Annotated in this window: 83 protein-coding genes, 1 tRNA gene and 5 pseudogenes (2 of these 89 running past the window's edge); 39 read left to right on the top strand and 50 right to left on the bottom strand. The window is 37.1% G+C overall.

Going from position 1 to position 115,343, the window contains the following annotated elements; genetic code table 11:
* The 3 genes from ACFIJP_RS00940 to ppdK all read left to right on the top strand — a co-directional run.
* A protein-coding gene (locus ACFIJP_RS00940) for a DUF721 domain-containing protein (RefSeq protein ID WP_375625109.1) crosses the window boundary here: on the top strand, window positions 1–124 show its 3' end. The gene continues 377 nt to the left of window position 1, outside the view; 124 of the gene's 501 nt are visible here — the last part of the coding sequence; its start codon lies off the left edge, out of view; the stop codon is at window positions 122–124.
* A gap of 82 nt (window positions 125–206) precedes the next feature.
* Window positions 207–863, top strand: coding sequence for a DsbA family protein (locus tag ACFIJP_RS00935; RefSeq protein WP_375625108.1), 657 nt, complete (start codon window positions 207–209; stop codon window positions 861–863).
* 178 nt (window positions 864–1,041) lie between these two features.
* Window positions 1,042–3,717 (top strand): pyruvate, phosphate dikinase, encoded by a 2,676-nt coding sequence (gene ppdK, locus ACFIJP_RS00930; protein WP_375625107.1) that lies wholly within the window; start codon window positions 1,042–1,044, stop codon window positions 3,715–3,717.
* 1,705 nt (window positions 3,718–5,422) lie between these two features.
* Here ppdK and ACFIJP_RS00925 read toward each other — a convergent pair.
* Entirely contained in the window at window positions 5,423–6,247 is an 825-nt protein-coding gene (locus tag ACFIJP_RS00925) for a peptidoglycan-binding protein (RefSeq protein ID WP_375625190.1), read from the bottom strand.
* Window positions 6,248–7,381: 1,134 nt separating this feature from the next.
* On the opposite strand from ACFIJP_RS00925, the pseudogene ACFIJP_RS00920 reads away from it, so the two are divergent.
* Window positions 7,382–7,736, top strand: a pseudogene (locus ACFIJP_RS00920) (DUF5330 domain-containing protein).
* A 129-nt stretch (window positions 7,737–7,865) separates the two neighbouring features.
* Complete coding sequence (locus tag ACFIJP_RS00915; protein ID WP_273724544.1) at window positions 7,866–8,276, top strand: SufE family protein; 411 nt, start codon at window positions 7,866–7,868, stop codon at window positions 8,274–8,276.
* A 99-nt stretch (window positions 8,277–8,375) separates the two neighbouring features.
* Here the strand turns inward: ACFIJP_RS00915 and ACFIJP_RS00910 are convergent, their stop codons facing one another.
* Window positions 8,376–8,813: a MucR family transcriptional regulator gene (locus ACFIJP_RS00910; RefSeq protein WP_012754848.1), complete on the bottom strand. Its 438-nt coding sequence runs from the start codon at window positions 8,811–8,813 to the stop codon at window positions 8,376–8,378.
* Window positions 8,814–9,668: 855 nt separating this feature from the next.
* On the opposite strand from ACFIJP_RS00910, the gene ACFIJP_RS00905 reads away from it, so the two are divergent.
* The gene (locus tag ACFIJP_RS00905) at window positions 9,669–11,762 is read left to right on the top strand and encodes a S9 family peptidase (protein WP_375625106.1); all 2,094 of its coding nucleotides are present in this window, start codon (window positions 9,669–9,671) and stop codon (window positions 11,760–11,762) included.
* Between the two features lie 82 nt (window positions 11,763–11,844).
* Here ACFIJP_RS00905 and ACFIJP_RS00900 read toward each other — a convergent pair whose 3' ends face one another.
* A complete protein-coding gene (locus ACFIJP_RS00900) occupies window positions 11,845–12,447 on the bottom strand; it encodes a superoxide dismutase (protein WP_375625105.1) in 603 nt (200 codons plus the stop codon).
* Window positions 12,448–13,317: 870 nt separating this feature from the next.
* On the opposite strand from ACFIJP_RS00900, the gene ACFIJP_RS00895 reads away from it, so the two are divergent.
* Window positions 13,318–13,392: transfer RNA gene (locus ACFIJP_RS00895), tRNA-Gln, on the top strand.
* 234 nt (window positions 13,393–13,626) lie between these two features.
* Here ACFIJP_RS00895 and ACFIJP_RS00890 read toward each other — a convergent pair.
* The 6 genes and pseudogenes from ACFIJP_RS00890 to ACFIJP_RS00865 form a co-directional block, all read right to left on the bottom strand.
* Window positions 13,627–14,031: pseudogene (locus tag ACFIJP_RS00890) on the bottom strand (toxin-activating lysine-acyltransferase).
* A 59-nt stretch (window positions 14,032–14,090) separates the two neighbouring features.
* On the bottom strand, window positions 14,091–14,603 hold the full coding sequence (locus ACFIJP_RS00885) for an HlyD family efflux transporter periplasmic adaptor subunit (protein ID WP_375625189.1): 513 nt from the start codon (window positions 14,601–14,603) through the stop codon (window positions 14,091–14,093).
* Between the two features lie 1,259 nt (window positions 14,604–15,862).
* Window positions 15,863–16,648 (bottom strand): DUF1499 domain-containing protein, encoded by a 786-nt coding sequence (locus ACFIJP_RS00880; protein ID WP_375625104.1) that lies wholly within the window; start codon window positions 16,646–16,648, stop codon window positions 15,863–15,865.
* 534 nt (window positions 16,649–17,182) lie between these two features.
* Entirely contained in the window at window positions 17,183–17,722 is a 540-nt protein-coding gene (locus ACFIJP_RS00875; protein WP_375625103.1) for a hypothetical protein, read from the bottom strand.
* Window positions 17,715–18,311 (bottom strand): DUF1214 domain-containing protein, encoded by a 597-nt coding sequence (locus ACFIJP_RS00870; protein WP_375625102.1) that lies wholly within the window; start codon window positions 18,309–18,311, stop codon window positions 17,715–17,717. Before ACFIJP_RS00870 ends, ACFIJP_RS00875 begins: the two co-directional genes overlap by 8 nt.
* Before the next feature lie 17 nt (window positions 18,312–18,328).
* A complete protein-coding gene (locus ACFIJP_RS00865; RefSeq protein ID WP_375625101.1) occupies window positions 18,329–20,479 on the bottom strand; it encodes a transglycosylase domain-containing protein in 2,151 nt (716 codons plus the stop codon).
* Window positions 20,480–20,827: 348 nt separating this feature from the next.
* On the opposite strand from ACFIJP_RS00865, the gene ACFIJP_RS00860 reads away from it, so the two are divergent.
* From ACFIJP_RS00860 to ACFIJP_RS00805, 12 genes are all read left to right on the top strand, one after another.
* Window positions 20,828–21,064 (top strand): hypothetical protein, encoded by a 237-nt coding sequence (locus ACFIJP_RS00860; protein ID WP_375625100.1) that lies wholly within the window; start codon window positions 20,828–20,830, stop codon window positions 21,062–21,064.
* A gap of 21 nt (window positions 21,065–21,085) precedes the next feature.
* A complete protein-coding gene (locus ACFIJP_RS00855) occupies window positions 21,086–21,751 on the top strand; it encodes a response regulator transcription factor (RefSeq protein WP_375625188.1) in 666 nt (221 codons plus the stop codon).
* The gene (locus ACFIJP_RS00850; RefSeq protein ID WP_375625099.1) at window positions 21,751–23,169 is read left to right on the top strand and encodes an ATP-binding protein; all 1,419 of its coding nucleotides are present in this window, start codon (window positions 21,751–21,753) and stop codon (window positions 23,167–23,169) included. The genes ACFIJP_RS00855 and ACFIJP_RS00850 overlap by 1 nt, the downstream gene beginning before the upstream one ends.
* 234 nt (window positions 23,170–23,403) lie before the next feature.
* Entirely contained in the window at window positions 23,404–24,174 is a 771-nt protein-coding gene (locus ACFIJP_RS00845) for a tetratricopeptide repeat protein (RefSeq protein ID WP_375625098.1), read from the top strand.
* 77 nt (window positions 24,175–24,251) lie between these two features.
* Complete coding sequence (ccmE, locus tag ACFIJP_RS00840; RefSeq protein WP_375625097.1) at window positions 24,252–24,731, top strand: cytochrome c maturation protein CcmE; 480 nt, start codon at window positions 24,252–24,254, stop codon at window positions 24,729–24,731.
* 7 nt (window positions 24,732–24,738) lie between these two features.
* Window positions 24,739–26,718, top strand: coding sequence for a heme lyase CcmF/NrfE family subunit (locus ACFIJP_RS00835; RefSeq protein ID WP_375625096.1), 1,980 nt, complete (start codon window positions 24,739–24,741; stop codon window positions 26,716–26,718).
* Between the two features lies 1 nt (window position 26,719).
* A complete protein-coding gene (locus tag ACFIJP_RS00830) occupies window positions 26,720–27,151 on the top strand; it encodes a cytochrome c-type biogenesis protein CcmH (protein ID WP_375625095.1) in 432 nt (143 codons plus the stop codon).
* A 209-nt stretch (window positions 27,152–27,360) separates the two neighbouring features.
* Window positions 27,361–28,872: a Do family serine endopeptidase gene (locus ACFIJP_RS00825; RefSeq protein WP_375625094.1), complete on the top strand. Its 1,512-nt coding sequence runs from the start codon at window positions 27,361–27,363 to the stop codon at window positions 28,870–28,872.
* 72 nt (window positions 28,873–28,944) lie between these two features.
* Complete coding sequence (locus tag ACFIJP_RS00820) at window positions 28,945–29,631, top strand: winged helix-turn-helix domain-containing protein (protein WP_375625093.1); 687 nt, start codon at window positions 28,945–28,947, stop codon at window positions 29,629–29,631.
* Entirely contained in the window at window positions 29,628–31,010 is a 1,383-nt protein-coding gene (locus ACFIJP_RS00815) for an ATP-binding protein (protein ID WP_375625092.1), read from the top strand. Before ACFIJP_RS00820 ends, ACFIJP_RS00815 begins: the two co-directional genes overlap by 4 nt.
* Window positions 31,011–31,087: 77 nt before the next feature.
* Window positions 31,088–34,033 carry a bifunctional [glutamine synthetase] adenylyltransferase/[glutamine synthetase]-adenylyl-L-tyrosine phosphorylase gene (locus ACFIJP_RS00810; protein WP_375625091.1) on the top strand — a complete coding sequence of 982 codons (2,946 nt, stop codon included), beginning with the start codon at window positions 31,088–31,090 and terminating at the stop codon, window positions 34,031–34,033.
* 675 nt (window positions 34,034–34,708) lie between these two features.
* On the top strand, window positions 34,709–35,527 hold the full coding sequence (locus tag ACFIJP_RS00805; RefSeq protein ID WP_375625090.1) for an outer membrane protein: 819 nt from the start codon (window positions 34,709–34,711) through the stop codon (window positions 35,525–35,527).
* Between the two features lie 1,376 nt (window positions 35,528–36,903).
* Here ACFIJP_RS00805 and ACFIJP_RS00800 read toward each other — a convergent pair.
* The 5 genes from ACFIJP_RS00800 to ACFIJP_RS00780 form a co-directional block, all read right to left on the bottom strand.
* A complete protein-coding gene (locus ACFIJP_RS00800; RefSeq protein ID WP_375625089.1) occupies window positions 36,904–37,794 on the bottom strand; it encodes a metallophosphoesterase family protein in 891 nt (296 codons plus the stop codon).
* Between the two features lie 895 nt (window positions 37,795–38,689).
* Complete coding sequence (locus ACFIJP_RS00795) at window positions 38,690–40,786, bottom strand: glutamine amidotransferase (protein ID WP_375625088.1); 2,097 nt, start codon at window positions 40,784–40,786, stop codon at window positions 38,690–38,692.
* Window positions 40,783–43,581, bottom strand: a complete 2,799-nt coding sequence (locus ACFIJP_RS00790) for a DUF4159 domain-containing protein (protein ID WP_375625087.1) — start codon at window positions 43,579–43,581, stop codon at window positions 40,783–40,785. The genes ACFIJP_RS00795 and ACFIJP_RS00790 overlap by 4 nt, the downstream gene beginning before the upstream one ends.
* On the bottom strand, window positions 43,578–44,489 hold the full coding sequence (locus ACFIJP_RS00785) for a DUF58 domain-containing protein (protein WP_375625086.1): 912 nt from the start codon (window positions 44,487–44,489) through the stop codon (window positions 43,578–43,580). Before ACFIJP_RS00785 ends, ACFIJP_RS00790 begins: the two co-directional genes overlap by 4 nt.
* The gene (locus ACFIJP_RS00780; RefSeq protein ID WP_375625085.1) at window positions 44,490–45,521 is read right to left on the bottom strand and encodes an AAA family ATPase; all 1,032 of its coding nucleotides are present in this window, start codon (window positions 45,519–45,521) and stop codon (window positions 44,490–44,492) included.
* Between the two features lie 247 nt (window positions 45,522–45,768).
* Between ACFIJP_RS00780 and ACFIJP_RS00775 the strand changes: the two genes are divergently transcribed.
* Window positions 45,769–47,022 carry a CCA tRNA nucleotidyltransferase gene (locus tag ACFIJP_RS00775; RefSeq protein WP_375625084.1) on the top strand — a complete coding sequence of 418 codons (1,254 nt, stop codon included), beginning with the start codon at window positions 45,769–45,771 and terminating at the stop codon, window positions 47,020–47,022.
* Between the two features lie 537 nt (window positions 47,023–47,559).
* Here the strand turns inward: ACFIJP_RS00775 and ACFIJP_RS00770 are convergent.
* On the bottom strand, window positions 47,560–48,036 hold the full coding sequence (locus ACFIJP_RS00770) for a tRNA (cytidine(34)-2'-O)-methyltransferase (RefSeq protein WP_012754878.1): 477 nt from the start codon (window positions 48,034–48,036) through the stop codon (window positions 47,560–47,562).
* A gap of 728 nt (window positions 48,037–48,764) precedes the next feature.
* On the opposite strand from ACFIJP_RS00770, the gene petA reads away from it, so the two are divergent.
* From petA to ACFIJP_RS00750, 4 genes are all read left to right on the top strand, one after another.
* On the top strand, window positions 48,765–49,313 hold the full coding sequence (gene petA, locus ACFIJP_RS00765) for a ubiquinol-cytochrome c reductase iron-sulfur subunit (RefSeq protein WP_375625083.1): 549 nt from the start codon (window positions 48,765–48,767) through the stop codon (window positions 49,311–49,313).
* A gap of 4 nt (window positions 49,314–49,317) precedes the next feature.
* Window positions 49,318–50,574, top strand: coding sequence for a cytochrome bc complex cytochrome b subunit (locus ACFIJP_RS00760; RefSeq protein ID WP_375625082.1), 1,257 nt, complete (start codon window positions 49,318–49,320; stop codon window positions 50,572–50,574).
* Window positions 50,568–51,461: a cytochrome c1 gene (locus ACFIJP_RS00755; RefSeq protein ID WP_375625081.1), complete on the top strand. Its 894-nt coding sequence runs from the start codon at window positions 50,568–50,570 to the stop codon at window positions 51,459–51,461. Before ACFIJP_RS00760 ends, ACFIJP_RS00755 begins: the two co-directional genes overlap by 7 nt.
* Window positions 51,462–51,574: 113 nt before the next feature.
* The gene (locus tag ACFIJP_RS00750; RefSeq protein WP_375625080.1) at window positions 51,575–52,015 is read left to right on the top strand and encodes a PRC-barrel domain-containing protein; all 441 of its coding nucleotides are present in this window, start codon (window positions 51,575–51,577) and stop codon (window positions 52,013–52,015) included.
* Between the two features lie 157 nt (window positions 52,016–52,172).
* On the opposite strand, the gene ychF is transcribed toward ACFIJP_RS00750, so the two are convergent.
* On the bottom strand, window positions 52,173–53,276 hold the full coding sequence (gene ychF / locus ACFIJP_RS00745) for a redox-regulated ATPase YchF (RefSeq protein ID WP_375625079.1): 1,104 nt from the start codon (window positions 53,274–53,276) through the stop codon (window positions 52,173–52,175).
* Window positions 53,277–53,540: 264 nt separating this feature from the next.
* On the opposite strand from ychF, the gene ACFIJP_RS00740 reads away from it, so the two are divergent.
* The gene (locus ACFIJP_RS00740) at window positions 53,541–54,284 is read left to right on the top strand and encodes a L,D-transpeptidase (protein WP_375625078.1); all 744 of its coding nucleotides are present in this window, start codon (window positions 53,541–53,543) and stop codon (window positions 54,282–54,284) included.
* Between the two features lie 241 nt (window positions 54,285–54,525).
* On the opposite strand, the gene pth is transcribed toward ACFIJP_RS00740, so the two are convergent.
* Together pth and ACFIJP_RS00730 are read right to left on the bottom strand one after the other, a co-directional pair.
* Window positions 54,526–55,107 carry an aminoacyl-tRNA hydrolase gene (gene pth / locus ACFIJP_RS00735; RefSeq protein WP_012754885.1) on the bottom strand — a complete coding sequence of 194 codons (582 nt, stop codon included), beginning with the start codon at window positions 55,105–55,107 and terminating at the stop codon, window positions 54,526–54,528.
* A 76-nt stretch (window positions 55,108–55,183) separates the two neighbouring features.
* On the bottom strand, window positions 55,184–55,813 hold the full coding sequence (locus ACFIJP_RS00730) for a 50S ribosomal protein L25/general stress protein Ctc (protein WP_375625077.1): 630 nt from the start codon (window positions 55,811–55,813) through the stop codon (window positions 55,184–55,186).
* A gap of 292 nt (window positions 55,814–56,105) precedes the next feature.
* Between ACFIJP_RS00730 and ACFIJP_RS00725 the strand changes: the two genes are divergently transcribed.
* Window positions 56,106–57,605: a helicase HerA domain-containing protein gene (locus tag ACFIJP_RS00725; RefSeq protein ID WP_375625076.1), complete on the top strand. Its 1,500-nt coding sequence runs from the start codon at window positions 56,106–56,108 to the stop codon at window positions 57,603–57,605.
* Here ACFIJP_RS00725 and ACFIJP_RS00720 read toward each other — a convergent pair.
* The 4 genes and pseudogenes from ACFIJP_RS00720 to lgt all read right to left on the bottom strand — a co-directional run bounded on the left by ACFIJP_RS00720 (window position 57,602) and on the right by lgt (window position 61,842).
* Window positions 57,602–58,534 carry a ribose-phosphate pyrophosphokinase gene (locus tag ACFIJP_RS00720; RefSeq protein ID WP_375625075.1) on the bottom strand — a complete coding sequence of 311 codons (933 nt, stop codon included), beginning with the start codon at window positions 58,532–58,534 and terminating at the stop codon, window positions 57,602–57,604. The two genes, ACFIJP_RS00725 and ACFIJP_RS00720, sit on opposite strands and share 4 nt — an antisense overlap.
* Before the next feature lie 484 nt (window positions 58,535–59,018).
* Window positions 59,019–59,809: pseudogene (gene pgeF / locus ACFIJP_RS00715) on the bottom strand (peptidoglycan editing factor PgeF).
* Window positions 59,810–59,912: 103 nt separating this feature from the next.
* A complete protein-coding gene (locus ACFIJP_RS00710; protein WP_375625074.1) occupies window positions 59,913–60,989 on the bottom strand; it encodes a class I SAM-dependent methyltransferase in 1,077 nt (358 codons plus the stop codon).
* Window positions 60,964–61,842, bottom strand: coding sequence for a prolipoprotein diacylglyceryl transferase (gene lgt, locus ACFIJP_RS00705; protein WP_375625073.1), 879 nt, complete (start codon window positions 61,840–61,842; stop codon window positions 60,964–60,966). Before lgt ends, ACFIJP_RS00710 begins: the two co-directional genes overlap by 26 nt.
* A 304-nt stretch (window positions 61,843–62,146) precedes the next feature.
* On the opposite strand from lgt, the gene ACFIJP_RS00700 reads away from it, so the two are divergent.
* Window positions 62,147–62,422, top strand: coding sequence for an accessory factor UbiK family protein (locus ACFIJP_RS00700; protein WP_375625072.1), 276 nt, complete (start codon window positions 62,147–62,149; stop codon window positions 62,420–62,422).
* 376 nt (window positions 62,423–62,798) lie between these two features.
* Complete coding sequence (locus tag ACFIJP_RS00695; protein ID WP_375625071.1) at window positions 62,799–63,299, top strand: YbjN domain-containing protein; 501 nt, start codon at window positions 62,799–62,801, stop codon at window positions 63,297–63,299.
* Window positions 63,300–63,344: 45 nt separating this feature from the next.
* On the opposite strand, the gene ACFIJP_RS00690 is transcribed toward ACFIJP_RS00695, so the two are convergent.
* Window positions 63,345–64,685: an ATP-binding protein gene (locus ACFIJP_RS00690; RefSeq protein WP_375625070.1), complete on the bottom strand. Its 1,341-nt coding sequence runs from the start codon at window positions 64,683–64,685 to the stop codon at window positions 63,345–63,347.
* 8 nt (window positions 64,686–64,693) lie between these two features.
* Window positions 64,694–65,398: a response regulator gene (locus ACFIJP_RS00685; protein WP_375625069.1), complete on the bottom strand. Its 705-nt coding sequence runs from the start codon at window positions 65,396–65,398 to the stop codon at window positions 64,694–64,696.
* A 141-nt stretch (window positions 65,399–65,539) separates the two neighbouring features.
* Between ACFIJP_RS00685 and ACFIJP_RS00680 the strand changes: the two genes are divergently transcribed.
* Entirely contained in the window at window positions 65,540–66,190 is a 651-nt protein-coding gene (locus tag ACFIJP_RS00680) for an MBL fold metallo-hydrolase (RefSeq protein ID WP_375625068.1), read from the top strand.
* Between the two features lie 68 nt (window positions 66,191–66,258).
* Here the strand turns inward: ACFIJP_RS00680 and ACFIJP_RS00675 are convergent, their stop codons facing one another.
* Window positions 66,259–66,882: a BA14K family protein gene (locus ACFIJP_RS00675; protein WP_375625067.1), complete on the bottom strand. Its 624-nt coding sequence runs from the start codon at window positions 66,880–66,882 to the stop codon at window positions 66,259–66,261.
* A gap of 562 nt (window positions 66,883–67,444) precedes the next feature.
* Window positions 67,445–68,085, bottom strand: a pseudogene (locus ACFIJP_RS00670) (sensor histidine kinase); the annotation flags it as partial.
* Between ACFIJP_RS00670 and ACFIJP_RS00665 the strand changes: the two are divergent.
* Window positions 68,065–68,367, top strand: a pseudogene (locus ACFIJP_RS00665) (MBL fold metallo-hydrolase); the annotation flags it as partial. The pseudogenes ACFIJP_RS00670 and ACFIJP_RS00665 sit on opposite strands and share 21 nt — an antisense overlap.
* Before the next feature lie 68 nt (window positions 68,368–68,435).
* Here ACFIJP_RS00665 and ACFIJP_RS00660 read toward each other — a convergent pair.
* The 3 genes from ACFIJP_RS00660 to ACFIJP_RS00650 all read right to left on the bottom strand — a co-directional run bounded on the left by ACFIJP_RS00660 (window position 68,436) and on the right by ACFIJP_RS00650 (window position 72,858).
* Complete coding sequence (locus tag ACFIJP_RS00660; RefSeq protein ID WP_375625066.1) at window positions 68,436–69,209, bottom strand: BA14K family protein; 774 nt, start codon at window positions 69,207–69,209, stop codon at window positions 68,436–68,438.
* A gap of 798 nt (window positions 69,210–70,007) precedes the next feature.
* Entirely contained in the window at window positions 70,008–72,284 is a 2,277-nt protein-coding gene (uvrB, locus tag ACFIJP_RS00655; RefSeq protein ID WP_375625065.1) for an excinuclease ABC subunit UvrB, read from the bottom strand.
* A gap of 259 nt (window positions 72,285–72,543) precedes the next feature.
* Window positions 72,544–72,858, bottom strand: a complete 315-nt coding sequence (locus ACFIJP_RS00650; protein WP_273788409.1) for an SH3 domain-containing protein — start codon at window positions 72,856–72,858, stop codon at window positions 72,544–72,546.
* Between the two features lie 338 nt (window positions 72,859–73,196).
* Between ACFIJP_RS00650 and greA the strand changes: the two genes are divergently transcribed.
* Window positions 73,197–73,670 carry a transcription elongation factor GreA gene (greA, locus tag ACFIJP_RS00645; protein WP_007347010.1) on the top strand — a complete coding sequence of 158 codons (474 nt, stop codon included), beginning with the start codon at window positions 73,197–73,199 and terminating at the stop codon, window positions 73,668–73,670.
* Window positions 73,671–73,687: 17 nt separating this feature from the next.
* Window positions 73,688–74,746 carry a glycosyltransferase family 4 protein gene (locus tag ACFIJP_RS00640; RefSeq protein WP_375625064.1) on the top strand — a complete coding sequence of 353 codons (1,059 nt, stop codon included), beginning with the start codon at window positions 73,688–73,690 and terminating at the stop codon, window positions 74,744–74,746.
* Between the two features lie 1,191 nt (window positions 74,747–75,937).
* On the opposite strand, the gene ACFIJP_RS00635 is transcribed toward ACFIJP_RS00640, so the two are convergent.
* Window positions 75,938–77,332: a TrkH family potassium uptake protein gene (locus ACFIJP_RS00635; protein WP_375625063.1), complete on the bottom strand. Its 1,395-nt coding sequence runs from the start codon at window positions 77,330–77,332 to the stop codon at window positions 75,938–75,940.
* 307 nt (window positions 77,333–77,639) lie between these two features.
* Between ACFIJP_RS00635 and trxB the strand changes: the two genes are divergently transcribed.
* Together trxB and ACFIJP_RS00625 are read left to right on the top strand one after the other, a co-directional pair.
* Window positions 77,640–78,596: a thioredoxin-disulfide reductase gene (gene trxB / locus ACFIJP_RS00630; RefSeq protein ID WP_375625062.1), complete on the top strand. Its 957-nt coding sequence runs from the start codon at window positions 77,640–77,642 to the stop codon at window positions 78,594–78,596.
* A gap of 42 nt (window positions 78,597–78,638) precedes the next feature.
* Window positions 78,639–79,544 (top strand): LysR family transcriptional regulator, encoded by a 906-nt coding sequence (locus ACFIJP_RS00625; protein ID WP_375625061.1) that lies wholly within the window; start codon window positions 78,639–78,641, stop codon window positions 79,542–79,544.
* A gap of 1,080 nt (window positions 79,545–80,624) precedes the next feature.
* On the opposite strand, the gene ACFIJP_RS00620 is transcribed toward ACFIJP_RS00625, so the two are convergent.
* The 4 genes from ACFIJP_RS00620 to ACFIJP_RS00605 all read right to left on the bottom strand — a co-directional run bounded on the left by ACFIJP_RS00620 (window position 80,625) and on the right by ACFIJP_RS00605 (window position 86,458).
* On the bottom strand, window positions 80,625–81,827 hold the full coding sequence (locus ACFIJP_RS00620) for a pyridoxal phosphate-dependent aminotransferase (protein WP_375625060.1): 1,203 nt from the start codon (window positions 81,825–81,827) through the stop codon (window positions 80,625–80,627).
* Between the two features lie 320 nt (window positions 81,828–82,147).
* Entirely contained in the window at window positions 82,148–82,357 is a 210-nt protein-coding gene (locus ACFIJP_RS00615; RefSeq protein WP_012754908.1) for a cold-shock protein, read from the bottom strand.
* 246 nt (window positions 82,358–82,603) lie between these two features.
* Window positions 82,604–86,089 (bottom strand): carbamoyl-phosphate synthase large subunit, encoded by a 3,486-nt coding sequence (gene carB, locus ACFIJP_RS00610; RefSeq protein WP_375625059.1) that lies wholly within the window; start codon window positions 86,087–86,089, stop codon window positions 82,604–82,606.
* Window positions 86,090–86,329: 240 nt separating this feature from the next.
* Window positions 86,330–86,458: a hypothetical protein gene (locus ACFIJP_RS00605; protein ID WP_375625195.1), complete on the bottom strand. Its 129-nt coding sequence runs from the start codon at window positions 86,456–86,458 to the stop codon at window positions 86,330–86,332.
* Window positions 86,459–86,904: 446 nt separating this feature from the next.
* Between ACFIJP_RS00605 and ACFIJP_RS00600 the strand changes: the two genes are divergently transcribed.
* Entirely contained in the window at window positions 86,905–87,429 is a 525-nt protein-coding gene (locus ACFIJP_RS00600) for a methylated-DNA--[protein]-cysteine S-methyltransferase (RefSeq protein ID WP_375625058.1), read from the top strand.
* Here ACFIJP_RS00600 and ACFIJP_RS00595 read toward each other — a convergent pair.
* From ACFIJP_RS00595 to thiC, 9 genes are all read right to left on the bottom strand, one after another.
* Complete coding sequence (locus tag ACFIJP_RS00595) at window positions 87,426–89,747, bottom strand: ATP-binding protein (RefSeq protein ID WP_375625057.1); 2,322 nt, start codon at window positions 89,745–89,747, stop codon at window positions 87,426–87,428. The two genes, ACFIJP_RS00600 and ACFIJP_RS00595, sit on opposite strands and share 4 nt — an antisense overlap.
* A 286-nt stretch (window positions 89,748–90,033) precedes the next feature.
* Complete coding sequence (pepN, locus tag ACFIJP_RS00590; RefSeq protein WP_375625056.1) at window positions 90,034–92,661, bottom strand: aminopeptidase N; 2,628 nt, start codon at window positions 92,659–92,661, stop codon at window positions 90,034–90,036.
* Window positions 92,662–92,730: 69 nt separating this feature from the next.
* A complete protein-coding gene (locus ACFIJP_RS00585; protein ID WP_273788417.1) occupies window positions 92,731–93,573 on the bottom strand; it encodes a uracil-DNA glycosylase family protein in 843 nt (280 codons plus the stop codon).
* A 446-nt stretch (window positions 93,574–94,019) separates the two neighbouring features.
* Complete coding sequence (locus tag ACFIJP_RS00580) at window positions 94,020–94,778, bottom strand: hydroxymethylpyrimidine/phosphomethylpyrimidine kinase (protein WP_375625187.1); 759 nt, start codon at window positions 94,776–94,778, stop codon at window positions 94,020–94,022.
* Window positions 94,769–95,374, bottom strand: coding sequence for a thiamine phosphate synthase (locus tag ACFIJP_RS00575; RefSeq protein WP_375625055.1), 606 nt, complete (start codon window positions 95,372–95,374; stop codon window positions 94,769–94,771). Before ACFIJP_RS00575 ends, ACFIJP_RS00580 begins: the two co-directional genes overlap by 10 nt.
* Entirely contained in the window at window positions 95,371–96,144 is a 774-nt protein-coding gene (locus tag ACFIJP_RS00570; protein ID WP_375625054.1) for a thiazole synthase, read from the bottom strand. Before ACFIJP_RS00570 ends, ACFIJP_RS00575 begins: the two co-directional genes overlap by 4 nt.
* A 4-nt stretch (window positions 96,145–96,148) precedes the next feature.
* Window positions 96,149–96,346 carry a sulfur carrier protein ThiS gene (gene thiS / locus ACFIJP_RS00565; RefSeq protein WP_273791115.1) on the bottom strand — a complete coding sequence of 66 codons (198 nt, stop codon included), beginning with the start codon at window positions 96,344–96,346 and terminating at the stop codon, window positions 96,149–96,151.
* 3 nt (window positions 96,347–96,349) lie between these two features.
* The gene (locus tag ACFIJP_RS00560; protein WP_375625053.1) at window positions 96,350–97,300 is read right to left on the bottom strand and encodes an FAD-dependent oxidoreductase; all 951 of its coding nucleotides are present in this window, start codon (window positions 97,298–97,300) and stop codon (window positions 96,350–96,352) included.
* Complete coding sequence (gene thiC / locus ACFIJP_RS00555) at window positions 97,297–99,132, bottom strand: phosphomethylpyrimidine synthase ThiC (RefSeq protein WP_375625052.1); 1,836 nt, start codon at window positions 99,130–99,132, stop codon at window positions 97,297–97,299. The genes ACFIJP_RS00560 and thiC overlap by 4 nt, the downstream gene beginning before the upstream one ends.
* 2,554 nt (window positions 99,133–101,686) lie before the next feature.
* Here thiC and ACFIJP_RS00550 point away from each other — a divergent pair.
* Window positions 101,687–102,661 carry a tail fiber protein gene (locus ACFIJP_RS00550; protein ID WP_375625051.1) on the top strand — a complete coding sequence of 325 codons (975 nt, stop codon included), beginning with the start codon at window positions 101,687–101,689 and terminating at the stop codon, window positions 102,659–102,661.
* Between the two features lie 1,142 nt (window positions 102,662–103,803).
* On the opposite strand, the gene ACFIJP_RS00545 is transcribed toward ACFIJP_RS00550, so the two are convergent.
* The 5 genes from ACFIJP_RS00545 to ACFIJP_RS00525 form a co-directional block, all read right to left on the bottom strand.
* Window positions 103,804–104,637 (bottom strand): heme ABC transporter ATP-binding protein, encoded by an 834-nt coding sequence (locus ACFIJP_RS00545; protein ID WP_375625050.1) that lies wholly within the window; start codon window positions 104,635–104,637, stop codon window positions 103,804–103,806.
* Complete coding sequence (locus ACFIJP_RS00540; protein WP_375625049.1) at window positions 104,634–105,731, bottom strand: FecCD family ABC transporter permease; 1,098 nt, start codon at window positions 105,729–105,731, stop codon at window positions 104,634–104,636. Before ACFIJP_RS00540 ends, ACFIJP_RS00545 begins: the two co-directional genes overlap by 4 nt.
* Window positions 105,732–105,736: 5 nt before the next feature.
* Window positions 105,737–106,639 (bottom strand): hemin ABC transporter substrate-binding protein, encoded by a 903-nt coding sequence (locus ACFIJP_RS00535; RefSeq protein WP_375625048.1) that lies wholly within the window; start codon window positions 106,637–106,639, stop codon window positions 105,737–105,739.
* Between the two features lie 18 nt (window positions 106,640–106,657).
* Complete coding sequence (locus ACFIJP_RS00530; RefSeq protein ID WP_375625047.1) at window positions 106,658–107,701, bottom strand: hemin-degrading factor; 1,044 nt, start codon at window positions 107,699–107,701, stop codon at window positions 106,658–106,660.
* Between the two features lie 271 nt (window positions 107,702–107,972).
* Complete coding sequence (locus ACFIJP_RS00525) at window positions 107,973–110,153, bottom strand: TonB-dependent hemoglobin/transferrin/lactoferrin family receptor (protein WP_375625046.1); 2,181 nt, start codon at window positions 110,151–110,153, stop codon at window positions 107,973–107,975.
* A gap of 244 nt (window positions 110,154–110,397) precedes the next feature.
* Between ACFIJP_RS00525 and ACFIJP_RS00520 the strand changes: the two genes are divergently transcribed.
* Window positions 110,398–111,180, top strand: coding sequence for a cell envelope integrity protein TolA (locus ACFIJP_RS00520; protein WP_375625186.1), 783 nt, complete (start codon window positions 110,398–110,400; stop codon window positions 111,178–111,180).
* A 242-nt stretch (window positions 111,181–111,422) separates the two neighbouring features.
* Here ACFIJP_RS00520 and ACFIJP_RS00515 read toward each other — a convergent pair whose 3' ends face one another.
* Window positions 111,423–113,513, bottom strand: a complete 2,091-nt coding sequence (locus tag ACFIJP_RS00515) for a lytic transglycosylase domain-containing protein (RefSeq protein ID WP_375625045.1) — start codon at window positions 113,511–113,513, stop codon at window positions 111,423–111,425.
* A 252-nt stretch (window positions 113,514–113,765) separates the two neighbouring features.
* Here ACFIJP_RS00515 and dapA point away from each other — a divergent pair, with 252 nt between their 5' ends.
* Entirely contained in the window at window positions 113,766–114,650 is an 885-nt protein-coding gene (dapA, locus tag ACFIJP_RS00510) for a 4-hydroxy-tetrahydrodipicolinate synthase (RefSeq protein WP_375625044.1), read from the top strand.
* A gap of 18 nt (window positions 114,651–114,668) precedes the next feature.
* Complete coding sequence (smpB, locus tag ACFIJP_RS00505) at window positions 114,669–115,145, top strand: SsrA-binding protein SmpB (RefSeq protein WP_012231306.1); 477 nt, start codon at window positions 114,669–114,671, stop codon at window positions 115,143–115,145.
* Between the two features lie 49 nt (window positions 115,146–115,194).
* Here smpB and ACFIJP_RS00500 read toward each other — a convergent pair whose 3' ends face one another.
* Window positions 115,195–115,343, bottom strand: the final stretch of a protein-coding gene (locus ACFIJP_RS00500) for a uracil-DNA glycosylase (RefSeq protein ID WP_375625043.1). 520 nt of this gene lie beyond the right edge of the window; 149 of the gene's 669 nt are visible here — the last part of the coding sequence; its start codon lies off the right edge, out of view; the stop codon is at window positions 115,195–115,197.

The raw sequence follows: 115,343 nt of genomic DNA, 5'->3' as shown, positions 1-115,343 counted from the left end.
ATCTTTGAGTGAACAAGACAAAAAATGCGTGGGAGAAATGCTTGAAGGAATTGAAGATAAAAGCTTGCGCCAATCACTTTATAAACTTGGCTGTTGCATTTTCTTGGAAAAAAATAATAAATAGAAAGATATTTTATATATTTTTCTTTAATATATGAGAAAGCATTGGATTCTTATTCGTTAATAACAACAGAAAAGTATTATTTATGGTAAAATATCGTTCTTTTTTATCTTTCGGGATAATTTTTCTCTTCATAACGATTGTACAAAACAGTGTAACAGTTGCTTTAGCGCGTGATCCAAAACCAGTGGCAACTGTTGATATGGAAGAGCTTCTCCAATCGGATAAAGTAAAGGATCGCTTTGAGGGAGAGGCGGATGCACCGGTCATCATTGTTGAGTATGCTTCGTTGACATGTGCCCATTGTGCGCATTTTTATAATGATATACTTCCTCAAATTCGTAAAAAATATATCAAAACAGGAAAAGTAAAACTGATTTTCCGCGATTATGCTTTTGATCCTCGGGCAACAGCAGGTTTTATGTTGGCACGGTGTGCACCAGAAGATCGCTATTTTCCTTTGATAGAAGTTTTATTTCAAAAACAAAATGAATGGGCTTTCGGAAAAGATGCTCTAACACCATTGAAAAAAATTGGCTTAATGGCTGGTTTTACAGATGAAAGTTTTACTGCATGTTTGAAAAATCAAGCCATTTTAGATGAAGTGAATGCATCCTTTGAGCGTGGTAAAGAGCTTGGTGTTACAGCAACGCCTACTTTCTTTATTAATGGTAGTAAATATGAAGGTGCCATGAAAGTAGAAGACTTTTTTTCGGTGATTGATAGTTTTCTTAAAAAATGAATCTTAATCTTCCAGAAGATGGATAGTGATACTTTTTGTCATTATCGCTTTTGGAAGGATTAATAGTATGCATTTATGAAGCAATATTTTTTGTTAAGCCGATTTTGAATCAAATCATTGCTTTTAAGTGAGCCTAGGTTGAATGATGTTTTGATGCTGATATGGGAGGATTTGTACAGTGAAAAAATGGGTTTATAGTTTTGGAGATGGAAAGGCAGAAGGAAGTGCAAGTGAGCGTAACCTTCTCGGAGGTAAAGGGGCTAATTTGGCAGAAATGAGTAATCTTGGTTTACCCGTACCACCCGGATTTACGCTGACAACAGAAGTTTGTAATTTTTATTATGCCCATGACAAATCATATCCAGAAGAGCTACAGGAATCTGTTAAGAAAGCACTAAAACGCGTTGGTGAACAAACAGGACGTGAATTTGGAAGTGAGCAAAAGCCACTTTTGCTTTCTGTTCGTTCAGGAGCTAGGGCTTCTATGCCAGGGATGATGGATACAGTGCTTAACCTTGGCATGAATGATGAGACTGTAAAAGCCATTGCTTTACAAGCTAATAATGAACGTTTTGCTTATGATAGTTATCGGCGTTTTATCCAAATGTATTCTAACGTTGTTTTGGGGTTAGATCATTCGTATTTTGAAGAAATTCTTGATGAAGCAAAAGTACGCAATGGTTACACTATTGATACAGAAATGACAGCAGATGATTGGAAGAACATTATTACTTCTTATAAAGCATATGTTGAAGAAAAATTAGGAAAACCTTTTCCACAAAATCCTGAACAGCAGTTATGGGGAGCAATTGGAGCCGTTTTTTCAAGTTGGATGACAGCACGTGCAGTTACCTATCGCCGTTTACATAATATTCCTGAAAGTTGGGGAACGGCAGTTAATGTGCAAGCTATGGTTTTTGGCAACATGGGTGAAGATTCGGCAACAGGTGTTGCTTTTACACGCAATCCATCAACAGGGAAAAAAGAGCTTTATGGTGAATTTTTAGTTAATGCGCAAGGGGAAGATGTTGTGGCGGGCATTCGAACGCCTCAAAATATTACAGAAAATGCGCGTATTGTTGCTGGCTCAAATAGGCCGTCATTAGAAAAAATTATGCCTGAGGCTTTTTTGAAATTATGTCAGATAGCGCAGAAGCTTGAGCAGCATTATCGGGATATGCAAGATCTCGAATTTACCATTGAAAAAGGTAAATTATGGATGCTTCAGACTCGTTCAGGAAAACGCACGGCTCGTGCGGCTCTCAAGATAGCAATTGAAATGGTTGAGGAGGGGTTAATAAACCGTGAAGAGGCTGTGATGCGTATTGATGCAAAGTCGCTTGACCAACTTTTGCATCCAACACTTGATCCCAAAGCAGAACGTTTTGTTATAGGACGTGGTTTACCTGCTTCTCCTGGAGCAGCAACTGGTGAAATTGTTTTTACTTCAGAAGAGGCAGAAACTGTGTCGGCAGAAGGTCGCAAAGTTATTTTGGTCCGTATAGAAACAAGCCCAGAAGATATTCATGGTATGCATGCTGCGGAAGGAATTTTAACAACGCGTGGCGGTATGACAAGTCACGCTGCTGTTGTTGCGCGGGGGATGGGAAAACCATGTATTTCTGGTGCTGGCAGTGTGCGGATTGATTATAACACAAATACGCTGTTTGCTTCAGGAGAAAGCTTTAAAAAAGGTGATGTTATCACAATTGATGGTGGAAGTGGAGAAATTTTCAAAGGGAAAATTGCAATGTTGCAGCCTCAGCTTTGCGGAGACTTTGCAAAATTAATGGAATGGGCTGATGGGATGCGACGTATAAGAGTTCGCGCTAATGCTGATACACCATCTGATGCCCGTATGGGGCGCTCTTTTGGGGCTGAGGGTATAGGTCTTTGCCGTACGGAGCATATGTTTTTTTCTGATGAACGTATCGTGGCCATGCGTGAAATGATTTTAAGCCATGATGAAAATGGTCGTCGTAAAGCACTAGATAAGCTTTTGCCAATGCAGCGTTCAGATTTTATTGAATTATTTGAAATTATGTGTGGTTTACCTGTTACTATCCGCTTGCTAGATCCACCATTACATGAATTTTTACCTAAAACGAAAGCAGAAATTCTTGATGTTGCAACAGCTATGGGTGTTTCTGCTGAAGTTCTTGCTGAACGCGCTCAGCAGTTGCACGAATTTAATCCTATGCTTGGATTACGTGGATGCCGTTTAGCTATTACTTATCCTGAAATTGCAGAAATGCAAGCGCGGGCGATTTTTGAAGCAGCAGCAGAAGCTGCCCAAAAATCTGGATCTCCTGTTATGCTTGAAATTATGGTGCCACTTGTTGCGCTTAAATCTGAACTTGATTTTGTAAAAGCGCGTATTGATCAGGTTGCTGAGGAAGTGATGAAAGAAAAGGGAAGCACTATTCAATATATGGTTGGGACGATGATTGAGCTTCCAAGGGCGGCGCTTCGAGCAGATGAAATTGCTGAAACTGCTGAATTTTTTTCATTTGGAACAAACGATTTGACACAAACTACTTTTGGGATTTCCCGTGATGATGCTGCTCCTTTTTTGGCAACCTATTTTCAAAAAGGTCTTTTAGAGCAAGATCCTTTCGTGTCTATTGACCGTGATGGAGTAGGAGAACTTATTACCATTGCTGCACAGCGTGGACGATCAAAGCGTGCAAAAATAAAATTGGGAATTTGCGGTGAACATGGAGGCGATCCTGCCTCTATTGCTTTATGTGAAGAAAATAACCTAGATTATGTTTCGTGTTCTCCTTTTCGAGTACCAATTGCTCGTTTAGCAGCAGCTCAAGCCGCAATAGCAAAAAAGGGTATAATGGGTTAATATTTTTTTGTTGTATAGTTATTACTAAAATAAATTTTTATATATTCTTTTATTTTCTTTAATAAAGGAAATAAAGTGCTTCTAAAATGCACGATAAGTTATGTTACACGAGAAAGTGTTTTTTTGAGAAGTTTATGAGAGAAAATATGAAGCAGGATAGACAAAGATGTATTATTAATACACTTTCTATTGACGAACCTCTTGATAGAGAGAAATGTGTTATTGTGCAGTCAATTTACACGTTTGCTTTTTTATAGGGGAATGAATTCCTCACGCAAAATAGAATGCTCCAAACAAATGCATTTTTTTGCACATCATGCTGTTTGAGATAGACATTTCTCAGTGGATGCCCCATTTCACATTGACATTCGTGGAATGGGGATTGTGTAAAATTTCCCGTAAGTTTATAAAAATCTTCCCAAAGTATATAAACTCTACTATGCACTACCATCTTTACATTTATGAAGGAATATCAAAGTTATACAATATGTTGATTTATAATGATAATTTATCATTTCAACTTCTTTTATAATGAATCAATCAAAACCATGTTTTTTGCATGTTACAGGCGGAATTAGCGTCTGTGAATAAAAATAAAGCAAGGATATGCTTCTTATGAATCATCTCAAGTGTCAAGAGCTGTCACAAATTGAAGGTAGGTATAGTGTTGTAATGGTGCCCGGCTTGCTTCGTCACAAGCATAAAGATGATAGCGCACAAGTGGGGTTGCTATTATTATTCACGGGCCGTTGTTGCGAAATGGGCTTGGGTGCTTTAGAAATGTTTTTTTAAGAAAGCCCGTGAATGGCAATCCACATATATTCCGTTTAGGACATTTTGTTTTACGTGAGGAGGCGTGGGCCCAAAAAGATACGAGCTAAAAAAAGCATGAGGCAATAGGTAATCTCCATTATTTTAAAGACATTGCTTTAGATGTCTTTGAAAGTCGTAAAGCTGAATTAAAAGGAAATGGCAAAGATGAAAATTGGTTTCTACCCTTAAAATTTCATATTCTTCCCAAATTAGACTGTCTCTCTGTTTCAGAGAGTATACAAACAGAGATACGTAATGCCCTTGCCTCCTATTTGGCATACAAAAGCTATAGCAGTTGAGAAAGTACTAAACTGTCTTAACATTTGCTTCAAACATGCTGCTGCGTTAGGTTTAGATGTTAATTTATAGGCGACACCAAAAGCACACGTTCTCTTAGAAAACAACGTCATAAAACACAAAACTTTCCAGCAATAGATTGGAGAGAATTGCCGATTTTTTATCAGACACTTTGCGAAACAACAACCATAATACAACTAGCTTTACGTCTACTTATCCTTACAGATGTTTGCACAAATTCTTTGCATCATATTTATAAAGATCAAATTGACGATAAGATATGGACAATTAGTGGCTCGATAATATGAAAGGTTTACGTGATACTACAAAAATTTCGTGTCCTTTTATCATCAGAAGCAATAAAAATTCTAGAACGACCGCGTTTGCTATTTTGCAATATTTCTTTTTTCTGCAATCGGTTGTGGTTTTCTTACAGCAAGTTGTATGGCTCAATATGTAATGTGTAAGAAAACCATTCTGATCGATTGAATATAAGAGGGCTTGAGATGAAGGAATGTTTGAGGGCATTAAACAAGCGAAAGATGAATTATCATTATAAATTAAGAGATTATTTTTATAGTATAGATGATTAGCTTCAATTTAATAAACCAATTTCACGCATTTTCATTAAAATTGTGTGATTAATTTTACCTGTTACAGGAAGATCAAACATTTTTTGAAATTGTTTTAAGGCTTCTATCGTCTTTTGATCTTCTATTCCTGTGACAATAACCTCTTCATTCCCAAAAATATGTAAAGCTTTTTGCACTTGTATAATATCTTCGACAGAAGGCTCTGAAATAGCTTCTTTTAAGTGCGTCATATTTTTTGTTTCTATTTCGCTCTGCTTAATTAATATCGCAATTTCATCTGTTGCGGGATTAGATAGAACATTCTTTTGCATTCTCTGAGCAGCTTGTTGTTTCCATAAAGTGATGGCACGGCGTGTTTTAGGTCCTTCCAGTCCATCTAAAGGTCCATCATAAAGTCCTAATTTTGCTAGTTCTTTTTGCTTTTCCAGCATGCTTGCTGATTGAGGAGGTAAAGGTGAATTTGTATGGTGATGACTTGGAGAATGTAGAGAAGTTACACGAGAGAGTTCTTGTGATTTTGCTTCTTTTTCCAATAAAGTAGAGCTCTTTCCTATACTTTGAACGGAGGAAAATTTCATTTGAGTTAAAATATTTTGATGCGTTGTCATTTGCGAAAATAAAGCATTAAATGAAATAAATAAAAAACTAATGCTAAAAAGAAGAGATCCAACAAAAAATAAAGTATTTTTTCGTGTATAGAAATAAAGAGTTTTTGCTATCCAAAAAATAAAATGAAAAATTATAAGAAGAAGTGTTATAACAATACTACTAGAGTATTTACGGTGTTTTACAGTTTTTTTTCGGGTCGTCTTTCGTTTTTTTGTCATCATTTTTATTTTCAGTTGCGTTTATGTTTCACAAAGAAACGAATGCAAATTAGTTCTTACTTTTCGCTAGAGAGAAATGCATTTACATTATTGTTTTTTCCTTTCAAACTCCTAGAATAAGAAGCTTCATTCCATCAATGTATAAGTTGATCAATCAACAAGAGCTCTTATCAATTTTCATTAATTTCAGATTTTACAAATCTTTCAATATGTATAAAGAGAACATCGAATGATTAACGTTCAAGAGCATTTTAGTGTTTGCAAACTGCATTATCACATATAATCATCTCAATAATAATATCACGTTATTCTTCATTTTTGGCGCAGGTGTTTGCCTATCATTTAAAAACAAGTTAGAGACTATTTTTCTATAACGTTAAAAAGATAAGAGTCATTATATTCTTTACAATTTACATATATAGGGTTACTTTTCTGTAAACGGTTTGGTGAGAATACTGGTCTCTTAAGGTTATTATATTTTAGTGGAGCTACTTTTGTATCAATTAAATTGATGTTTACAATGTTATAGAAAAACTTGTCTTGAGATATTGAGATGGAGTTATAAGAGATGAAGCTATTGTTTGATCTTTTGATCGACATATTGATCATGTTGGTGATGTTCTAGTAAAAGTTTTATAGATAATATAAATATTTTATCACTACTAGAGTCAGAATAACAGAGTCTGACTCTTTTTAGCCTTTTCAACTAAGCTAAGATGATGAACTATTATTTAAAATAAGTATGTACACAATATGGAAAAGAAATTGGACTCTGTGTTTAATCCTTATCTCATTGCTACACTTTCTTGTGGAATAAAAGGTTATAAATGTGGGGGGTACATTTCTTAACTCTTATGCACGATCATGGTTATATCTCTCACTTTTTATCATGGTATGCTCATTAATATGATCAGCTTGTAAGTGTATAATTGGGATGTTAAATTTTTACTGAATAGACAATGTATCCCATTTTATACAGCGGCATTGTGCCATATTTATAAAAAAGCCAATGATATAGATCCAATAAATGAATACTCAATTTTATAAAAAACAAATTTTATAAATTGTTTATAAAGAAACAGTGTATAAAATGCTTCTTTTATTGTATTTACCACTGCGGTACATTGATTGCCCATGATACGTTTTTTAATCAAATTATCATTTTTTTTATTTTTTATTTTTGTCATTATTTCATTTTTTGTAGCAAATCCAAGTAGTAACCATTCTTCTAGCCCAAAAAATAATGAGACAACAACGAGCGATGTGATTATTGCTTTTAAGGAAGCTTTAAATGACCTAGGAGCATTTTGTGACCGTAATATAGAAACCTGCAAAGTAGGAAAATCATTTTTAAGTTCACTTGGTGAACGCGCATATTACGGTGCGAGAGCTGCTTATGAATATTTAGGCAACATATTAGGGAACAACAATAATATCAGAGATTTCCCCTAATGTTTCTTGCAAAATCGCAATACAAGAGTTCTTATAAAGCCATACAATGTTATCTTGAAATAAGGATTTTTAACGTTCTTTGTGTTATTTATGTTAGGAAGAATAAATATTTATTTTTTATAAGTGTATTTAAGAATGATTATTCAAACGAAACAGGACTAAAATAATGGCGGAAACAATCGGTAATATCATAGAGAACTTTTCGCTTTTGGATAATTGGGAAGATCGTTATCGTTATGTCATTGAGCTTGGTCATGAATTGCCACCTTTTCCGGAAAGCGCTAGAAACGATGCTCACAAAGTTCCTGGTTGTGTTAGCCAAGTGTGGCTTTTATCTTCACGTAATAACTCAGAAGATCCAATATTGACGTTTCAAGGTGATTCCGATGCTCATATTGTGCGTGGACTTATTTACATACTTCTTGCTTTTTATTCAGGCAAAAAAGCTTCTGAAATTCGCAATTCTGATGCTCAAGAGCTCTTTGAAAAACTTGGTTTAAATGAAAATCTTACACCACAACGATCAAATGGTCTGAAATCAATGATTAAACGGATTCGTAACGAAAGCTATATATAATCCCCTTGGTAGAAATTATTATATATACAAAAGCTTCACACAAAACATGTATACTAAAATCAAATTTATACACAAAACCATTATTTTCGCAAAATAAGATTATTTAGTTTTTTTCCGTTTACTTTTGCGTCCAAGACCCATTTCTTTGGCCAAAGCTGATCGTGTTTTTGCATAATTAGGCGCCACCATAGGATAAGAACTATCTAACTGCCATTTTTCACGATATTCCTCTGGCAACATTCCATAATGTGTCATGAGATGACGCTTTAGAGATTTAAATTTCTTTCCATCTTCAAGGCAAATGAGATAATCAGGAAATACTGAACGCTTTGGATTAACGGCAGGCCTTTGTTTTTCAACTTCGACTTCTGTTAACTCTAGATTTCCTGCTTTACGAAAAGCAGCATGGACATCAGCAATTAAACTTGGCACTTCAGTCGGTCGAATAGAATTATTACTCACGTAGGCAGCAACAATATCAGCAACCAATGTAATAACTAAATTGCTTTCAGTCTCTAAGACTGCACGATGTTCCATTCTTGTTTCCTTTAATTTAAAATTGAGTAATTCAAAATCGAGATATAGTGCACATACTCATGATATAAAGATCTCATGCACACGAGTTTCATATTGTACAAAAATCTTTTTTGTCAATTCAATTATTCTATAAAATTGCCAAAACACAAAAAAATCAAATAAACACCTCTTTTTGGTCATAATATAAAATAAGAAAAACGAAATTATTACATGCTAAAATATATTTTTATCCTATAACATATCATACATAATATACAATACATTACAAATATAAAAAATATAGGATAAAATTTATTTATTTTTTTTTGAGAATGTAAAAATAAAATTACTAATTATAAAAATATAATATATAAATTAGTATTTTTTATTTTGAATATTTATAATTGAGTAATTTTATTTTTAATAAATTTTAAATTTATTTTTATTATTTATACTTATTAAATTTAATAATAAATAACAATCTATATTATAAATAAGACACAGTGGAATTACTTATAATATAAAACTATTCATTAAAACGACATATAATATTTTTATGTTTTATACACAAACGAAAACACTTTAAATATATTTATTGCTTTCTATAAAATTATAAGATTATACTGTTTCAAAAAAAATCAATTCTTTTTCTCATAGTTTAATTGTCTTACCAGTCACTTTCGTTATAAAAATGGTATTATATCCCTAGAAAACAATAGCTGTGATATGTAATGGACAGAAAGATATTAGTTTTAAAAATTATCATGGCGCTATTTTTACAAGTGAATAGAACTTATAGATTTTTACACTTGCATCAATAATTGTGATTCTAATGTATAAACGAAGTTGTTAACATATTTTAATATAGGATTGTGTATGACCCGCACTTTTGCAATTCCTCCCAAAGCATCTAGAATCACTCATAAGGAAATATATCATGGTATTTTTCGTGATGATCCCTATCATTGGCTACGTGCGTCTAACTGGCAAGATGTTTTTAAAGATCCTAACTGTCTTGATCCAAATATTCGACATTATCTTGAAAAAGAAAATGCTTATCAATCAGCTCAAATGGCTGATACAAAACCATTACGAGATTTGCTTTTTACCGAAATAAAAAACAGGATCCAAGAGAATGATAGTTCTGTTCCTATAAAACATGGTCCTTTTGCTTACGGATTCTCTTATGTTACCGGAGGCCAACAACCACATTATTTTCGGACACCAAGGAATGGCGGAGAAAAAAACGTGTACCTTAATGGTGATGTCTTGGCAGAAGGCAAAGAATATTTCAAATTTGGTTCAGTTCAAGAATCTCCTGACCATATACATGTGGTATGGACCTATGATGACAAAGGATCAGAATTCTATACAGCTAAAATTCGTAATTTTGAGACATTGTCTGACTGTATGGACACAATTACTGATACATCTGGTCAAATTGTATGGGATGCTAAATCTGAAGGTTTTTTCTATACTAAAATGGATAAAAATCACCGACCTTCAGAGCTCTATTATCACCGATTAAACACTGATCAATCACAAGATAAGCTTATTTTTCGCGAAGACAATCCAAGTTTTTTCTTAGATGTAAGCGGCTCTAAGCTTAACGATATTATTTATATTAATATTCATGATCATGAAACATCAGAGATCTGGTTGATTCCTGCTGAGGCGCCTTTTACTAATCCCCAATGTGTACGGAAACGACAAAAAGGTATTGAATATTCACTTACAGCAGGTGGTGATGTCTTCTATATTCTGACCAATCTAGATAATGCAAAAGATTTCAAAATTATGGTAGCGCCATATACATCCCCACAATCAGAAAATTGGTCTGAGTTTGTCCCACATCAGCTTGGGTGCCTAATCTTATCCCATGATGCTTATCAAGATTTTCTTGTCTGGATCGAACGGTTTGAGGGGCTTCCACGTATAAAGGTAATGGAACGTACCACTAAACAAGTTAATTCCATTGCTTTTACTGAAGAGGCTTATTCTTTAGGTCTACAAGGGGTTGCAGAATATAACAGTCCAACTATTCGTTTTTCCTATTCGTCTATGACAACACCTGATCAAGTGTTTGATTATGAGATGAAAAGTCGTAAACGAATGCTTTTAAAAACGCAAATAATTCCCTCTGGGCATAATAAAGATGCATATGTAACACGACGTATTACAGCAATAGCAGACGATGGTGAGAAGATTCCTATTTCACTTTTTTATCACAAAAACACTCCTCTTGATGGTGGTGCGCCTTGTCTGCTTTACGGTTATGGTGCTTATGGGATCTCTATTCCTGCCAGTTTCAATAGTAATATACTTTCTCTAGTAAACAGAGGTTTTATTTACGCGATTGCTCATATTCGCGGAGGAAAAGAAAAGGGAGTAGAATGGTATGAGAAAGGAAAACATCTCTTTAAGCACAATACATTTACAGATTTTATTGCTTGTGGACGTTACCTTGTAAACAATAAATTCACTTCTCACGACCGGCTTATTGCTTATGGTGGTTCAGCAGGGGGGATGTTGATGGGAGCCATTGCCAATATAGCTCCACAGGATTTTGCTGGAATCGTAGCGAATGTGCCTTTTGTTGATGTTTTAGCGACAATGTTAGATGCTTCATTGCCACTCACACCTCCAGAATGGGCCGAATGGGGGAATCCTCTTGAATCAGAAGAAGATTATAAGCTTATTGCTTCCTATTCACCCTACGATAATGTCAAAGCTCAAAACTATCCCCCTATACTTGTGATGGCAGGATTAACAGATCCTCGTGTAACTTACTGGGAGCCTGCAAAATGGGTGGCAAAATTACGAGACTTAAAAACAGACGATAATGCAATTTTATTACGTATTAATATGGATTCAGGGCACGCTGGTGCAGCTGGACGTTTTTCAAAGCTAGAAGAAATTGCCTATATCTATGCATATATTCTAAAGATAACAGGGAAAGACTGTTGCTAATCCATAATATCTTTGTTTGAAAGTCCCCCATAATTTATTGGTTTATAGGGACTTTCATACACTAAAAAATTATCTAGATAGCTTAAAGTTCACATTCTTCATAAAGTTTCAAAACATAGTCCCAATTAATTAAATGGTCTACAAAGGATTCGAGGTACTTCGGTCGAGTATTGCGGTAATCAATGTAATAGGAATGTTCCCACACATCGACACCTAAAATAGGCCGAGCATTGTGAATTAAGGGATTTTCGCCATTAGGCGTTTTCATAATTTCAAGCTTGCCATCTTTAACAGCAACCCACGCCCATCCAGAACCAAATTGGGCACTAGCAGCAGCAATAAAATCAGCGCGGAATTTGTCGTAACCACCTAGATCAGCGTCAATAGCTTTTGCTAACTTTTCAGGAAGTTTTTGGCCACCACCATCTTTTTTCATCCAAAGCCAAAAGTGGTTATGATTGTAATATTGTGCTGCATTATTAAACAAACCAATATTTTTTCCAAAACTTTTTTTAACAATATCTTCAAGGCTTTCATTTTCTAAGCCTAACTCTTTCACAAAATTATTGGTGTTGTTAAGATAAGCGAGGTGATGCTTATCATGATGATATTCAAGCGTTTCGCGTGACATATAAGGTGAAAGGGCATCGTAATCATAAGGCAACGGGGGCAATTCAAAAGCCATTTAAAAATCTCCTCGATTCTAATTGTTAAGCTTATTTCATAAGTCTAATTTGCCATTTACCGAATTTAAAAGCAAATGTTGAATACCTATTTATATGAAATTAATTTTAATGTCTCTCTTTTTGTAAAAGGAGCTTTTAGGAAATGTATGCTAATTAATCAAAAAAGGCATTAGTCTATATAAAGATTGTTTCTGAAGATTTTTTATATCTATGAACCGATAAAAATACCATTATCTTTTGAATAAAAAGTAAATAGAAATAGCTATTATCGTTTGTTCTTATATCTTTATTTTTTCAAATGCCAGATAAAATATTTTTAATTTTTGCAAAACTCTTCTAACCTATTGGTATGTCATAGTGTTTGCAATAGAATATTTAAGTGTTATTTTTAGGAGATATTTTCAATGTGCTTGATTTCATTTTATGGCGCTACTCATGAATAATATAATGTAAAAACCAGTGGACATTATCATCTTTACGCTTAATGAAAGAGTACAGCAACTATCACACACTTTACCAGTTTCCAATATGGTGACAGCTTTTATATTAATGAAGCAAGATGAGATTGGAATATATCAAGAAAAGTAAATCATATGCTAATTTATTAGATACATGAGTAAACTACAAGATTGTCATTTTCTGTTCCTAAAAAATCAATACAAAGAGCAAAATAATTGCTGGATAAATGTTTTCTATTTGTGTTAAAAGCACAACTGTATATCAGTTTCTGCTACGACTTTGTATTGATGCAATGCCATACAAGACTCAGGCACTTTATGATAAAAAAGTAAGGTCTTTGATTTTCAGATATTGCGTCCAATCACAGGAATCGCTATAAGGTGCAAGAGTCGCTATAAAGCATGTTTTTTTGGGGTATAGCCAAGCGGTAAGGCACCGGTTTTTGGTACCGGCATTCCCTGGTTCGAATCCAGGTACCCCAGCCAATTCTAGTGAAATTAGTTATCAAACTTCAGCTTGTAGAGAGTGGATTAGCCTTCTTAACCTCTGTTGCTATTCATAGCAAGTCTGGTAAGCTGAAAAATACCCATTTGTAGCGGGTTAGCTCTAAATATGGTAAGGTTTTCTTTTACTATAGCTATCGCTTAAAGAGCTCTTTTAAAAGATTCTTTTCTATAAGACGAGGGGTAAATGATTTATGCGCACTTGCTTTAGAAAAACTATTTGGCTGGATTTTGTGCTCTGTAGCAACACCAGCGCGCAATTTTTCGTATTTCACCATCTTCATTACGTCGAACAGCGTAGCAATAATGCTGATCAGGAAATATATTTCGTTGCATATCGCGTACAATATGAGCAGTATGGCCATAAGGTGCTACACAATCAATAAACCATACGTATTTTCCATTCTGCCAATTGGCATCGGATCAAAATTCTCCCTTTTCAAGCATAGATTGATGATTTTTTTCATCTAAAAAAGCCCAAGTGATAAAGGCACAAAATTCTCCACGTTCATTTTTATAGAGTTTATATTGCCCAGTCTGTAAAGCTGGTCCTAAATTTCGTTCGATATCCCAGATTCGCCAGCGGCGGTATAAGGGAGATGTAAGCATTAAAACAATCATGGCACCCAAAGCCGTAAGAGGATCTATGAGTGAAGGTGATGAATTTTCATTTACAGACATTATCTTTCCTTTAGAGATTGTTCTAAAACTTTGGTAATAGGTTCAAAGAAATAGGAAATGAGACGCCGTTTTGAGGTAATGACATCCGTTGCCACAGTCATGCCAGGGATAAATTTAAGATGTTTGTTATTCAAAGTGATGTGATCTTGGTCAATTTTGATTAAAACAGCATAGACACCATTAATTTCTTTATTATAGCGCGCTGTAGCGCCTACATTAACGACTGTACCGTGGATAACACCGAAACGTTCAGGTGGAAAGGCAGAAAACTTGATGTAAGCACGTTGGCCCTTTTCTAAAAAAACAATATCTCGATTATCAAAAAACGCTTCAACAATGAGACCACCTGCATCAGGGACAATACGCATAAGCGTTTTACCAGCTTCTACAAAGCCGCCCAAAGTATGGATACTTAAATCATCGATACGTCCATCAACAGGCGCATAGAGTGATGAGTGGTCAAGATGGTATTGAGTGCTATCAAGCTTTGCTTTTAATCCTTGAAGATTCAGTTCTGTTTCACGCGACAGTTGGCGATAGCGGGCGATATAGATATATTTCTTTGTTGTTCTTGTAAACCAAGAGAATGATACTGGTTTTTCTTATGAATGACTCATTTGAATTTATGATTTTGTTTAAGAGAAAGAGCGATGGATGTCGCATATTTAAACAGTATTGTAAATAGTATTATATTTATACAAAATATATATTTTGTATAAATATAATATAAACATAGTGTATTTATTATTTATACAAATTATGTTTGACTTATTATAAAATGAATAATAATGAAATTCCCACTGTATCGTTATGATACAGTTTTTTAATAATATTAAGGAGACTAAAAATGGGTAGTTCAAGCTCATCAAATGATTCAAGTAGTAACTCACATCCCAAAAGTTGGCTTTTTCCAGAATAAGATGGTTGTAGCGCAGGCTCTTATGCTCAAACAGTAGGCACAGGCGGTCTCGTGGGAGGCCGTATTAGGAGGAGGGGCTGGGTGCAGTAGCTGGTCTACCTAGAGTAGTAGGAGGCGGATTAGGAGGAATTGCTAACGGTTTGATAGATAAGTACAATCAATGCCATCCGTAAAGTGGAAGAACACTGTTTCTAATTTATTTAGAAAATAACGATAAAGATATTTCTGAGATCAGTGATATTGTAAACATACTTTAAAGCTATGGTAATTGATTTCAGGAATATTTTTGTTTAAGACAATAGATATTTTATTTTGGATTTTTTTTATGAATGAGCTTATTAGTATTATTGTAGAATTATTATTTTCTATAGGTGCTTTATTTATATTTTTCTATACATTGTTTTCATATTATAAATCTAAAAGTTATAGTAACAAAGAAATTGTGAAAAAAATGTTTTTAAGCACATTTTTTTTCATTATATTTGCTATATTACTTTCTATAACAGTTTTTATTTGTATACGTTATTTATATGAAAAATGATTATTTATTATCTTTATATAATAATGTTTTTGATATGAGTTTTATAATAATTTATTTAATATTAAACTTTAAAAAATATTTACTGATTACAGTTAGACAGAGACTTTAATATTATTATCAATATTTCTGTTTTTTATTTCCTATTTTTTAATCTTTTTCATTGTTTCAAGAATGGTTAGGTTTGAGAATATTATCTTTTGTATAAGAATTTTTAGTTTATAGATTTTGAAAAGTGATTCTCTTCTTATGTGTCATATTTATTGAAAAATAAGCAATTTTTATGAAATAAAGTGCCTTATCTCTCTTGATTTTTATCCATCATCTTGAGAAAGAGGAAGTGACGCGATTTCTGTATCAAGTGCATCCATAAAATCGATAATAAAAGCAGCATTTGTCCCCAAATCTCTTGGTAAATAACGAGAAGCAGAGCGCATATCAACAAAAGTGGTATCCCCTTCATCAGTTAAACGAATGACAATGTCTGAAATGAAACCAAGGTAAAAAGTTTTAGCTCTCGTTTCGATATAAATTTCATTTTCTTCGCCTTTGAATTCTCGTTGCGCCACAACAGGCCAATCATAGGCTGCTAAAACATTGAGAACGGATTCGCGAATACGGTCAGGTGAGCCATCATAACGGCGCCCCGATATTTCTGGCCATTGTGACATCTGTATTGCTGCTTGTTCAGTCAAAACACTTTTGAGCGGTAAAGTATCGCTGGGACGTATTGTGCGAAAAAAAGCTGGCGGTTTTTGTGTATCGGTAGAAATATCGTAAAGAGCCGGTAAGGTAAACAAAAGTCCAAAAAATAACATCAGTGGTGTAGCCGTTATTACCGAATAAATGATCCCTTTTAAAGCTTTCATTCCCCCTAGGGCTCCATAGACCCATAAGCTGTAAAGTGCTTTTAAAGCAAGAAAAAGAGAAATAATCACACAGCCGGTAGAGATTCCGATCAAAATTATGAAGTCGGTTACGTTAATGACGGAAAAACGTTGTAAAATGACTGAAAATAATAAAATAAAGAACGCTAATCCACCAAATCGAGGGGACCATACTGCTGCTCTTGAAACGAACCGAACATATCTCTTCTTCATGAAGTTTTTTCCCCTCAATTGTAAACTATAAGCCAAGTTTTTTCAGAGTGCCTATCTTACAAAAAGCTTCTGCTTATAAGAGAAAAATAAAGCACTTATTTTTGAGGTCAAGGATGCATAATGTCTTATAAGTTTCCAGCGATTATTTTCGCACTTCATGGAAGGTAATCAGTATTTCTTCTATAGTTTATCATGTCATTGATGCGAACTTTATGGAAACGTTTGTAAATAAAAAGAAATAAATTCAAATAGCAAGCTTACAGTCGTTAACAGCATATTTTTCTAGAACTTTACTCTTGATTTTTCTCTTCTGATTGCGGGGAGTTTTTTCTGTCAGATAATGCGTATCAAATAGGATATGATGATGTGCAATAGAGATTTCATTCTACCTCAATAAAAAATTTAGGGATCTACAATCAGACAAACTTGAATTCGAGTATTCGATTAATAGAGAAAAAAGATAACCATTTTGAGAGGCTTCGTTGATTTTGTATAGAAAGTAAGGTGTTGTACAAATGAGAGGTTAGTCCGTTTTTATTCATAAAATATGCGGCAGGTCGCAGATGAAAGGAAAGCTTCACTTTCCTTTTTTGCAAGTGAAGAAGGGGCAAAAATACGTAAAATGACAAAACCTTCATTCAAATTTTTAGCAACCAAAACTGAATTAGCATTTATTTTAGGTTTTGATTTTTTGAGTTCTATTATTTGTATTGGTTTTCCAATAATAAGATCGAGTGTAGCATCAGGGGCTGTTCGGTCATTAAGGCTATAGAAAATAATTCCTTTGTGTGTGTAAGCAGCGAGTGACCAAAATTGTCGTGTTTTCAAAGCTTTTAAATGAACAGGTCCATTTTCAAGATTAAATCTGCAGACTTTAAGAAGAAAGAGTGGATCAGCAGATTGTTGAATAGGATTATCGGGAGTAAAAGCAACAAATTGATAAGGGGCGCCGGATTTTTTAAGTGCTGTCCATATATTATTTTGTGCCCAATAGGGGATGAGAAAGAGAACGCAAATATGAACGATAATAGCGCCAATGATTGCAAGAAGTGCGATATAAATGAATCTAGTCACAATTTATTTGTCCTGATGGAATTTGTTCTATTGATGGCATTGTAAGCTTTTGTAATGCCGTTGCAGAGATGATTGGGGTATCGTATAAGGTAAGAATAAGCCCGAATTCTTTTTGACTAACTGTTGCAAGCCAATTGCCGGCTTGCGGTGTAGGTGAAATATTGATGCGCAATGAGCCATCATGCTCATAAGTAATAGCGTTCGTGTGGAGTTCAAAAGGTATTTCTTTGGATGAAGTATAGGGCTTTAGGGATTTGTCAGCTGTATAAAGGGTAAAAAGACGGGTTTCAGGAATGGTGCCTTTGAGCAAATAATGACAGCGAGGGTGGAGTGGACGCCCTTGGTTATCTTGCCAAATCTGGAATTGTATACCTTCAGTACGTCCGAGTGAAACAATGCCTTGTTTAGCGGTGCGGGCGCGGGTATAGGGATCCATATTGGCGGTTCCCATTTGTGGATAAGCACTCCATTTTCCAATTCTAAAGAGTCCAAAATGATGAAAGGAATTGAGCACATAATCGACACTCAATTTTCCACATAAAATAGAAAAAGCGAAGATAAAAAAGAAAATGGTGATATTAAAAAACATCAGTGAATATCTTGAATTCAAAATGTTGAATCTCCAGTTGTTTTCATCTTCAAAGAAATTGCAGATGGTTTTTTCAGATCTTTGTTAATCAATCGCACAATATTCAATGTTTCAGGAGAAAGCGTAGAGGGTGTTGGGGGAAAAAATTCAGAATCTACATGGGAGGAAAGTATTGGGGGATGATAAGGAAGAAGAGAATCTTTAACACCATAGAGTTGTTTGAGCATAATATTTTGGTGTGCAGCAAGCATGATGCGTTGCCATATCATGGCAGGGACTCCACCCCCAAAAGCACGATTCATCGGTGAAAAGTTATCATTTCCCATCCATACCGCTCCAGTATAATTACCAGTAAAGCCAACAAACCAAGCATCACGATAGGATTGTGATGTTCCAGTTTTCCCAGCGACAAGAGTCATAGGCAGAGCAGCACGCTTACCAGACCCTCGTGTTGTGACACCCACCATCATTTGGTTCATATAGGCAGCTGATTGTCTGCTGAGAACTCGGTGTAACTTATTTCCGTTATGCTCGAAATCCCATACCACATGCCCATCGATTGTTCTGATTTGCATGAACCCATGCCGATTACCAGCTATCCCGCCATTCGCAAAGACATTAAAGCCAGTTGCTTGATCCATGGGGGTCATGTTGGAAGTGCCAAGAACCATCGTTTTGTGTGATAAAATATGCGCGTTAATCCCCATATTCTTGATGAGATCTATGATGGGTTGGGTATCGCGGTGAAGATATTGATAGGTGAGATACACAGGGACTGTATTAATGGAAAAAGCTAAAGCTGTTGCTAAATCAATTTTCCCCAAATAACGACCAGAATTATTTTTTGGTGTCCACCCCCCCCAATTGATGGGAGCATCTAGAACGATTGTTGAGGGAGACAGTCCGTGTTCCAGTGCGGTTGCGTAAACATAGGGTTTGAATGAAGAACCAGTTTGCCGTCCGCCTTGTGTTGCTCTGTTAAATTGACTCTTTTTATAATCTAGTCCTCCAACAATTGCGCATACGGCACCGTTATTATCGAGTATAACAGTGGCAGCTTGTGTTACGCGATATTGTTGACCATATTGATGTAAATGATATGCAATTGATTCTTCTGCTGCTTTTTGAATATTCGGATCAAGGGTCGTTTGAATAATTAAACTATGGCTTGGAAGTTGATTACGCATTTTTTTGACTTCCTCGAATGCCCAATCAAGAAAATAATCAGCCTGATTATTTTCTATTTGGGGAAGTGCCCTAGCAGGGTGGCGATGCGCATTGATAATCTGGCTCTTCGTCATAAAGCCGCTATTAACAAGATTAGAAAGGACTACATTGGCACGTGTTTGAGCCGCAAAGAGATGACTATGAGGAGCATATTTTGTTGGAGCTTTAAAGAGTCCTGCTAACATAGCAGATTCACTTAAGGATATATGACGTATGTTTTTTCCAAAATAAAATTTTGCCGCTGCGGCAATACCAAAATTATTTCCTCCCATATAGGCCCGGTCAAGATAAAGTTGTAAAATCTGTTTTTTGCTAAAATTTGCTTCTAGCCAAAGAGCAAGATAAGCTTCTTTGATTTTACGTGTTATGGTTCTCTCGTTTGTTAAGAATAAATTTTTAGCCAATTGTTGTGTGAGAGTTGAGCCACCTTGCACCACACCGTTAGCTTGCATATTTTGTGAAATTGCCCGTGTAAGTCCTTGAAAATCAATACCCCAATGATCAAAAAAACGACGGTCTTCTGTAGCAAGAACCGCTTTAATGACAGTGTCAGGCATTTCTTCAACGGGGACAGAGATCGCTGGCAATGCACCACGGTGCCCAATGGAATTTCCATAGCGATCTAGAAAAAGAATGGAAAAGTTTTTAGGAGAAGACCAATCTGTTTTGGTCAGTTCAAAAATAGAAATGCCTAAAATAGTGAAAAGAGTAAATCCCATCAACCCTAATGTCAGTATTTCATCGAGAACTTCAACGATAAAACGTTTCCATCCTTGAAGATGAAAATTTTGTGAGACGATTTTTGCCTTTTTCCAGAAAAAACTGTTAGCAGAACGAATGTGATAAAGCGCTGTGTCTAATCGTGCGTCTAATTCAATGAGAGCAGGACTGTGAAATGGCTTACGATGTTGCCTTTTCTTTTTTTTAAAAAAATCAAACATTTAAAGAGAGCCTATGGCAAAGAAATACAACCAAACAAATCTACAATAATTATATGGAGTAGAAGTATTTTTTTGCTATAGTGCTAACAGAGAAAGAGTTTATTTTAGAATTATTCATTTTTCGTAAGATAGTGTATTAAGATTTTATTATTTTATTGAATAAATTTTATTCTCATTATTAAAAATATTTTATTTTGAGTTTTTAAAAATTTGGAATAATATTAATGTGTTCTTCTGTAAGATAGAGGATAAATTATTTCCATTTGTGATTTTTAAGTCGACCCAAAAAAACCATTATTTCTTTTATTCTTTATCAAGGAAAAGAAGAGATGGGTTATTGAAATATTTATGATGAAAAAAAAATTCTTGTTTGTAATAATAGCAGCTTTTTTAGGAGCAGATTCTGTTCTAGCTTCTGGGTGTGCTGAAGTAGGTAAGAAGGTTGCCGCGCAAGAGAGCGGGGTTCTCGTCCGTTCAAAATCGGTAGTTCAGGACGGAAAGGACATGTGTGCAATTGTAGTTGTTGTACCAGCCCGTAATGGTGAAAAGTTACGTCGTGTTGAGTTTTTTGTTCCTGCTGATTAGTTTTTGGCAGATGGTGTTGTGATGCGTATCTTAATCGTTGAAGATGATCGGAATCTTCACCATCAATTAGTAGAAGCTGTAAGACGTGCAGGATATGTCTCCGATAGTGCTTTCGATGGTGAAGAGGCTTATTTTTTAGGTAGCACAGAGTCTTACGACGCGGTGATACTTGATATAGGTTTACCGTATATTGATGGTATTCGTGTTGTTGAAAAATGGCGTCAAGAAGGGCACTCCATGCCTGTTTTAATGCTAACAGCGCGAGACCGTTGGTCTGATAAGGTGCACGGTATTGATGCTGGGGCTGACGATTATGTTGTGAAGCCATTTCATTTGGAGGAAGTGATGGCGCGTTTACGGGCATTAATTCGTCGCGCTACGGGACATGCGACAAGTGCATTATGTTGCGGAAATGTTTTGTTGGATACGAAGACGTCTCGTGTTTTTGTGGATGGTCAGTTGATTAAACTAACATCTTATGAATTCAGACTACTTTCGTATCTCATGCATCATTGTGATAGGGTCATTTCAAGAACAGAGCTTACGGAACATCTTTATGATCAGGATTTTGATAAGGACTCGAATACGGTGGAAGTCTTTGTAGGTCGGTTACGGAAAAAGCTTGGAGTGGATTTGATTGAAACTATTCGAGGAATGGGGTATCGCGTGAGAACGCTAGGTGATTAATGAATACTTTCGAAGAGAATAATTGGTGTAGGAGGTTCTTTTTTGTAATTACTCGATCTCTCAGTTTACGTGTTATGGTCTTATCAACATTATGGGTTGTTATTTCTCTTTTATCGATTTCTGCAGTAAGTATTTTATTTTATAAACGTTCAACTGAACAAAGCCTAGAGCGTATTCTTTCTGCTCAACTCTACAGTCTTATTGCAACAGTGACGGTGTCATCGGAAGGTACTTTGAGAGGAGGGGCTGGGATTGATGATATTCGTTATTCTGATCCAACAACAGGATGGTATTGGGAAGTTGTTGCGATATCCCATAATTTAAAAGGAAGATTGACATCCCCCTCATTGGGAACAGGCGAGATATTTACACCAAGTGATGTTGATATACCTTTTGACAATAAGTTCTTTCGCTCTTATCGGATAAAGGGGAACAATGGTCAAAAGCTACAAGTGATTGAGAGTGATGTTGTTCTTGATAATGAAAATCATATTGCACGTTTTCGGCTTGTTGGGAATATCGATGAAGCTCATGCCCAGGTAAAGGAATTTAAGCGAACTTTGCAAATTTTTCTTTGGAGTTTTGGTATCGGGAGTGTCCTTATTAATATTGCTATTATTTTCTTTAGTTTTCAACCGTTGAAGCTTATTCGACGCGCATTGAATGATATTCGCGAAGGAAAAGTTCACTATGTGAATACGGATTTAGTAAGCGAAGTAATGCCGCTTGTACAAGAGATGAATGCTCTCATTAATAATAATCAGCGTATTATTGAGCGATTTCGCACACAGGTTGGTAATCTTGCTCATTCATTGAAAACGCCTCTATCCGTGATTATGAATGAGACAGATAAGATGCGCGGAGAAAAGGCTTGTTTGTTGAGAGAGCAAACGCAAATAATGCAAGCTCAAATCAATCATTATCTTCAGCGTGCGCGGATTGCAGCACAATGCGATAGTATTGTCTATCATACGTCTGTTCGCAGTGTGCTTGAACGTTTAGTGCGGGTTATGAAAAAGCTTAATCCTGAAAAACAAATTCAATTTATTATGGATGTTGATGATATTGTTTTTTCTGGAGAGAAGGAAGATTTAGAAGAAATTATAGGGAATTTGATTGAAAATGCTACTCAGTGGTCTCGAGCAAAGGTTTTGATCTCTTGTTGTTTAGAAGAAAATGTTGAAGAAACAGAATATTTTAGTATCTTTGTAGAAGATGATGGCCCTGGTTTAACAGAAGACAAAATGGAGGAAGCATTAAAAAGAGGGCGGCGGTTTAATGAAAGTAAACTAGGGGCAGGTTTAGGGCTAGCAATTGTTTCAGATATGGTCAGTGAATATGGTGGCAAGCTCTTTTTATCACGTTCTGATTTGGGTGGGTTGTATGCAAAAGTTTTATTACCTAAGATGGGAGAATAACATATTTTCGCCTTAAGCAAGAAATGTCTATAAAGTTTGTAAAGCAGTATTTTCAGATAATACATAAAGAGTAGGGAAACATTGTTTTTAGTTTCTTTGCTTAATTGATATATATGATAGATATTTATAATATTTTCCATGAAAAAATGAATTTTTATCAATTCACATCACTCTTCTCATGAAGATGGTAAAATGTAAGCGAGTCATTCTCTGTGCGTATTGGAAAAAAATGATATGCTTTTATTAATTTTTGCAGCATTTTTTCTGACTTTTCTGGCAAGTATTCTTTTTCTTTCACTACGTTTTGACGATGATATAAAGAAAGAATGGAAAGTTCAAACCGTGGATGGCTATAGAAGTCATAAGCATACGATTGAGTTTAACAAGCTTTATATGCATTATAAAAAAAGAAATATTCTTAAGGCTTTAAGTATTTTATTTGTTCTTCTTATGACATGGAATATTTATGGTCTGACAGGCAGTCCAGAAGTGAAAAGTTATTTTTTTAGCGAATTAATGGATAAGGATCCTAAAACTCTTAGTAAGCAAGAAAAGCTTATTCGTTTACAAGTGCTTTTTTTCCGTGCACCTCATGATGGCAAGCTAGCAGATGCGTTAGCGGTAGGGTATCTCGAAGAAAGCCTTTTTCCAGAAGCTGTGAATACCTATTTAGATGCACTTCGTTTGAATGGAGAAACAGCTCCAAGGCTTGTCGGATACGGTTTAGCATTGGTTGGTTATGAAGGGGGGGTGATAACGCAAGAAGCGCAAAATGCCTTTCAAAAAGCAGCAGATTTAGCCCCAACAGATTTTTATCCACGTTTGTTGTTGGCCGATGCATTGCATCAAGCAGGAAAAACTGCGCAGGCAGTGCAATTTTTACAAAGCTTTCTTGATACAATGCCTGAAAATTTTTCAGGACAATCACGTGTTAAAAAAATGATGATTCAGTTACGTGATTTATCGCGTGAGCATACAGAGAAAAGAAATCTTGCACCTATGTAGAAGATGTGCAAAGCTCTTAAGAAATAAAATATTGATACTTAATTATAACGTATTTAAACTTTTTTCGCAGAGTGTCTATGAACAGTCAATCTTTAAAGAGTTCTGCCTCATGGAAGGTTATTTTAGAGCAGCGAAAAAAAAGGCGCTTACTGATCATATTATTATGTTGTTTGGTTATGACAATTGCAGCAAGTCTCATAGTGTATGCAATGCGTCATGCGGTCAGTTTTTTTAGAATGCCCTCTGAAATTACAAGAGAAGATATTTTAACGGAGCGCCCTTTGCGTTTGGGTGGCTTTGTTGAAAAGGGAACCGTTCAATATGTTGGAGAGAGAGGCGTTATTTTTTTTGTAACGGATAACAAAAAACATGAAAAAGTAGTTTTCAACGGTGCCTTACCGGATCTTTTTCGTGAAGGTCAGGGAGTGATTGTAGAAGGGCATTTTGATAAACAGGGTTTTTTTATAGGGATGCGTATTTTAGCAAAACATGATGAAACTTATATGCCTAAAGAAACAGCTGATCGTTTGAAAAAATATTACAGTATGGAGAAATAATTCGATTGTGCTTGTCGAACTGGGTCATATTTTTTTAGCTGCAGCATTTTCAGTAAGCTTATTAGGGGCGTTCTTACCTGCTTTAGGTGTTTGGTGGAGAGAGCGTTTGTTAATGCAAACAGCTGTTCCTCTAGCATATATCACTTTTACATTACTACTTTTATCTTTTTTAGTGATAATTTATGCTTATGTCGTATCTGATTTTTCTGTTTTGAACGTTGTTGAGAATTCTCATTCAGAAAAACCGATGCTCTATAAAATTACCGGTGTTTGGGGCAACCACGAAGGCTCTATGTTGTTATGGGTTTTAAGTCTTGCTTTTTTTAGCGCATTGATGGCCTTTTTTAGCCAACATTTGCCAGAAGATTTTAAGACGCTTGTTTTAATTTGCCAAAGTTGGATTACAACTGCTTTTCTTTTATTTATTCTTTTTGTATCCAACCCATTTTTACGTGTGAATCCACCAGCATTACAGGGAAATGGTCTCAGTCCTCTTTTACAAGATATCGCATTAGCAATTCATCCACCGCTACTTTATTTAGGTTATGTCGGTTTTTCACTTTGTTTTTCTTTTGCCGTTGCGGCATTGATTATGGGACGTGTTGATAGAATTTGGGCGCGTGGGATTCGTCCGTGGCTTTTACTTTCTTGGTGTTTTTTGACATTGGGTATTATGGTTGGCTCCTATTGGGCTTATTATGAGCTAGGATGGGGGGGGTATTGGTTTTGGGATCCTGTTGAAAATGTTTCGTTTATGCCTTGGCTTTCAGGAACGGCTCTTTTACATTCTGCTCTTGTTCTCGAAAAACGAGAAATATTGAAAAGTTGGACTTTGTTTTTAGCGCTGCTTACTTTTTCCCTTTCTCTGATGGGAACTTTTCTTGTGCGTTCGGGGCTTTTAGTTTCTGTTCATAGTTTTGCTGTTGATCCAGCACGGGGGCAAGCAATTCTTGCACTTTTATTGTTTTTTACAGGAGCGGCTTTTCTTCTTTTTGCTTTGCGCACCCCTATTTTAAAAACAGGAAATTTTTTTCAACCAATTTCACGTGAAGGGTTTATTGTTTTAAATAACTTGTTACTAACAACAATAACAGCAACAGTATTGATTGGTACGCTTTATCCTTATTTTATTGAGATATTAACAGGACAAAAAATTTCTGTAGGGGCTGCTTTTTTTAACCTTACCTGTGGACCGCTAATGGTTTTGCTGTTGTTGTTTGTTCCGTTTGGGACAATGATGGCATGGAAACGCGGTGATTTTCTTGCAGTTTTTGAACGGTTATGGTTTGTTTTTGTATTGGTTGGTATCGTCTGTTTTGTAATATTTTATGCGACATCTGTGCGTGATATTTTTGCAGTTTTAGGGATTGGGCTTTCAGCGTTTGTTTTTTTAGGCAGTTTAGCGGATCTATGGGGAAAGAGTGGATATGGCAAGAGAGCTTTTTCAGTACGCGTTAAGAGATTTCTTGGATTGCCATGGTCTACTTTTGGTGCAGCAATAGCACATATGGGATTAGGTGTTACATTATTTGGTATTGTTTGTGTGGCAAGTTTTGGGCAAGAACGTATTTTAATCATGAACGTAGGGGATAGGGTGACGATAGCGGATAAAACGCTTCATTTTGATGCAGTGTATGATGATGTTGGTTCGAATTATTCGGCAATGGAGTTTTATTTTAAAATATATGAAAATAAAAACATTGTGGGTCATGTAACAGCCTCAAAGCGATTTTACTCGAGCCAAAATACATCAACAACAGAAGTTGGTCTGAAAAATCATGGCTTATCGCAGCTATATATTGTACCAGGACATATCGATAATCGGGGTCTTGTTGTGCATGTATGGTGGAAGCCTTATGTAATATGTATTTGGTTAGGGGCATTCATGATGGCTATGGGGGGATGTCTTTCTCTTCTGGGGTATTGGTTTCGCATTGGTATGTACAATAGGGTAATGCCTGCTTTAAATTTTTGGAAAAGACATTGAGATGAAAAAAATTCTTTGGATTGTATTTTTTTTAATTGCAACGTTTCCTTTTCAATTAGCAATAGCAGTAGAGCCGGATGAGATTTTAAAGGATAAGATTCTTGAAGCGCGAGCACGCCATATTTCATCGCATTTACGTTGTCCGGTTTGTCAAAATCAATCAATTGATGATTCAGATGCTGCTTTAGCACGTGATTTACGGCTTTTAATTCGGGAAAGGCTAAAAATGGGCTATAGTAATCAGCAAGTCACTGACTTTCTTGTTGAGCGATATGGTGAATTTATTCTCTTGAAACCACCGTTGAATAAAATAACTTGGTTTTTATGGTTTTCGCCTTTGATCATTATCATCATTGGTGCAAGTATCGTATTTTTCCACTTTAAACGAAATAATCATGATAAAATAATGAGTTATCTGAATGAAAAAGAATAGTCAAAAATGCTGTTGCATTAAAAAAGATGTTATATAAAAGAAAAAAATCAGATCATCTGCGAATGAGCATACAATCTTATTGTAATTATATTAGGGGATACCGAAACCTTACAAAACTTTAATAATTTAGACAGAAAATGGTAAGGTCTGGTATTTTATAAGTGATCGAAATTGGAATAAAGGTATGATTGAATAGGAGCATAGAGTAAATGGTTAAAAAGGCTTTCTTTAAAACATTTGTCGCAGTGAGTTTTTCTGCGATATTGGAAAGTGCATTGTTTTTTAGTGGGTGTACATCAAGCTTGTGGATGACAAAGGCTCATGCAAGTTCTGTATTTACCTCGTTAATTCAACAACAGGGATTTGCCGATATTGTTGCTCAAGTGAAACCAGCAGTTGTAGCAGTACAAGTAAAAAGCAATAAAAAGAAAGAGGATAGGTTCTTTAGCAACTTTTTTAGTGGTCCAGGGTTTGATCAATTACCAGACCAACATCCTTTGAAAAGATTTTTTAAAGAGTTTTATGATTTTGATAAACCTAAAAATAAATTTCCCCACCAGTCGCAGAGACTCCGTCCAGTTGCTTTTGGATCAGGTTTTTTTATTTCGTCTGATGGTTACATTGTGACCAATGATCATGTGATTTCTGACGGAACAAGTTATACTGTTGTTCTTGATGATGGTACAGAATTGAATGCAAAGCTCATTGGGAAAGACCCCAAAACCGACCTTGCCGTATTAAAAGTGAGTGATAAAAGAAAATTTTCCTATGTTGATTTTGGTGATGATTCAAAGCTTCGTGTTGGAGATTGGGTTGTTGCCATTGGGAATCCTTTTGGCCTTGGTGGAACTGTGACAGCAGGTATTGTTTCTGCACGTGGACGTGATATTGGCACTGGTGTGTACGATGATTTTATTCAGATTGATGCTGCTGTTAATAGAGGGAACTCTGGTGGTCCAACGTTTGATCTTAATGGAAAGGTTGTTGGGGTTAATACAGCAATTTTTTCTCCTTCTGGAGGAAATGTTGGGATTGCTTTTGCTATTCCGGCAGCAACTGTAAAACAGGTTGTACAACAACTTATTGAAAAAGGTTCAGTTCAACGTGGTTGGTTAGGTGTTCAGATTCAGCCGGTAACAAAGGAGATTTCCGATTCAATAGGTTTGAAAGAAGCCAAAGGTGCGTTAGTTACTGATCCGTTAAAAGGACCGGCAGAAAAAGCTGGTATTAAAGCGGGTGATGTAATTATTTCAGTGAATAATGAAAAGGTTGCTGATGCGCGTGAGCTGGCCAAACGTATTGCAAATATTAAACCAGGAGAAACGGTAACTATAGGGATTTGGAGATCAGGTAAGGAGGAGAGTATCAAGGTTAAGCTCGCTTCAATGTCTGAAGATGAAAGTAAGAAAGAAACTTCAAAATATTCAAATGGACAGGGTGATTTAGATGAAACATTGGAAGATTATGGTCTGATTGTTATGCCTTCTGATGATGGTGTAGGGGTTGTCGTAACGGATGTCGATGCTGATTCAGATGCTGCAGATAAAGGGATACGCCCTGGTGATATCATTGTGACAGTAAATAATAAACCGGTTAAAAAAGTCTCCGATATTATTAACACAATCAAAAATGCTCAGCAGTTAGGACGAAAGGCTATACTCTTACAAGTGCGAACAAATGATCAAAATCGTTTTGTCGCTCTTCCAATTTTCAAAAAATAAGGCTTTAGTTGTAGGACAAATATTTAATAAACATTTGTCCTACAACATAATAAAGTAATGGAGATACGTTTTATGAAGATACTCGTTATTGAAGATGATCATGAGACGGGGCATTATCTCGAAAAAGCTTTTTTGGAAGTAGGGCATTCTGTTGATGTTGCTTATGATGGGGATACGGGATACACTTTAGCGACCACGGAAAGTTATGACGTTATGGTTATTGACCGAATGCTTTTGCATCGTGATGGTCTTTCTATTATTGCTGAATTGCGCGCTAAAGGCAATGAAACACCGGTTCTTATTCTGTCTGCTTTAGGGCAAGTCAATGATCGTGTAACGGGGTTGCGTGCAGGGGGAGATGATTATTTGACAAAGCCTTATGCTTTTTCTGAACTTCTTGCGCGTGTTGAAGTTTTACAACGGCGGAAAAATCCTAAAGAAGCAGAAACTGTTTATTGTGTAGGTAATCTTGAGCTTGATCGGCTAGCACATACGGTAAAACGGGGTGATAGAAACATTCTATTGCAACCACGAGAGTTTCGTTTACTTGAATATTTGATGCGCTATGCGGGGCAGGTTGTTACACGCACTATGCTTTTGGAAAATGTTTGGGATTACCATTTTGATCCACAAACGAATGTCATTGATGTCCATATCTCCCGTTTGAGAGCCAAAATTGAAAAAGATTTTGATGTTCCCCTTCTCCATACCGTGCGTGGAGCTGGATATATGCTGAAAGCACCAGATAACAAAGCATGAGTCGTGTGATTAATATAATGCGCACGACGGCGCTAAGGCTTTCAGCACTTTACATTTTATTGTTTGGATTGGTGGCAGCAGGACTTTCTATTTATATGACGGAATTTTCTGCTTCATTGTTAACAGAGCAAACTGAACAAGCTTTACATGAAGAATTAAAGTATATTGAAAATGCTTATAATTATGGGGGATTATCCTTATTAATGCGCACTATTGATTATCGTTCAAGACAACCAGGAGCATTTCTTTATCTTGTCACGGATTCTATGGGGCGTATTTTAGCAGGAAATGTAGCACGTATTGAATTAGGTCTTTTGAATCAGAGTGGTTTTATTTCTACCTCTTTTTTATACTCCCGTTTTGGAGAACATGGCAAAACAAGTGAACATCGCGCTTTGGCGGTTATTGTTGATTTACCTAATGCTATGAAGATTCTTATAGGACGCGATTTGGATGAGCCAGAACGTTTTGCAGTGGTTATTCGTAAAGCTGTGGTCATTGCACTTGCTGCAATGGTTGGAGGCGCTTTACTCATATGGTTTTTTGTTGGCAGGAGAGCTTTACAAAGGATTGATCATGTAACGGCTGCATCACAGCGCTTGATGGATGGTGATTTCAGTGGGCGTTTACCTGTCTCTGGAGTAGGGGATGAGTTTGATCGATTGTCAGCTAATCTTAATGTTATGTTAGACCGCATTGAAGAGTTAAATATTGGTTTACGTCAAGTATCAGATAACATTGCTCATGATCTGAAAACGCCGTTAACGCGTCTTAGAAATCGCGCTGAAGAGGCGCTTTCAGGAAATAAGACAAAGCTTGAATATCGTCAGGTCCTTGATAGGGTTATTGCAGAATCAGATCAACTTATTTGTACGTTCAATGCGATTTTAATGATTTCACGTATTGAGGCCAGCAATGCAATTGAGCATCTTGAAATGATGAATATGAAACTGATCCTTGAAGATGCTGTTGAGATTTACGAACCTTTTGCTGAAGAGTCAGGTGTTTTACTTCGGTTGGGGAATATATTTGATAAAGAGCTTAAGTTGAATCGTGAGCTTGTTGCACAATCAATTTTTAACCTTATAGATAATGCCATTAAATATGCGTCTAAAGGTGAAAGGAAAGCGGAGGTTTGCTTATCAATGGAATATCGTGATGAACATTTATTAGTTGTTGTGAGCGATAATGGACCAGGAATAGCAGAGGATAAACGTGAAAAAGTGACAGAACGATTTGTTCGTCTTGAAGAAAGCCGCACACAACCTGGGTTTGGGATTGGTTTAAGTATAGCAAAAGCAGTTATGAAGCTTCACGGGGGTGAGTTGTTACTTGAAAATGCAAATCCAGGGCTTAGGGCTGTTTTGTTATTTCGTTAAAGATATTTTTCTTCACTTTTCTCTTTTCATACGTAACAACTATTTTAAAAGTATAAAGCAATAGAAAGGAAGGCAAAATGCTTTTCAAGGGAGCGCAGACGAAACAAGCTTTTTTAAAAACACAGCTTCTCCCTTTATGCCCTCTCGATAAAAGTGGTTCCCAATGGTTAAAAGACATGGAAGAACAAGCAAGGGAAGAAGGTTTAGAATCTCTTATTTCCCTTATCTTAGAGAGTGGAACGCAGATTGATTTTATCAGTTCAGTTATGACCTTATCTCCTTTTTTGCGTGAGGTTTTAATTGCCAATCCATCATATCTTAGTGCTTTATTAAATGTTGATATAGAAACAAGGCTGAGCGAAATTATAGATGATATTACGGCTATTGATAAGGATGAATCTATAAATGAAACTTCATTAATGGCTGCTTTAAGGCGCAAAAAAAGAGAAGCGCATGTTCTCATTGCTTTAGCTGATTTGAGTGGTGTTTTTACTTACGAAGTTTCATGTGCTTGGTTGACACGTTTGGGCGAAGCAGCATTAAGTGTAGCGCTGCGTTTTCTATTAAGAGAAGCGCATGATCATGGTAAGATCAATTTATTAAGCCGTGAGAATCCAGAAAAAGACTGTGGTTTAATTATTTTAGGGATGGGAAAATTAGGAGCAGGGGAACTTAATTATTCTTCTGATATTGATCTTATTGTTTTCATTGATGAAACATCACCTCATATTGGTAATCTTTCTGAAAGTGTTGACGTATTTTCTAAAATGGTACGCCGATTAATCCGTATCATTCAAGAACGCACTGCGGAAGGATATGTTTTTCGTCTTGATTTTCGGCTTCGTCCAGATCCAGGATCAACCCCTTTGGCCTTACCAGTAAGGACTGCCTTGCGGTATTACGAAGGGCGTGGACAAAATTGGGAACGAGCAGCCATGATTAAAGCACGTCCAGTTGCTGGCGATAAGAGGGCAGGTTTTAACTTTCTTAAAGAGCTTTTTCCCTATGTGTGGCGGAAATATTTAGATTACGCTGCTATTGCTGATATTCATTCGATCAAACGTCAAATTCATGCGCATAAAAATTACGGTCAAATTGCAGCTTATGGGCATAATATAAAGTTAGGTCGTGGTGGTATTCGTGAGATTGAGTTTTTTGTTCAGACACAACAGCTTATTGCCGGTGGGCGTTTTCCTCAATTACGTGGACGTCAGACAGTTGCAATGTTAGCAGAACTTCACACGCTTGGTTGGATTAGTGAGAAAACAAGAAATAGTCTTATAAAAAGTTATGCTTTTCTTCGAAATGTGGAACATCGGATTCAGATGCTTTTCGATGAACAAACACACCTTCTTCCAAATGATATTGCTCAATTCACGAGTGTTGCCTATTTAATGGGTTATCAAGACAGTAACAGTTTTATCCGTGATTTATTAAAAACACTTCAGGTTGTTGAAAAACATTATGCAGCACTGTTTGAGAATGAGCAAGAACTTGGTTTAGAAATTGGTAATTTAGTTTTTACAGGTGAAGAAGATGATCCGGAGACATTAATAACGTTAAGCCGTTTAGGCTTTGAAAGAGCAAGTGATATTTGTCGTATTATGCGCACTCTCCATTGTGGTCGTTATAAAGCAACGCAATCAGCCGAAGCACGCGAGAGATTAACGGAATTAACACCAGCTCTTTTGAAAGCTTTTGGTGGGACAAAACGAGCTGATGAGGCGATGTTGCGTTTTGATAGTTTTTTACAGGGCTTACCTTCAGGAATTCAGCTTTTTAGTCTTTTACAGTCTAATCCCTCTCTTTTGGATATGCTTGTCCTTATTATGGGTGCTGCTCCACGTCTTGCAGAAATTATTACACGCAGATCCCATGTTTTTGATGGAATGTTAGATCCGAATATTCTTTCAGAATTACCAACAAAAGCGTATTTAGAAAAACGGCTTGAATATTTTCTTGAAAATATTCTTTCTTATGAGGAAATTCTCGACCATTTAAGAATTTTTGCAGATGAACAACGTTTTTTAATTGGTATTCGAATTTTGAATGGTGCAATTACAGGAGAAAGAGCGGGTTTTGCTTTTACTGCGCTTGCTGATCTTATGATTACAAAAACATTTGCTGCCGTTCAAGAGGAATTTTCTCGTCTTCATGGTAGTATTAAAGGGGGGCGTGTTGGCATATTGGGTATGGGGAAGCTTGGAAGTCGCGAATTAACAGCAGATTCCGATGTTGACCTCGTTTTGCTTTATGAACACGATGATGATGCAGAAATATCTGATGGAGAAAAGCCTCTTTATATCTCTCAATATTATACGCGTTTAGCACAGCGCCTCATTTCTGCTTTATCCACTCTTACAAGCCAAGGTGTTCTTTATGTCGTTGATTTAAGGTTACGGCCGTTAGGCAATAAAGGACCTGTTGCTGTTTCTTTTCCATTTTTTAAAAAGTATTATCGCCAAGAAGCATGGATATGGGAATATCTTGCTTTAACAAGGGCTCGAGGCATTGCAGGAGATCCTGATTTTTTACAAAAGCTAGAAAATGAAGTGTGTGCAATTATTGCTATTTCTCGTGATAAGAAGGAAGTTGCAAAAGAAGTATGTGAAATGCGTTCCTTGATTGCAAAAGAAAAGCCGCCAAAAAATCAATGGGATTTAAAAACGATGTCTGGTGGCATTATGGATTTGGAGTTTATTGCTCAATTTTCTCTTATTACGCATGTCATTGAGTTTCAAATTGGAGCAACAACAGCTGATATTTTAGATCACTTACCAGACAGTTTTCTTAATCAGTCATGTATTGCTGATTTACATTATGCCTATCATCTTTATACAAATTTGAGTCAAATTATACGGCTTTGCTTAAATGATTCTCTTGATCCCAATGATATGCCACCTGGATTAAGTGACCTTTTGTTAAATAGTGTTGGGGAACCTGATTTGCTTCGTGTTGAAAAACTAATTGCAGAAACTGGGCAATTGGTCTGTTCAGTTTTTACAAAAATCATGAAACATTAAAATAATTTTATAAGAATAATAAAAATTATTAATTCCGTTTTTATATATTAATTTTTGTCTTTTATTTCATTACACACTTGAGAGGGTTAGAGTGAAGTTCTCTACTGGTTTATCAAGTATGATGAAAAAAAATTTCTGTTAGATGTGTCATTCTTTATACAAAGAGCGATGAGTGACGAGTTTTGTGAATGATATTCTTTATGAGCCTTATCTCATGTGTATGATAAAAGCATATGGGTCATTTATTAAGCAGCGGTATATCAGATACATTTATGAATTAAGGGATATTCAACACAAAAATATATGCAAGAGTGTTTTTATCGTACAGATTTATATAAAAACTTATAGAGATTATGTCTCATTACACTAATAATACCAAAATATTGAAATCAATATGATAAAAAGCTTTATTGATGACATATCTCATTTTTTCAAAAAATTGACATTATAATTATTTGTATAATTATGGATAATAATGATTAATATGAAGACATAAAAAATAATATGTAATAATTAATGGAAATATAAAGCATATTTAAATTTCTTTATAATATTATTTATTAAAACTAATTTTATTTTTTTATAACTGTGTCATTTTTGCTATAGATTTTTAAAAAAAACTGTGAAACTATTTACTATTATTTATGTATCACATTAGCTTTTAGGGGAGCAATTATGATTACAAAGTATTTAGTCTCAACATCTATCTTTTCTTTAATTTCAATTTCTGTAGTACAGGCGGCGGATATGGTTACTCCTGAACAGCCCGTTCCTGTTATTGCAGCTCCTGCTTTTTCTTGGACAGGATTTTATCTTGGAGGACAGATTGGTAGCTTTTCAGGTAAAACAACTGCAAGTTATTTAAAAGATGAGACGGGGATATGGAATCCAATTGGAAAGGAGGATTTACCTAAACTTTCTGGTTTTATAGGGGGAGTTTATGCAGGTTCCAATATTGATATCGATAATGGTTTTATTATAGGTATTGATACGGATATTATGTGGTCTGATAAAAAGGGTACAAAAGATATTAATCGACCCAAAAAAAGTCAAACTGAAGAAGATTCTTCAGAAGAAGCAAATCTAACAAGAGATTCTCATGAGGAGGATTCGACAATACCTATTGAAGCTGTACGTCATACTTTAAAACAAAAATGGGCTGGTGCTACGCGGGTGAGAGTTGGTTTTGCGATTGAGCGTGTAATGCCTTATGTTTCTGGAGGGATTGCTTATACGCAACTTCAGAATATTTTTGGGTTAGTTGCTGACAGCAACAACAGAGCAGTTAATTTTTCTGATTGGTTGCATGATGAAAAAAAGACCATGATTGGTTATACCCTCGGAGGTGGTGTTGATTTTGCAATGGCTGATAATGTTATTGTGCGTGCAGAATACCGTTATTCAGATTTTGGTAAGAAGAAGTTCGTGCATGATAAATTTGAAATGGGCTACAAGACAAACGATTTCCGCGTGGGTGTAGCTTATAAATTTTAGTTTTTGCCGAATTAAAAATTCAAAAGTCTCATTTTAGAATGAGGCTTTTATTTTTTAGATATGTGCAGTGAAATATCCTTCACTCAAAAGAGTTACTATTTTATTCGAACAATACGTTTATTTATAAATATAATTTACTTTTTCATGTTGAGTGAGAGACCCAAGTATCATAAGATTTTCTCATTTTAAACCTATACCATGTTGAACCAGTGAAAACCATGTCTTTTGCACGTCAAAAGGAGGGAGAGCCGTGAGATAAAAAACATGAAAGAAAGAATAAAAATACTCCTTATGAACCTTCTCAAGTGCCAAAGGCTGTCGCTGCATTGGGACTTGGCAAAGTGTGAGATTTTGATACTAGCTGGCTTTTTCATAAACGTAAAGATGGTGCTGCTAAATGAACTTATCATTACATTATTCATAGGTGCTGTGGGAAATGGATTTGGGTGCTTTAAAAGATGCTTTTTTAAAACAAACACATGAATTGGCAACTTAATTGCGTTTTGTTTTATTTGAAATACCTCTCATACAATCGACGTTTCTGTTTTTCATTGTCGTAAGATATTTATTTAATAACAAAAAATCGTTAAAGCACGTAAAACTACATCCGCAATAAAACTTAATAATAATAATTTATATTAATAAAATATCTATAAAGATTATTATAAAGTGATTTATAGGAAAAAATAGATAGCAAATTATGAATTTATCGAGACATAAAAAACATTATTAACTATGCCTATTATAGAAATAGAATCTATTATTTTTATAAATCTTTTAAATGTACGATAATAAATGTCGAATGAAATAGTAGGGGATTATTTCAAATATATTTACGATAAATCTGTATTGACGATAAATCAATCAACATCATTTGTTCATGAACTACAAGTATGTTTGGTTATTGAAATTATATACTTTAGTTATTGATTTTCAGGTATAGAATCTGAATGAGGTTCTCTATTATTCTATAGAAGATACATCACTGTAGTGGTATAAGGATTTTGCGCATTAGATGCTTTTGGAGGAGTGTATGATAAAATTCAAGGCATGATTTGTGTGTAGAACTTTGTGAAGTCAATCACATGCACAATTAGCAGGTGGAATCTGTGCGACAAGAATCTGGATTATTTATAGATCAGGTGTGGTAGAAGTTTTCGTCCTTTAGGACGGGAAGGAAATAGACCGATGAGCTTGTAAAGCCAGTCATATAAGAGGGGTAGCAGATAGAATTCTCTGAGAGAAATTAATTTATCGACAGAGAAAGTGAAACTTTGTCTTTTAAGGAGAAAAAGGGAAATAAGAATTATGATTTCCAAAGGGATATGAAATAAAAATATTTTCGTTTTTGGTTGTTTTGGCAACTATGAAGGTGTTTAAAGATTAATTGTTTCAATACATGCAATCTCGTTTTGAGGGTTGATAATGCTATAACGTTGCAATTGGCAGTGCCATTGATTTTGTAAGTGTTCAATGGAAAATAAATTAAAGCCTGCGGGTGGTTTTTTATCACCAAAAGCTTGTGATGCGGAAGGAACACCAACAATAGGAATTTTTTTAATTGGTCCTTCAATGTAATTCAATGTGGGTAAATGAGTATGTCCGTGAAGAATAAGTTCGCAACCGTGATATTTGATAACGTCTAGAAAACGTTTTATATCTCGTAGTTTTTTATGCCAAGATGTTGCCTTGGGAAAGGGGGGATGGTGAATCATGACGACACGAAAAAGGTTACGCTGTGCTGCTTCCTTTAAAAAGAGCGGTAAAGTTTGCGCTTGCATTTTACCAAAATAACCAGAAGCTTGAAAAGGTGGTGTCGCGATGGCTGAAGAAGTTGCTATGATGGCGACATTTTTGCGAATGCGCATATAAGGAAAAAGAAAGGCGCTTTTTTGAGGGACATCACCTGTGATCCAAGGTTTAAAAAGAGTACATGCTTTTTGGAAAGCACCGCGGACATAGGCGTCATGATTTCCAAATGTCAAGGAAATATCTTGAGGTTGTCCTAAGTTAAGTAGCCAACGATGTGCTTGTTCAAATTCCTTATCTAGAGCAAGATTAACAAGATCACCAGAGATCACAAGATGATCAGGTTTTTTTTTGTTCAAGACATCTATTAAAGTTTCTAGGACATTTGTTACCATTTGACTCTTACGTTTTCTTTGCCAATTCAGATAACCGGTAAGACGCTTTCCAGAAAGTTCAAAAAGGGAAGGTTGCGGGAGAGGGGAAAGATGTACATCCGATATATGGGCAAGATAAAACATAAAAGCTCGTAGAGTATTAAAAATGATTTAGATAATAAGCATAAGATAAGTTGATACTTAAAGGCAAGAAGGATTGTAAAATGAAAAATAGCTTGTTGAAAATATGAGAAAATTCTTTTAAGAATTAACGCTGTATTGTATTTTTTATGAAAAGAACAACATAATACAACATATCATTCTTGGTAGCCGATATGTTTTTTCTATGATGGGATAGACTTTAAAATGATGGTCATAAAGTTTTAAGACTTTTAAACAGCTTTCATACGACCACACATTATCATAAAAAATCTAATTATTCAGTATAAAATGCAAAAGAATGTATTGTATTTATCAGGAATTTTTACGGTTTTTGGCTGCCATGTATTGCTTTTAACGGGAGATTTTTTCACGCAAAACAGAACGATTCAAGAAGAAGATCCCAAATAAAATATCATTGTGTTGTACATTCATATATTTGTTTTGAAGAGATATTTCCCAGTGCGCTTGATCGCATTTCACGAAAGTTCTCAATTCTATGAAAAGTCTCGTTTATAAGGCTTATTATGCGCCACCATTTTACATTTATACAAGGTGCAAAGTAAAACCATCATACTATTCCCTCCCAATTTTGTGAAAATCCTTGCTTTAAGAGGATTCATAAGAGGTACTTTACTCTTTTCTTCAATGGTGTTTATTCATACAGATCTCTTTTAATGATGTGCAAGCGAGTGATTTTAATTAATTTAATATAGAAAGTATTACAAAAAAGAAAAACCCTACAGGGAATAATAACTCAATATGACAATAATGATAAATTATCATTATAGATCAATGTTTTTATCTAATTGTAAAAGACAAGAAAATACACAAAAAAATAAGCTGAATTTTAAGACTATTATATGAAATTTCAGATTTTTCAACGGCTTTCACGATACCACATGCTGCTCAACAGTAAAAGGCAAGCAAGCAGCGCCAAGAAACCAGAAAATATCGAAAAATAAAAGGTATTAATTAAACGGGTTTCTGTCGCTTCTTTCAGAACAATTGAATGTGCTGGGGAAGAAGACGGGTTTATTTTTGATTGAATCAGCTTGAATGGAGGAAGATGAATGTTTTCTTTTCCCTCAGGGTGTAACCGTCCGATGTAACCACCGGTGTGCTTAATAATGGGAGCTAGTTTTTCTTGTGTTGAAATTAAGTCAAACAATTCAAGATTATCGAGTATCCCTACAGAAGAAAGTATTGTTAAATCGCCATTTTTAATGGTAAAAATTCCTGTTTCATCAGTGGTCCCGGTTGCGCTGAAGAGACCTTCTTGCTCTTTGGTGAGAGTGATATTTTCTTTTTTTCCAGAAGGAAAGGTTATTTCAGCGGGTTCTGGATGGTCTTTTAGAGTTTGGCGGCGAATTGTTAAATGATGATGGCTGCTAGTTGCACTTAATTTTTCTTCCTCAAGCTCTGGTTCTTTCATGAGCCAATGGGCAATACGACGATAAAGAGTTGCATAAGGACCGCCGCCTTCGAAACCTCGTGCCCAAAGCCAACTTTCATCGGAGAGCAACATGCCTACACGTCCTTTATCAACATGCGCGAGAAGTAAAAGTGGTTGTTCATCGGCTCCTTTCATGAGGGCGATTCCGTTATTTATGTTTTGAATAGCAATTTGTCGCAACCATTGCCCCCATTGAGAAGCTGGAAGGTTAAGTGTTGCAAGTCCCCTTGTGACAGGATGGCGCTCACCTTCTTTGGTTAATGTGGGGCGAAAAGGCTTTTCAATAATAGTTCCATTGGGCAATGCCGGTAGAATGCTTATTAAAGGTGTTTTCGCAAGTGAGTTGTTTTTTGTAAATTCAGGTCCTGTTACCATCAGCAATGCACCCCCCTTTTGTACATATTGGGCGATATAATCATAATAGATTAAGGGTAGAGCAGCAGAGTGCTGGTAGCCATCAAGGATGATGAGATCAAAGTTATTAATCTCTTCAACAAAGAGTTTTCTTGTCGGAAAGACCACCAAGGATAATTGGCTTAAGGGCGTATTATCTGCTTTGGTGGGAGGACGTAAAATAGTAAAGTGAACAAGATCAATATTGGAGTCACCTTTCAAAAGGTCTCGCCATGTCCGTTCTCCATTATAAGGAGCACCTGAAATAAGAAGAACGCGTAAATTTTCTCTGATTCCTTCAATGATTGTTATGGCGCGGTTGTTTTCAAAGCTTAGTTCACCTTTGTGTGGATCGGTTATCACTTGGATAATATTTTTTTCAGCATGAGGAAGGGTAATTTCAGTTTGAAAAATCACGCCAGGAGTCACAGAATAATGGCCAATGTCTTGTCCATTGACGCTTAGTGTAATATTTGCTTTCTGCGGTATTGTTTTTTGGGCTGGCCCTTTATCTTCTACCAAAATGGAGAGCGTTTGTGGTTTGTTGACAAGGGCAAAGCGTGGAGGAGAAATAAACTTGATTTGGCGATCAAATTCATCTGAGTGCCCTGTAATCAGGGTATTGAGAGGGGCTTCATGATGAAGGTCTGATAGGTCAGGAATGTCATGCACTTGTCCATCGGTGATAAAAATGGTTCCTGCATAACGAGAGGGCGGTACATCAGATACTGCTTGTGTTAAAGCCTCAAACAAATTCGTTGAGGGCGCATACTGATTATCAGCAAGTTTTCCAGCTTCAATAAAGCGTGGTTCAAATTGTGGATAATGCGCTAATGCTTGCGTTAATTGCGCGCGCGCTTCATCACTGTCGTTTGTACGTGTTCCAAATGTTTGGCTTTTGCTGCGGTCAATAACAATTCCCACTGTGCTTTTCAGTGGTTCGCGCTGTTCTTTTATGATCATTGGATTGAGCAAAGCAAGGATGAGGGCGCTTAATGCCATCAGACGAAATAAAGAACCTTGACGTTGAGTAACAAGACCAACAACGACAAAAAGCATTGATATTCCACTTAAGAACAGAATCCAAATGAGTGGTAAAAAAGGCTGAAAAGTGAAAAATGATATCATTGCCTTCTTTCTCTTTTAAAGCGTTCCAAGAGTGCTGGAACATGAACTTGGTCCGCTTTATAGTTTCCTGTAAGAACATAAAGGACAATATTTAAACCTGCACGAAATGCCCATAGACGTTGCATTGGATCATTGGGAACAAGGGGATATTTCCATGTCCCTTTTTCATCGAGTGCCCAAGCACCGGCAAAGTTATTGGCGGTGATGAGAAGAGAACTTACATTATCACCGCTAGCAAGAGAATTTTTATTTTTTTTGTTTGTTGATGAGGATTCAATCCATAAAGGTGAACCACGGTAGAGACCAGGAAAATCTGGCATAATATAAAAAGAACGTGCAACAACATGATCCGTTGATGCTGGCTCAATGGATGGAATATTTAACTCTTTTAAGATATCTCGTAATCGTTGCGTTTCTGGAGTGGCATCTCCTTCAAGATTAAGATTACTCTTTATCTGATCGCGTGTGTCAAATAAAATTGTTCCCCCATGTTTCATAAAGTTATTTATTTTTTCAAGAATTTTGGGGGTAGGTATAGGACTCTTAACATCAATTGGCCAGTAAATAAGAGGATAAAAAGAGAGTTCATCTTTATCGAGATCAAGTGCTGTAACAGAGCCTGGGGTAAGCATTGTACGTTCTGCGATAAATTGACTTAACGCTTCTAGACCACTTTTACTCGTTGTATCAATTTCATGATTATTGGTTATAACATAGGCAAGATGTGTTGCACCAGCAGCTTGTACACTATCATGATGATTTTCTTTCGTTTGTGCATGAAGTGTTGGATCATATGAAAACAAGGCAATAAGACTTATAAAAGGGAGGAGAAATATATTACGCCGTTTCATGAAAGAAAAAATATCTCCCATCCATAAAATGAGAAAATTGTCAAAGGCGAATAATAAGATGGCTAATCCTAAAAGTGGACCGATAAGATTTTTTTCTTTTGTATCGTAAGATAAAGGGCTTTTATTAAGAGAAGTTGGCAATGATGATTGTTTCATCAAGTGCGACGAATGAGTTAAGAGATTGAGTGCATAAAAATCGCTTTTGACACCATAAAGTCCTGGGGGAGTATTATAGGAAGGATGGGGTGGATTTTGAGAGTCAAAGACCAGTGGAACAACATGAGAGGGCGGTACTTGTAATTGTCCGTCAGCGGCTATGGTTCGCCACGGGTTTTGTACCATTGTTCTTTTTTCTCTATGTGTTAGGTTGGTGTTTTCGTGAGACCCTAATGTGATTAGTTTTTGCAACATTTGTGCAAAAAAGCCAGAAAGAGGAAGATTAGACCATGTTGGGTCAGGAGCAACATGAATGAGAATGAGGGTTCCTTTACCACGTTTTGCTGCGGTAATAAGAGGGGTTCCATCCGCAAGGCTAAGCCACGTTTTTTCAAAAAGATCTGGGGCTGGTTCTGCGAGGATTTGGCGCGAGACAGAGACATCTTCTGGAAAAGGGAGATCAAAGAAAAAACTATTTTTTGCAAAAGGAGCAAGCTTTTGTGGTTTCGTCCAAGACATAATACTTCCAAGGAAACGTTGACCCTGACGCAGCGGTATCGGAAGGAGACTATCATAATGTTCTGCACTACTGAGTTTTTCTCCTGCAAAGCGGATGAGTGTTCCCCCTTTATTCACAAAATCAGAAAGTTTTTTTTCTGCTTTTTCAGGCATGTTAACCATGTCGCTCATAATGAAAACAGATGGATTTTGTTTAAGCAAATAATCAATATCCGTTGAAAGCTCTCTTCCACCGGCGGTTATAAGCTGTGTATATTCCTGTAATGCTTTGATAATGTAATAAAATGGAGAAAGTAAAGGCTGTGCCATTTCATTGGTATCGGGTGATAGAAGAGCAACACGGCTTATCCTATTATGGCTGTCTACCAAGAAAGTTGCAGCAGCATGGTTTTGATTATTCATTTTTATCCAAGCGATGTCATTGCGTAGTTCAAGTGGTACATCAAAAGGGACAAGAGCTGTTGTTTCTCCTTCAGAAAAATTTTTCGTAAATTGACCGAGAAGTTGATTGTTTGAATCGTAGAGGTTGAGTGTAGCGGAAGTTTTGCCGTGTGTTGTTGAGCGGATAATACGCGCGACCATACTTCCATCATTATTTTCTACGGATGTTATACCGATTAAATCGGAAATATCCGCCAAATACCATAAGAATTTTTCAGGTTTTAATTCTTCAAGCAAAGCAAAAGTTTGCTCATCTTCATTTGTTTGTAATCCATCACTTAAATAAGCAATATCAAGAGGTTTTCCTTTGGTTATTTTTCTGAGTTTTTTTAAGACATGCACACGGTTGACAGACCAAGGACGCGGTTGCAAATGCATTAAATGCTGTTTTATAATCTTAGCTGGTTGGGGCTCTATATTGGAGATATCATTTTCAGCCGTTGCAACAAGGTAAATATTTTTTTGCTGTTTTTCTGCCTGTGTAAGGAGCATTTCAGCGATAGAGATGCGCTTTTTCCATTCTTTTACAGAAGCCCAACCATTATCAATAATGAGTGCAAGGGGTTGAGATCCCGAAAAGCTGATTGGTTTTTGATTCCACGTGGGGCGTGCTAAAGCTATGATAACAAGTGCCGCTATGGTTAAACGCAACAAGAGCAACCACCAAGGTGTATGTTTTGCTGTTTCCTGCTGATGAGTCGGTTTGGGTAAGAAGCGTAACGGAGGGAAAAGCTCTTTACGCGGAGATGGAGGAGTTATCCGCAACAGCCACCAAATGACCGGTAGGCACAAAAGCCCTAGTAACAGAAAGGGAGCAGAAAAACTCAAAGCGCCCCCCTTTTTTGCAATGGAGAGCCGCCCATTGTATTTGCAAGATAAAAAATGGTCTCTGTTAAAGGTTGATCCGTTGTACTAACATGATAAGACCATCCTTGGCGTGCGCAAAAATTTGCCAATTCTTGTCGCCTTGCGTGATATAGTTTACAATAGTTCTTACGAAGATCTTCTGCTTTTGTGGAAACATGTTTCTCTTTCGTTTCAGGATCAAAAAATTCTGTGTGGCCTGTGTAGGGAAAGCTTTCTTCTGCGGGATCAGAAATTTCAATTAAATGAGCTGTCACCTGTTTTGTAGTTAAAACAGTTAAATGTTGGATGATTTTTTCAGGATAGTCGAGAAAATCACTCATTATAACGACATGTGAAAAGCGTGTAATCGTTGAAAAATCCGGAAATGAATTTTCATCTGAATGATTTTCTAAAGCAAAGGCTATTCGCTCTACGACATTTGATGTCATTGTGGGGGACATTAAGTTTGGAATAGCAATATGTTCGCCACTGCGAGCAAGAAGTGATGCTAGGGTAAGGGTAAGAATAATGGCATGATTACCTTTAGAGATTTTAGAAAAGCGCGAACAGTAATGCATTGATGCGCTCTGATCGGGACAGAGCCAAACGATTTGTGTCATTTGCCATTCGTGTTCGCGGAGATACGTATTTTCATCACGCGCTGAGCGACGCCAATCAATGCGGGTAATGGATTCTCCTTCCATATAGGGACGAAATTGCCAAAAGTTTTCCCCATTACCGCGTTTACGTTGTCCATGCCATCCGGTTATCAGTGTATTAGCGATATGACGCGCTTGTAAAAGGAAATATGGCATTTTGCCAATATCCTTATGGAGTTCATTTGCCAGCGACAATGGAGGCTTTTGTAAAACTTTTTTGCCAATAGCCATTCAAAGAGCATCTTTCACAAGATTATTGATAATATCTTTTACGGTTATATCTTCAGCACGGGCAGAAAAATTAAGAGCCATGCGGTGTTGTAATACGGGATAGGCCAATGCTTCAACATCATCAAGTGAGGGGGCTAAGCGTCCATAATAAAGAGCACGGGCGCGAACACAAAGTGAAAGGGCTTGTGATGCCCGTGGACCAGGTCCCCAAGAAACATAAGTATTAGCAAGGCTATTGTCTTTATGAGGGCGAGTTGAGCGGACAATTTTTAAAATAGCTTCGATCACATTTTCTGAAAGAGGCATTTTGCGAACGATATTTTGAATTTTTTGCAATTTTTTGGCAGATAAAATTGGTTTTGCATTTGATTTCTTTTCTTTTGTTGTTTCTAAAATGATCCGTCGCTCTGTTGTGAGGTCAGGATAGTCAATATCGATTTGCATCAAAAAGCGATCTAGTTGCGCTTCAGGAAGTGGATAGGTTCCTTCTTGTTCGAGAGGATTTTGCGTTGCAAGAACATGAAAAGGTTGTGGCAAATCATAACGGTTACCTGCAACAGTAACATGATATTCTTGCATAGCTTGTAAAAGGGCTGACTGTGTCCGTGGAGAAGCACGATTGATTTCATCGGCCATGAGAAGTTGCGTGAAAATAGGACCTTGAATGTATCGAAAAGAACGTTTACCGTCTTTATCGGAATCCATAATTTCAGAACCAATAATATCCGATGGCATTAAGTCAGGAGTAAATTGGATGCGTTTTTCGTCAAGCCCTAAGACTGTTCCCAATGTTTCAACAAGACGTGTTTTTGCAAGTCCTGGAGCACCGACAAGAAGGGCGTGACCACCAGCAAAAATAGCGATTAAAGCATATTCGATTACCTGACTTTGCCCAAAAATAACTTTGTCAATTTCTTGTTGTAAAATATCCAATTCTTTGTGTGCTGTATCAATATCATCAATAATGACTTGAGCATCATGATTGATATTGACCTTTTTTACAGAATTGGATGATGGATCATGTTGACTCATATTTCTTCCTTAAGGCGTTTGTCGCAAAAATGGTAATTTTCTCTGCATGATAATGGATATCTTATTGTTTGTAACAGAAAATGAGAAGAAATGAAGTATCATATGCCATTTTTTCATATTCGTATACAAGAAGAGAAAAGTTTTTTTGGAAGGAATAGACGTGTTTTATAAGGGATGTCTTAAAAATTTTGTTGTATGAAGAGAGTTCTTTAAAGCAATGAAGACAACTTTTTTGAAAGGTTAAAGGGTGAACATAAGACATGACTTCAAACAGGTTGCGTGGTTACAACAAAGGGATATCCAAACACTTCTTCGTGTTTTGTCTTTGGAGGGAGAAGAGGCGCGTATTGTAGGGGGAGCAGTGCGCAATCAACTGCTAGGGCAGCCTATTAGTGATATTGATATTGCAACAACCTGTTTGCCGCAACAGGTTATTGCACGTGTAGAAGAAGCAGGATTTAAAGCTATTCCTACAGGGATTACTTTTGGTACAATAACAGTAGTTGCTCATTCATGTTCCTATGAGGTTACAACGCTTCGCTGCGATATTGAAACAGATGGTCGTCATGCAAAAGTGGCATTTGGTCGTGATTGGAAAAAAGATGCTGAACGGCGGGATTTTACGATAAATGCGCTTTATTGTGATGCTGCTGGCAATCTTTATGATGATGTGGGAGGTTTGAGTGATATTGCTAGCCGAACAGTTCGTTTTATTGGGATTGCAGAAGATCGTATTTGCGAAGATTATTTGCGTATTTTACGTTTTTTTCGCTTTTTTGCATGGTATGGAGCAGGGCGACCTGATGTACAAGGATTGAAGGCATGTGTTCGTTTAAAAGACGGTTTAAAAAAACTTTCTTCTGAACGTATTTGGGCAGAAATGAAAAAGCTTCTTACGGCGTTTGATCCAACGCGTGCTCTGTTATGGATGCGACAAAGCAGAATTTTGGCACTCATTTTTCCTGAAACAGAACGATGGGGTATTGATGCAATTCACGCATTGGTGAAGACAGAACACGCTCTTGGTTGGAAAGTTGATCCATTGTTACGGCTAGAAAGCCTTCTTCCTCCTGACCCCATACGTCTTCATGAAATGGCACAGCGCTTGCATTTTTCCCATAAAGAAAGAACGCGATTAAAAGAATGGGCAGAGTTAGAAATAATAAACCAAAACAGTTCTGATCATTTTGTGCAAAAACTTATTTATTTTCATGGACGACAGCCAGTTTTAGATCAATTATCGTTGTCTGTCGCTGCATCACATCTCGATAATCTGGAAAAAAGTGATGCTTTGCAAAAAGCAGAGGATTATGTCAAGCTTCATCAACTTGCCAAAAAATGGCAGATTCCAACTTTTCCCATTAATGGTAACGATTTAATAAAGAAAGGTTTTGCTAAAGGTGTGCTTTTAGGAAAAAAGCTTAAAGAGTTAGAAATGATATGGGTTGAAAGCGGATTTTTAATGGATCGTCATGTATTATTAGAAAAAATTGATTTATAATAATAATTCATTATTCGTCATGTGAAACAAGAGCTCTGAATATTGTAAGGTTATTTCAAACCTGTTCTTATTACATCAATCAAAATTATAGCCTTACACATTACAAGTGGGGAAATCCGTGTGAGGAAAAATGATTACAGAGAGAAAAAAAGTCTCGTATGAACCATTTCAAAGATAAGGATTTTGAAAGTGAAAACGGATAAAAAGAATAATGATAGCGGTTTGCACTTTGTATGAGCATAAAGAGGGGGATGTCCAATGGATTTTTACTATGAGGAGTATTTAATCATTCATAGGTGGTGATATGAAATGGATGTGATGAGCACTAAGAAATATTTATTTTATCAGCACTTGATTGTTGGAAAATGATAAGCGTTATACGCTCTAACTGTTCTTTATATGTTGTATATTGTTTTCGTGATAATTTATGGGTTTTTATAGGCATTCTGTAAGTTATTCCAAAAGTATTATTGAACTTTATGCGCTTTTAATTACTCATTATATTCTACTAAAGATTTTAATGGAATTGTTGTGTTTTTATAGATTACAGTTTCTTTCATGATAACCAATTTGTCGTAATGCTTCTCCCGTTGTTATGGCTACGCACATGGCGAGATTTAGAGAGCGTGCCTGTGGTTGCATGGGAATTTTCAATGTGTAATCGGCAGCTTCATGAACATAATCGGGAACCCCAGCTGTTTCACGACCAAAAAGTAAAACATCATTTTTTTGATAGCATATCTGCGTATAGCATGTTTTTGCTTTTGTACTTAAAAGCAACAGACGGCGGTTAAAGTGTTTCATGGAGCTTATAAAATGTTGCCAATCGATGTGTCGTTCTAAGGAAGCATATTCGAGATAATCCAATCCTGCGCGTTTGAGATTACGATCCGACAGATTAAAGCCTGCGGGTTCAATAATGTGCACATGTAAACCAAAACAAGCGCTGAGACGTAAAATCGTTCCAGTATTACCAGCGATATCAGGTTGGAAAAGAGCTATATGAAGTGTCATGTTCTCTGTAATATGATTTTTCTTTCGACTTTGTAAAGAAGCGCCACAATTTATTCGAAAAATATGCTTTGAGAAATACATGTTTTTTTACGTTTAATTTTTATTCACTTTAAATTTCAGGGAAAAAGTTATGTACACAGGTTTGTTTGGGATAAGAGAGAATCTCCCTATTAGGGACTTCCTTTATATTGAGCGATACATGAAATGGATTGGCTCATTATGTTGAAAAGTGGGATATTTAATAAGGTTAGATCATCCATTTTAATGAAAATCAACAAAATATGCTTTTTATGCAAAAGCAGAAGCGGAAAAAATACTCATTCAACCAGTTGGAATTGAGGGAGGGAGAGGTGCTGTAAATGTGTTAAAGAAATAATCGATAAGCTCAACTTATTTACTGAGACCTGGTCATAACAAGACTATGTTTCTTTCTTTAGGAGTGTTTATTTACACGCTATCTCCATTTTTCACAGGTGGGGGAGTAATTTTGATTGATTAATATGAATAGGTTTGAAATGAAAGAAGTTTACGGTGTTTCAGTATTTCATTCACTCTGTAAAACGATGAATTATCATTATAAAGCAGTTTTTTGTATAGACCATACAAATGGCAGAAGTTTTTTACAGGCATGTTGTTATGGTTGAGGCAACTCAGTGATCAAGCATTGTACAATGGGAGAGGGTATGGTAGAAGAATGTTTTAGCAAATAGTCTCTTTAAGTTAAGGCCATGGTTGAGCAAACGAGGCGGGATTTTCTGTTTTTGGTAACAGCTGTTGCAGGAGCAGTTGGAATGGGAGCGGTTGCGTGGCCTTTTATCCGTCAGTTGCGTCCAGATGAAGCTATTTTGGCATCTTCCTCTGTTGAGGTTGATCTTTCTGGTATTGAAGAGGGGATGTCGGTGACGGTAAAGTGGCGAGGACAGCCTGTTGTTATTCGAAATCGTACGACAAAAGAAATTGCTGATGCGCGCGCTACTAAATTAAGTCTTCTAAAAGACCGTCAAGCGCGAAATCCTAATCTTGAAGGTGAAAAAGAAGCAACAGATTTTGCGCGTTCAGCAGGTAAAGGACGTGAAAATTGGCTTATTGTTATTAATCTTTGTACGCATCTAGGCTGTGTAACACTTGGGCAATCGGGTAAATTTGGAGGATGGTTGTGTCCTTGTCATGGGTCTGTTTATGATACTGCTGGAAGAGTGCGGTCAGGTCCAGCTAACTATAATTTGGCTATTCCACCTTACCAATTTCTTTCTGATACTTTGCTCAAAATAGGATAAGGTTATGACAAGCTTTCCTCCTTATTGTCCTAAAAATGCTCTTGCTCGTTGGTTTGATAAGCGTTTTCCTCTTCCTCGTTTTTTTTATAATACATTTATAATTTTTCCTGTTCCGCGTAATCTTAATTACTTTTACACATTTGGCGGTATTTTGACCATTATGCTTTTATCACAGCTCTTGACTGGTATTGTCTTGGCTATGCATTATGTTCCAGATATTCATTTGGCTTTTGAAACTAGTGAACGATTTCGGCGTGAAGGGCAGTTTGGTTGGCTTTTTCGTCCATGGCATTCTGTAGGATCTTCGTTTTTTTTTATTGCTGTTTATATCCATTTGGCACGTGGACTTTATTATGGTTCTTATAAAAATATGCGAGAAATGGTGTGGGTTACAGGTATTTTTATTTATATCATCATGATGGCAATAGCATTTTTTGGTTATGTGCTTGTTTGGGGGATGATGTCTATTTCAGCGGCTTCAGTGATTGCAGGGCTTTTAAAAACGATACCTTTGGTGGGGACATGGTTGCATGAGACACTTCTGGGTGGTTATGGCGTAGGACAACCAACGTTGAATCGTTTTTATGTTTTCCATTATGTTTTATCATTTGTTTTGCTTCTTTTTGTGGGGCTGCATATTTGGGCAATCCATTGTGTTGGGCAAGGCAATCCAACGGGTCTTTCTGTACAATCAGATAAGGAAACGGTTCCATTTTCACCTTATGTGCTTATCAAAGATATTTTTGCTATTACTGTTTTTCTGATCTTTTTTGCCTGGTTTTTGTTTTATATGCCCGATTATATGGGGCAGGCTGAAAATTATAATGTGGCAGATCCTTTAAAAGCACCTCTTCGTGTGGTTCCAGAATGGTATTTTTTGCCTTTTTATGCGATACTTCGTGCTATAACTTTTGATATTGGTATTTTCCCTTCCACTTTTGTGGGCTTTGTTTTATTCGTCAGTTCGATTTGCATTTTAATTTTTGTGCCATGGTTAGACCGCTCTAAAATATGTTCAGCAAGATATCGACCTGTTTATAAAATTTTCTTTTGGGCGTTGGTTATTGATGTCGTTTTCCTTGGTTGGTTGGGGTCAAGAGAAATAAATGACAAAATCCTTTTATGGACGCAATTGGCTACGGTTTATTATTTTATATTCTTTTTGGTTATTTTGCCTACTTTGCCAGCCTTTGAAAAAAATTGTTCTCTTCCTTCTTCAATTATGCAAGATTTAAAACAGAAAAAAAAGAGACTATGGTAAATGTTTTTGTCGGACTGATTGTTATCGTTGCTATGAGCTTTTCTGCTCAGAGTTTAGCGAGAGATGCCTCTGATCAGGAGGAGGAATTTATTTCTTTTCCTTTAAGGATTCCTAAAAAACAAGAATGGAGTTTTTCAGGTCCATTTGGGTTTTATGATAAGGCGCAATTGAGGCGTGGGTTAAAGGTTTATAAACAAGTTTGTTCCAGCTGCCATGGGCTAAAATATGTGGCTTTTCGCAATTTAAAAGCTCTTGGGTATGATCAAGAACAGATTAAAGCTTTGGCGGGGCAATATGAAGTGCGCGATGGTCCTAATCGAGAAGGAAAATTTTTTAAACGTGCTGGGGTTGCAACGGATTATTTCCCTTCTCCCTTTGCGCATGAAGAAGAAGCAAGATTTATTTTGAATAGTGCTTATCCTCCAGATTTGTCATTGATGGTACGTGCACGTAGTGTATCTTTGCCTTTTCCTGCTTTAATTACTGATGTATTATCTCATTATGATACAGCGGGTCCAGATTATATTACAGCTCTTTTAACAGGATATCAGAAGGCGCCAGAAAATATGAAAATTGCTGAGGGTTATTGGTATAATCCTTATTTTATTGCCGGCAATTCTTTAACTATGGCTCCTCCTTTGAGTGATGGTATGGTTTCTTATGAAGATGGAACTCCAGAAATCATTGAACATTACGCGCGCGATGTTTCTGCTTTTTTGATGTGGGCTGCCGATCCTCATATGGAAATTCGTAAAAAAACCGGTTTTCGTGTTATTTTATTTTTAATCATTTTTGCAGGGCTTGTTTATATTTTAAAAAATCGTATTTGGTGTGGTTTAGAAGAAGAGTTAGAGAAAGAAACAAAAGACGAAATAAAGAGAAAATGATAAAGCGACAAGGCTTGAAAGAGTATAGAGTATAAAGAGCATAAGGAACAAATCTGTTTATGATGCATTGAGATTTTATAAAGTAAAAGCAAAGTAAAAACGGAGATGTTAAAATGAAAAAAATTGCATGTACTACTCTTATGTCAATTTTGATGGTTTCTAGTACTTACGCCCAGTCTTTTGAAGTGCCTTCAAAACCTGAAATGATCTCTTCTACGGGTATTGTACAGGTGGGGGTAGATAAGTCTGTGCGTTATGTGACACCTTTAGCAACGGATTTTGTTGCTTCCAGCCTTATAGGCGCCAATGTCTATAATATAGAAGATGAAAATATTGGTGAAGTAAAAGATATTATTTTGCGTGAAAATAATATTGCAGGGTTTGTTGTTGCTGTTGGTGGTTTTCTTGGCATAGGCGAGAGTTATGTAGTCGTTTCTCCAGAAACAATCCAGATGACAAATGATTATGGTAAATGGAAACTCATTACAAATGCGACAAAGGATTCTTTAAAGGACGCTCCAACATTTAAATACGAAGGGCGTTGGGCGCGCTAATTTTATATGTCCATTCTTTAATGGATAAAACTGTTGCTATCATAATAATATGCTAGCAACATTTTTTTGTTCAAAAAATTCTTGGCAGCTTTTGCTACAAGATTCCAAGGACCTATTACAAAGTTTTCAAGATAAACTATTAAGACAGAGTGAAGATTTAAGTATTATGTTTAAATAACATGACATCGCCATCTTGTACAATGTATTCTTTTCCTTCATCGCGGGCTTTTCCTGCTTCTTTTGCACCACTTTCTCCACCCAGAGCAATATAGTCATTGTAACTGATGGTTTGGGCACGAATGAAACCGCGCTCAAAATCTGAGTGAATAACGCCAGCTGCTTGGGGAGCTTTTGTACCACGCGTAATTGTCCATGCTCGTGTTTCCTTAGGCCCACAGGTGAAGTAAGTAATGAGATCAAGCAAAGAGTAGCCAGCACGAATAAGGCGATTTAAACTTGGTTCGAAGAGTCCTAGAGCATTGAGATATTCTGATGCTTCAGCATCACTCAGTTGTGTGATTTCCGCTTCGATAGAAGCAGAAATGATAATGCTTTGCGCATTTTGCTCTGTTGCCATTTTTTCAACTGTTTGGGTAAAGCTATTTCCATGAGCGGCGTCATTTTCGCTTACGTTACAAACATAAAGTACAGGCTTGGAGGTTAAAAGATTCAAACTCTTAAGAATGGGGTGTTCATCGGAAGAGATATCTTTGAGTAATAACCGGACAGGGTTTCCCTGTTGCAGTATGTTTAATGCTTTTTCCATAAGGGGTAAAATTGTGAGAGCTTCTTTATCTTTTCCGGTTGCTCGTTTACGAATTTGTATGATTCGTCTCTCAAGACTTTCAAGATCCGCAAGCATGAGTTCGGTTTCAACGGTTGTGGCATCACTAACAGGATCAATACGCCCTTCTACATGGGTAATATCTTCATTTTGAAAACATCGTAAAACGTGGACAATGGCATCGACTTCGCGAATATTGGCTAAAAATTTGTTTCCTAAACCTTCGCCTTTTGAAGCTCCTCGTACAAGCCCCGCAATATCGACGAAGTTAATGCGTGTAGGAATTATTTCTTTTGAACCAGCGATTGATGCAATTTTTTCTATTCGTAAATCTGGAACGGCAACTTCACCGGTATTGGGTTCAATGGTACAAAAAGGATAATTGGCAGCCTGTGCAGTGGCTGTTTTTGTTAATGCATTAAAAAGAGTTGATTTCCCAACATTAGGTAATCCGACAATACCGCATTTAAAGCCCATGAGAGTCTTTCTTTTCTTTTGATTTTATAGTCAAGATAGCTTCTTTTTTATAGCATATTTTCAGAAGAGTTATAGTCTTTGTGTTGCGATAAGTGAGAAAAAAGTCTAAAGTAACAGATAATCTGCTTTTTTACCTTAGTTCTTCTTATCTTAATGCTCTCCTTAGTCTCAAGGATAAGAAAACTTCGAATTAATGTTAATAATGTGCTAAGTTTTTCATGATATGCAAATCTGCATAAATAATTAATCGGAGAAAATAGAAGAGTGTTATCTCGTTGTGCCTTTTTAATTGCAGCACTTTTAGCTTTGGCTGGATGTGCTACACATCAGTCAGATATGTCATCGGTTCCTTTTCAACAAGTTCGATACATTCCACCAGAAATACAGGCTTTGTACGGTCCTGTAACGAATGAGACCTATTTGTTACCTGCTGTTGATCTTGCGACAATTGATCCAAAGTTTTGGCGACAAGAAGTGATTTATTATACATCTTATCCACCTGGAACATTGGTTATCGATACGCAAGAGTGTTTTCTTTACCTTATTGGTGAAAATGGAAAGGCTTTGCGTTATGGGATTGGGGTCGGTAAGGAAGGTTTAGCATTTGATGGTGAAGGGGTTGTACAGCGCAAGCGTCGGTGGCCAAATTGGGCTCCTACTGCAGCTATGATGGCTCGAGAACCAGAACGTTATGGTCATCTTGGGAAAGGAATGCCACCAGGACCCGATAATCCATTAGGTGCGCGGGCACTTTATTTGTTCAAAAATGGGAAAGATACACTTTTCCGTATTCATGGCTCACACGAATCGTGGTCAATTGGGCGTGCTATTTCAAGTGGGTGTATTCGTTTGCTTAATCAAGATATTATTGATCTTTATGATCGTGTTCCCGTTGGTTCGCGTGTTGTGGTCTTACAAAACAATAGGAGTATTCCTACAGTTTATAGTCAACAATCAAATGGCTATGATCCGCTACAGTCGACCATTCAGCCAAATGATTTTTTTTAATTTGGGGGAGAAGATTGGAGAGAACCGTTTGAGTATTTTGGTTTGCTGTTCAATCTTCTCTTTCTCTCAAAAGAGAATATAAACCGTTCTTTTTCAAAAGTGTATACAAGATTGTATTCTTATTTTTTTTCTAGCTTCTCAGGTTGCCAACAGATTTTGCCTTTTAGAAAGTGTATAAGAGGCATTTTTTTCTTTTTCAAGAGTTCTTATCCATATGCTTCACGCGACTGTGATACGCAAGTCAATGGTTTTGATTGTTTTTTATCGTTTGTGAAATTTCATTCATAAAGAGGGATTTATCATCTTTTATAAGGAGAGCGATATTTTTTGCAATTGTCTCTAAGAGAGGGGATAACCATTCTTGATCAGATTTGGCAAAATTTCCCAGAACATGTTGATGAACAAGTTCTTTACTTCCAGGATGACCAATTCCTATGCGTATACGACAATAGTTAGTACCACAATGGGCATCAATAGACTTAATACCATTATGCCCATTATTTCCTCCACCAATTTTTATACGAACTTTTCCTGGTGACAGGTCTAACTCATCATAAATGATGATCAAATTCTTCAGATCTAATTTATAAAATCGCAAAGCTTCACCGATAGCTTGACCAGAGAGATTCATGAAAGTTTGCGGTTTTATAAGAAAAATTTTCTCATTATTTATGAAACCATTAGAGATTTCTGCTTGAAACTTCTTCGACCATGGAGAAAAAGAGAAGGACTGATAGATGGCATCAACAGCCATAAAACCGATATTATGGCGGTTATTTTGATATTGTAAACCAGGATTGCCAAGACCAGCAATAAGCCACATGTGTATCTTCAGTCAAAGTATGAGTAAGGGTAGTGTCTCATAAATTAAGGCGGAAAAAATTCCCGCCTTTTGAGTTTTATGAAGTTTGCGTGTCTTCTTCATCATCTTCTTGTTCAGAAGTTTCATCACTGACATCCATGCCAGCAGGAGCTGAAATGGTTGCAATGGTAAAATCTCGATCTTGGATGATGGGAGTCACATCTTTTGGCAGTTGCACTGCTGAAATGTGAATAGAATCACCAATAGAGTAGCTGGCGAGATCAATTTCAATAGCTTCAGGAATAGCACTTGCTGGAGCAGTACATTCAATTTCGTGCCGAACAATATTGAGGACACCACCCTTTTTAAGTCCAGGTGCTGTATCTTCATTGAGGAAGTGGACAGGAATATTCACTTCTACAACGGATTTTGCTGAAATGCGTAAGAAATCTACATGGAGGGGAAAGTCACGCACGGGATCTAATTGATAATCTTTTGGCAAAACCATAATTTTTTGCTTGTCAAGAATAATCGTTGCAATGGTGGTACGAAAACCACCGGCATGAATTTTGTAGAAAATTTCTTTATAGGGAACTGTTATTGCCAAAGGGGGTTGTTTTTCACCATAAATGACAGCAGGAATAAGACCGTTGCGGCGAAGTTCACGGGAGGACCCCTTACCAACCCGCTCGCGTTTTTCGGCCTTAAGAGTGTAGCTTTTGCTCATAATTTAAGTCCTTTTTACATGATTGGAGATCCTTCAAAAACAACAATAGTTTTTGCATGGATATGAAGATATGCGCTAACCAACAGCGATCGCTCCATTCTGCGTTGCCTCCAAGGGTGTCTACGCAGAAGCTTGTTCTATAATTCAAACTATTCATAGATGCAAGAGTTGTGGGAAAAATCGATGATTTCTACCGTTAAAAAGGAGGAAATGTTACAAATTACGGTGTGGATGGAGAATCAACCAATATGCGCTGGCACTGATATGTTCAAAATCAAACACTGGAGATGTTATGAAGGTTGAGATTGCCTTGGGTGAGATGTCAGAGAGTCGTGCTTTGCATAAATCGATGCCAGCACTTCTTGATCTGGAAGAATTATTGGCGACACGTCTTCTTGTACAAGGTAATTCCGGTTCAGGGAAATCACATCTTTTACGCCGTCTTTTGGAGCAAAGTGCTAAGTGGGTGCAGCATTGTGTAATTGATCCAGAAGGCGATTTTGTAACTTTGGCAGATAAATTCGGTCATGTTATTGTAGAGGCTCAACGTAGTGAATTAGAATTGACTCGTATTGCTCATCGCATTCGCCAACATCGGGTTTCAGTGGTATTTAATCTTGAAGGTTTGGATACTGAACAACAGATGCGTGCTGTAGGGGCTTTTCTTGGGGCACTGTTTGATGTGGAACGTGATTATTGGTATCCTATGCTTGTCGTTGTCGATGAAGCACAATTGTTTGCTCCAACTGCGGCAGGAGAAGTTTCTGATGAAGCACGTAAGATTTCTCTTAGTGCTATGACCAATCTTATGTGTCGAGGGCGTAAACGTGGTCTTGCTGGTGTTATTGCGACACAACGTTTGGCTAAGTTGGCCAAAAATGTTGCTGCTGAAGCTTCAAACTTTTTAATAGGGCGGACTTTTTTAGATATTGATATGGTGCGCGCTGCTGATCTTTTGGGAATGGAGCGCCGCCAAGCGGAAATGTTTAGAGATCTTGAGCGGGGGAATTTTATAGCTTTAGGTCCCGCTTTATCACGACGTCCCTTACCAATCATTATCGGTTCTGTTGAAACTTTGGCACGCTCTTCTAGCCCTAAATTAATGCCACTTCCAACAGAGCGGGATGATGTGCAAGAGCTCGTTTTTACTGCTTCACCAGAGGAAATTTTAAAGCCATTTAAACAAATACGAGAGCCGATGAGGGAAAAATCAATGCACGAGATGTTAGAGGAGGTAGTGCATAAAAAACAAGAGTTGTTGGAAGAAACCCCGAGTTTATTTCCTGAACTTTCTGATGTTGAGCGTGACGGCCAAGCAGAACATATTATTCGGGAAATTCTTGAAGATTCTGAGGCTTTTTATCGTTCAACAGCGGTGCTTTATCAAGATTTTTCAGTTCGTTGTCGTATCCATGGTATGTCAAAGGTTCCTTTTAATCTTTCACAGTTTCGGCGTAAATTGGCTATTGCTCAGGCTTTTGTTGATGAACAAACGGCTGTCAGTGAACATTGGAAACATATTTTGCAGATATCAGAAAGTTTAGAAGAAGATGTCCAAGGAGTGTTCTTGAATGTAGCACAGGCCGCATTAGGGGGAAAGCCATGTCCATCGGATGCATTTTTAGCACGTCTTTATGGAACTCATTCTTTAAGCCGTGCACGCCGACTTTTAACCTACTTTGAAGAGCGTGGACTTATTGTTATTCACACGCATTTTAGTGGTCAACGTATTGTTGCATTTCCTGATCTTGGTGTTGAAACAGCACCCGGAGACCCCAAGGAACCACTTTAACCAAATAAGCTGGAAACCGATTGTTCTGCTGCTGTCCTTGCTATTGCTTCCCCAATAAGGTCGGCAATGGGCAAAACACGAATATTATGGGCGTTCTCAATAGCTTGTGTTGGCATAATTGAATCTGTAATAACCAATTCTTTCATCTCTGAATTGCTAATTCGTTCGATTGCATTACCAGAAAGAACACCGTGCGTGATATAAGCCGTGACACTATTGGCACCATGTTTAAGCAGAGCACTTGCTGCATTGCATAAAGTTCCACCTGAATCAACAATATCATCAAGCAAAAGGCAATCTTTTCCCGATACATCTCCAATGATATTCATAACCTCTGATTCACCGGGACGTTCACGACGTTTATCTACAATAGCAAGCAAACTGTTCAAACGCTTGGCGAGCGAGCGTGCGCGTACAACACCACCCACATCAGGTGAAACAACAATAACATTTTCAAGAGAATAATGCACTTTGACATCGCGAGAAATGACAGGAACAGCATAAAGATTATCCGTAGGGATATCAAAAAAACCTTGAATTTGTCCTGCATGAAGGTCTAATGTTAAAACACGATGGGCCCCTGCTTCAGTAATCAGGTTGGCAACAAGTTTTGCGGAAATGGGAGTACGCGGACCAGGTTTACGGTCTTGGCGTGCATAGCCAAAATAAGGGATAACAGCTGTGATGCGACGTGCCGAAGAGCGGCGAAGCGCATCAATCATGATGAGCAATTCCATCAAATGATCATTGGCAGGATAGGATGTAGATTGCAAAACAAACACGTCCTGTCCACGTACATTTTCATGCAGTTCTACAAAAATTTCTTGATCAGCAAAGCGCTTTACAGTTACTTTGCCTAAGGGGATGTTCAAATAATTTGCAACATCTTCAGCTAGGCGTGGATTAGAATTTCCGCAGAAAAGTTTCATAGTAGAACCTCTAAATCATCATGGTGGGAATGCGACACGGTTTTTAATTTCTTTTTATTAAATTGCAAGAGAACGATTACAAAAGCCTTACAATTTTATCGATTATTATTAAAGAGCTATGCGGTATGTTTTCTCTTTTTCCAAAAGTTTGTTGCTTTTAGAGCAAAGTTTTTTCTCCATGCGACAAAGAAATACGTATTGATTAAGCTTTTTGGTTATTACTTTATAAAAAAATGCTTTCAATATTGGGAATGTTTCATATTTAAGATGAATGAAGGGGAGTAAATAACAAAGAAGTATCATCTTGCTTTCAATCATTATAACTAAATATTGAAAATGATTCAGAGAAAATGCTATCATATTTTATGGGCTGGTAAATGATTTTGTAAAAAAATCAAAGCAAAGTACAATAGGATTTATTTTTACATTTGGGTAAAAAGTTTAGTTTTGCAGTTTTGGTATTGTTTTAAAAAATAAAAGGGGATCATCTTTTATTTTTTAGCATAATAGTAGAAATTTGCCGTCCGTAATCAGGTTCACTACGGTGTATTGCACGGCGATAGGAGAAAAAACGCTGTTCATCTTTGTAGGTGCAAAGCTCTACACAAGAAGCATTAACGCCTGCTTCTATGAGTTGATGCATAATGAATGCCCACAGATTAAAGTAAAAGTGATTTATTTTGTCTTTTTTTATAAAATATTTTTGGTATTTACTGTGGCAATCAATAAATTGCTCGTAAAATTCGCTTGTTACTTCATAGTGGCAAGGACCAATACAAGGTCCAAGGACTGCTGTTATTGATTGTCTTTTGGCTCCTTGTTTTTCCATAACAGCAATTGTTTTCTCGATAATTCCATTTAAGCTTCCACGCCATCCGGCATGAGTTGCAGCGATGACTCTAGCTTGTGGATCAGCAAACAGAATGGGTCCGCAATCTGCTGTAAGAATGCCGATTACGAGTTCTTGTGTGGTGGTAACGAGAGCATCGGCTTTAGGAGGGGAGCCGATAAAAGCTTTATCAACGACAACGACTTCACAAGAGTGTATTTGATTGACAGTGACTAAATTTTGTATCTCAACATCAAAATAATGAGCGACCAAAGTGCGGTTTTGTGTAATATGTTCAGGGTGATCATTTGAGCTTTGTCCAACATTAAGGCTTTGGTAAAGGCTTTTTGAAACACCACCTTGACGAGTAAAAAAACATGTTTTATCCCACGGGTGTGTAAAGTAGAAAGATTTTTTGCAAGAATGGGATGAGGGATAGATTTCATAAAAGTTCCTTAATGGAGATTATTTGAAGTGAGGATGGAGATGTTCATATTTGTCAATAAATATTTTAGATAATGATGTGCTTATTGACAGAAGCGCTGATCATCAAAATTGGGGAGGTATGGAGATGTTTTTATCACAAATATGCAAGACTTTAAATAATTTTCCCATTTGATCTGGACCAGCGAGCCGTTCGATGTCTTGGCGGATTTTGTCTTTTAGTGTAGCACTTTTACTTGCTCCAAGCTGTTTTGCGCGTTCCAGCAGCCCCATTTTTAAAAGAAATTCTCCTTGCTCGAAGATTTCAGCAAAACAACCTTTTTCAAGAGCTATGTTTTGTAAAAAAGAAAAATCAACATGGGATGTTAAATCATGTTCCCCAGGGGCATCAAAAACATCACGAAATCTATGTTTTGACAGTGCTTGCAAGGTATCACCAAATGCAAGATCAGTAGCACCATAATCAATGAGTAAAGCAGAACCTGTCACTTGCACTAAATGGTAGCTGATTTGTTCCATGAATTGATGCCGTAAGGGGGCATGTTCAAAAATTGTTCCGTTAGGCACTTTAGAACAATAGGTTTGTAGAGAAGAGGGAAGTTTATGTGGGGCAGCAATAAAGATAAAATCTCCATCTTGATTGACTGTAATGCAGCGTTCTTTCCATTCTCCATTGACTTTAATATATTGGTTAATAGGGAGTGTATCGAAGAATTCATTAGCTATGAGGAAGAGAGGTTTTGAAGGAATTTGATCAAACCTTTCAATGCTATGGATTTGTTTTTGATAAGAGCAAAGGCGCTTTTTTTGTTCTTTTGCGAGTTTTTTACTTATTTCAAGGAGAAAAATTTCAGCGGCATTAAATGCTGTCGTGGATAATTTTTGAATGGTACGCAAAACATCATCCATGAGAGTTCCACGTCCTGGACCTATTTCAGCGAGGATAAAAGGATGAGGACAGCCATGAGCATTCCAGCTTGCGAGAGTCCAAATGCCAATCATCTCTCCAAATAATTGGCTTATTTCAGGTGCTGTGATGAAATCACCAGCACGTCCAAAAGGTGTTTGTGTTTGATAATAACCAAATTGAGGATCGGTAAGTGCCAACGTCATATATTGGCTAACAGTGATTGGTCCATTAAGGGCAATAATTTCTTTAATTTTTTCTTTTAGATTGGCCATTTTCTGTCGATTTATATTTAAAGGCTTGGAGAAGAAGATAAAACCCTAAAAGAAGCATGGGAAGAGATAAAGCCATGCCATAGGTAAAACCAGTAGAATGGAAAAGAGTCGAAAACCATTCTGGATCTTCTTGAGGCGCACGGTAAACTTCAGAAATGCTGCGCGCTACTGCGTAGCCTATAATAAATGTTCCTGCAACAGCTCCAGGGCGCTTTAATGCTTTGAAGACAAAAATGATAAGGCATAAGATGATGAAGAGAAGAAATCCTTCCATGAATGCTTCGTAAAGCTGGCTTGGATGGCGGGGTAGATAGTGAGGATCGAGAGGAAAACAAACAGCCCAAGGACGTGTAGTAATATTGCCCCATAACTCTTGGTTGATGAAGTTGCAAATTCGTACAATGCCAATACCAATAGGAGCACCGGCAGCAATGATATCAAACATGGCTCGTATGTTAATATGATTTTTACGGGCAAACCAGATCATAGCAATGATAATACCAATAAGTCCGCCATGAAAGGACATTCCTCCATCCCATACGGCAATGATAGAACTTGGATGATTAAGATAGTAAATGGGATCCCATACAAGAACTTGTCCTAAACGCCCTCCGATAACAACACTTATAGCAGACCAAACAACAAAATCTCCGATCTTTTCTTTATCCATAGGGGGGCGGTCTTTATACCATAGAGATGTTTTTTTTAATAATTTTTGCGCATACCACCAAGCAAAAAGAATCCCCACCACGTAACCAAGTCCATACCAATGAAGTGCTATGGGACCTAGCTGGATAATGACAGGATCAAGAAAAGACGGAAAAGCAATGGCTGGACAAGAAAGATTGTTCATGAATTAAGCATCTTACATTATACGAGATGAATATGAAGTGACTCTGATGGTCAGAAATGACAGATGAATGCGCAATGGTCAAGTCAGTAGGGAGGCTAGTCAGAAAGGGGAATAGATTTCCACTGGTTTACGCGGTAAAAAAATATGGTGATAAAAGAAATATTAAAAAATCTTTAAAAAATCGTCATGAAAAATCTGCACAGTATGTAAAATATAGGGTAAAAGGAACAAATTACAGTATCTAAATGTTATGAGAATACGCTATAATGCGTGCGTCAATAATTAAAATTTAAGGAAAAATGTTATGCGTAATGGATCAAATCGTATTCTTGATGAATTAGCAAAATTAGCAACAGATGCTGCTGACGTCGCGCAAGGCATACGACGTGAAGCTGGAACAGCTTTTCGTGTGCAGGCTGAAAAGATAGCAAACAAACTTGGTCTTGTTTCTCGCGAAGAGTTTGAGACTTTTAAGGAGATGATGCTGAAAATCCATGCTGATAATGCTGATTTGAAAAGGCGTCTTGATGATTTAAAAAAAGATGATTTAAAAAACGCAGACACAAAAAAAGTAAGATAGTTTCTTAAAAAAGGAATCTTCAAAAAAATATCCCCAATTTTTCAATATGATGCGTGAAACTAAAAAATGCTTAATCTTGAGTCTGTTAGAGCGGAGCATTTGTCTATTTTTGATTTTTTTTTGGGTAAAATACATTTTTTTGAATCAGGGGGGCTGGCGCTATGAAATTGTATCAATACACTGAAAAGACTTGATGATTCGTTTTATGACTATCAGGTTGCCCTAAACAGCGCGATTGTGTTCTGGGTGTTTGTGTACTGTCGATGTTTTTATGTGTATTTGTTTGTTGTAAAGGTTCTGATTGTAGCAAAATATTGTTACAGTTTAGGCGGTTTATATTCTGTTGACAATGTTTTTAAGATGGTTGAGGATTGTGATGAGGCTTGCATTTTGCGCCACAGAGAGAAAAGAGCACCCTGTTGACTTTATCGAACAGATTGCCTGTGAATATGATTGGTCGTTTGAGCGGGATGCGCAAGATGAAATTAGCGTTTGTGTGGAAGGAAAGCGCGCAAATTATCGTCTTGCTTTTTCATGGATGGAAGAGCATGAAGCACTTCATTTGGCTTGTTCGTTTGATCTTTTTATTAAAAATGCTCGAACAGCTGAAATACAGCGCTTATTGCTAGCAATTAATGAAAAGTTGTTGTTGGGACATTTTGATTACTGGCAAAGGAATAATTCAGTTATTTATCGGCAAGGTCTTCTTTTGGCTGGTGGGATGCATCCATCTCATATACAGGTTGAAACATTGTTTATACATGCACTTAAAGCCTGTGAAAGCCATTATGTTGCATTTCAGATGGTTGCTTTGTCGGGAGAAAGTGCTTACAAGGCACTGCAGTACACTTTGTTTGAAACTGTAGGGAATGCCTAAAATATACAGTTTGTTATTTTTACAGACGGTTTAATGAAATATTGCTCATAGGGGGATATCAAGAATAGCGCGTAATCCCCCGAGTGGGCTCTCATCTAATTGTATATTGCCACCATGGCTGCGTGCTATGTCTTGAGCAATAGAAAGACCAAGTCCTGTTCCACTCGCATCTTGATTTCGCGCTTTATCAAGCCGAAAGAATGGCTTAAAAACTTCTGTGCGCATGCTTTCATGAATTCCAGGTCCATTATCATCGATTATCAATATAAAAGATTCTTGTTGAGAGTTAGCTGTTAGTTTAATGGTTGTGCCGTAACAAAATGCATTTGATACAAGATTTCTGACCAAGCGTGTGAAAGCACGGGGACGTACTTGTATTTCTGTAGGACCTTCAATGGTGTAAGAAAATTGACGTTTGTGAAGATGAGCATCGGCGGAGAATTTTTGCATAAGAGCATTTAAATCAAAAGTCTTGACACTTTCACTTCCTTCACCACGAGCAAAAGCAAGATAATCTTCTAACATATTTTGCATGTCACTTACATCTTGCTCAAGCGGTTTAATATCAAAGTCAGTATTTACTAATGCTAGCTGAAGTTTAAAGCGTGTAAGAATGGTTCTTAAATCATGACTTACTCCTGAGAGCATCATGGTACGTTGTTCAATTTGGCGTTCAATACGTTCACGCATGCGTAAAAAAGCGATGCCTGCACGACGGACTTCATCAGCTCCCTGTGGTTGAAATCCTTTTGGTAAAGGACGACCGCGTCCAAAGCTTTCTGCTGCTTCAGCCAATTGTTGAATTGGTTTGATTTGATTGCGCAAAAAGTAAATCGCTATCAGCAATAAAACAAACGCTGTTCCTACCATCCAGCTTAAAAAAATAGCAGTATTGGAAGCATAGGCTTGGCTGCGTGGAGCAAAGACGCGTAAGATGTTGTGACCAAGGTGGGTACGGATTTCAACAAGATCAGAATCTCCTACGGTATCGATCCAGAAGGGACGGTTAATTTGGCGGGTGATTTCTTCACTTAAAAAATAGTCAAGAATTGCAAAAAATGGCTTAGGTCCTGGAGGGGGTAAGGAGGTAGGAGATAGAATAGAAATGTTTAATCCCATACGTTGTTGTGCAATACGCTTGATATCTTCATAGTTATCTTGTTGTGGATATGTTTCAAGAATATCAATAATGGCTGCAATATCATGCACGACAGCCGTTGAAAGACGCTCGGTTACCATTTGCCAATGGCGTTCCATAAAGACATAAGCAATGACCGTTTGCAGAAGCACCATGGGAGCGATAATAATGATCAAAGAGCGAGCATAAAGCCGTTTAGGCATTTTTTTCGTTAACCATCGAAGAAAAAATCTTAAAGGTTTGATCATTCTTGTGCCTATTCAATAGAGAGTTTATACCCTATTCCTCGCACGGTTTGGAGCCATATAGGCAGTGCTGGGTTTTTTTCGATCTTACGACGAAGGCGGTTGATCTGTACATCAATGGCACGTTCACTTATATTGCTGTCATCGGTCGCGAATTTATGGCGCGGAATTGTATCTCCTGCATTTTCGGCAAACATGACCATCATTTCTTGTTCTTTATCTGTTAATTTAATAATTTCTCCTCCTTTTTTGAGTTCACGTCGTGAAATTGAAAATATATAAGGTCCAAAAACGATTTGCTCAATTTTAGGCTGGTTCGATAGAAAACCACGTCGTAAAATGGCGTTGATGCGAAGGAGAAGTTCACGAGGGTCAAACGGCTTAGCCAGATAATCATCTGCCCCTGCTTCTAATCCACGGATACGATTGTCTATTTCAGATAAAGCTGTTAGCATGAAGATAGGAACATCCTTTGTTTGGCGGAGTGAATGAGTGAGATCAATGCCGTTTTCACCAGGCATCATGACATCAATAATAAGAAGATCAAAATCTAAACTTGCCAACAGTCGTTTTGCTTCATTAGCATTGGCTGAAACTGAAACACGAAATCCATTTTTAATGAGAAACTGAAATAAAAGATTGCGGATACGAGTGTCGTCATCAATCACAAGAAGGTGAGGTGCGTCATCACACAAAACTTGAACATGATCGGCCATTCTTAAAAACCTTGACAAAAATTTAGTTTACACAAAATAGAAGTTTACATAAGTTGATAAAGCTGTCGAGCAGCACCTTTATCTTAAAGGACAGAAAGTTCTATTTATAAATTAAAAAAAGTGACTTTTGAAAAGGATATTATGGGTAGTCTTAATATACATATTATTCCAGTTACGACATTCCAACAAAATTGCACTTTGCTTTTTGATAGTGAATGTAAAAGGGGGGTTCTTGTTGATCCTGGTGGTGATTGGCCGCGGATTCAAGACGTAATCGAAAAGAATGATGTTATCGTTGAAGCTATTTGGATAACACATGGTCATTTTGATCATGTGGGAGCAGCAATGCAAGTGAAAGAAGCGCTTAATGTAAAAATTATCGGTTCCCATCGCGATGATAAGCCTGTGATGGATGCTGTCAGCGAAAGCGCAAAAAATTATGGCATCACTGATGCTTGCAGCTGTATCCCTGACCAATGGTTAGAAGATGGTGAGTGTGTTTATTTTGCTGGACATGAGTTTAGGGTTTTTCACACCCCAGGACATTCCCCTGGTCATGTCATTTATTTCAATGAAAAAGAGCGCTTAGCCCTCTTGGGTGATGTTCTCTTTCGTGGTTCTATTGGACACACTGATTTTCCCTTCTGTTCTCATGAAAAATTGATGCAATCTCTTCGAGAAAAAGTTTTACCCTTAGGCGATGATGTTTGTTTTATCTGTGGGCATGGTCCCAAAAGCAGCATAGGCTATGAGCGCCAAAATAATCCTTTTCTTCAAGATTTTAACATATGAGCAAACAAAAAAACGCTTTGAAGCGTTTTTTTGCCATTTAAGATTTTTTTAGTAGGACGGAATAGAAGTTAATTTATTGGAGCATAACAAACGTGTTCCAAACCATTACGGTCTCGAAAAGTTCCTGTTTTAGGATTGAAGGAACGGTATTTTTTCTTGCAATAGTTAAGCCAATCAGATTCCCATGATTGTTGTACTGGCTCATATTCCACCGTTTGCGGAGCTTCATAAATTATCTGTTCTTGTGGAACCTGTTGATATACAATTTGATGTTGTGGTGCGGTTTGATAAACAACTTGTGATTGTTCTGGTTTTTTTAAAATTTTGCCGAGAAGTGCACCTGCTGCAAGAGCAAGAATGCCCATTGCTAAAGCTTCTCCTGAGTTATTTATATTAATACTACTGTGTTTTGTCTTTTTGCGCTCAACATAATGATATGTCTTGTGTTCAAAATGATGATGTTGTTGTGCTCCCCATTTATGGCTGACATAATGACGTTTGTGGGGATTATCAAAAGAGTGATGTTCATTATGAGAAAAATGGGAGCTAAAATTGTGAGACGGTAAACCAGCCTCCCTCCTCATATCATAGTTATGATACCATGCCATATCCGCAAGCGTTGGATCTAATGGCATCAAAACAGTTACAGTAGACATTGCTGATAATACCGCTAATCTGATGACTTTTTTCATAATGATGCTCCTTGTGTAAATTCGTATTTTTCACATCCTATACGTGTCAAACTGAACAGAGCCTGAACAATTTTGGACTTTATTGTGACAATAAAAACTCATTTAGTTAAAACTATTGCTAATATAATAAAATAAAATCATGACAGAATTTTGATTTCAATTAATGTACTCTTCTTAAGGTTAATTAAGCAGCTTGTATTGAGAGCATCATATTTTTTACTATTGGTTATAAATTCTTTATTGATGAGTACTTTTTTATTTCTTGATACAATATGAATTGAACAATAGGTGTATAATAAAAGTCATTGTTTTTTATTATAGGCTGGTGCTATGATAAAATTTATTTCACCTTACTTATGATAGAATACAGTCCTGTTTGACTACTCTTTTGTGAGGCTAAATATTGAGTTTGATATCAGATTATAACTGTATAAAATAATATATTGCGAGAACTTTTTTTGATATACGGGAAACATTCTCTTTAATTTTTTTGTGCTCGTTTAGGTTTTAGAAGTGTTTTGGGCGTGTTTTGATAGTTTTAGGGATTTTTTTATAACGTGGTTTAACAAGAAAAATTGCTAAAGGGGATATCAATAATAGCGCGTAAGCCCCCTAGAGGGCTATCATCCAATTGAATATTGCCTCCATGGCTACATGCTATATCTTGAGCAATAGAAAGGCCGATACCTGTTCCACTCGCATCTTGATTTCGGTTTTATCAAGTCTAAAGAATGGCTTAAAGACTTCTGTGCGTATATTTTTATGAATACCAGGTTCATCATCACCAATAGTTATGATGAAATATTCTTGTTGGGATATGGCTGTTAGTTTGACAGTATTGGCATGACAAAATGCGTTTGACACAAGATTGCTGATGAGACGCGTGAAGGCACGTGGGCATACTTGTATTTGTGTAGAGCTTTCAATTGTGTAGGAAAATTGACGTTTGTGAAGATGCGCATCGGTAGAGAATTTTTGCATAAGAGGATTTAAATCAAAAGTTTTAACACACTCATTTCCTTCACTACGGGCAAAAGCAAGGTAATCTTCTAACATATTTTGCATGTCGCTCACATCTTACTCAAGCGGCTTAATATCAAAGTCAGTATTTTCTAACGCTAGCTGAAGTTTAAAACGGGTGAGAATGGTTCTTAAATCATGGCTTACACCCGAAAGCATCATGGTGCGTGTGTGCATTTTTCTGTACATGTATTTAAGGTTTTTCACACCCCAGGACATTCCCCTGGTCATGTCATTTATTTCAATGAAAAAGAGCGCTTAGCCCTCTTGGGTGATGTTCTCTTTCGTGGTTCTATTGGACACACTGATTTTCCCTTCTGTTCTCATGAAAAATTGATGCAATCTCTTCGAGAAAAAGTTTTACCCTTAGGCGATGATGTTTGTTTTATCTGTGGGCATGGTCCCAAAAGCAGCATAGGCTATGAGCGCCAAAATAATCCTTTTCTTCAAGATTTTAACATATGAGCAAACAAAAAAACGCTTTGAAGCGTTTTTTTGCCATTTAAGATTTTTTTAGTAGGACGGAATAGAAGTTAATTTATTGGAGCATAACAAACGTGTTCCAAACCATTACGGTCTCGAAAAGTTCCTGTTTTAGGATTGAAGGAACGGTATTTTTTCTTGCAATAGTTAAGCCAATCAGATTCCCATGATTGTTGTACTGGCTCATATTCCACCGTTTGCGGAGCTTCATAAATTATCTGTTCTTGTGGAACCTGTTGATATACAATTTGATGTTGTGGTACGGTCTGATAAACAACTTGTGATTGTTCTGGTTTTTTTAAAACTGTACCAAGAATCGTACCTGTTGCAAGACCAAAAATACCCATTGCTAAAGCATCTCTTGAGTTGTCTATATGAATATTACGGTGTTTTGTTTTTTTGCGCTCGACGTAATGATACGTTTTGTTTTCAATATAATGATAATGGTGGTGATGGTGGTGATGATGTTGTTCCGCCTTATTATGTTTGGCTACAAACTTTTCATGTTTGGCTTTAAATCTTCTTTTGCCGTCTTCAAAACTCTTGTGGAAATCATCAACAAACTTTTGGAAATCATCAGAAAAAAAGCCACGTTTTCTATCAGAACAATGGGAGCGAGAAAAACCGCAAGGCGGGATATCAGCTTCCATTTCCCTCATCGCATTATCTGTTTCTTGATGCATCTTCCTCATCATATCATCTATTTCTCCCGAGATAGAGTCACTACGATTCCATGCCATATCCGCAAGCGTTGCATTTAGTGGCAGCAAAACGGTTACAGTTGACATTGCTGATAATACCGCTAACCTGATCACTTTTTTCATAATGATGCTCCTTGTGTAAATTCGTATTTTTCACATCCTACACGTTTCAAACTGAATAGAGCCTGAACAATTTTGGACTTTATTGTGACAAAAAAATAAAAATTCATTTAGTTGAATCTACCGCCGAGACAGTACAATAAAATCATAACAGAATTTTGATTTCAATTAATGTACTTTTCTTGAAGTTAATTAATAAGTTTGTATTGAGAGTACCCAATTTTTTACTATGGGATATAAACTATTTATTTATGGATACTTTTTTATTGTTTGGTACAATATGAATTGAACAACTAGGTGTATGAATAAAAGTTATCATTTTTATCATAGGCTTATGGTGTTATGATAAAGTCTTATTTTACTTTACTTGTATTATAGAACAGTGTTATATCTTTATATTATCTTGTGAGGCTAAATAATATTTGAGTTCTATATCAAATTATAAATGTATAAATATAATATATTATGAGTAATTTTTTTGATATATATAAGACATTCTCTTTGAATTTGTCTGCGTTTTTTAGAGTTTAGAAGTTTTTTACATTTTTAGGGATTTTTTATAACAGGTTGAACAAGAAAAATTGCTTAAAAATTCAATATATGTTAGGCATTTTTTGTAAAATGTTCTCTCTTATGGTGTTTTAGATTAATTGGGGCATCCTTGATGTTTGAGGTTGTCTATTTTTTGGATAATGCTGTTTGTTTTTGAGCTTTAGTCTTTTTTCAGAAGGGCTGAAGATTATTTTATGCGGTTTGAAATTTTCTACTTCTTTGTTGATTGCGTTTTTTTTCGTTTTATTGTTACTTGATTGGGGGGGTACGAGATTTTCCTTTTCGATTTTCCAAGATACCAGTGTCTATGGTTGGTCCCATGTGTGCAAGGTCTGGTTTGGAGAAAAGACTTGGTTGTAATACGGGCTCATGGGGGGATTGTTCGCTATGATGTGTTAAGGGGTTCTCAGCGATTTCTATTTCTATCTTTTGTAATTGTTTGATTTCATCGCGAAGTCGCGCTGCTTCTTCAAAGTTGAGATCAGCAGCTGCTTCATGCATTAATTTTTCAAGGTGTTTAATATGAGATGCTAAATTGTTGCCAACCATATTTTTTTTCTCGATGACATTAGGGATATTTGTGCAAATATGGTTGTTTTCGTAGCCTGAATTGAGAATATCTCCGATATTTTTTTTGATACTTTTGGGTGTGATATGGTGTTCTTCATTATAGGCTATTTGTTTTTGTCGACGTCTTTGTGTCTCCTCTAAGGCTCGTTCTATGGAACCAGTGATTGTATCTGCATAGAGGATAACGCGGCCATCTACGTTACGTGCAGCACGTCCGATTGTTTGTATGAGGGAAGTTTCAGAGCGCAAAAATCCCTCCTTATCAGCATCTAGAATGGCAACAAAACCACATTCTGGAATATCTAAGCCTTCTCGGAGCAAGTTGATACCGATGAGGACATCAAAGGTGCCAAGCCGCAGATCGCGTAGAATTTCAATGCGTTCTAATGTATCAATGTCAGAATGCATATAGCGTACACGAATATCTTGTTCGTGGAGATATTCAGTTAAGTCCTCGGCCATACGCTTTGTGAGAACTGTCACCAATGTACGGTAGCCTTTTTGAATTGTTTTACGAATTTCATTTACAACATCATCGACTTGATTGCTGGCTGGACGAACCTCTGTTGGCGGATCAATGAGCCCTGTTGGACGAATAATTTGTTCTGCAAAAGTGCCATGAGATTGTTCTATTTCCCAGCGTCCTGGTGTTGCAGAGACGGCAATAGTTTGTGGGCGCATGGCATCCCATTCTTCAAAGCGTAAAGGGCGATTGTCCATACAGGAAGGTAGGCGAAACCCATATTCTGCTAGGGTTGCTTTTCTTCGAAAATCACCTCGGTACATGCCTCCAATTTGGGGAATGGTTACGTGACTTTCATCGATAAAAACAAGAGCATTGTTTGGAATGTATTCAAACAAGGTTGGTGGTGGTTCTCCGGGTTTTCGTCCTGTTAAATAGCGTGAATAATTTTCGATTCCAGAGCATGAGCCGGTGGTTTCCAACATTTCCAAATCAAAAATTGTACGTTGTTCTAAACGTTGTGCTTCTAAAAGACGTCCAGCTGCGTTCAACTCATCAAGGCGTTGAGCGAGTTCCATTTTGATCGATTTCATCGCTTGATTGAGTGTTGGGCGTGGTGTTACGTAGTGTGAGTTGGCATAAATTTTAATCGATTGAAGATCGCCTGTTTTTTGTCCCGTTAGAGGATCAAATTCCGTAATTGTTTCCACTTCATCGCCAAAGAGCGAAATACGCCAAGCACGATCTTCGAGGTGGGCAGGGAAAATTTCGATTGTATCCCCTCGAACACGAAAGGAACCACGAATGAAATTGATATCTTGTCGATAATACTGTTGAGAGACTAAATCAGCCAAGAGTTTTCGTTGATTGAGTTTATCACCTTTTTCTATTTTGAAGGTCATAGCAGTATAAGTTTCTACTGAACCAATCCCGTAAATACACGATACAGACGCGACAATAATGACGTCATCACGTTCAAGGACAGCACGTGTTGCAGCATGGCGCATACGGTCGATTTGTTCATTAATTGAGGATTCTTTTTCAATATAGGTATCAGAGCGTGCAACGTAGGCTTCTGGCTGATAATAGTCATAATAGGAAACAAAATATTCGACGGCATTGTGGGGAAAAAAACTTTTAAACTCTCCGTAAAGCTGCGCTGCTAGAGTTTTATTTGGTGCTAAGATTAAAGCTGGACGCTGTGTTTCTTCAATGATTTTGGCCATTGTATAGGTTTTTCCTGAGCCGGTAACACCCAAAAGCACTTGTGTACGTTCATCTTTTTGAATTCCCTCAACCAGAGTTTTAATTGCTTGAGGTTGATCTCCTGCAGGTTCAAAGGGTGTTTCGAGTTGAAATGGAATGCCACCTTCAGATTTTTCAGGACGAATAGGGCGGTGAGGTGTCCATAATACGCCATTCTTAAAAAGAGGATTGCCTGAGGCAATCAGAGCAGAAAGAGCCTCAACTGTTGCTGTAACACCATTTTTCATTGTTGTATCCTTTAATAGAAAAGTGCTGGTGATTTTAAAGAAAATACTAATTTTTACAATTTCATTACGATAACAGCAAAACGTTATTGAACAGATTTATTTTGGTTTATTGGAGCTTTCATTAGGATATTGATCAAGTTTTTTCTATGAGACGAATTCTTCGAAGTGGGTCTTTGGAGGGGGCATATTGTGGTTGTTCGTGGACACTATTGCATTTTTGCCATGATAATATTTAAGATGGCATAAATTATTATGGCTGTTATGGAGAATAATCGGTACGTTTGGGCACTAAAGACATCGTGTATGTGTGATAAAGATCATTTCCATCTTTAAATGAAAGATAACGAGATGACACCCAACCTATTTGAGTGTTATATCGGATATGGCACCAATTGCCTTCACAGTTTTTAACAAAAACCAATTCTCCAGCAGAGATTAAGCCGCAAAGTGCATACTGAGTGCTGGGACCTGTTCTAAAATTAAGATTTCTCGTAACAAAAGCATCCGCAGCTTCAGATACTGTTGTGGCGAAAAAGAAAGAGCCAAACATAAAAAAAATGACGATTTTTTTCATTCTTCTGTAAAGAATTTCTTTAGAGATTTTCTATCCTTCTCTCTTTGTATCCCATATGATTTCTTTTGCTAGATTATGATAAAACAGAAAAAAATACAATTCTTTCTTCTTTAGGAGATTTTAAAGAGAAGAGTGAAGTTTAACGTTTTAAACACCAAAATGAGATGTTTTAATCACTATTTGTGCATGTTTTGTTTCCTTTATTTATTTTTGTATGGAAAATAGCGATACTGTACTATATAATAAAAAAGATCGTAGTTTTCGGATTCCAAAAGTAATTTTGGAAGCCGTTTTTTGTATTTTTATTAAACCTTCCGTGTAATAGAAAGGGACGGATTATGGAAAAAGTTCCGATGACTACAGCTGGTTTTGAGAGTCTTAAAGAAGAGTTGCGTTGGCGTCAACAACAGGAGCGTCCGCGAATTATTGAAGCAATTTCTGAGGCGCGTGCGCATGGTGATTTATCCGAAAATGCTGAGTATCATGCAGCTAAAGAAGCGCAAAGTCATAATGAGGGGCGTATAAATGAGCTTGAAGATTATATCGCACGAGCAGAAGTTATAGATGTCTCGCGTCTTTCAGGTGACAAAATAAAATTTGGCGCAACCATTAAACTCTTGGATGAGGACACTGAAGAAAAAAAAGTGTATCAGATCGTAGGAGATCAAGAAGCTGATGTAAAGGTTGGTAAAATCTCTATTTCTTCGCCTATCGCACGTGCACTTATTGGCAAGCAAGAAGGTGATGTGATTGAGGTGAATGCACCAGGTGGTGCGCATAATTATGAGATCATTAAGGTTCAGTACATCTAAATAACATATGGATTATTATGCGTGTATCTTTGGACGAAACTGAGGTTATTGCGCCTCACTTTAAAAGGCGTTTATCGGGAGTAACATCTACGATTATTCAGCTTATTCCACTGCAACGCGAACAGGGTGTGCGTATATCCACTTTGGGGTTTGGTTTACCACAAACTTTACCGACTCTTGCCTTTAGGGACCTTTTCGGACTTTGGAAAAGTCCGAAAGGGAAGCCATTTCGTATTTGGCATGCACGACGCAATATTGAGATGCTTTGCGGGGTTTTTTTACGCGATGTTTTGCGAATGAAGCTTAAACTCATCTTTACTTCGGCATCTCGTCGCGAACACAAGCCTTTTACTAAATGGTTGCTTCGTTGTATGGATAAGGTTATCGCTACTAGTGTATGTACGGGAACCTATCTAGAAGTGCCTCATAAGGTTATTATGCATGGAGTGGATATTAGACGTTTTTCACCCCCAAAAATTCCTGATGATTACTTTCCAGCAACTGGGGTGCCAGGAAAATATGCAGTAGGATGTTTTGGGCGTGTGCGCTATTTAAAGGGTACTGATTTGTTTGTGGACGCGATGATAGCATTATTGCCTGACTATCCCGAATGGACAGCACTTATCGCTGGTCGTACGACAGAACAGCATTATGGTTTTGAAAAGAAATTACGACAGAAGATTGCTGAAGCTGGTTTAAACGACCGCATTATTTTTCTTGGTGAAAGGCTTGATATAGCTGTGTGGTATCGCCGTCTATCACTTTATGTGACTCCTTCTCGTTTGGAAGGTTTTGGTCTGACACCATTGGAGGCAATGGCATCACAGACGGCTGTAGTGGCGAGTGATGTAGGAATTTTTAAAGAATTGGTGGTCGAGGGAACAGGAACGGTTGTTCAAGCAGGAGATGGAGCGGCTTTAACAGCAGCAATTGAACCTTATTTTTCTGATGTGGAAAAAACATTGGCAGCCGGAAAGAAAGCTTTAACCCATGTTCGTACTCACTTTCCTTTGGAAAAAGAGGCGAGCAAGATTGAAAGTGTTTACAAAGAACTGTTTGCGGAAAAAACACTTTGATATGATATCAAAAATCTTCTTGAGGGATGATAAAAAGTATTTTCCTTAAAGATTTTTCATAGTCATCAAGAAAACAGCTCATGATATAAATGTTATTTTACAAAATTTATATTGTCTTTAGTAGAACGCTATAAGAAGTTCTCGAAATTTTGGATAAAAGATTAAAAATGTATACGCTTGAGAGCGATATGTAGTTTATGATAAAGCATACTAGGAGAGAGGAAAGCTACTTTTATTCATTGATATTTTAGAATAAGAAAATAATGCTTTAACTCAAGTCTGGGGATTTATGCACTATCTTATACGGTGTCGTACTGATATTGTTCGTTTTGTAAGACTTAAATAGATAGCAAAAAAACGTTTTCTTGTCTTAAAAAGATAATGATGCTATCTCCATGAATAAAATAGTCGTACATATTTTCAATAAATTCATAATAAGATGGATTTAAGATCAATATATATGATTTTTATAGATAATTTACCTTTTTAATTTGAATAAGAGCTTTGAGTACCGTAAGATTTTCTTATGTCAAATCTGTTGATATTAAATCAATGAGAGCTATCCTCTAGCACATCACAATCGGAAGAAGGCATGTGGTGGATAAAAACTATTGAAGACAAGGTGTAAAGAGATTTCTTATAAATTGTCTGAAATGCAAGCTGTTACGACATTAACAGAAATAATATGGTGGTACTAATTTATATCTTATTTTTTTGTACCGACTTGCACCTTATTGTTATTTAAGTAAAAATGATGGTGACCATTTTATATCTTTCATGAGGGCTGTCGTGGAATGGGGGTGATGAGTACTGTGAGATGTTTTTTTATAAGCTTGTGAGTTCGTAATATAATAGCATTTTTTTCTATAAGGAGGTAACTCTATTAAAGAGAAAAAACACTTTTATCAGCAAATATTCATATTTTTTGCATGAGAGATTATTCGTAAAAAAGAATGTTCTATGCGTCCACTTTATTTGATAAAGAAGATCAATAAAGTGAAATTTTATATGTTATGGCTTTAAAAATATTGGTATTTGATTGTTTTTGTTGAATTATTTTTATATCATTGATATGATGATTTGTATGAAATTTTCAGTAGATTGGGTGAGGGGTGAATATTATGACGCATACTGTTCTCGCCTTTTTATCTTGTAAATTTTTTATCATGGTATAATAAAATACTCTCTGCATTAGAATTGTTCACGCCAGAAAGCGGGAATAAAAAGGACGAATATTGTTATGATTTCAAGGCGTCCAGCTAACATTAGAAAACTTAAAATCCATAAAGCATGGTCGTTGATTGTAGAGAAATTACCAGTGGGGCCAATAATATCTCCAAAGCCTGGACCAACATTTGAAAGTGCGGTTAAGACTCCCGTAAAGGCAGAGGTAAAGTCAAGACCGGTTGTAAGCAAAAGTGCAGTGCCGATAACAAGGCAAAACATATAAAGACAGACAAAAAACAAAACGGCTTGAGCAACATCATTTGATATATTTGAGTGATCGTAGCGCGCTTTTACAACGACATTAGGAGAAAGAAGTTTTTCTATATTTGTTTGTGTAATACGCCAAAGAATAATGAGGCGATTGATTTTCATGCCACCAGAAGTAGAACCAGCACATCCGCCTGTAAAAGAAACAATGAAGAAAATTCCAAGCGCAAACGGTCCCCAAAGTTGATAATCTTCAGCGCTATAACCTGTGGTGCTAATAATGGATGAAAGGTGAAAAATGACATCAAGGAAAATCAAGTGGAACGCGCGATGATCATAAAACCGTAGCCATGCCGCTAAAGCAAAGCTGAAAAGGAGAACGATATGGAGAAAAACAATCACTTGTGGGTCAAGGAAGCGTTTAGAGTGTCCAGGAAGGACTAATTTAACATAAAGTACGAAGGGTAAAGCAGAAAGCAACATGAAGATTGTTGAAATAATTAAGATGGCTGGTGTATCAGAAAAATAGCCAAAAGAAGCATCATGCGTTGAAAAACCAGCTGTTGCTACTGTACTCATTGCATGATTAATGGCATCAAATAAATTCATGCCTGCAGCAAAATAAGAAAGCATACAAGCCAATGTTAACCCAACATAAGCAATGATAATTCCGTTAGCAATTTGGTTGATGCGAGGCAATATTTTTTCAGATTTATCAGATGATTCCATATGAAAAAGCCGTACGCCACCCACACGCAGTGAAGGCAAAAGCAGGAGGGCTAAACCGATAAAACCAATGCCCCCAATCCAGCATATAAGAGAACGCCATAACAAAATACTTCGCGATAAATTATCAAGATCAGAAAGGACTGTGGAGCCTGTTGTTGTAATTCCAGAAACAGATTCAAAAATGGCTCCTGCTAGAGAGATGGGAAGAGGAGAAAGATAAAGAGGTAAGGCACCTACGATGCTTCCTGTAAGCCAAAGACAAACAGTGAGCATAAAGCCAAGCCGTGCTGAAAAACGACAAGTAGCTCCCTTAGTTGCTAAAAGAATCAGCGTTGCTAACATGGTGGTTATGGCACAAGAATAGAGAAAGCTTATCCAATTACGATTGTTGTCGTGCAAATCCACAAAAATTGGCAAAAGCATTGCTCCTCCCATGATTAAGGCAAAACGTGCACAAACATTGATAATAAATTGAAAAATGACCGTTCCCTATCTTTGTATCTCTTTTTATTATGGTTTTGTGCTCATAAGAATTTACGTTTCTCTCTTCATAGGATAAAGATTAATTCTTAACATTAGCATGCCTTGATGAAATTTGTAATCAGACCTTTTCATAAAACTTGAAAATAAAGTATGTATAACATAATTGGAGTTCTTGAAAAATATTTTTTTAAAAGGCTGCATTCCGTTATCATTTATATAATAATTAAGTTATAATGAAGGGGATTTAATGGTACAATCACATATTCGTCTGCTGATTATTGGCTCAGGTCCGGCTGGTTATACAGCGGCGATCTATGCAGCAAGAGCAATGCTTAAGCCGGTTTTGGTGACGGGCTTGCAGCAGGGTGGACAATTGACAATTACAACTGATGTTGAGAATTATCCAGGTTTTGCAGATCCCATTCAAGGACCGTGGTTGATGGAACAAATGGCGAAACAAGCTGAGAATATGGGGACAAAAATTGTCTATGATACAATTATAAAGGCTGATTTGTTGAAGTATCCTTTTGTTTTATATGGGGATTCAGGAACACAATATTCTTGTGATTCCCTGATTATTGCAACAGGAGCTCAAGCGCGCTGGCTTGGTTTAGAAAGTGAACAGACCTTTATGGGCGGTGGTGTGTCCGCTTGTGCTACATGTGATGGCTTTTTTTACCGTGATAAGGACGTTATTGTCGTGGGAGGAGGAAATACCGCTGTTGAAGAAGCACTTTATTTATCGCATTTGGCTAAAAGTGTAAGCGTGGTTCACAGGCGGGGGCAGTTTCGGGCAGAAAAAATTTTACAAGATAGGTTGCTTGCTTGCAAGAACGTACGTATCATTTGGGATCATGTGGTGGAAGAAATTGTGGGGCTGCCTGCACAGGGGGCAGTGGGCGCTGTTGTAACAGGGGCACGTCTAAAAAATGTTAAGACAGGTCACGAGATGACAGTGAATGCAGAGGGAATATTTATTGCTATTGGGCATGATCCTGCTGTTTCTCTGTTTGAAGGACAGCTGAAACAAAAACGAGGCGGCTATTTATGGACAGCACCGGACTCAACAGCAACAAGCATTACTGGTGTTTTTGCTGCTGGGGATGTAACAGATGAAATATTCCGCCAAGCTGTAACAGCTGCAGGAAGAGGATGTATGGCAGCGTTGGAAGCAGAACGGTTTTTGGATATACCTAAGCGTTAGTAACTCATTGAGAACATAAAGAATCTAGAGGTAGAATTAATTGTGGCGCCACCGTTGGATTGGGATAAGTTAAGGGTTTTTCACGCTGCAGCAGAAGCGGGATCTTTTACGCATGCTGCTCAAAAACTTCATTTATCTCAATCAGCAGTTTCACGACAGGTTTCGGCTTTAGAACAAGAGGTTGGGGTATCCTTATTTCAACGTCATGCGCGTGGTTTGATTCTTACAGAACAGGGAGAAACTCTTTATCGTACAACTCATGATGTTTTGATTAAGCTTGAAAGTGTGCGTTTGCAATTAAGTGAAAGCTATGCAAAACCAACGGGGCACTTGCGTGTGACCTCAACCTTTGGAATGGGGGCAGGGTGGATTGCAGAGCGTATGCCAGAATTTCTTAGTCTTTATCCTGATATGCAGGTTCAGCTTTTGCTTTCCGATGAAGAGCTTGATTTGACAATGTGTCATGCGGATTGTGCTGTTCGCTTACATCAACCCCAACAACCTGATCTTATACAAAGAAAACTCTTTACAATTCATATGCATGTTTATGCTTCGGAAAAGTATATTGCAAATTATGGAAAGCCGGAAAAATTGTCTGATCTCGATGAGCATCGTATTATTTCGTTCGGTGAACCTGTCCCACCTTATTTGTCTGGTTTAAATTGGTTGGAAAAGGCTGGTAGAAGTGATGGATCATTGCGCGTTTCAGTTCTACAAATCAACAATATTATCTCAATAAAGAATGCGCTTATGCGTGATCTTGGGATTGCTGTGCTGCCTGATTATATCGTCAATAATGATGAGCATTTGGTGCGTCTTTTTCCTGAGATGGTTGATATTCCTTCGTTTGATACTTTTTTTTGTTATCCTTATAATTTAAAGAATTTGGCAAGATTAAATGCTTTTCGAGATTATATTTTTTTAAAAGCCCGTCAGTGGTCTTTTTAATGTTAATGCCTTAATTTATAAGGAATAATTAACTGTTCTATAACTTGAGACTCCCTAATATTCTTTCGTTTCAAATTTGCCTATATTGAATCAATTAAAACTATTCGTTGCACATTAAAAGTGGGGGGGAGTCCGTGTGGAGAAATACTTTTGGAAAAAGGGATAAATGTTTTTTATGAATACTAGCGAATGTGAGAGTTATTATATACTGAAAACTGGACAATCGTGTGATGGTATAGCTTACATTTTTATATTTAATTAAAAAGAATGGCACATGATGGAGACAAATTTAAAGCTATGTGTTTATTGCATAGCAGATACGCTTAAGTCTTTATTGTACTTTTTCTTATAAGATGACATAGAATACTATCTCTTGATTATGTTGCCTCCCAGTGCATTTTCTTGAGTGTTCCCTTACGAAGATCTATCAGATTGATTTTATCTCTGAGGATTTTCCAAATTTGCCGGACATATGTCCGGCTTTTTTTTATTTTTGAAAAAGTTCCTAGAAATTGCAATGTATGGAAAGATAATAAGGAAAAAATTTCGAAATTTGTGGATGCTCAACAATTTTTTAAGAATACTAAAATTCAATGAGGAGTTCGAGAGAGATTTGTCCTGATGTAACATAAAAGTCTGTCCTTTAGGGGCGTGATATAAATATTTAAAACTTTATACATGAAGTGCTTTTTATTAGAATGTGAGGTGAATATTTAAGGCAGGTCTTGTTCATAAAGCCTATGAAATAAATCAAGTCATTTTAGATAGAACTTAAAGGAAACTGGATTTACATAACGACGGGAGGTGGCTTCTTCTTCATTTTAGGACGAAGATGAAAAAGCCGTGAAATAGAAAAGATTTGATTGTAAGAGCAATAGTGTTTAAAAGTGCTCGGTCTTTTTTAGAGTTATAAATTAAATAGAAAAAGCAGAATAGGTTTTTCATCATCTCATGATAATAGACCGATTCATTTATTTGATTGCTGAATCGATTGATTCAGACCATGATACAATTTCCAATATTTTTTAGGATATACTGACATTCGGCAAAAAACGATCACAAGAGACGATATTAAATCTTTTAAATTAAACTGTTGCAAAAGCGCTGTATACGTATACAAGCTTCTTCAAGTAATTCTTCTGATGTTGCATAAGAAATACGAAAAGCTGATCCAAGTCCAAAAGCAGATCCTTGGACGACAGCAACAGCTTCTGTTTCTAGAAGCGCTATGGAAAAGTCTTCATCATTCGTAATACATTGACCGTTGGGTGTTTTCTTTCCAATAAGTTCTGTGCAAGAAGGATAAACATAAAAAGCACCTTCGGGCGTTGGACAGTGGATGCCAGGAGCTTGGTTTAGCATGGAAACAACGAGATCACGGCGTGCTTGAAAAATACTTTTATTTTTAGCGATAAAGTCTTGTGGCCCATTGAGTGCTTCAACAGCAGCCCATTGTGAAATGACACTTGTTCCAGATGTTTGCTGACCTTGAATGGTATCCATAGCTTTAATTAATTCTTTTGGTCCACCTGCATAGCCGATTCTCCATCCCGTCATCGCATAGGCTTTAGAAACACCATTCATTGTGAGTGTACGCTCATAAAGCGCTGGTTCTACTTGAGCTGGAGTAACAAAGGTAAACCCCTCATATGTGAGATGTTCATATATATCATCGGAAAGGATGTAAACATGAGGATATTTTAATAAAACATCTGTGAGTTTTTTCAATTCATTATGTGTATAAGCGGCACCTGATGGATTTGAAGGAGAGTTAAAGATGAACCATTTGGTTTTGGGGGTAATGACAGCCTCTAGCTCTTGTGGCTGGAGTTTATAAGAAAATTCGGCTTTTGTTTCCAAAAAGACAGGCGTACCATCGTTGAGTGCGACCATTTCTGGATAACTGACCCAATAAGGGGATGGAATGATGACTTCATCTCCTTTATTCAAAGTTGCCATGAATGCATTAAAGAGAATTTGTTTTCCACCGGTACCAACAATAATTTGCTCTGGTTCATAATTGAGATTATTTTCTCTTTTAAACTTTGCAGAAATTGCTTGCCGCAATTCTGGAATTCCAGATATGGGAGGGTATTTTGTTTCTCCTCTACAAATAGCTTCAATGGCCGCGTTTTTGATATTTTCTGGGGTATCAAAGTCTGGCTCTCCAGCGCTTAAAGCAATAACGTTGCGCCCTAATGCTTTCAGATGACGGGCTTTTTGGGAAGCAGCAATTGTTGCAGAAGGTTTGATACGAGACAGTTTGTCGGCAATAAAAGCCATAATTTTAAATCCTTATATTATATCAACAAATGGTTATTGCTTTAAGGATATTCTATAAGAGATTACATTGTATGCAATAAAAAACTTCCAAAATACTCTTACACGGGCTTTACATTCTTCTTTTTGAGATTTTTACAAGATAAGCTCTTCTTAGGTTTTATGAAAGTTTTTAAGGAAGTATAAGGGAGGTTTGATAAATTGTGCAAAGGAGATAAGCAGTCTTAAATTTTAACAAGGTAAAATGATGCTTTATACAAAATAAAAAAATCTTCGTCGTTACAGACGAAGATTTTTAAATAAAATATTGCAGAATTTAAACTTTAAAGAGCTGCAAGGTTACCAGCGGCAAATTTTCCTGAACGACGATCTTGAAGAACATCATAAGAAATTTTTTGTCCTTCATTAAGACTGTTTAGACCAGAACGCTCGACGGCAGAAATGTGTACAAATACATCCGCACTACCATCACTAGGCTGAATGAATCCGAAACCTTTTGTTGTATTAAACCACTTAACTGTTCCTGTAGACATAGGAAACTCCTTAGAATATATAATTATATTGAGTACTGAAGCTTTCATTCCTTCAATACGGTTGTAGATCGAAATTAGGTGGGAGAAGTTTCGTCAAAAGTGCAGATTGCACAGGAAAGAAAGTCACGTAACCGAAAATTCGATGAAACTTCTATAAAAGTTTTTAGAACAAAAAGCAAGTCTTAATCAATTTTTATATAAAGAAAAAATAAGAAAACAGTGTATATTTTGCTAAGTAGAAAAAATTCAACTGAAATAACTTTGTAGGGAACGTACTTCAAGGCGCCTTTTTTTGAGTGCTTTGATCGCTTCTACGACGGCTTCGGCTCCAGCTATTGTTGTATAATAGGGAACATTTTGCATGAGTGCTGCATAACGTAATGATTTTGAGTCTGAGATGGCACTGGCAGTGCTAGTTGTATTAAAAATCAATTGAATTTGGCGATTACGAATAGCGTCTTCAATATGAGGGTGTCCTTCTAGAACTTTGTTGATTTTTTTTGCTTCAATATTATGTTCGGTAAGAAATTTTTGTGTTCCACTTGTGGCGACAACAGAAAAGCCAAGCTCAGTTAAACGTTTTACAGGATTTAAGATGCGTTTTTTATCTTCATCTCTTACAGAAACGAATAAAGTTCCCTCTTTAGGGAGGTTTACACCAGCTCCAAGTTGGGCTTTAGCAAAAGCAAGCGAAAATTCATAGTCAAGTCCCATAACTTCACCGGTTGAGCGCATTTCTGGACCAAGAAGTGTATCAACACCTGAAAAGCGAGCAAAAGGAAACACTGCTTCCTTGACGGCAATATGTTGTTTCTCCTGCAAAGAAGGTAATCCACCATAAGCTTGAAGAGCATCATGAAGTGTTTCTCCTGCCATAATACGTGCAGCCATTTTAGCAATAGGGCGACCAATCGTTTTTGCAACAAATGGGACAGTACGTGAAGCACGGGGATTGACTTCTAAGACATAAATGGTGTCATCTTTTATAGCATATTGTACATTCATTAAGCCGCGAACATGAAGTGCTTGTGCTAATGCTTTGGTTTGGCGCTCTAATTCAGTAACTATTTTATTTGAGAGCGTATGGACTGGTAAAGAACATGCTGAATCACCAGAGTGGATACCAGCTTCTTCAATGTGTTCCATAATACCAACGATCAGTGTTTCTTTGCCATCACATAGACAATCAACGTCTACTTCAATTGCTTCTGTTAAATATGTATCAAAGAGAAGCGGATTTTTACCAAGCAATATATTGATTTGCCCTGTTGTGTCGTTAGGATAACGAACTTTGATATCTTCTGAAATTAATTCAGGGACACTCTCAAGTAAATAATTTTGTAAGCTACGTTCATCACGGATAATTTGCATAGCACGTCCTCCTAAAACATAAGAGGGGCGTACAACCAGTGGGAATCCTAGTTCGTGGGCAATGAGACGTGCTTGTTCGATGGAGTGGGCAATACCATTTTGAGGTTGTGTTAAGTTAAGTTTAAATAACAGCTTTTGAAAGCGATCTCTATCTTCTGCTAAGTCGATAGCGTCAGGTGAAGTACCCAAGATGGGAATGTTGTGTTTTTCTAGAGCGCTTGCCAATTTCAAGGGTGTTTGTCCGCCAAATTGGACGATGACTCCAACCAAATCGCCTTTTTCCTGCTCTGCTTCTAAAATAGCGATAACATCTTCTGTTGTTAAAGATTCAAAGTAAAGGCGATCAGAGGTATCATAGTCGGTTGAAACTGTTTCAGGATTGCAGTTAATCATAATTGCTTCAAAACCTGCATCGCGCAGTGCAAAAGCAGCATGGCAGCAACAGTAATCAAATTCAATACCTTGCCCAATGCGGTTTGGTCCACCACCTAAAATAGCAATTTTTTTGCGTGCAGAAACATATGCTTCCGAGTGTTCTACACCTGCAAAGGGAACTTCATATGTTGAATACATATAGGCTGTAGGAGAAGAAAATTCAGCGGCACAAGTGTCAATCCGTTTGAAGACGTGTTTAACATTCAGTGATTTGCGTAAAGCTGCGATATAATCGGGTTCTTTTCCAGTAAGGGAGGCTAATCGCGCATCTGAAAATCCCATAGCTTTTAACATACGTAAGTTATCTGAGTCTTGGGGTAATCCATGAACGCGGATACGCTGCTCCATTTCAATGATGGAGGCTATTTGTTCTAAAAACCATGGATCAATTTTGCTAATTTGGTGAATCTCATTTAAGGGTAAGCCTGTGCGCATGGCTTGAGCAATGTAGCGTAGACGATCAGGGCTTGGTATTGCAATGGCGGAGCGTATAGAACTTTTTTCATCACCTTCAGCATGCTCTGGAATAACAATTTCATCAAGACCCGTAAGTCCTGTTTCAAGTCCACGGAGTGCTTTTTGTAACGATTCTTGAAAAGTGCGTCCAATTGCCATGACTTCTCCTACAGATTTCATCGCAGTTGTGAGGACAGGTGATGAACCGGGAAATTTTTCGAAAGCAAAACGAGGAATTTTTGTTACAATATAGTCAATAGAAGGTTCAAATGATGCTGGTGTTGCACCACCCGTGATATCATTTTTTAATTCATCAAGAGTATAACCAACAGCCAGTTTGGCCGCTACTTTGGCAATGGGAAACCCCGTTGCTTTTGAGGCAAGCGCTGAAGAGCGAGAAACACGCGGATTCATTTCAATAACAATGAGGCGCCCATTTTCAGGATTGACAGCAAACTGTACATTGGATCCCCCCGTTTCAACACCAATTTCGCGCAAAACAGCAATCGAAGCATTACGCATACATTGATATTCTTTATCGGTTAAGGTGAGAGCAGGTGCTACAGTGATCGAATCACCGGTATGAATCCCCATTGGATCAATGTTTTCAATAGAACAAACGATGATACAGTTGTCGTTCTTATCACGAACAACTTCCATCTCATATTCTTTCCACCCTAAAACACTTTCTTCAATTAAAACTTCTGTTGTTGGTGAAGCTTCAAGCCCACGTTCAATAATTTCATAGAATTCAGAGCGGTTATAAGCGATTCCACCACCGGTTCCACCAAGGGTAAATGAAGGACGAATAATAGCTGGAAGTCCAATAACATCAAGAGCTTGAACTGCTTTTGCTGTTGCATGGGCGATATAATGTTGTTTGCGATCAGTTTCGGTATGTCGCCAGTTGCGCTCAAGTTCTTCGAGTGCTTTGTCAAGTGCAGCACCAGAAAGTTTTGCTTTAAGTTCAGCACGCGTTTTTGCGTGCTGTCGGCGATTTTCTTCTTTTAGTTCTGTTGCATTGGCTAACATAGAGCGTGGCGTTTCCAAACCGATTTTTGCCATCGCTTGGCGGAATAAAGCACGATCTTCAGCTTTATCAATAGCATCAGCATTGGCCCCTATCATTTCAACATGATAGCGGTCTAAAATACCCATACGCTTTAATGATAAAGCAGTGTTGAGAGCTGTTTGTCCTCCCATAGTGGGCAAAAGGGCATCGGGACGTTCGTGGGCAATAATTTTGGCAACTATTTCAGGAGTAATGGGCTCTATATAAGTTGCATCAGCTAGATCTGGATCTGTCATGATCGTGGCAGGATTAGAGTTTACCAAAATAATTCGATAACCTTCTTCTTTTAATGCTTTACAGGCTTGAGTGCCTGAATAATCAAATTCACATGCCTGACCAATGATAATAGGTCCTGCTCCGATGATAAGAATAGATTTTATATCTGTGCGTTTGGGCATGGCTTTTTCCTATGACAAATATCTGTGCGCGATTGTTGCGGGTAAAATATTTCAGTTCTGAGGCTACAGTCATTTTATAAGTTAAGTGACAAAGAAAGTAAGCACTAAAATACCTTTTCCATGCTTTTTTTCATAAAATTAAAGATAAATTTCTTTTTTGAGCTGAGTCATCTCGTCAGTATATCAAAAGTATGACCTTTAATAAAAAAATAATAATAGTGCTCCAACAAATTAGAATATTCAAGCATGCTGTGGAAAATAAAAGGCTGTAACATCTTTCCAGTCCATTGCCGGCATATTTTGTGTTTTATGACGTTGTTTGCCTAAGAGCGCGCGTGCTTTTTCTGTTGCTTGTAAAACATAAGCCATTATTTATGGTTCGATGAGATTTCGTAAAATGAAATGGGAAGTTTATCTTGTTAATCCGTAAAATACTACCGTTTAGAGCTCTAATATAAGGTATGAAAATTTACCACATTAAGGTGTTTTTTGTTAGAGTATATGATAGAATTCAGGGCAGGATTTGTTTGTAGAGAGCTTGTGAAATAAACCATATGAAATGGTCTCAGTTGGAATCTGTTAGATAAAAAGCAAGATTGTTGATAGATCTTTTCTGGTTGAAGTTTCCGTTTTAGGGTAGGAAGGAAGTCAATCGATGTATGTTTCCATTTCATAAAAGGGCGAGAGTGTATTTTAATACAATGGCTAAGGAGATAATTTCAGAATGATTTTGTTTGTTGTTAAAAGATAGTGAATACTCTCTCTTTACTTTATGGATGATGTTCAAAATATTTTAAAATATCAAGAAGGCTAAAATGCTGAACATTTCCCAAACGAGAGTATTCTGTCTGAAAGATGTATCAATAGGAAAGCTTTTGGTGGCTAGGTCTCAAAAAGGGATTTGTCATATAGCGTTAGGAGACACTATAGAGCAATTATTACAGGAGTTTACGATACGTTTTGGCAATGCACAACAAGTTGTAGGTGACAATACATTTAAGAGAGAAGTTGCTCATATTATAGCCATGATAGAAACACCTAAGTTGGTCAAAAAATATAATTTTCCCTTAGATATAAATGGTACAGTTTTTCAACGACAAGTATGGGCAGTATTATGTGATATACCATGTGGTGAAACAATTTCATATGAAGTCTTAGCGTGCCGTATTGGTATACCGAACGCTTTTCGTGCCGTTGCTAATGCGTGTGCACGTAACGAATTGGCTGTTATCATTCCTTGTCATCGTGTTGTGCGTAAAAATGGTTTTATTTCAGGGTATCGTTGGGGATCCAAACGGAAACAGATTTTGCTACAACGAGAACAAAATGGAGGAATTTAATTTTGTGTGATGGGCATTATAATCGTTACAGTTGTTCCTTTCATTTCTTTTGAGGTAATTTCAAGTTTTCCTTTGTGGAGTTCTAGCAAGGAGCGTGAAATGGCTAAGCCAAGACCTGAGCCCGTGTGAGATTTAGTAAGCTGATTTTCAACTTGTTCAAAAGGTTGCCCAAGTTTTTTAATTGCTGATTGGGGAATACCAACACCTGTATCTGTAATTTTAAAAATAAGGCTGTTTTTTTTCTTGAAAGCGCAAACATCAATATTTCCGCCAGAAGGCGTAAATTTAACGGCATTAGAGATGAGATTAAGGAAAATCTGTTTCATAGCACGACCATCAACTTCAGCATGAAGTTCTGGCGTAATGTTTGTTGTAACAACAATATTTTTTTCTTGAGCTTGAGGCGTTAATGTCCGTACTGCTTCACTAATGATGGGCTCAAGATCGGTATTTTTACAATCAAGCGTAAATCTTCCAGCTTCAATTTTTGACATATCAAGGATGTCATTGATAAGGGTTAGAAGATGGGTTCCTGAATTGTAAATATCATGCATATATTCCTTATAGCGTTGTGAACCAAGAGGGCCAAAAGTCGATTGTAACATGATATCTGAAAAGCCTAGAATAGCGTTAAGTGGAGTGCGCAATTCATGGGACATATTAGCCAAAAACTCTGATTTAGCTTTGTTAGCACTTTCAGCACGCTCTTTTTCTGCCTTGAGACTTTTATTAAGTTTTTCAACTTCTGAGGCACGTTGTTGAGCACTTCCTCGAGCACGTTTGAGTTCTTGAATGAAAGAAAAAAGACGCCTTTCACTGTCTTCAAATTTTTCCTGTTGTTGTTTAAGCTCAGAAATGTCAGTACCAATACAAACCAATCCTCCGTCTTGGGTTCGCCGTTCGTTAATTTTGAGCCAACAACCATCTGCCGTTTGGCGAATACTGGTTAAGTTACCAGTACCATCATCTTTAAGGGGATATTCACTGAGTGCAGGGCGTGCCATGGCTTCGACGGTTGCACGTTGGATACCTGATTGTAGAATTTGTTTAGGAATAGCGGCATATTCGCAAAATTTGCTGTTGGACATGACTAAACGTCCTTCAGCATCCCACAAGACGAAAGATTCTGAAATATTTTCAATCGCATCACGGATACGAAGGTCGGCTTGCGCTGTTTGTTCAGCCAATTGTTGCTGTTCACTAATATCGAAGGAAATACCAACCAAATGGGGTTCTTCTTCTTCAGTAACTTCAGCACGAATACGCATCCAGACATAATGGCCATCGGCATGACGCATGGGAACGTTAATATCGATATGCTTTTTTTTACCGCTCATTAATTCCTGAGCAAGATCAAAAAAATTCGCATCATTTGGATTGATAATGGCGCTAATTTGGGAAATTGAGAGCAATGCATCCTGAGGGATATAGCCGAGCATTTCGTACATTGCTCGTGACCAGTAGACGCGTCCACTTGCCATATTCCAATCCCATAGTCCACAGCGTCCACGCATCATTGCCATATCAATACGGTTTTGAATTTTTTCTGAAACAAGATCCGTTTTGCGTGCTCGTACAATTTGGTTGTAATAAGCATAAAGAAGAGCGAGGATAACGCCACTAGTTCCAATGAACAGAGTTATATTTAACGAGAGAATTTTCCGCCATTCCATGGCGCTATCTTGCATCTTTTCGCTAATGAATATACCATATTGCCCATTTTCTGTTTGGTGAAATGAAGCAAGAGCAGGGGCATCTTTTCCTATTGTGATTTTCATAATTCCAACGCGCTGTCCAAGAGATTGTAAAGCAATGCTGTCAGAGATAAAATCTTGCAAAGGTTTTCCTAAAGCAATCTCTGAACTAGATGAAGCTAAGACATTTCCTTTTTGATCAATAATGGCGATCAGAGTGCTAGGATTAATAAGATCTTGATTACGAAAATTGGTAAGGATATTTTGCAAATGACTATGAGAAAGGGCAGAGACTTTTCCTTTCTGAGAAACAGCCAGTAAGTCATGATTAATTGTATTGGTAATATGAGAAGCTAAGAGAGTGATGGTAGAACGCGTGTTCTTGTCAATCGTGTTACGCCAATCATAGAGTGATACAAAACGAATTGATGCAAGTAAAATAAGAAATGCTAAAATGACAAACGGAAGTGAGCGACGCAACCAAGGTTCAATAAAGAGAAGCTTTTGATAGGCGGAGCCAGAAAGCAGATGAATGCGTTTTTTCTGCGCTTTATGACTTGGAGCGCTCGATTTTGAATCAGCATACACCTCCGTTGGCGCATGATATGCGTCCAATTTAGCCATTTCCAGTTCCTTTAATTATGGAATAATGTGATTTAAAAACTGCTTCGATATTCATAGTAACCCCATCGAGTGCAATGAATCAAAACAGGAGTCTTCTGTCCAGTCTTTTTTTTAAAAAAAATAATTTTACTTCTATGAATTTGGAATATGAAAAGGAAAAGGCACTTTAAACATGATCTATAAACAGGCTTAGATTGCCTGTTTATAGATTTAATGATGATCGAATAGTCTGTAGAATTTATTTAAAAAATATTATAGAATATTGATTTAAAATAATTTTTTCGTTTCAAGTGAGCAGACGGTTGATGATATCAGCGACATCACTTGATAACTTTGGTGCAGCAGCAATCATTTTTAATTCAGTTTCAAGTTTTTGTTGTCGAATGGGTTCTAATTGTCGCCAAGAGCGCATCGTTGTTAATAATCGTGAAGCGAGCTGTGGATTTTTTTTGTCAATTTCCAAAATAATTTGGCAAAGAAAATGATAAGACGCTCCATCCATCCTGTTAAAGCCCGTGAGATTGTTAGAGGCAAAGACACCGATTAGGGAACGCACACGATTGGGATTATCTTTTGAAAAGAGCGGGTGTTGCATGAGCTTTTGAACATTCTCGAGCGTTGATGCCCCTGCAACCATTGCTTGAATGGAGAACCATTTATCCATGACCAAAGGATCATGGTGATAGCGGTTTTCAAAATCATTTAAGGCATTTTGCGCCTGCTCACTTTCATTAAAACGCTTCACGAGAACAGCGATACTAGCCATACGGTCAGTCATATTATCAGCTGTTGCATATTGTGTGGCAGCACGATTTGGATTGGCCTCAGTAATGGAAAGATAATCCAGTATTATATTCTTTAACGCTCGCTTTCCAGCTTGTACAGTGTTTGGTGAATAGGGCTCTTTAGTTTGCATTTGCCCATAAAATTTTGTGAAGAGCCCTTGATGTGTATGCGCGAGCGAAGCTAAAAACTGATTGCGCACATGATGAATACGCTCTGGATCAATATTTTTACCAAGTGTGTGGGCAAGTTCAACTTCGCTCGGTAAACTTAAACAAAATGCACGAAACTCAGGTTCAAGACTTTCATCTGTAACGATAGCTTCAATCAATTTTATCAAAGCAGAGGGCATACCCTCTTTTGCTTTTGTTTCATCTTGAATGCTTTGAATCAAAGCTTGCGTCATTAAATGATTAAGAGATTGCCAGCGATTGATGTGATTGTCATCATGTTGTGCAAGAAAAATAAGTTCGCTTTCATTGAATGGAGTTTGTAGATTGATTGGTGCAGAGAAGTCTCTAAGCAGTGATAAAACAGGTTTTTCACGCAGACCCTTTAATGTAAACGTTTGGTTTTCCTTGGATAAAAGCATAACGTTTGATTGAATATCTGTATCCGCTTCATAGGTGAGGTTTTCTCCATTAGGTCCTAACAAGCCAAATAATATAGGGATAAGCATGGGCTTTTTTGTATTTTGTTGTGGGGTTGCCGGAATATGTTGCTTTGCATGAATTGTTAAAACACCATCGCTATAATGACTATCGATTTCTACATTTGGTGTTCCAGCTTGTTCATACCACAACATGAATTGGGAAAAGTCTTGACCAGATACTTCAGCAAAACAGGCGATAAAATCTTCAATTGTACAAGCTTGTCCATCATGACGTTGAAAATAAAGATCAGTACCTTTACGAAATAGAGAGGGTCCTAAAATAGTCCGTATCATGCGAACAACTTCGGCACCTTTTTCATAAACAGTTGTGGTGTAAAAATTATTAATTTGGCTATATTGACGAGGACGTACAGGATGCGCAAGAGGTCCTGCATCTTCTGCAAATTGCGTCGCTTTTAATGCTTTTACATTTTCAATTCGTTGTAGGCTGCGTACATTTTGATCTGATGAAAATTCCTGATCACGATAAACAGTGAATCCTTCTTTTAAACAGAGTTGAAACCAATCGCGACAGGTAATACGATTACCGCTCCAATTATGGAAATATTCATGTGCAATGACACGTTCAACATTTCTATAATCCTGATCGGTTGCTGTTTCAGGATCTGCCAGAACATATTTATCATTAAAAACGTTAAGTCCCTTGTTTTCCATTGCTCCCATGTTAAAGTCGGACACTGCAACAATATTGAAAATATCAAGATCATATTCGCGCCCAAAACATTGTTCATCCCAACGCATGGAACGTTTAAGAGCATCCATTGCATAGGTTGCGCGTTTGGTTTTTCCTTTTTCCACATAGATACCAAGCTCGATACGTCGTCCAGATACAGTTGTAAAATGATCTTCTAACTTATCAAGATCTCCACCTACTAAAGCAAAGAGATAGGATGGTTTGGGATAAGGATCTTCCCAAATGGCAAAATGGCGATTATTCTCTAAAGTTCCTGTTTCCACCAGATTACCATTTGAAAGCAAGATTGGGATTGTTTGGGAATCTGCCTCAATTTTCACTCTATAGGTAGAAAGAACATCTGGGCGGTCGTAAAAATAAGTAATACGACGAAAACCTTCCGATTCGCATTGTGTGCAATAAACACCATTTGAAAGATAAAGGCCCATAAGTTGGCGGTTGCTTTCAGGATTCAGTTCCGTAACCAATTTCAATGTAAAAGGAGCTGCTGGTGGCGTTGTAATTTCTAAACGTGAAGGCGTCACTTTATAAGTGTTTGGGGCTAATGTCTCATCATTAATAGAAACGGAAATTAAAGTAAGATCATCACCAGAAAGAACAAGAGGTGTTAATTCTTTTGTATTGTGACGGGACTCAATAGACAATATGGCTGTAACATAGGTTTTTGTTGGTGCCAATTGGAAGGAAAGTTGTGTTTTAGGAATAACGTAAGGGGTTGGCTGGTAGTCTTCCAAACGATAAATAGGTGTTGTTGGCTGTTCCATAGTTTTTCCCATTCATATTTTAAGAGTTAAAGAAGGTTTTTAATTTTAGAGTCAAAGAAGATTAAAGAATTACAAAAGGCTATCGAGGCGATTTTTTACTTCTAAGAAGTCTATCCATGTAAGTTTTTTTTGACTAGGGGTTCGGAGAAGGTAGGCAGGGTGGAAAGTTGGCATAACAGGTATTTTTATATTATCCTCACTTTCATAAATATGCCATTTCCCTCGTGTTCGGATAATCCCATTTTGAGATCCCGTAAGAAGCTGTGCAGCAATGCCTCCCAGTGCTATAAGTACACGAGGACGCGCTAGATAAATGTGCCGTTCAATAAAAGGGCGGCACAAGGCGACTTCTCTTGGTGTTGGTGTACGATTTCCTGGTGGACGCCAAGGAATAGTGTTGGCAATGTAAACATTATTCCTTGTTAAGCCAATTGATGCGAGGATTTTATTAAGCAACATTCCTGCTTTTCCCACAAAAGGAATTCCTTGTATATCCTCTTCTCGTCCTGGTGCTTCGCCTATAAGCATCAGGGGGCTTCCTGCTGTTCCATCTGAAAAGCAGGTATTTTTTGCTGTCAATTTTAGTGAACAGCCATTAAATGCAAGGAGAGCAGATTTTAATTCATCAAGTGTTTTTGCATTGTTTGCACTCTCTATAGCTGTGGGTTCATTTTGTATAGCCCCCCTAGAGTTATGCAGCGGACGATGATCTGATTTTACGGTGGGAGATGTTTTGGGAGATGTTTGTTGATTATGAGAAATGTTCACGACAGATATTAATTTGCTCTCTGAACAAGCAGACTGCTTAAAACGATTAATAGGGAAATCTGTCAGAACAGCATCCGCACCACTTTCTTTATAAAAGTTTAAGAGTTCTTCATAGGAAATTGAGCACGGCGTTTGATTTAACATTTTATTTTTTCTAATGATCTAGCAACTATAGATCAAACAAAATTATCCTTCAAGTTTTATAAATGTATTCGCTAGCCATTAATGTACAAGAACGCTGATAGGATTCTCTCTTTTCACAAAAAAGGCAAATCGTAAAATGCGAGTGTTCGCGATTATATACATCTTTAAATGTACAATTTGTTTAAATTACGCTATTTTAAATTTTTAAACAGACTAAGTTCTTTATAATAAAAGAATTCTCTACTGAATGCAAGTGGTATGATAACATTTTTGATCATTATATTCTATATTTAATAATTAATGAAAGTTACTTTTATAGTATTTTATTTATAAAATTAAGTATAATTTTTTTATTATTATATTATTTTTAATAATTTTTATTAAAAATATTAAATATATTAATGAGATATATGAATATTACTTTTATATGAAAAAATACTAAGACTTTACAAACTGTTTTTACAATGGTTTAAAAGTAATGTGTGGGTATATGCTTTTGCTTTTTTTACCGCTTCAGTCATAGATTCATTTAACGCCAAATGCGCAGCAATAGCGCTTGAGAGAATGCAACCTGTTCCTCGCATTGTTCCTTTTAAACGTGGCGTAGAAATATTTATGACTTCAGTTTTGTCAAAGAAGCTATCAATTGCAAGAGGACCCTCTGCATGTCCCCCTTTTACTAAAATAGATTGAGCTCCCAATGACAAAAGTTTTTTTGCTTGTTGTATTGCTTGCTCATCATAAGATGCCAATGGACTTTGGCTAAGAAGAGCAAGTTCTTCTCTATTCGGTGTTAAAAGAGTAACATGAGAAAGCAGTTTATCGATCATCGTGTCGATGATTGTTTCCGTTGTTAGTTTTCCTCCTGATGAAGCGACAAGTACGGGGTCCAAAATAACTGGGATATGGGGATAGTCTTTGAGTACGTTACAGATTGCTTCTATAATTGCTTTTGTCCCCATCATACCGATTTTTATTGCGCTTATTGGATTTGCTTCTAGGGCAGCACGCATTTGCGCAGCGACGAGGTCTTCACGCATTGGAATGATTTCGGCAACGCGATTATCATCTTGTACGTTAACACAAGTGATTGCTAAATTTGCTTTTATTTGAAAATGTGCAGCGGTTTCTATATCACGAACAATACCGGCACCTCCTGTTGGATCTGTGCCTGCAACAATAAGAATGGAAGGTATCAACGCCATATTTGTGTCACTTTTATCCACTGTTGGACACGCTCTTCAGGTTTTTTATGGAGGATAATATCAGTCACAACAGCAGCACTATTTGCTCCCGCTTTTAAAACACCAACTGCGCGTTCTGGTGTTAAACCACCAATGCCCACCAAAGGTAAAGCACCAATCCGCTTTCTCCATTGTTTGATTTTTTCTAGTCCTTGCGGCATCCATTTCATTTTTTTTAAGATTGTCGGATAAATAGGACCAAGTGCAATATATTCAGGATTAACAGAGAGTGCGATATCCAATTCATGTTCATCGTGTGTACTAAGACCAACTTTTATACCACTTTTACGAATTGCGTGAAGATCAGCATTGCTTAGATCTTCTTGTCCCAGATGAATAAAATTGCACTTTTCATCAATTGCTATTTCCCAATGATCATTAATAATTAATTGTGCTCCCAATTTATTGCATATGTTTTTTGCGCGCTTGATATGTTGACGGATTATTTGTTGATTTTCATGTTTCATACGCAATTGTACGAGCTTGATGCCAAGAGGGAGCAAACGTTCAACCCAATCAGCGTTATCAACGATGAGGTAAAATGGATCCAGTTTCATGAAAATACTGCTTTTCCAATGACTGGCGTTGAAGGGACTGCCACATTGCGTGCTTCGATCATGCCAGCTTTATATCCCATACGTCCTGCTTGAACAGCTTTAGAAAATGCTTCAGCCATTAAGACAGGATCACCTGCTTTAGCAACTGCGGTATTAAGCAGTACTGCATCGTAACCGAGTTCCATCGCAATGGCGGCATGTGATGGGCGTCCAATGCCGGCATCAATAACAAGAGTAGCATCCGGAAGGTAAGCACGGATAGAACGCAATCCATCAGTATTATGAGGTCCTTTGGCAGAACCAATAGGAGCACACCAAGGCATAATAACACGGCAACCAATGTCAAAAAGTTTTTCAGCAACAATGAGATCATCCGTTGTGTAAGCAAAAATTTTGAAACCTTCATTGTTTAAAATTTGAGCTGCTTCGATTAAGGAAAAAATATTTGGCTGTAAGGTATCTGAATTACCGATAATTTCGAGTTTAATCCAAGCTGTTTTAAAAAGATCTCTTGCTAATTGGGCTGTGGTTACGGCCTCTTTAACAGTATAACAACCAGCAGTATTAGGAAGCACTTTTACCCCAAGTCCTTGAAGAAATTGCCAAAATTGTCCACCTTGTTTTCCACCTGCAGTTTCACGGCGCAAGGAAACAGTTACAATTTCCGTATTCGATTTATGAATAGCATCACGAAGGATTGCTGGTGAAGGATATTGCGCTGTACCTAATAGAAGACGGGAAGAGAATTGTCGTCCATAAAGATTCAGCATAATTTTAGCCTCCTTGCATTGGGCTTAAAATTTCAATTTTATCTCCTTCATGCAAGACAAATTGGCTTCGTGCATCTATGGGAACAACTTCAGCGTTAACAGCAGTTGCAAGCCAATTTCCTTCATACCCCAATTCTTCAAGCAAGAGACCGAGAGTCATAACTTCTGTTTGGACTGTTTCACCATTAACAAATATTTGCATGCTTTATTCCAATGCCAATTCCATTGCTCGTTTTGCCATTTCTGGAGACAACAGAAAACCATGTCTATAAAATCCATTAATAGAAATAAAGTTACCATCTTTATGCACAGAAGGGAAGTTATTAGGATAACATGGACGAACACCAACGCCAGATTCAATAATTTCTGCTTCAGCAAAAGCAGGATGTAAAGTATAAGCCGCGTTGAGCAGTTCCATCATTGATCTCACTGAGATTGCACCATCAAAGTCACTTTCAATCATCGTTGCACCAATCATAAAAATATTATCTTGTCGAGGTACAATGTAGAGAGGAAACCGTGGATGAAGAAGACGAATTGGACGCGAAATTTTAATATCGGTGCAGCGCACGAGAAGCATTTCGCCGCGTACGCCCCGTATATTTTTATCTTTTCCTAAACGTGCTATTCCTGTCGCATCAATAACAATATCAAAATTTGTTTCAGCCGTCTCTACATCAACAAAACACGCTCCATTGTTGAGAAGCTTTTCTTTTAAAGCCATAAGTGCTTTGCGAGGATCAATATGGGCTTCATTTTCATAAAAGAGTGCACAGTTAAAACGTTCCGCAAGATCTGGTTCAAGATGAGCTATCTCTATATTATCTATGGTTTTGTGATTATGCGTGCGTCCAGAAAACCGTTCAAGCTCTCCTCTATCTCGTGTAGGTGCAACCACTAAAGTGCCTTTTTGTATGACAAGGTTGGGAAGCGTTTTACGCCACCACTGTATAGCTTGTATACCAAGATCTTCAACAATCTGTTCCGCATTTTCTCTCTCACAGTAAGGTGCGAGCATTCCTCCTGCATACCAACTAGCACTTCCTATAGGAGAATGAGTGGGAGCCGATACAGTAACCGAAGCACCTTTTTGCTGTAACATAAAGGCAACGGTTAGTCCTCCTACACCTGCTCCTTTGATAAGAATGTTCTTCAACTGTTTGCTTTCTCTTTTTGAGGAGAAACGATTTCCATATAAAGATCACCATTTTTTTGATATTTCTCGGACATGGCGATCATACCTTCCCATTTTGTTTTTCTTATTGCTACTGCCTCACGAATATCATGAGAAATACGCATAGAACAGAATTTTGGTCCACACATGGAACAAAAATGTACCAATTTATGGGCTTCTTTAGGCATTGTCTCATCATGAAAGGCACAAGCTGTTTCCGGATCAAGAGAAAGGTTGAATTGATCATGCCATCTAAAATCAAATCGTGCACGCGAAAGAGCATTATCGCGCAATTGTGCTCTAGGCAAACCTTTGGCAAGGTCAGCGGCATGAGCAGCAATTTTATAAGTGATTACACCAGTTTTTACGTCATTTCTATCGGGGAGCCCTAGGTGTTCTTTAGGTGTTACATAACATAACATAGCTGTTCCAAACCATCCAATCATAGCGGCACCAATTGCTGATGTAATATGATCATAACCAGGAGCAATGTCGGTTGTAAGAGGTCCCAAAGTATAAAAAGGTGCCTCATGACAAAGATCTAATTGTTGCTCCATATTTTCTTTAATTTTGTGCATTGGGACATGCCCAGGACCTTCAATCATAACCTGTACATCTTTTTCCCAAGCAATTTTTGTCAATTCTCCTAAAGTTTTAAGTTCTGCAAATTGAGCTTCATCATTGGCATCGGCAATAGAGCCAGGGCGCAATCCATCCCCCAAGGAAAGAGAGATGTCATACGTGCGTGCAATATCACAAATTTCATCAAAATGTTCATAGAGAAAACTTTCTTTGTGATGATGCAAACACCATTTTGCCATAATAGAACCACCTCGTGAAACAATACCTGTTACCCGATCAACGGTCAAAGGGATAAAAGGTAATCTTAATCCCGCATGAATGGTAAAATAATCAACACCTTGCTCTGCTTGCTCAATAAGGGTATCACGGAAAATATCCCATGTTAAGTTTTCGGCAATACCTTGTACTTTTTCGAGTGCTTGATAAAGTGGAACAGTCCCGATAGGAACAGGGGCATTTCGAATAATCCACTCACGAATATTATGAATATTTCGACCTGTTGAGAGATCCATAACTGTGTCGGCTCCCCAGCGAATGGCCCAAACCATTTTATCAACTTCTTCTTCCATAGATGAAGTTACTGCTGAATTGCCAATATTGGCATTAATTTTAACACGAAAATTACGCCCAATAATCATGGGTTCGCATTCTGGATGATTAATGTTTTGTGGAATAATGGCGCGTCCACAAGCAATTTCATTGCGAACAAATTCGGCAGTATAAATTTCTGGTATTGATCCAGCAAATGTTTCATTTGATGGTACATCTTGCCGTTCTTTTACTGCTAATCCTTCATTTTCTCGTATAGTCACATATTCCATTTCTTCGGTAATAATGCCTGCGCGCGCGTAAGCCATTTGTGTAATTGCTTTGCCATTTTTTGCTCGTAAAATGGGACGTTTTTGTTTAAAGGTTGGTGTAAGGTTTTTATCAGAAGCCAATCCATTATCTTCAGGTTTAACTAATCGTGCAGGATAAGTTTCAGTATCATCCCGCTTAGAGAGCCAAGGCAAGCTAATTGCTGGCAAGCCTTTTGTAATATCAATGATCATATCTTTATCTGTGTAGGGGCCAGAAGTATCGTAAACTTTTAAAGGTTTCTCACCACTACCATCAGTCAGTGAAATTTCACGCAATGGTACGTGCACATCAGAAAAGATAGGACTTTGTTGATAAATTTTGCGTGAAGCGGGAAAGGGGTTACAACTGATTGATGGAGTATTTTTCTGCACAAACTTCTTCCTTATAGATACAGAGTTCAAAAATAGGTTGCGATGTTAATGGAGATATATTCAAATTATCAATTACGAGCATTCGGATGAATAGAAATAGTATTTGCTTTATAGCAAAGCAAACCGAATAAAGCTCAAGAAAATTTATTTTGAAAAATTGATACAATATCTATTCTAATATTTACATGCCTCCTCCCATTTAAAGTATTTTTTTAATACGAATATGGTTGGCTTAAATATCTATATTGTCAATCATAAAAATATATTTAAATGATTTTGGTGTGTTTTTTAAGAGTGAAAATAGATATTATGAAGTGATAAACTATGATACTGAAGCTTTTATAAACAAGAATAAAGTTAAAAACGGATTATCAAGGAAAAATTAGATAGTTTATAGCTCTGATCGAGATTTTTTCATATTAAAATAATAACTCAGAATACCATAAGATTCTTTCATCATACATCTTTTCATATAAAATCACTTCTTGCACGTCATCAGTGGGAGCATATGGGGCAAAATACTTGAAGAAAGGAAGCGAAAAGTCATACATGAACATTCTCAGATGCGAGGACGATCGCAATGTGGCGACCAACAAAATTGTATAATGGGTTCCAGCTTGTATCTTCAAAAGCTTAAAGATGATGATCTGTAATGGCTTTCTATTGTATCATTGACGTGTGCTATCGTAAAATGAACAGAGTATATTTTGAGCAATATTTCTTTAAAAAGTGCGTGATATGCAATATCATTATATTTTGTGTGGGGCATTCTATTTTTCATGAGGAGATATTCCCATTAAGAATGCGATAAAAAAAATGTGAAACAATACTTAATCTTTATTATTAAAAAATGATGATGAAAATGAACAAAGGCTTTTCATCTTGAAATTTCATCAACACTTTTAAAGAGTTGGAAGAGAGAAAGCAAAAGGATGTATCTCAGCATAAAGTACTACTTAAATTCATTTTCTGAGACATAAAGCTCTTTGTTTTCAAGGTAAAGGTACTCAAGAGTCATGTGATGTCGTGCAGTAATATTACAGATAAGAAATCACTCATTATATACAAAAAGATATACAAAAAGCTTTCTAATTATAATGAAGTGCTCTTATTTATTATAATACAACAAGAGAAAAATTGAGTAAATTCGCCTCAAAAAAATTTTTAAACACTAAAATAGGGAATAAATAAAACAAACGCAAACAAAGAATTATTATAATAATGATTATCAAAGCCAAAAACCAATTTTGGAATAAGTAAGGAATTATGAGGAAGAGTAACCAAATTCCCACTAATGTTGCTATTATTAGCAATGTTACAATTGGTAGCCATATAAAATCTGCAGCTATACAGGAAAAGATGATTGGTATACCCCAGAGATAGACAAATGTGTTAACAAGAGACTCATAGATAAATTCGTTAGTGAATTCTTTATCTAAACTACCATAGCATTCTATAATTGCTTTGCATCGTTCCACTAATATCATAAAACTCGTTATGAACACTATGAAAGATATAAAAAACAGCTTATCTTTTAGATCTTGTTAAAAAAATCATTTTTAAGTAGTTCAATTATACTAAATAATGAGGTAAACGTTGGAAAGAATAGAGAAGAGCACCAATAATTGCAAGATGTTGTGGAGAATGATTTATTATTCTTGCAAAAAAAATATACATATAATAATATACATAGAAGTATGCTAAATGCGGGAGGGAAGAATTTGGTTACGGGGCATTAAAAAAACAAGGGTATTGTTCATAAAAATTGGGGGAGGGTGCTAGGTTATGTTTTTTAATGTTTTCCGGATCGGATACAACCTTCAGATGTGGTGAAGGTGTGTGGTATTTCATTTCCAGTTCAATGAAAGTGTGAGGAAATGGCCATATTGAGTATATTCTCTATGGTGCATTTAGATTGAACAAAAGCCTGTTCAAAAAAACATTGGTGCTGACTTTGTAACACAATTTCAGGAATAAATTGAATAAAATAGAACAAAGCATTTGCATGTGAATAAAAACATAATGAAGCATGCAAAGAATTTAAAGCTAACTTTAAAATTTTAATACAAGTGATAGCCAAAAGATAGAGTTTCCTTGTTTTAAAATATCAACGAGATAGATTTAAACTATTGAAAAAAATAAAAAAGATAATGCTTAAGTCAGAAACTTTCTATGTGGATGATAAGTTATTACATTCGATAATGGTTATATGAAATCCATAATAAGGAAAATTTTGAACAGTATTTATAAATTTTGCAACAAGATGCAAGATTTGAGAAATATTTATATAACAACAGCAAAGCAACAAAACAAGATATTAAGTAACATCAGATGAGGTGGTTACATCACACATTAGAAGAGAAAACATTAATACTAATGTTATGAAAAGCATCTGGTGAATTTAGGTTATTAAATTATAAGGAGTGAAGAGAGGTAAAATGCGTAAATACGGATGGTGCAGTGATTATGATGTACCAATCAACAGTGGCAGCACATTTTAGTGCACAGAACGAGAATTTGTTAGAAAAACTATGAAAATAATGGGGGATTTATAATGTCTAATATTTACGATTGGTCTCTAAAGGCTGATGAAAATGCTTATTCAGATAGTATCATTAATTGGGCAGAAGGTCAGCCGCCTAGTTCTGTTAATGATAGTGCACGGGCGATGATGCAGCGCGTGCGTGAATATCTTGCAGATAATGGTGGATCTATTAATTCAAGCTTTACAGTAAATGTGGAAGATAAAACAACATTAATTACCTTAAAGACAGTTTCGCCTATAAAAAAATACAACAATGATATCATCATACGTTTTAAAGCTTGTGGTGTAAATATTGGCTCGACAAAAATAACTGTTAATAATATAGGAGAAAAGCTTATCTATAAAGCAACTGATGCGGGGGTTATACCATTAGAAGGTGGAGAATTTCAAACAGATGGCATTTATGAAATGGTATACAATAATGGTGTTTTAATAAAAGAGCATGAGGGGTGGTATTTATTAAATCCTACACCACCAAAGATAGAAAGTTTTCCCTCTGGATTTATTGCAACATTTGCTATGCAAAATGTGCCAAATGGTTGGCTTTTGTGTGATGGTAAGGCCTATAAGCGTGAAGATTATCCGCAGTTATTCAACGCAATAGGTGATAAATGGGGAAAAGACAGCAATAAAACTTTTAAAGTTCCTGATTTTAGAGGCATGTTTTTACGCGGCTTTGATAATGGTCGGGGTTTAGATGGTGGTAGAAAATTTGCAGATGAACAACAAGATAGCATAAAATCGCATACGCATATTGGGAGTATTGAAAATGCAGGCGAGCATGCGCATAATTTTGAGTATAAAGGAGTTGGATGGCCAGTTGGTGATATTGGGAGACTACCGAACCATTATACCTATGATGCGACCCTGAAGGGGAGAACAGGTTCTGCTGGCGCACATACACACAAGGTAACTCTTTCCCATACGGGTGAGGCAGAAACGCGCCCTGTTAATACAACCGTTGTCTATGCTATAAAATCCTGAGTATGTTTGAGTAATAATAATCTATAGACATTGATAATTTTATTAACGCGGAGCAATTCCGCGTTATTTTCATATGCATATGAAGAGGAAGTCTATACTGTTAATAGGATACTTGAGAGAGTCAAAAAAACAATTTAAAAATGATTGAAAGAAAGAGTTAAGGATATAATTTATTATAAGAAAAAGAAAATTATAACTTTTTTATAATTGTATGATAACATAGGGAAAATGTATGAAATCATTTAAACTGTGCCATGAAGAGATCTGGAGATATATTTGTTCATAAGGTGTTTTGATAGGGGATAAGGTGATAAAATTATTCAACCTGAGGCATAAAAAGTACAATATTTTTAACGTTTTTTGTGTAAAAATAGCATACCCCTGTATGAGTTAATTTATCTCATAAAGATATCTCTCATCTTGTTGTCCATTTCATTTCTTTGCATTGCTATGGTGTAGGCTTTATGTGTAAATGATAGTATTCCTTGAGTGGAATCATCGTTATGCTTGTGAAGCAGCAGACAAATGCTATCTCTCTCCTCATTCCTATATTCCGCATTGTTTTTGTATTAGGGGGCTTACAAGAAGCGTTATTGAGTTTATTTTAAAGTTTTTATTCAATAGTTTAATTCTTTGTGATATGCCAATAAACGATTTTTTAAATAGAGAGAGAAAAGTAAAAAATATCATTATAAATCAATATTTATTTATACAAAAAGCTAAAGTATATGTGTTATAAAGAAAATATTACCATTAAAGCTACAAATAAATTTTTATAGATGGGAGAAAGGTACTTGATTTCTACATAGTCCTTAGAAGATATAAATAATACACCCCATTATTATAACAAAGGCATTTGTACGCATTTCTTGAAACATTTTTATAAAGATAAAAGTGATAAAAAGAGTGGAAAAACGCATATTTATGTTGTATAAATTCGTATTATCTAACAGCTTGATAGCAAAACAAAATTTCGCATGTTTTTAGTTATGTAAAATCTTGAAAGATTTTAAACTAGTGGTTTTTTCTCAAAATATTTTTAGGGTGTTTGGTTTTTTTTTAAATGACAGATGACAAAAAGAAGTTCATATAAAAATAAAAAAGATTCTTAAATATTTGCATGTTTTATTTTTCTATGGACTTTAGTTTTTAGATTGAAACCGATAGCTTAGAGATCTAATTTCATAGGAGGGGGCTGTTTGGGGGAGTACAAATGGGATATCTTCTTTAGGTAATTCAGAAACGTTTAAAGAACAATGATAAACATCGCGGAGATTTTGTGTTGTCAAAACGTTAGTTGCATTTCCTTTGCAATAAATCTCTCCTTCCTTGAGCAAGATCATGTTATCTGCATAATGTGCTGCGAGATTGAGGTCATGAAGAACAGCAAGAACGCCGCCACCAGAATGGGCAAATTGTTTAGCAATATCCATAACGATGATTTGATGTTGAATATCAAGGCTAGCAATAGGTTCATCTAATATCATCCAGCGAGGAATCCCATTATGAACAGGTTTCCAGATTTGGCAAAGGACACGGGCAAGTTGTACTCTAGCTTGTTCTCCACCTGATAATTGGTGATAATACAGGTTGCCATAATCAGAAAGGTCAACGCACTCTAAAGCTTTTTGGATAAGATTTTGCACTTCGGCTTTGGTAATGGTAAATTGGTTTACAGAAAGGCCAAGCCCTACAACTTCATGGACTAAGAATGGAAATACGAGCGTTGTTGATTGTGGTAGCACAGCGCGCATTTTTGCCATTTCATGAGTTTTTGTTTGGCATACATTATAACCATTTAAGGTTATTTTTCCACTGTAAGGAATTTCACCACTCAGAGCTTTGATAAAAGTACTTTTTCCTGATCCATTAGGACCAATAATAATGGTAAAAGCACCACTTTTAGCTTGAAGATTAATGTGTTTAAGAATCTGCTTCTTTCCGCGCTGAACACAAATATTTGTCGCTTTAATCATGAAAAGTCTGTTCCTCGTTTGCATATAAGGATCCATAGAAAGAAAGGAGCACCAAAAAGCGCTGTTACAATCCCAATCGGCAATTCTGCGGGGGCAACAATTAAGCGTGCAAACGTATCAGCAAAAATAAGTAATGCTGCTCCCAAGAGAGCAGAGCAAGGAATGAGATAGCGATGATCAGGACCAATGAGTTGACGTAAAATATGAGGAACAATAATACCAATAAAACCAATACCACCACTGACAGCAACAGCACTACCACACATAAGAGCAACAAGGGGAATAGCAATATTTTTAACGCGTTGAATATGGAAACCAATATGGCCAGCAACAGCTTCTCCAAGAGCAAGGGCATTAAGTGCTCCTGATAAAAAGGGAGAGAAAAGAAGACCAATAACGATGAAAGGGAGAACGAGCCATACTTTCAACCATGTAGCGCCTGCAAGAGAGCCAAGACTCCAAAAAGTGATATCACGGAGTTGTTGGTCATTTGCGATAAAAATCAATGTTCCAACAACTGCACTGCTTAATGCACCAAGAGCAATACCAGCAAGCAGCATGGTTGCAATAGAGGTAAAGCTATTATGCGTTGCTATTATGTAGAGAATAATCGTTGATAAAAGTCCACCAAAAAAAGCACCTATGATAACTTTGTAAGTCTCTAGAAAAGGTGCAAATGAAACAGGAAAAGCAATACCGACAACAATTGCTAAAACTGCTCCAAGTCCAGCACCTGCTGATACACCTATAATTCCAGGATCTGCAAGAGGATTACGGAAAAGCCCTTGCATAAGAACACCGGAGACAGCTAAAGCTGCTCCAATTAACAATCCAAAGATAACACGGGGAAGCCTTATGTCGATAAGCACGAGGTAATCACGCGTTTTACTACTTACTGAAAAATCTTGTGTAAGCATCACATGGAGGAGATCAAGGAAAGAAACCTTTGCGGCACCATTCAAGAGCCCACCAAAAATACTGAAGGTAAGGAATATTATTAAGCTTAATAATAAAACCTTCCCCTGCTTTGAACGGTTTATTTTTTTACCTTCTTTTGTTTCAGGTAAATGCATCATGGATGTACCGTCTACCATTTTTATCAGCTCTTACCGTTTTGATTTGCACCATAAAGTATCTCAATAAGCTCTCTTGATGCGTCTGCAGTGCGTGGACCAAATCCTAAAAAATACATAGCATCCATCTGTTTTATGGCATGATTTTTTGCTGCTGTTGTTGCTTGAACTGCCGGTATGGCTAAAATCTTATCAATGCTAGTTGATCTTGCACCATGTTTTACAAGTAAGATAACATCAGGATCTGATTTCAATAACGCTTCGCCGTTGAGAAGTTTATATCCTTTATAATCGGTGATAGCATTGATAGCACCTGAAAGTTTTATCATACTATCAGCTGCAGTACCTGTTCCAGATGCCATGACGCGTCCATTTTGCACAGAGAAAACAAAAAGAACACGCTTTGGTGTTGTTACTTTCGCCAAAAGCGTATCGTTTTCTAAAAAATTACGCTTCAATTTTTCAATTAACGCAGCGGCTTGAACTTCCCGATGAATGGCTTGACCAACGAGGCGAATCTTTTCTATCACATTTTCACGGGAGTAGTCTTCTGGTATGATCACCAGAGGGATTGATGTTTTTTTGAGAATATCAATTGTTGAAGCGGGACCGCTTCCTTCAACAAGCAATATGCCCTCTGGGGCAAGTGATAAAACACCCTCCGGTGAAAGAGCACGCATATATCCAAGCACAGGAAGCTTGAGCGCTTCTTGCGGGTAGACGCTTGTACTATCACGGGCGACAAGCTGATCTTGGGCACCCAATGCATAGACAATTTCTGTAAGTGCTCCGCCGATAGAAACAATTCGAGCATTTTCAGGAAAACGGGTTGTGGGTTCAGCAATCACTTGTTTAGAAAAACAGGTAAGAGAGAGCAGTAAACATATAAGGAAAAGGTTTGATAACCTATGCAAAAGAGATATGAACATGTCTGACCTTACCTTATCTTAGTTACTGCTGTTTTCTTGGCTCGATGGTAAACCATTCAATAAAGAGCGCCAATCTTCACGTTCTTTTTGGCCCTCCTTGCGTACGCCAAAGAATTGAATAATCATCTCATCATCTTTATCGAAAACTTCAAGTGAGTTGACATATCCATCAATTGTAGGTTTGCGAACACGCCATACCTTCTTGATTCCAGAAACGAGTAAATGGAGGTGAAACTTCTGATCGAGAACATTAAGCCAAGGTCCCATTTGCTTAATATTCTTTACTTGCCCAGTGAAAATTTGGATACATCCTTTATTTCCAACAAAACACATAATTGGTAACTCTTCTTGTGCAACTTGTTTGAGCATCATCTCAACAGCTTCTATTTTTAACTCATCGGCAAATTCATTTCCGGCATGTTTTACGGCATTATGTCGATTAATTTTCAGTTCAGAAATAATTCCATGAAGTTGATGCACATCAGTCATCTGTCGCCAACGATCTCGGAACTTTTCAACATCTAGCTTTGCCGTATCACATTGTACTGGAGTAGGAGCGGGAGAAATATCAAGTGCGGATGATTGATCGTCATGAAGCAACTTTTCAACAAGTGCAGCCCATTCTTCCATATTTGTTGCGTCTTGAGAATAGAGTTTGAAAATAGCAATGCCATATTGATCAAAAAATTGCAGACTTTTCATAGGTGTTCCGAGAATAGTCACGTCATGCTCGAAACCAAACTTCCACTGTTTTGAAAAAATACGCAAGTCAATTTCACCGAGTGTTATCGGAATATGCTGACTTTGAACAATCTTCTCAAAACATCCTGTTATTTCATGGACAGCATTTTCATTCCGTGTTAATGCCATGACTATTCCAAGTTTAGGAGCATTTTCCAAGAGAGTAGCGACATCAGCGCGTAGTTTTTTTGCTTTTCCAATTGTACAATAAGCCGCAATGAGTTCTGCTTCGGATATACCAATAGAGTCCGCGAAATCGCGGTTACGCATTTCTTTTTTTTCTTCACGCAAGTGAATAATCATTTCGGCTGTGTATGACATGGGCTTATCCTTATGTTACCTGTTTAAAGGTTAATTGTTTAATTTTAAAACTCAAAAACAGTGAGTTGAACCACTATCAACTAATGGTTCAACTCACCACCAAAAAAGCCCTTATTTTATCAACAATAGAACAATAAAAACCAATAAATTACAAAGAGTTAAAGCGCAAACCTCAAAATTCGTTGTTCAAAGAACAATGAGAACAGAAACGCAATAATTTATTTTTTATCGATATAACCTTTTTAATTGATCTAATGATTAACAAAAGTGACTAAAATTTTTGCACGAACGAAACTTTAAAGTTGCGACCAGGCTGACTATAATAATCCTTCGGTGTTGAGCCGTCATCGGAAGGAAGATCTGATACATTCCAATATTTTTGATTGAACAGATTATAAACACCAGCCCTTATAACAGGACCCTTTTCACCAAATGGCTTCAACCAACCTGACACATCAATAATATTATAACCTGGAATTTTTTGATAGTCCGATTCCTTAGCAACTTTATCACGTTTGGCAGATGAGGTAAGAACAACGTCTGCTCCCCAGATTTCTTTTGCATATCCGATCCCAACAATCGCTTTTAAAGCTGGAATTGAGTTAAGATATTCATCTTTATCAATATCTTTTCCTTGCGAATAGGCAAGAGCAAAATTGCTATGGAATCCACCATTAAGAGCCAAATGTATTTTTGCTTCAGCACCATAAATACGCACATTTGCACGATTTATATAATGGCGACGTGCTAATGGGAATTCCTCTGATGGACCTTTATCCACAGTGTCTATGAAGTCCTTGTATTGATTGAAAAAGGCACTGACTGAACCACCCAAATTTCTATTTCCATACCTTATGCCAACATCATACCCATTGCTCGTTTCTGCTTTAAGATCAGGGTTGCCCTTCGAGTAATAAGCAGAGGGTTTTATATAAGAGACGTAAAGTTCTGCAATACGTGGTGCACGAAAAGCCTGTGCCCATTGGGCATAAAGCGTTACTTGATCACGAACATCCCACTCCACACGTAATTTGGGAGAAAAACGTGAACCATTTCTTTCTGGAGGAAATTTGTCAGAAAGTAGAGCTTTCTCATAAGAAGACGTTTTCTGAGGGACATACTTATACCAATCATAACGAATTCCAGGTGTGATACGGAAATGGTTATCGGCAAGGCCAATTTCATCTTCGAAAACAAAACCCAAATTATAGCCATTTGTATCTGGTGAATCTGACCGATTAGCGGGCACAAAGAGGCATCCCCGTGCATTTTCCGGCAAGTGACAATTATCTTTCCCGAACAAATAATGATGAAACTTAGATGACAAGACATTAGCGGCAAGCTTTAACGTATGGTCTACAGTGCCAATATGAACCTTCTTGAGAGCATCAGCATTGAAACCATAATTGGTATTACGCAAAAAATTATCTCTCAAAAAATCCCCTTTGGGTGCCCGAACACGAAATGAAGTCATAATATCATGACTTGACTGTCTTTGCCAATAAATCTGTCCACGAAACGCATCAAAAAGTGCATCTTCATTGCCGTTATAGTCATAAGAAAGAGAAAGGCGTTCACGGAGTTTGTCGTCCTTGTCATAAACGGAACCACGGGCATAATATCTTTCAGAAGCATTCAATGAATGTGTATCAACATTGTGACCAAAACGTTCTGCTGTAAAACCAAGTCGGTGATTGTCATCAAGGTATTGGTGAATTTTAAAGAGCAAATTATTTTGGTCAAAATGAGCAGGGTTTTTACGTGTGCGCTCTCCATAACCTTCTAGGGTTCCCATATTTTTGCGCTCATGACCTTCCGCATAAGAACCTTGGAAAAGGAAAAACGTTTGTTGAGCACGCATTGCAACAGCTTGATCTACGTGCCAACTATTATCAACAGAATGATAACCACTTCTTATAAGACCACCCCAATTTTTTCCTTCTGTGATAAGATCTTCAGGATCAAGGGTACGCAACGCAACAACTCCTCCCAGTGCACCAGATCCATAAAGACTAGAATCCGGTCCCTGAATAACATCAAGTGTGGAAAGCGCACTAAAGTCAAACATTGTGTTACCACTGTTATTACGCAATATATCATTGAACCATGGAAGAACAATACCATCCACTGTTGTGAGAACACGGTTTGCTTCTAAACCACGAATGACAAAACTGTTATTACTTGGGCTATACCCCACGGTTGGATAAAGACGACTAATATCATAGGCATCAGTTATTTGTTTCTCACGAATATCCTTCGCGGTTTTCCGATCTGTCAGAATAGTGACCGAATCCAAGGCCGTCCCTATTTTTTTCTCTTCAATAACAATTGGTTTGAGTTCAGTGACAGTACCTCCATCTTTATTTCGTGCAAAAACAAATGAAGGTATACAGACCGATAATGCACTTAAAATCACACAGCTTTTATAGATATTTTTTCGTCTTATTTGCATAACACATCACAACCTTTTTAAACATCCCCTCTCTGTTTTGAAATTTTATTTACATACAAAAAGGCTGGACCCGCTGATTAAAACTTGCCAGCCAAGCAGAAGTGATTTTGCCAACAAGACAAAACCACTAGAAAACCATATTAAACATGACAAAATCAGTCAAGAAAAAAGTTGCAATTTCAAAATAGCCTGTTTTAATGAGATTTACACCAATATTAAGCTTAAAATAGCGGCAGAAGAAACGATGAATTTTGAAAATACGACGCAATTATTAACTCTTTGGATTGGTGCATTTGTTGGAGCTTTATTTTTGCATGTATTATTGGGAGCGCAGTTTTATTTTCAAAGTACGGGTGTAAGTAATAGCTTGCTCTCGTCGGAGATTATGCTGACTTTTGTGCAAGAAACTATCTATCCGGATGTTGATACAGATTTGTCAGATATTCATACAGAGTCGGATATTAATTCGGATATTAATACAGAGCCAAAAGTATTACAGTCTGATCTTTTAGAGAAGGAGTCAGAGGAATTAGAATCCGTGGATGAAGTTCAATCGGAAGAGCCTCAGCATATGGTAGAACAAGATGACTTAAAGTCTTTGGAAGAACCCCTTCCTCAAAAAGTGGAGCATAAAGCGTTTATCAAAAAAACAATACCGATGCCAAAAGCTGTAGTAAAGCGCTCCAATGCAAAGGCGGTACGTTCTTCTTCCACCAACAAGGGCGTCAGTACAGCAGGGCTTGAAGATATGTTGTTAATGGAGTGGTTAGCAAAGGTACAGTCACAATTAGAAAGGCAAAAAAATTATATTGTGGGACAGCGTACCAGTCGTGCAAAAGGAACGGTGAAGTTAGAATTTATGGTGCATAAGCAGGGGAGTATTTTTTCTAGTCGTGTAGCAGTCTCTGCTGGTAATCCGGAACTTGATCGATTAGCGATGGCGGCACTTCAACGCGTTGGTTCTTTTCCACCCCCCCCCCCATCAAAAGTGAATAAAATAATCAGAGTATCCTTGATATTTAGCTGATTTTTTATATGGGGCGCTTTTCTTATAATATATTGATTTATAATGATAATTCATCATTTTGTATTTGAAATAAAAGATCCTAATAGCATAGGGTTTTCTCATTTTGAATTTATTGATACTGAATCAATTAAAATTACTTGCGTATACATCATAAGCAGGTTGGTATGTGGGTGCTATTTAAAAAGGAATAAAAACACGTCTTATGAACGCTTTCAAAGTACTATTTGGGAAGTTAAGGCATATTATTTCCGTCGACCAGAAAGCAGGTCGGTTTTTATATCTATTTTCCCAGTGAGTCTTGCTTTGTAGACACCATAATTTTCCATGACACGCATCACGTAATTACGTGTTTCTGTATAAGGAATACGCTCAATCCAATCAATGACGTTATCGAGAGATTGTCCTCGAGGATCGCCATAACGTTTTATCCATTCATTGACACGACGGGGACCCGCATTATAGCCAATAAGAGTTAGTATATAGGATCCATTAAAACGTTCCAATTGTTCATTAAGAAAATGGGCACCTAATGTTGCATTATAATGAGCATCACTGCTAAATTTTTTAGGAGACCATGCAATTGAGTGTTTTTTTGCCAATGCTTTTGCTGTTGTAGGAAGCAATTGGAGTATACCTTGTGCACCTGCTTTTGATATGGCTGTTGGATTAAATTCGCTTTCTTGGCGTGCAATGGCATAGATAAGCGATTTTTCTTCTACAGAAATATTAGTAGAAGCTGGTATAGCTCCCAGAGGATGAGAGAGTGCACCGACATTTTTTCCCTGAAAAACAGCCATTTTTCCAATTTTGAGACTGGTATAATAGTCTCCGTTTTTTTCTGCCATAACAGCCAGAAGGGCTAATTCGCCGGGACTTTCTATTTTTTTTCCGAGCTCTCTATAAAAAATTTTAGCAAAATCAGCATAGCCGGCTGCTTCAAGACGTTGAATTGCTTTGATCGCTTTTCGTGCACTAAAATGTTGTCGCTCAGCGGTTGTTGGTTTGGGAAAGGAAATTTTAAGCTTTTTTTGGTTGAGTCGTGCAGCGGCTAATTGACCATAGTAAGTTGCACCAAAATGAGCTGCGCGATGAAAGTATTGCTGGGCATTTTTATGTTCTTCTAGCGTTTCTGCTGTTCGTCCCATCCAGTAATATCCACGTGATGCAGAAAAAGGTAAAGAAGAGAGTTGAGGAATACGTGAAAAATGCTGCATTGCCAATTTAGGGTTATGAAGAAACCGTAGTGCGTACCATCCTGCATGAAACTCAGCATCGATAGCTAATGCAGATGTTATACCAGTGTGCATTGCAACGAGTTGATAAGCAATTTTTGGTTTGTTTAAATCGAGCATTTCACGAGAAAGGGCGCGTTGTTCTTTCCATAATGAATGAGGGTTCATAAGGTGGAATGCATCTTTTGATGTTTTCATCATGAGTGCTGCAGCTGCATTATATTGCTCTGTTCGTCGAAGATGGCGTATTCGAGCAAACTGAAAAAGAGGATCTTTTTGCCATGATCTTTCTACAGCTTTTAATTTTTGTGTAGCTCTAGGATCATTTTTTTCAACGGCCACAAAAGCATCAAAAAGAGATTGAGCATGGGCTAATTTTGCAACGCGTGCTGCTGAATCAAAACGATATGCATACAGCATAAACTGCATGCGTTTCAGATGATCAATAGGTTTTAATGCAGCGCTTGCATTTTTAAGAACAAATATTTCCTCTTTTGCATTAAGCTGTGTTTTATGCCACCATGGCGCAATAACGTGTCGAGCACGAGTGGTTTCTCCCGTTGCAATAAGTGCTTTAGCGAAGAGAGCCATTCCTTGCGCTGTTTGGGGCGGGTGATGAGAAAATTTTTGGATGATTGCGCGTGTGAGGTTGGTTTCGTTAAGAAAAGCACGTTCAGCATTGCGTTGCATCGTTTCTATACCGGGCCATCCTTTTAGCATGTTGATTGCATTAAATATTTCAGAACTTGGTATATCAGCTTGGTTTGATATCCCCAGCGCCCATGTCAAAATATGACGATCAAGGCTATGTTTTTCCATTGAATTACGAAGATTTATTGTTTTTGCAATATTGTTGTTTGCTAGTGCATCTAGCCCAGCTTTCAGTTTCTGAAGTGTAGCAGTATTGTGTAATGTCGTGTGTATCTGTTGAAGAGGCTCTAGAGCTTCTTTTTCGGTAAAGGGAGTAGGGCGCACCAAAGGGATTGGCGCTTTCCCGTGCAAAAGGGGTGTTTGCGCTGATGCACTTGAAAATAAAATTCTTATTGCCAGTATAAGTGCAGTAAAGGTTGATACGAAAAGAGAGGTGGAAAATACACGCATAGAGAAAAGACCTTGAGACCTTGCTTTTTGTAAAAACTTAAGGATTTATAGAACACAAGCATGAAAAACGCGTTAATATAGACGGCTTATTTTAAAAAAATGTGCAACATTTAAGGAGGAATATTTTTATCTTAAGAGAGCTTTTTTTGAAATTCATCTTGCTTCAATGATAGAGCAAGATTATGCTCTATTTAAAATTTATAAAAGGCGATTATTAAAAAAAATAAAAGCGAACATTATAGGGAGTTTATCATGCTCAAGGGAGCTATAACTGCGCTTATTACACCGTTTGATAATAAGGGCGCAATTGATGAGAAGGCGTTTTGTGATTTTATTGAATGGCAGATCACACAAGGGATTAACGGTGTAAGCCCAGTTGGGACAACCGGTGAATCAGCAACGTTAAGTCATGAAGAACATAAGCGGATTATAGAATTGTGTGTTGAGCAGGTCGCAAAGCGTGTTCCTGTTGTTGCTGGAGCGGGATCAAATAGCACAAGTGAGGCTGTAGAGCTTGCACAATACGCGCAAAAAGCTGGTGCAGATGCAGTTTTGGTTGTCACTCCCTATTATAATAGACCAAATCAATCTGGTTTATACAAACATTTTTCTTCCATTGCCAAAGCTGTTTCTATTCCGATTATAATTTATAATATTCCTGGTCGTTCTGTTATCGATATGGCTGTGGAAACGATGAAAGGCCTTTATCAAGATTTTAAAAATATCATTGGTGTAAAAGATGCAACGAGCAGAATTGAACGCGTTAGTGAACAACGTGAAAAGTGTGGGAAGGATTTTGTACAGCTTTCCGGTGATGATTGTACAGCGTTAGGTTTTAATGCACATGGAGGTATGGGGTGTATTTCAGTTTCCTCCAATGTTGCTCCAAAGCTGTGTGCAGAGCTTCAAGATGCTTGTTTTCGTGGTGATTATAAAACAGCACGAGAATTAAATGATCGCTTGATGCCTCTTAATCGTGCTGTGTTTATTGAGCCTAGTCCAGCGGGTATTAAATATGCTGCTGCAAAATTAGGATTTTGTGGTGATACTGTGCGTTCTCCGATTGTTCCGTTAACAGAAAGAACAAAGAAGATTATTGATGCAGCCCTCAGTCATGCTGGTATTTTAAAAGCATAAAATGATATTGACAAAGCCATGAATAAAAAAAAGAACGCGCCCGTACGGAAAATAATTGCTGACAATCGTAAAGCACGTTTTAATTTTGAAATCCTTAATAATCTCGAGGCCGGTCTTGTCCTTCAGGGAGCGGAAGTAAAGTCCTTACGTTCTAATCATGCCAATATTGCTGAAAGCTATGCGAGTTTTGAGAATGGGGAATTATGGTTAGTAAACAGCTATATTCCTGAATATACGCAGGCTAATCGTTTTAATCATGAACCGCGACGTTTGCGCAAGTTATTGCTTTCAAAACGTGAGATGGCACGTTTTTTTAATGCAACGTCTCGTGAAGGAATGACGCTTGTTCCTCTTAAACTTTATTTTAATGAACGTGGGCGCGTTAAGTTGGAGATTGCTCTAGCGCGGGGGAAAAAACTTCATGATAAGCGAGAAACAGAAAAAAAACGCGATTGGGGACGTGAAAAAGCAAGACTTTTAAAAAGATATGGATGACGAATGCGATCTAGGTATCCTTTATTTATAGCGCTGGTTTAAAACAGTTTTAGCATTGATCTAAGTATGTTTTTGCTGCTTGAAAAATTTGGTGAAACATGGCGTCTGTCAAGCGTCCAGTATTTGTATTATAACGAGAACAGTGATAGCTTGAAAAGATGCGTAATCTGCCGATGTTATTGATTTCGCCGTGTCCAA

The sequence above is a fragment of the Bartonella sp. MU37NMGALS genome (genome assembly GCF_042194015.1).
GTDB lineage: Bacteria > Pseudomonadota > Alphaproteobacteria > Rhizobiales > Rhizobiaceae > Bartonella > Bartonella grahamii.
Note: the sequence above shows the minus strand (reverse complement) of the source record. Positions and strands in the feature narration are given on the sequence as shown.

Coding starts and splice junctions, on each gene's coding strand:
- ACFIJP_RS00935 (WP_375625108.1), top strand. CDS start 207: ATGGTAAAATATCGTTCTTTTTTATCTTTCGGGATAATTTTTCTCTTC.
- ACFIJP_RS00925 (WP_375625190.1), bottom strand. CDS start 6,247: ATGACAAAAAAACGAAAGACGACCCGAAAAAAAACTGTAAAACACCGT.
- ACFIJP_RS00915 (WP_273724544.1), top strand. CDS start 7,866: ATGGCGGAAACAATCGGTAATATCATAGAGAACTTTTCGCTTTTGGAT.
- ACFIJP_RS00910 (WP_012754848.1), bottom strand. CDS start 8,813: ATGGAACATCGTGCAGTCTTAGAGACTGAAAGCAATTTAGTTATTACA.
- ACFIJP_RS00905 (WP_375625106.1), top strand. CDS start 9,669: ATGACCCGCACTTTTGCAATTCCTCCCAAAGCATCTAGAATCACTCAT.
- ACFIJP_RS00900 (WP_375625105.1), bottom strand. CDS start 12,447: ATGGCTTTTGAATTGCCCCCGTTGCCTTATGATTACGATGCCCTTTCA.
- ACFIJP_RS00880 (WP_375625104.1), bottom strand. CDS start 16,648: ATGAAGAAGAGATATGTTCGGTTCGTTTCAAGAGCAGCAGTATGGTCC.
- ACFIJP_RS00870 (WP_375625102.1), bottom strand. CDS start 18,311: ATGTTTTTTAATATCACCATTTTCTTTTTTATCTTCGCTTTTTCTATT.
- ACFIJP_RS00865 (WP_375625101.1), bottom strand. CDS start 20,479: ATGTTTGATTTTTTTAAAAAAAAGAAAAGGCAACATCGTAAGCCATTT.
- ACFIJP_RS00860 (WP_375625100.1), top strand. CDS start 20,828: ATGATGAAAAAAAAATTCTTGTTTGTAATAATAGCAGCTTTTTTAGGA.
- ACFIJP_RS00855 (WP_375625188.1), top strand. CDS start 21,086: ATGCGTATCTTAATCGTTGAAGATGATCGGAATCTTCACCATCAATTA.
- ACFIJP_RS00850 (WP_375625099.1), top strand. CDS start 21,751: ATGAATACTTTCGAAGAGAATAATTGGTGTAGGAGGTTCTTTTTTGTA.
- ACFIJP_RS00845 (WP_375625098.1), top strand. CDS start 23,404: ATGCTTTTATTAATTTTTGCAGCATTTTTTCTGACTTTTCTGGCAAGT.
- ccmE (WP_375625097.1), top strand. CDS start 24,252: ATGAACAGTCAATCTTTAAAGAGTTCTGCCTCATGGAAGGTTATTTTA.
- ACFIJP_RS00830 (WP_375625095.1), top strand. CDS start 26,720: ATGAAAAAAATTCTTTGGATTGTATTTTTTTTAATTGCAACGTTTCCT.
- ACFIJP_RS00825 (WP_375625094.1), top strand. CDS start 27,361: ATGGTTAAAAAGGCTTTCTTTAAAACATTTGTCGCAGTGAGTTTTTCT.
- ACFIJP_RS00820 (WP_375625093.1), top strand. CDS start 28,945: ATGAAGATACTCGTTATTGAAGATGATCATGAGACGGGGCATTATCTC.
- ACFIJP_RS00815 (WP_375625092.1), top strand. CDS start 29,628: ATGAGTCGTGTGATTAATATAATGCGCACGACGGCGCTAAGGCTTTCA.
- ACFIJP_RS00810 (WP_375625091.1), top strand. CDS start 31,088: ATGCTTTTCAAGGGAGCGCAGACGAAACAAGCTTTTTTAAAAACACAG.
- ACFIJP_RS00805 (WP_375625090.1), top strand. CDS start 34,709: ATGATTACAAAGTATTTAGTCTCAACATCTATCTTTTCTTTAATTTCA.
- ACFIJP_RS00800 (WP_375625089.1), bottom strand. CDS start 37,794: ATGTTTTATCTTGCCCATATATCGGATGTACATCTTTCCCCTCTCCCG.
- ACFIJP_RS00795 (WP_375625088.1), bottom strand. CDS start 40,786: ATGATATCATTTTTCACTTTTCAGCCTTTTTTACCACTCATTTGGATT.
- ACFIJP_RS00785 (WP_375625086.1), bottom strand. CDS start 44,489: ATGGCTATTGGCAAAAAAGTTTTACAAAAGCCTCCATTGTCGCTGGCA.
- ACFIJP_RS00780 (WP_375625085.1), bottom strand. CDS start 45,521: ATGAGTCAACATGATCCATCATCCAATTCTGTAAAAAAGGTCAATATC.
- ACFIJP_RS00770 (WP_012754878.1), bottom strand. CDS start 48,036: ATGACACTTCATATAGCTCTTTTCCAACCTGATATCGCTGGTAATACT.
- petA (WP_375625083.1), top strand. CDS start 48,765: ATGGTTGAGCAAACGAGGCGGGATTTTCTGTTTTTGGTAACAGCTGTT.
- ACFIJP_RS00760 (WP_375625082.1), top strand. CDS start 49,318: ATGACAAGCTTTCCTCCTTATTGTCCTAAAAATGCTCTTGCTCGTTGG.
- ACFIJP_RS00755 (WP_375625081.1), top strand. CDS start 50,568: ATGGTAAATGTTTTTGTCGGACTGATTGTTATCGTTGCTATGAGCTTT.
- ACFIJP_RS00750 (WP_375625080.1), top strand. CDS start 51,575: ATGAAAAAAATTGCATGTACTACTCTTATGTCAATTTTGATGGTTTCT.
- ychF (WP_375625079.1), bottom strand. CDS start 53,276: ATGGGCTTTAAATGCGGTATTGTCGGATTACCTAATGTTGGGAAATCA.
- pth (WP_012754885.1), bottom strand. CDS start 55,107: ATGTGGCTTATTGCTGGTCTTGGCAATCCTGGTTTACAATATCAAAAT.
- ACFIJP_RS00730 (WP_375625077.1), bottom strand. CDS start 55,813: ATGAGCAAAAGCTACACTCTTAAGGCCGAAAAACGCGAGCGGGTTGGT.
- ACFIJP_RS00725 (WP_375625076.1), top strand. CDS start 56,106: ATGAAGGTTGAGATTGCCTTGGGTGAGATGTCAGAGAGTCGTGCTTTG.
- ACFIJP_RS00720 (WP_375625075.1), bottom strand. CDS start 58,534: ATGAAACTTTTCTGCGGAAATTCTAATCCACGCCTAGCTGAAGATGTT.
- ACFIJP_RS00710 (WP_375625074.1), bottom strand. CDS start 60,989: ATGGCCAATCTAAAAGAAAAAATTAAAGAAATTATTGCCCTTAATGGA.
- lgt (WP_375625073.1), bottom strand. CDS start 61,842: ATGAACAATCTTTCTTGTCCAGCCATTGCTTTTCCGTCTTTTCTTGAT.
- ACFIJP_RS00700 (WP_375625072.1), top strand. CDS start 62,147: ATGCGTAATGGATCAAATCGTATTCTTGATGAATTAGCAAAATTAGCA.
- ACFIJP_RS00695 (WP_375625071.1), top strand. CDS start 62,799: ATGAGGCTTGCATTTTGCGCCACAGAGAGAAAAGAGCACCCTGTTGAC.
- ACFIJP_RS00690 (WP_375625070.1), bottom strand. CDS start 64,685: ATGATCAAACCTTTAAGATTTTTTCTTCGATGGTTAACGAAAAAAATG.
- ACFIJP_RS00685 (WP_375625069.1), bottom strand. CDS start 65,398: ATGGCCGATCATGTTCAAGTTTTGTGTGATGACGCACCTCACCTTCTT.
- ACFIJP_RS00680 (WP_375625068.1), top strand. CDS start 65,540: ATGGGTAGTCTTAATATACATATTATTCCAGTTACGACATTCCAACAA.
- ACFIJP_RS00675 (WP_375625067.1), bottom strand. CDS start 66,882: ATGAAAAAAGTCATCAGATTAGCGGTATTATCAGCAATGTCTACTGTA.
- ACFIJP_RS00660 (WP_375625066.1), bottom strand. CDS start 69,209: ATGAAAAAAGTGATCAGGTTAGCGGTATTATCAGCAATGTCAACTGTA.
- uvrB (WP_375625065.1), bottom strand. CDS start 72,284: ATGAAAAATGGTGTTACAGCAACAGTTGAGGCTCTTTCTGCTCTGATT.
- ACFIJP_RS00650 (WP_273788409.1), bottom strand. CDS start 72,858: ATGAAAAAAATCGTCATTTTTTTTATGTTTGGCTCTTTCTTTTTCGCC.
- greA (WP_007347010.1), top strand. CDS start 73,197: ATGGAAAAAGTTCCGATGACTACAGCTGGTTTTGAGAGTCTTAAAGAA.
- ACFIJP_RS00640 (WP_375625064.1), top strand. CDS start 73,688: ATGCGTGTATCTTTGGACGAAACTGAGGTTATTGCGCCTCACTTTAAA.
- ACFIJP_RS00635 (WP_375625063.1), bottom strand. CDS start 77,332: ATGCTTTTGCCAATTTTTGTGGATTTGCACGACAACAATCGTAATTGG.
- trxB (WP_375625062.1), top strand. CDS start 77,640: ATGGTACAATCACATATTCGTCTGCTGATTATTGGCTCAGGTCCGGCT.
- ACFIJP_RS00620 (WP_375625060.1), bottom strand. CDS start 81,827: ATGGCTTTTATTGCCGACAAACTGTCTCGTATCAAACCTTCTGCAACA.
- ACFIJP_RS00615 (WP_012754908.1), bottom strand. CDS start 82,357: ATGTCTACAGGAACAGTTAAGTGGTTTAATACAACAAAAGGTTTCGGA.
- carB (WP_375625059.1), bottom strand. CDS start 86,089: ATGCCCAAACGCACAGATATAAAATCTATTCTTATCATCGGAGCAGGA.
- ACFIJP_RS00605 (WP_375625195.1), bottom strand. CDS start 86,458: ATGGCTTATGTTTTACAAGCAACAGAAAAAGCACGCGCGCTCTTAGGC.
- ACFIJP_RS00600 (WP_375625058.1), top strand. CDS start 86,905: ATGCTGAACATTTCCCAAACGAGAGTATTCTGTCTGAAAGATGTATCA.
- ACFIJP_RS00595 (WP_375625057.1), bottom strand. CDS start 89,747: ATGGCTAAATTGGACGCATATCATGCGCCAACGGAGGTGTATGCTGAT.
- pepN (WP_375625056.1), bottom strand. CDS start 92,661: ATGGAACAGCCAACAACACCTATTTATCGTTTGGAAGACTACCAGCCA.
- ACFIJP_RS00585 (WP_273788417.1), bottom strand. CDS start 93,573: ATGTTAAATCAAACGCCGTGCTCAATTTCCTATGAAGAACTCTTAAAC.
- ACFIJP_RS00580 (WP_375625187.1), bottom strand. CDS start 94,778: ATGGCGTTGATACCTTCCATTCTTATTGTTGCAGGCACAGATCCAACA.
- ACFIJP_RS00575 (WP_375625055.1), bottom strand. CDS start 95,374: ATGAAACTGGATCCATTTTACCTCATCGTTGATAACGCTGATTGGGTT.
- ACFIJP_RS00570 (WP_375625054.1), bottom strand. CDS start 96,144: ATGCTGAATCTTTATGGACGACAATTCTCTTCCCGTCTTCTATTAGGT.
- thiS (WP_273791115.1), bottom strand. CDS start 96,346: ATGCAAATATTTGTTAATGGTGAAACAGTCCAAACAGAAGTTATGACT.
- ACFIJP_RS00550 (WP_375625051.1), top strand. CDS start 101,687: ATGTCTAATATTTACGATTGGTCTCTAAAGGCTGATGAAAATGCTTAT.
- ACFIJP_RS00545 (WP_375625050.1), bottom strand. CDS start 104,637: ATGATTAAAGCGACAAATATTTGTGTTCAGCGCGGAAAGAAGCAGATT.
- ACFIJP_RS00540 (WP_375625049.1), bottom strand. CDS start 105,731: ATGGTAGACGGTACATCCATGATGCATTTACCTGAAACAAAAGAAGGT.
- ACFIJP_RS00535 (WP_375625048.1), bottom strand. CDS start 106,639: ATGTTCATATCTCTTTTGCATAGGTTATCAAACCTTTTCCTTATATGT.
- ACFIJP_RS00530 (WP_375625047.1), bottom strand. CDS start 107,701: ATGTCATACACAGCCGAAATGATTATTCACTTGCGTGAAGAAAAAAAA.
- ACFIJP_RS00525 (WP_375625046.1), bottom strand. CDS start 110,153: ATGCAAATAAGACGAAAAAATATCTATAAAAGCTGTGTGATTTTAAGT.
- ACFIJP_RS00520 (WP_375625186.1), top strand. CDS start 110,398: ATGAATTTTGAAAATACGACGCAATTATTAACTCTTTGGATTGGTGCA.
- ACFIJP_RS00515 (WP_375625045.1), bottom strand. CDS start 113,513: ATGCGTGTATTTTCCACCTCTCTTTTCGTATCAACCTTTACTGCACTT.
- dapA (WP_375625044.1), top strand. CDS start 113,766: ATGCTCAAGGGAGCTATAACTGCGCTTATTACACCGTTTGATAATAAG.
- smpB (WP_012231306.1), top strand. CDS start 114,669: ATGAATAAAAAAAAGAACGCGCCCGTACGGAAAATAATTGCTGACAAT.